Source organism: Bradyrhizobium sp. SZCCHNS3052 (genome assembly GCF_032484495.1).
Lineage (GTDB): Bacteria > Pseudomonadota > Alphaproteobacteria > Rhizobiales > Xanthobacteraceae > Bradyrhizobium.
On the sequence record NZ_JAUETB010000010.1, the window covers coordinates 166,794 to 282,136 of the forward strand.

Below are 115,343 nucleotides of genomic sequence, written 5' to 3' on the forward strand. Positions count from 1 at the left end.
GCGCGGCGGCGCCGCTGACGCTGCGCAGGTGCAGCAGATGGTCGAGCGCGACCAGGAGATTGAGGTCGAACTTGTTGTTGAAGCGCATCGGCGGCCTCGCTCGAGGTATTCAAGAGATCAATGCGATCAATCTTGTTAATCAATTTTTCGAAATGGTCAAACGGGGCTATGCCAGACCTCGGGAAGAACGTCGAGGAAGACGCGTGGCCGGGCCGCGCGTCGCGAGTGCATTCATGTTCAAGTATTTTCCGACCAACTATGTCTGGAATCTCTCGGTCGATCTCGCGATCGAGATGGGCGCGCGGATCGGCGAGATCGAAGAGATGTGCGCGCCGCTGCAGGAGGCGGCCCGGCAGCCCGATGCCAACGGTACCCAGGCCTTCCGCGAGACCTGGGCGCGGATGGCAGACAAACTCTGTGCGCTCGCGTCCGAGGACGAGGCGAAAGGGCGGCTGCTGTCGGCCGGCGAGAAATATGGCCGCGCAGCGAGCTATCTGATCACCTGCGAGCGTCTGCAGGCGCACGAGGCGCCGGGGCGGCTGGCGCTGTACCGCAGATGTCTCGACGTGTTCGCCAAGGGCATTGCACTGGCGCGGGAGAACTGCGAGCGCGTCGAGATTCCCTATGAAGGCTCCCACATTGCCGGTCTCATGGTCCGCGCGGAAGGGCGCGACGGGCCGGCGCCGCTGCTGGTGCAGGTCAACGGCCTGGATTCGACCAAGGAGATGAAATACCGCGTCGGCTTGCCCGCCTGGCTCGCCCGACGGGGCGTGTCGTCGCTCGTGATCGACCAGCCCGGATCGGGCGAGGCGCTCCGGCTGCAGGGGCTCGCCGCGCGCCATGACAGCGAGCATTGGGCGTCCCGGGTCGTCGACTGGCTGGAGACCCGCAGCGACGTCGACCCGAAGCGGATCGGTCTCGAGGGCGTCTCGCTCGGTGGCTACTACTGTCCGCGCGCGGTGGCTTTCGAGCCGCGCTTTGCCTGCGGCGTCGCCTGGGGTGCCAATCACGATTGGCGCGACGTGCAGAAGAGGCGCCTGCAGAAGGAAGGTGATTTCCCGGTTCCGCATTACTGGGCGCATGTGCGCTGGGTGTGGGGTGCGAGAGATCAGGACGACTTCATGCGGATTGCCGAGCAGGTTCACCTCGACGGCATTCTCGACCGCATCAAGGTGCCGTTCCTGGTGACGCATGGCGAAAAGGACTCGCAGATTCCGCTGCATTGGGCCGAGCGGACCTATGAGCAACTGGTGAATTCGCCCAAGCGCGAGCTGAAGGTCTTCACCGCGCGTGAAGGCGGCGCCCAGCATGCGAGCTTCGACAACAGCATCAATGCCGGCCACTACATCGCGGACTGGGTCGCAGAGACATTGAACGGACACATCGCCTGAAGCAGCAGGTGGAGAGGAAAGTTATGAAAATTGTCGGTCTGGAGAGCCTGATATTCGGTGTCGACGACGTGAGAGGCGCGGCGCGCTTCCTGGTCGATTACGGGCTGACGCCCGTCGACGTCTCCGATCGCGGCGGCCGCTTCGAGGCGATCGACGGCACCGCCGTGGTGATCGCACGGCAGGATGATCCGGCTCTGCCGCCGGGGCCCGTGCCGGGCTGCCGTCTGCGCAAGACGGTGATGGGCGTCGCCGACGAGGCGACGCTGGGGGCGATCACCGCCGAGCTGCGGCGCGACCGCGAGGTCCGGCGGCTGCCCGATGGCTCGATCGAGTCGACCGACGATTCCGACTTCGTGATCGGCTTTCAACTGACGGCACGGCGGCCGTTCATGCTGGCCAGCGAGATCTCGAATGCGCCGGGCGGCGTGGTGTTCCGGCCGATCAACAGCCTCGGCGTGCCGCCGCAGGGCAGCGTGATCCGTCCGCGCTCGCTGTCGCATGTGGTCTATTTCGTGCCCGACGTGGTGAAGGCCGAGGCGTTCTACGTCAACCGGCTCGGCTTCCGCTGCACCGACCGCTTCACCGGCACCGGGCCGTTCCTGCAGCCGGGCGGCTCGCTCGACCATCACACCCATTTCCTGATCGGCGCGCCGCCGCACATGCACGGCGTGGAGCACTTCACGTTCCATTTCGGTGGTCCTTCGGAAATGATCACCAACGGCTATCGCTTCGTCGAGAAGGGCTATCAGGCGTTCTGGGGCCCCGGCCGTCACATCCTGGGCTCGAACTGGTTCTGGTACTTCAATAGCCCGTTCGGCTGCCACATCGAGATGGATGCCGACATGGACCAGCACGATGCGAGCTGGCAGCCGCGCGAGGCGACGGCATCCGCCGACAATTCGCAGACCTTCCTGATGAAGATGCGCAAGAAATGGTACCCCGGCCCCGGAATCCCCGAGAATGGCGACTACGCGTGAGGCCGAGGCGCGATGGATCCGGCTGTGCCGCGCCGATGAGATCGGCGAGGCGCAGTCGCGCGGCTTCGATCCCGATGATGAGGGGCAGGACAGCCTGTTCGTCGTGCGCCGGCACGGACAGCTGCATGGCTGGCGCAACGCCTGTCCGCATATCGGCGGTGCGCCGATGGCCTGGCGCAGGGATGCGTATCTCAACGCCGACGGCACGCGTATCGTCTGTCACGCGCACGGCGCCGAGTTCATGCCCGACACCGGGCTGTGCGTGCAGGGGCCGTGCCGCGGCGAGCGGTTGAGCCGTCTCGAGCTCGTCGTCATCGACGGCGAGTTGTTCGTAAAGTCATAACATGCCCGCAAGGGCGGACTGCAGAGGGGGAAGCACCATGGCAGTGGTGAGCAGGGTGCTGACGATCGGAGGCGGCTTTTCCGGTATGGCCGCGTCGATCCAGATGCGCAAGGCGGGCATCAACATCGATCTCGTCGAGGTCGATCCGAACTGGCGGCCGGAGGGCGCCGGCATCACGGTCAGCGGACCGACCTTGCGCGCGCTCGAGACGATCGGCGTGTTCGCGGAATTCGCGCGGCGCGGCTACACGGCTGACGGTGTCGACCTGTTCGCGCCATCGGGGCATCGGATCGGCGAGATCCCGACACCGAAGGCCGTAGGATCGGATGTGCCCGGCGGCGGCGGAATCATGCGGCCCGAACTCGGGCGCATCCTCGCCGATGCGACGCGCGCCGCTGGCGTTCACGTGCGTGTCGGCTGCACCTACACGCGGATCACGCAGCACGACGGCGATGTCGAGGTCGCCTTCACCGATGGCACGACGGGCCGTTATGATCTCGTGGTGGCTGCCGATGGCGTGCATTCGAAGACGCGGGCGCTGCTGTTTCCCGAGGTCAAGCCGCCGCAATACATCGGCCAGGTGGTCTGGCGCGCCGTGCTGCCGCGGCCGGCCGACATCGTGCGTCCGCGGATGTGGCTGGGTGGTGCGGTCAAGGCGGGCGTCAACCCGGTGTCGCCGAGCCACATGTATATGTTCGTGACGGAGGCGCGGCCGGAAAAGCTCCAGGCCGAGCGCGCGTCCTGGCCGCAACTGGTCGCGGACCTGCTGGCGCCGTTCAGCGATCCCGTGCTGGTGGCACTGCGGGCGCATTTGTTCGCTCCCGACGCCGCCATCGACTATCGGCCGCTCGCCAACCTGCTGGTGCCGGCGCCGTGGAATCGCGGCCGCGTCATCCTGATCGGCGACACCGTGGCCGCGACCACGCCTCACCTCGCCTCCGGCGCGGGCATCGGCATCGAGAGCGGCATCGTGCTGGCCGAGGAGCTGGCTCGCGCGACGACCCTGCAGGAGGCGTTCGACCGCTTCCATGCGCGCCGCTGGGAGCGCTGCCGCATGGTGATCGAGAACTCCGCGCAGCTCTGCCGCATCGAAATGGAGAACGGCGACAAGGCGGAGCACGCCAGGATCATGCGCGAGTCGATCGTCGGGCTGACGCAGCCGATCTGAGCCAACAACATCAACGAACAACATCATCAACGGGGAGGAAGCAATGACGGTGACGACGGAGACGTGGCGCGGACGCATCGCGCTGATGGTCGCGCATTGCGCCGGGATGGTCGATCTCGTCGCGCTGCCGGTCTGGGTGGGCGCGCTGATCGAGCGCTACAGGTTCAGCCCGCAGCAGGCGGGACTGCTGGCCACGCTGTTCCTGCTGGGCGCCGTGCTCAGCAGCCTGTTCTTCGCACCTCGCTTCAACCGGATGAACGCCCGCCTGGCGGCGGCTGCGGGATACGCCGTGGCCGCGCTGGTGTTCCTGGCCGCGAGCCGAACGTCGGAGTTTGCGCTGCTCGCGATGCTGCACGCGCTGGGCGGCGCAACAGCGGCCTGCGGGCTGAGCTTCACTCACGGCACCATCGCACGCAGCGCCAACCCGCACCGCCTGTTCGCCATCGTCGGAATGGCGCTCGGTGTGTTTGCCATTCTGTTTCTCGGCATGACGCCCAATCTCGTGGCGAGCTTCGGCGGCCAGGCCTTGTTCGTCGTGTTTGCCGGCGTGATGGCGGTCGCGGCGCTGGCGGCGGCGCTGTCATTTCCGAAGGGCGTGGTGCGCAGTGACGAGGATCTGATCGCGGAGGTCAGCCATCTGCCGCGCGCCGTCTGGTTCGGCATTGCCGGCATCAGCTGCATGGCGCTGACCCAGGCGATGCTGTTCAGCTTCATCGAGCGGATCGGCGCTGACCGCGGCTTCGAAGCTGACGCGGTGACGGGCGTGCTGATCGCGCTCGGCTTCGTCAACCTGCTGCCGGCGCCGCTCGCCGCCATAATGGAGCGGCGGCTACCGGCGCGACACGTGCTGCTGGCGGGCCCGGTCTGCCAGGCGCTGATCGCCGTGACGATCACCTTCGGCTCCGGCTTCGTCGCCTATGCGGTCCCGACCGCGATCTTTGCCGCGGTGATGATCTTCACCCACACCTTTGCGTTCGGGCTGCTGTCGCGTCTCGACCCGACCGCGCGGGCGTTGGCCGGCACGCCGGCGATGCTGATGATCGGCGCTGCGATCGGCCCCATTCTCGGCGGTACCTTGGTGCAGCTGTTCGGCTATCCTGCGCTCGGGCTCGGCGCCGTCATCATCTCATCCGTCGCCGTCGTGATGTTCTCGCGCGTGTTCGCTGCGCGCGGCGCAGCGTCCGCCGCCTCTCTCGAAATCGCCTGACCAGGAGGCCTCCAGCATGACCCTTCCGCAGATCCGCCGCGTCGTCACCGGCCATGACGCGCAGGGCGCCGCCGTGATCTCGTCCGACGGCGCCTTGCCAACCGTCACCGAGCTGGCGGCGATCCCCGGCACCTTCTTCCACGAGGTCTGGAGCACGCAGGCAACGCCGGCGCTGATCGACAACGGTCCCGATCCGACGATCGGGCCGCTGCGGCTGCCGCCGCCAACGCATGGCAGCCGCATCCGCTTCGTCGACATTCCGCCGGATACCGAGGACTTTCTCCGCAACGGCGCGGCGCGCATGAATGCCGCGTTCAGCCAGATCGGCGACCCCCACGCCTCGACCGTGACGACGGAATCGCCACATCCGCTGATGCACCGCACCGAGACGATCGACTATGGCATCGTCATCTCCGGTGAGATCACGCTGGTGCTCGACAAGGGCACCGCTGACCTCAAGGTCGGCGACGTGGTGATCCAGCGCGGCACCAACCACGCCTGGGCCAACCGCAGCGACAAGCCGTGCCGGATGCTGTTCATCCTGGTCGACGGCAAGTTCGGTCCCGAAGCCAACCCGACCAAGGCCAGCTGATGAGACTCGCGACCTATCGGAACGGCAGCCCCGACGGCGGCCTGGTCATCGTCTCCGGGGATCAGGCGCGCGCGTGCAATGCCAGCGCCATCGCACCGGATCTGCTGACGGCGCTGCGGAATTGGCAGCAGGTCGAGCCGGCGTTGCGCCAGCTCGCTGAAAGTCTCGAGGATGGATCGGCTGCCGATGTAACGGCGTTCGATCCCGCGCGATGCCTCGCACCGCTGCCGCGCGCGCCGCAATGGCTGGATGGCTCGGCCTTCCTGAATCACGGACGGCTGATGGATGTCGCCTTCAACAAGCCGCCGATCCCCGACTTCGACACCGTCCCGGTGATGTACCAGGGCGCCAGCGACGACTTCCTCGGGCCGCAGGACGATGTTCCCTTCGTGACAGAAGCTGATGGCATCGACTTCGAGGGCGAGTTCGGCGTCATCGTCGACGACGTGCCGATGGCTGCTTCTGCCGAAGAGGCTGCGCAACGAATCCGGCTGCTGGTGCAGATCAACGACTGGAGCCTGCGCGCGGTCGGCGCGCGCGAGGTTCGCACCGGCTTCGGCTTCCTGCAGGCGAAGCCCTCGACCAGCTTCGCGCCGTTTGCGGTGACGCCGGACGAGGTCGGCGATGCCTGGCGCGATGGCCGGCTCGACATGGCCCTGCATGTCCGGCGCAATGGCGAGCGGATCGGCGCAGCCTCGGGCCGCGAGATGGCGTTCTCGTTCCCGCAGCTGATCGCCCATGCGGCGCGGACGCGGCGGTTGACGGCCGGCACGATCATCGGCTCGGGCACGGTCTCGAACGCCGATCGCGCCGCCGGATCGAGCTGCCTTGCCGAGGTCCGGGCGATCGAGATGATCGAGCACGGCGCGGCGCGGACCTCGTTCCTGCGCTTCGGTGAGGAGGTGACCATGCAGGCCTGCTTCGCCGATGGCCGGCCGGGTCCGTTCGGGCGTGTCGCGCAGCGCGTGGTTCGTGCGGCGGGCGCCGACCGGCCGGATTGAACCATGCGTATTCTTGTCACGGGGGCCGCGGGCTTCATCGGCCGTGCGCTGCTGCATCGGTTGCTGATCGACATGGACGGTGCTGAAATCACCGCACTCGATCTCGCCGAGGCGCCAGCGGGATTGTCCGGTGCGCGTCTGTCCTGGATCCGAGGCGGCCTCGACGATCCCGCCGTGCTCGAGCAACTCGGCGCCGCGCCGTTCCACCTCGTGTTCCACCTCGCCAGCATTCCCGGCGGCCGCGCCGAGGCCGCGCCCGCGCTCGGCCGCCGCGTCAATCTCGATGCGTCGCTGGATCTCTTCCAGCTGCTGGCGGAGAGCCGACATCGGCCGCGCTTGGTCTATGCCAGCAGCATCGCCGTCTACGGCGCGCTTGCGGAGGCGCGGGTCAGCGCGACGACGGAGGCGCGGCCGGCGATCACCTATGGCGCGCACAAGCGGATGGTGGAGATCGCGCTCGCCGATCACACGCGACGCGGAGATCTGTTGGGTATCGCACTGCGGCTGCCCGGCATCGTGGCGCGGCCCAGGCCCGTGAGCGGCTTCGGATCGGCGTTCATGAGCGAGCTGCTGCATGCGCTGTCCGCGGGCGAGCGCTATGTCTGTCCGGTGTCGCCGGGCGCGACGGCCTGGTGGTTGTCCGCGAAGGCCGCCGTCGACAATCTCCTCCTCGCCGGGAAGCTCGATGTCTGCGGAACCCTGCAGCTTCCGGCGCTTCGTCTCTCGATCGCCGAGGTGGTGGACGGCCTGGCGCAGCTGCTCGGCGCGGAGCGCGCCGCGCGCGTGACGTTCGATCCCGATCAAGGCATAGAGGACGTCTTCGGCCGCTATCCCGAGTTGGATGCCACCGCCGAGCTGGCCCTCGGCTTCGCCCACGATGGATCGGTGGCGGAGATGATCGCGAATGCGGTGCGCGCGATCGCATGACGGGGAATGAGCCCAACTCGCCGGACCAGCATCTGTCGGGCGAGGCCATGGGCACCGCGGCCATGGCGTCCCAAAAGGAGTGCTGATTCTTTGATTTTGTTGGTTTTCCCTGCTTCCTTAGGGAGCGCCAGTTTCCAAGCTGAACTATTGATTTCTGGGAGTTTGAGCCGGACTACATGTTCGGCAGGATGGGCGTTGACGCCAAGGTCGGTGGTGCCGCAATCCCAGGCTGGACCGTTACGGCTCTGGTGTTCATTCCATTCGCGGCTGGTTATTTCCTGTCGTACCTGTTCCGGACGATCAATGGCGTGGTCTCCCCGCGCCTCGCCTCCGAGCTTGGACCGATGCTGATGATCGCTCTTGGCGCTCGCCGAGGCGAAGCAAGCCTCGCGTCTGGAGGTCGTATCAATAGAGCCGAGCCGGACAAATGCAGTGCTGCGGTTGGAGGCTCCGGCACGTCGCGATGAACTGATGTGCCGGCCGGCTCCATCGGGGAGCGGCGGAGGCTCATTTCGCACCCGACAGGAAGCTCTTGATGAAATCGACGGCTCCCGCCGATTTTGCCGGATCGGACGGCGGCGCTTCGGCGGCCGACGGTTGCGCCGCCAGACGCGCGGTGTGCGCGTGAAGATGCCGCGTCCGCCGGTGGGCGTGAGTGGCGCTCTGCCCGTGCCTCTGCGAAGCACTGCTCACGGTGATCGTGATCTTCTTCGATACCAGCGGTGGATCGAAGTTGAAGTGCATGCCGTCGCCCAGGACGAGCTGCAGGTTATGCTTGCCGGGGGGCAGCTCGATCAGGGCCTCGGTCTCGCCCGCGCCGTAGTGCAGGTGCTTTCTGTCCTGCGGAATCGGCTCGCCCGGGCTGATCGGCTCATCGGCGTCGATCAGGAGGTGATGATGGCCGGTGTTGGCAAAGGCGTCACCGGCATGGGTCACGCCCATGTTGCGAAGTCCGAACCGGCACCAGAACGCGGTCTTCACGGTGTCGCCGTCGGTTGGCGTGATGAAATACAGGTAGGCGTCCTTCGGCGCCGTTTTCGCCTGCGCCCATGCGAGAGTCGGCAACAGCACCAGCGTGTAGGCCAACACGGTGGACCCGAGCGTCGCGACTGCGGCGAGACGACGTCGTCGCCAGGGCGTCAGATCCAGTAGCGGCGCGCGACGCGTAGATTTCTCACTCCACATATCCCCAACTCATAAACAACGACGATCATCGATCGCAAATATCGAACGGTGTAGCCGGTCCATGAATGGGGCGTAGCGCGGCAAATTTGAGGTTTCGATCGGTCTCGTCCTACGATTCCCGATAAGAATTTGAATAAAGAGGCTCGGCAGACCAGGCGTCCTGCGGATCTGCGACGCTGGTGTTCGCTGTGGCGCGAGACATTTGCGGGCGCAGGCCCCGCATCGGCGTCGACGGCACGCTGGCCTGGCTCAGCATACCGCGGCCGCATCAGAGCGAAAGAGCGAGGCGAAAGCCATGGGTCGGATACCTGACGCGCCCATCATAGCGGTCGCGGCTCCCGCTGCGGGCATAGCTCGCATCCTTCTTCCATGAACCCGAGCGAATGACATGGACGAAGCTCTGCTCGTCGATCCATGCCGAGCCATCGGACGGCGCGCCCTGATAGCTCTTGTGCCAGCTGTCGGCCACCCATTGGTCGACGCTCCCGCCCATGTCGAACAGGCCAAACGGATTGGCCGCAAAGCTTCCGACCTTCATGAGCTGCGCGGGCGCGCCGGGCTCGTTGCATCCGTTGCAATTGGCCATGCCGGAGCGCATCCGGTCGCCCCACCAGAACGCCGTCGTTGCGCCGCCGCGCGCTGCATATTCCCATTCGGCCTCGGTCGGGAGCCGGAACGGCTTGCCGACGGCCCGCGAGAGCCAAGCCAGATAGCCCCTGACGTCGTCGTAGCCGACATTCGTCACGGGGTTGTCGTCCGGGCCGCTCATCACGTCGGCGCATGCCCCGTCAGCCACGCACGCCTTCCACTCGCCAATCGTGACCGGGTATTTGCCGAGCGCGAACGGCTTGATCGTGACGCGGTGGACCGGAAGCTCGGAGCTCTCGACGCCGCCCATCGCGAATGCCCCTCCTGGAATCATCACCATGTCAGGCAGGCGAATCGCGGCTGCCTCCGCCGGCCCTGGGGTCGCAGTCGACTCTGCTGCCGGCGCAGTCTCGGGAGCGGTCGCAGCGCTTGCCGACGCGAGCAGGGCGGGTGCCTCGAGCGGCGCGGTTTCCGTGGAACGCGAGAGCGTTGCAGGGTCCGAGGGCGCGTCCGGCATCGGCGCCGGGGCGGTCGCGGCCGACATGGCCTCTGCCGTGACGACGCGCCCCGAACTCTCGACGCTTGCGCGGCTCCACGCGGCCACGGAGGCCTCGGCGGCTTGCGGCTGTGTTGGCGGGGGAGCGGCCGGCTCCCGCGCCAGCATGAACCAGCTGGCGGCGGCAGCGAGCAACAATGCGCCGAGGCTGGCCGCCGCAGCGCGGGTCCAGACCAGCGGCCTGCGCTCCGCCCTTGCTGCGGCCGCGCGCAGCCTCGTGGCCAGCTTGTCGTAGCCGTGCGCCTGCCAGATCTCCGCGCGGCTGCGCGCCTCGTTCGGGGCGTATTGAGCGATCGAGACGCCGGGAATGCTGCAGACGACCCGTCCCGCCTGTCCGCCACCGGGAGCGGTGGCCTCGACCTCGGCCGCATCGCATCGTGCGGCGAGCGATTGCTTCAAGGGGCCGCACATCATCAACAACAGTCCGCCGTCGCCCCTGCTGCGGCGCTCCTGGATCTCGGGGCAGGCGACCTGCTCGTCGAGGCGGTGGAAGCCGGGTGGGCGCAGCGTGTTCATCGCCACCCGCACGATCCGGCCGCACTGCTCGCAAGGCACCGGATAGGTCACGGCGGTCAGCGGTCGCTCGTCCCGATCGGTGACCGGAGCCTGCGATGGCGCGAGGATGTCGATGCCGATCATAGGACGGCGCCTTCCGTGCGTCGGCCTTGCCGCCGGATCATTGTCCCCAGGCGGCAAACGCATCCTTGAACGCGCGCTCACCGTCCGCTCCCTTCTCGATCGCCAGCACCGCCCGGCTGCCGCCATTGTAGACGATCGGGATGTCGATCCAGTCCTTGCCCTTGAGCAGCAACACGTTCCGCTTCATGTCGACATCCCCCGCCGACAGCGCGATCATGAAGAACTCCGGCGTCACCTTGGCGGTCATGGTGGTCAACGGGGTCCCGCGACCCGCTTCCTTGGGCTTCATGCTGACGCCCTTCAAGGTCTCCACCCCGGCGTGAGACGGGTCGTCCGGCCAGTTGAACTTGATCTCCATGATGTGGCTCGCCGGCATTTCGGCTTCCTTGTTTGGACGCAGCGACAACGTCGCCGTCATCCTCTTGTCGATCTCGACATCGCCTTTGATCGAGGCTGGCACCGCTCCTGCCGCAGGCTCGACATGCCAGGTGACTTTCCCGAGATAGCGCTTGCCGTGCGGATCCTGCGGATCCTCCTGGTACAGCACGGCATGTGACACCATCGTCTCGGTCGCGCTCCCCGTGGTGATCGCATCGCCGCCAGCACCGCCCCTGGCGTCAGGCGTTATCCGATCCGCGATGACCTTGCGCGGCTCGGCGGCGGCCGGCGAGGCGGCATTCCAGGACACCGGGAGTCGGTTCAAAACGGTTTGCAAGGACGTCGTGATCCGGCTCGCCGCCGGCTGCCAGTAGATCGATGCGCCAACCACCGCGACCGCCAAGCCGGCGGCAGCGGCCATCATGTGCCGGCGGAGCGAGCGGTGTGGACGCCTCGCTCCATGATCAGGCCGCGGACGCCGACCCGGCGACAGCGCGCGATGATCGATATGCACGGCGTCGCGCTCCGACTCGGCTTGGCCGCGCGTCGTCGTCTCGGACAGTTCCGCCGGGCGGGCGAGCACGGCCACCCGCGCGATGGTGGCATCGTCGGCCGGCGACCTCGCAGCCTCCGCGAGCCGATCGGCCGCGGACGGCTGATTCTCCTCGATCTCGACCGGCGCTGCGGGCGCGACGGACGCGGGCGGCGCAGAGGCGGGCGTATCAGACGACGAGGCGGCACGCGTTTCATCGGTCGCGACCTCATGCTCGCGGCGCCGCGTTGGACGCGCCCCGATGCCGGCGCCGGCGCGGTTGCCCAGCCAATCCGGCACCGGACTCTCGATCGAGATGGCCGGCTCAGCGCGTTGCTCCGAGAGCCGCGCCAGCGACAGGCTTTCGGCCACCGTGGCGATCTCGTCTTCCAGCGAATAGGCGCGGCCCGTTACGGATCGCGCGGATGCCGGGTGATCCTCCGCCGCGCCAGTGAGCCGCGCGGCAGCCGGATGCGGGCTGGTCGCCGGCTGTGCCGATGGCTGCTGTGAGCCGACGGCTGCAAGCGCGACCGGATCGACCCGGCGAGCGTGCTCCCGAAGTCTGATCATCCGGTCGGGAAACAGCATCTTGACGAAATCGCAGAGCGCTGCGCCCGGCAGCAGGAACTGGCGCATGGCAGCCGGACCGCTGCGCAGGATGCTGCGTGCGATGGTTTCGATGTCGTGCTCACCTTGCGCGACGCGCTCGCCGGTCTGCCGATCGTCATCGATGACGACGACCTTGCGGGCCCGGAGCATCGCAGTGAGTTCGCGCAGATCGGATTGCGAGGCATCGTCGATGACGACGAGATCAAATGCGCCGAGCCGGGCCGGTAGCTGCTCGGCCACGCGCCATGCCGGCACGAGCTGGCATGGGATGCCTTCGTAGCAGCTCTCGAGTGCCTCGCGTGCAGCCTGACGCAACCGGCATGCGGTGGGGCCGGAACAGGTCGCTGCCATCTTTCTCAGCGTGGTCATGAACACGGTGAGCGCCTGCCTCATGGCGCTGCCGGTGTTCTGTGCCAGGCCGAGATGCATCCGTGCCACGACGACCTGGCCGAACAGCTCGCGCAACTGCATCTCCAGCGCCGCGCGCTGGTCGGACAGGTCCTGCAAACGCTGATGCTGACCGATGCCTTCGGTCTGCCGCATCAGCACCGCCCAATTCCAGGCCATCATCCAATCTGCAACGAGCACCGGATCCCCGGTCTGCGGATGTGCCGGCTCGGTCCTGATCCGCCGGGCGAAGGCGTCCGCTCCGGCCTCGGTGATCGCTCGGCAGACCTCGTCGAGCAGCTCGAGATCCTGGCGCCGGTCGTGCAGCGACTGCAGCCGGGTGCGAAGGGTGCTCCAGCGCGCCTCGATGTCGCGCGGGTCGACACCATCGCAGCCGATCTGCGAGAGCACGTCGGCATGAGCCTGCGTTGCGAGCTTGCCGCTGCCGCCAAACAGCCCGTTCAGCCGGGTGAGCTCCAGCCGCTGCTTGCCGATGCGGAGAGCCATGCTCCTCACCGCAGCTGCCAGCGCAGAAAGTCGTCGGCCGTCACCGAGCAATCCGGCGATCGCGTCGTCCGGCATCGACAGCTTCGGTGCGGCGGTGAGAACATTGCGCTTCGCCAGCGCCGCCAGCACGATCGCGGCCTCGACGCTTTTGACGACGCGCTCGTGACCGTGGAACGTGTGAGAGGAGTCCGGCTCGGGCGCAGGCGCACCGATTTCGGCCGCCAGCGATCGCCATCTGGCGTCGAGCGAATGCAGGTGACGACGCCAGGTCAGATAGTCGCGAACATGGCCCCAGTCGGCCGCGCCTTTCGGCGCGAAGCCAGCCACCCTGATCGCCTCCACGGTCTGCTTCAACGCACGGCCGGACAGGGAGAATGTCGCGAACGGCCTTGCTCCGGCCGACAGCCGTTCGACAATCGTGAGCAGTTCCTGGCTGGCGAAGGCGTCCGCCGGCGTTTCCACCGGCCGAACCAGGAAGCCGGCACGTTGCGACAGCAGGGACGACGCATCGCGGGCAAAATCGACGAGGATGCTGCCGTCAACCGACATTGCATCGGCCTTGCGGCCGACCGGCGACAGCGCTGCGAGCCAGGGCTCGTCGGCAATGACCCGGTGGGCCGCCGCGAGCGCGTCGAGGTCGCCGGCGAGCAAGTCCGCTCCGTCCGGCCCGAGCTCCGCGATGATCTGGCAGGCAAGCCGGCTGTCATGGCTTTCGCCGTCGATCCGTGCCGGCTGCAGGTCTTCGTGCAAACGTCTCACGGTCACGGCGTCCGGCAGGGCCGCGATTTCCGGGAGCGCGTCGTCGACATATGCGAGATCGGTACCCAGCCGAACACGCGCCTCACGGGCCTGCTCGACTGCCGCAACCAGAAGGTCGCTCTCACTCATGAATCGTGACGGCTGATCGGTGAACCAGGCATAGGCGTCGCGGTCGGCGATCAGCATGGTCAACGCGTCGAACGGCAGGTCGGGGACACCGGATGACCGCAGCATGCTGCGGCTGGCGATGTCTGCGAACGCGTCATCGAGACGCGATATCTCGACGCTGGTCGCGATGATGTCGCGCTCCAGCCGATTGACCTGTTCCGCCTGCGCGCGCGGGTTCGTGGTCTTGAGGATCGACAGCAGCCGGCTGACGGCTGTCTCCGCATGCTTCAAGACGTCCTTGTCGGAGCCGGTTAGATCGACGGTCAGATCACGGACGGCGCGCGGCAGCTTCTCGGACAAAAGTCCGAGTGCAGCCTCGTTGCGTGAGACGACGAGAACGCGCAGGCCCATTGCGAGGTGATGGCAAACCAGGTTGACGAGGGTGGACGTGCGCTCGGACCCGCGCGCGCCTTGCACGACAAGTCCGTCCGATCGCCGGAGCTGTCGCACGACCTCCATCTGGTCGGAGTTCGTCGGCAGCGGAAAGAACAGGTCGCCGTGATCCGCCGCGATCTGCGCATCCGGCCCGACGTCGATCGGGTCACCGATCACGCCGGATAGACGACGGCGCGCGCCGTCATGGGCTTCGTGGTCCGGCGCGCCAAGCAGAAGGCGAGACGTTGCGGCCAGGCAGCAAGCGTCGCCGGGCGCGTATTCGATCGCTCGCTTCAGCCGCTCGATGTCGCGCAACAGCAGTGCGTCCGAGCGCGGCCGCGCAAAGATCACCCAGCGATCGGAGACGACCAGTTGCTCGTCCTCCTCGGGAAGCAGCAACGCGGAGTCGGGCATGGTGGGACAGTAGATCCCATGCGGGTCGAGCTGTGAGCCGATGGCGCTGAGAACCGGCTCGAAGCTGGCGGGCTGGAATGGCGAAAGCTCGTTGCCGCGCTCGATCGTCTCGAGCAACTGCTCGGCCGTTTGCCCCGCCAATCCGGCCGCTGATGTCAGCGGTTCGAACGCCTTGAGATTGACCGTCGCGCCGACCATGCGGGGCCGGATTCTGATTTCGGTGTCGGAGCCATCGAGGACCTCGATCTCGACCAGGCGTTCGAGCAGCGGAAGATCCAGCTCGCGGCCTTGTTGCCGCCAGCGTGACACGCCAATGCCCCACACGATTTCGCAGCTGCCATCGTTGCCTCCGGCTCCCGCCACGCGAGCCATCTCGCGCAATCGCTGGTGAACCGCGATGGTCTTGCGGCGTAGCCGCTCGGCCGCGGCCCAATTTGTCCACGAGCCGGCGAGATAGCGGTCCAGACGCTCGACGATGTCCGGGCGTTGCTCAAGATGCAATCGCACGTTCCAGAGCCCGGCGGCCACCCCCGGGCCGTTCGCCGGCGAGCAGTGCTCGCCGCGTGCGTGACCGGCCGCGATCAGCCGGTCTTTTTCCGCCGCGTGCACCGTGATCGTCACGCGTTGCCGAACCAGCGGGCGACGGTCCGGATCAGCGGACACGTCAATCCACATTGCCAAGTCGTACTCGACGGCGGGAGGATCGGTGGCGACCAGGCGTTCGATGGAGAGCCACACGGGCCCATCAGCGTCGAACGTGTTGTAGGTAATGCCGGGCAGCTTCTCCAGCTCATGCTGATGAAACACGAAGCATTGTCCGCCCGCAAGCCGATGGTCAGACAGGCGCGCGACCGCACGTGCATTGCGCAGGATCATCTCGGTGAGATACCCAAGAACATTCTGCAACGGTCCGGCCGCCGGCTCCAACCGATGGACAGCGTTCATAGTGCCTCTCCGATGATAGCGGCGACCAAGCGAAGCAATCGGTTCACCCTCAACTCCCGTCCTGACGTCCGTCCCGCTTTGCAGAAAATTCCGTCACGCGCGTCGAAGAAGATGGACGTATCTGACTATTCACGATCCTGATGTGGTCAGGCGCCGTCTTCGTCGATGGCATTCGAGGGAATACTGAAGCCAACGTCAGATAGACCACACTAACTGGCGAATAATAGCGTCACGCAATGCGGCGTAATGATGGGAGCGAGTCCGGGCGTGTCGTCGACCCCGAAAACTGCGCCAACTGATTTGTTATCATTTCGAGAACCACCGCTGTCGGTTCGCGTAACCGGTTTAGAATCTCTTTAAAGAAGCCGAGCGCCTTTCCGGTTTGACTGCCTTGATCGGAAGGGACTGGTATTCGCGTGCGTAGATGCGACATCTCTACGAGAGAAGCGTGCGGCGTCTTGCCGCAATCTCAGTCGCGTCCGCTTACGGCTTTTCGTTGGATTCCATTGCTTCGTCCGAGCTGCGCCATCGCACGAACGCAATTTCTTTCGGAGTAGGGCCGTCGTTGGCGAAGTGTGACGTCGCTTATTACTTCGCGATGCAAAGGCATGAATGCAGCTCTACGCTGCGCCGCTCGACGCTCCGCACGCCGGACATGAACCCAGCAGCAATTATCAATGACTGAAAACACTTAGCCAGATCTCGGCTGGCGTCCAAGCGATTGGTCGGCCAGCCGCGCCTCTGCCGCGCAACGAGCGCCGCCCAAGTGCTGACACGCGAGCATCTCCGACGAGCCCAAGTATCGACATCGCGGGCTTCTAGCGCGAATGGCTCGCAGTCGCGCACGAATTCTGTGCTCACGGCGGCGCGGGCGAAGGGGATGCACGTCCGCGCATCATCATGGGGAGGTTTGACTGATGGTCTTGATTAGCTGCAGCGGAAGGCGCGCAGATTGCTCCGCGTCTTCACACGACGGCGCTTTGAGTATTGGCAAAGGCGGTGGCCCGCTTCGCGGCCGCGACCGACTCCTGCCATCTCTGCTTGCCGCCGTATCGACATTGGCGTTGAGCGCCGCAGCAGCCCAGGCGGCCGACGCCGGCTCGGCGCGGTCCACGGACGGGGCAGCCGTCAAAGCGCTGATGGCGAAGCTCGAGTCCATGGAGCAGCGCATCAACAGTCTTCAAGTCGAGCTCAAGGACGCCAAGGCAAAGAAGACGACCAGCGTCGGACAGTCCGCATCACTCGCATCTCGCCGCCCGGCCGACCCGATGCCTCTGATCGGCGCCAAGGACGCGCGTGCCGGAGGTGCGAAAGCCTCCGACAACGCGCAGACTGCGTCCAGCCAGCCGGTCGGCAACGCCATGGCGCTCGCCGACTCGAAGGACGTCAGGGACAGTGGGTCGAAGGGGGCTGATGCCGGACCATCGCCATCCCCGGCATCACGGCTGGCGGCAGCGTTCGCCGATTCGGATTCCAAGCCGCGATTTCTGCCGGCAGCAGATCTAAAAGCACCTGCGCCGCAGCCCAGCAGAGACCTGTTCGGCGCCGCGCCGTCGCCGGTCCCCGGCATGAAGATCGGCATGTACGGCGAGATCAAGCTCGGCTCGGTGCAAAATCCCGCAGCGAACGGTCAGTGGCAGAACGGCTTCGACATGGCCCGCCTTGTCTTGCTGCCGACCTATCAGGTCAATGACTCCATCACTTTCAACGCGGAGCTGGAATGGGAGCATGGCGGCACCGCATTCGATAACGACGACAAGCTGCATGGTGCGGTCGAGGTCGAGCAGGCCTTCTTCGACGTCAAGTTCAACGACCACTTCACCCTGCGTTCGCCGGGTATCGATCTCATCCCGATCTCCTTCACCAACCTGTATCACGAGCCGACGCTGTTCTACAGCGTGCAGCGGCCGGAGCTTGCCAACGGCCTGATCCCGACGACATGGTACGCGCCATCGGCAGGGTTTCACGGCAAGATCATCGACGGCTTGAACTATCAGTTCCAGGTCAGCCAGAGCGCGGAGGATTTCGGCGACGGATTCGATCATCGCGGCGACAATGGTCATATCAATCCGGGCGGCTATGAAGGCGGCATCAACGGCTCGGAAGCGCTCGCGCTCTCGCGAGCGCCGATCGGCGATTTCCGGCAGCTGAGCAACCAGCTCGCCTATACGCTGCGGCTGAGCTACACGCCGTCGTTCCTTCCCGGCTTTGCCGGAAGCTCGGCGATCTATTATTCGCCGAACGTCACGCCGCGGGGCGCCTATGCGACGCTGCCGGACGGCAGCGAGGTGCCCCTCGGCAAGAACGCGATGACGATCTTCAATACCGAGGCCCGCTATCGCGTTCCGAACACCGGGCTGGAGCTGCGGGCTGAATATGCCCACGTAAACTTCTCCAATCCGGAGAACCTCCGCGCCAACAATGATCTCGTCGACGACAACAACGTCGGCAAGAACATGTGGGGCTACTCCGGCGAGATCGCCTACCACTTCAGGGCGCCCAACGACTACGACATCGTGCCGTTCTATCGCTATACCCGACAGAACTTCCAGACGTCGGGCATGCTCGGCTCCGATCTCACCAACGGCCTGAACAACATCACGGGCAGCGGTGACATGACGTTCCACGACGTCGGCCTTGCCGTGTTTCCGAATCCCAGCCTGGTTTACAAGCTGAACTACACCAAGGTGATCGATCACAGCGCGGCGGGGGCGATGTCCGACCGGGTTCTCGCGGGCGTCGGCTGGCTCTGGTAGCCGACCGACGCGAGCAGGGGCCGCGGCCTGACGGCAGCGGCGTCTCCTCGCAAGACACAGGTTGGAGCACCCGGGCGGAGCGCGACCGCTCTCCGCCCGGGTGTGCCTCGAAACGTAGAACGGACTCGGCAGATCGGGTGGGCGGGCGAGTGGTTGAGATTGCTGATTTGAGCGCAGCTTGGCTGCGATGCCGCACGCTCGCAACGTTGCTCACGATGTCGATCGCGTTGGCGGGCTGCAACCCGGCGACGCTCGGCAGCGATAGCCGCGGCGATGACGTGCTTGACAAGGTCGGCCGGATCGACCTTTCGCCGCGCTATCCCAGGCAGGCCATGCCGGAGCAGTCGCCGGCGGCGCGGCGCGCCCGTGCCGAGATCTATGGCGGCAACGACGATGCACGAGATGCTAGGGACGCGCGAGCGGAAGCGCCGGCCGCGGGCTCGCTTCCGATCCAGCAGGTGGCCGCGCATTCGCAGCCGGTTGGCAACGGGTTCGAGCTGAACTTCGAGAATACGCCGATCGCGACGGTGGCCAAGGTGGTGCTCGGCGACGTTCTCGGCGTCGGCTACACCATCGATCCAAGGATCCAGGGAACGGTCAGCCTGTCCTCGGTGCGCCCGGTCCCGAAATCGGACGTTGCCTACGTGCTCGAGAACGCGCTCCGGCTCTCGGGGACGGCGCTGGTTCGCGACAACTCCGGATACCGGCTGATTCCACTCGGCGACGCAGTGGGTGCCGGCAACGTCGATGCCGCCGGAGGCTCGGCAGAGCCTGGTTACGGCATCTCCGTGCTGCCACTGCAATATGTCTCCGCCCCGACACTGCTGAAGCTGCTCGACAGCTTTGCGCTCAAGCCCGGCACGGTGCGCGCCGATCCCGGCCGCAACGTGCTGCTGATCCAGGGGACGGGCGCCGAGCGACGCACCGCGATCGATGCCGCGCTGAGCTTCGATGCGGACTGGATGCGCGGACAGTCGATCGGGATCTTTCCCATCGTCAATGGCAATCCCGAGCCGATCGTCGCCGAGCTCGAGAAGATCATGGACACCGGCGACAGCGGGCTCGGCCAGAACATGGTGAAGTTCCAGACTGTCAGCCGGATGAACGCCGTCATGGTCATCAGCCGCAAGCCGGCGCTGCTGCATACGGCGGAGACCTGGATCAAGCGGCTCGATGCCGGCAACACGCTGCGCAACAGCGTCCATGTCTACCGTGTCAAGTATGGCGAGGCGCGCCAGATGGCGCGGGTGCTGAACGACATGTTCACCGGAAACGCGGGCAGCGCGGCCGAGGGATCGTCGACTGACCTCGCTCCCGGGTCCGGAGCATCGTCGAGCTCGAGCAGCGAACGGCTCTCGGCCGCCGGCGCGACGGCTCAGTCGGGCGGCTTCGCGAGCCAGCAGCAGGGCAATGCCGGCCTGGTCGCCAACCGCGGCTTCGGCGGGGCGCCGCCGCCGACCCAGGCGGGACTCGATGCGGGATCGGAATCGCGCGCATCGGGTTCGGGCGGCAAGCCGCTCATGGAGGGCGTGCGGATCACTCCCGACGTCGTCAACAACACGCTTCTCATCTATGCCGACAGGGAAAACTACCGGCTGATCGAAGCTACCCTGCGTCAGTGCGATCGTCCGCAGCTGCAGGTCGCGATCGACGCGACGATCGCCGAAGTCACGCTCAACGATTCGCTGAACTACGGCGTGCAGGCCTATCTCACCAGCAAGAACCTCGGCCTGAGACCCGACCAGGGGTCAGTGCTCAACACCACCTCGACATCGGCGCCGGCAACGGTCGCCTCGGCCGCGGGAACGATCACCAACGCCTTTCTCAGCCGCGCTTTTCCCGGGTTCAATTTCTTGGTCGGGTCGGAATCCCAGCCGAGCGCGATCCTCAGCGCGCTGCATACCGTCACGGATGTCAAGGTGCTGTCCAACCCATCGCTGGTGGTGATCGACAACCAGGCGGCGACATTGCAGGTCGGCGATCAGGTGCCGGTCTCGACCGGCAGCGCCACGGTGCTGACGACCAACAACACGGTCGTCAACACGATCGACTACCGCAACACCGGAATCATCCTGCGCGTCGCTCCGCGGGTCAACGAGAACGGCAACGTCCGGCTGGAGATCGAGCAGGAGATCAGCAACGTCTCGCCGCAGACCGCCAACAGCCTCACGCCGACGGTCGCTCAGCGCAAGGTGAAGAGCTCGGTGGCAGTTGCCAGCGGCCAGACCGTGCTGCTGGCCGGTCTCATCAGCGAAACCCATCAGGGCAGCCGCAGCGGCGTTCCGGGGATCGACCAGATCCCGGGCCTCGGCGACCTCTTCAGCAACAACGACCGCAGCCGCGGACGGACCGAGCTGATCATCTTCATTCGCCCCCAGATCATCCGCGACGGGACCGACGCCCATTACGTCGCCGAGGAGCTGCGCTCCAAACTGCGCGGCACGATCAGGCCTGTCTCGACAAGTGCGCTTCAGACTCCGCGGGTCAATCGATGATGCGGCATGCGACAACGGCCTTCGCTGTTCTGGCGCTCGCCTTCGGCATCGCCGCGGCCGACGCGCGGCCGCACGGAAACGCGTGGGCCGCGCTGGCGCGCGGCGATTATGTCAGGGCGGCCGCAGGGTTGGCGCCGATGGCGCAGAGTGGACATCCGCGCGCCATGACCGCGCTCGGCTACATGTATGAAAACGGGTTCGGCGTCCCGCAGTCCTACGAGGCGGCGGTCGAGCTCTATATCGGAGCCGCCGAGCGCGGCGATCCGACAGCGCAGCACCTCTTGGGCCTGAGCTACGACAAGGGGCATGGCGTCTGCCAGGACCTCGTGCTGGCCTACAAATGGCTCAATCTTGCGGCGGCCGCAGCGCCCAATCGTCTGCGCGAACCTTATTTGCGAATCCGGGACGCCGTCGCGTTCAAGATGTCGCCCGATCAGATCGCCGACGGCCAACGGCTCGCGCTCGAATGGCGGCCGACGCAGCCCGGCGGAGTTCGCGCGACCGCATCGAGTTCGGGTTTGTAGTTGTTCTAATCAGCTGACCGCAGAAGGGTCATCTTTGGTATCGAGAACGAACTGTTCAACAATCCAGACCTCGACAATGAGGTGATCGACAACGATCCGTCACGGGACGCGCCATGAGCTCGACTCCTCCTCTACGATTGGCCGACGATCTGCAGGATCGTCGGGGGTCGGTCCGGCTCGCCGCTGGACGGGTCGGCGCTGCGGCGCAGGACAGCGCGGGGATGGGATCATCGACGGCGACCAATCCCGCAGGTCCCGAGTCCGCCGACGACATCGCGCGGCAGCTCGGATTGACTCGGATCGCGCTGTCCGATTTGCTGGCGTCCAGACCGCTCACAGGACATTTTTCACGGCGCTTCCTGCGGGAGACGATGGTCTTCCCGTTCCAATCCGCCGGGCACGGACCATGCCTTGCGGTGGCGGATCCCCGCGACACCGCAGCGGCACGCGCCGCGGAGCTGGTGTTCGGCACGGCGGTCGAACTGGTGGTCGCCTCCGCCGAGGATGTTGCCACCGCGCTGAACCAGCTCGCCGGCGAGGACGAGCTACCGGCGCGCACCGAAACGGCTGAGCCGCAGCTGCGCGACGACGACATCGAGGGCTTGCGCGACCTCGCCACCGGAGCGCCGGTGGTACGCGCGGTCAACGATCTGTTCGAGCGGGCGGTGGAGCTGCGCGCCAGCGACATCCATGTCGAGGCGATGCGGAGCGGGCTATCGGTCCGGATGCGTGTCGACGGCCTGCTGAAGCCGCTCCCTGAGCCGTCCGGCGTGCTGCCCCAAGCCGTCATCTCGCGCATCAAGATCGTCGCCGGGCTGAACATCGCGGAACGGCGCCTGCCTCAGGATGGCGCTGCGCGGCTTCGCATCGGCCGCATCGAGTTGGACGTGCGCGTCGCCGTGATGCCGACGCAATATGGCGAGTCGGCGGCGATCCGGCTGCTTCCCAAGGATCGGGGTCTGCTCGCGATCGAGAAGCTCGGCTTTTCTCCCCACGACGATCGATCGCTGCGCCGCCTGCTGGCGCTGCCGCACGGCATGATCGTGATCTGCGGGCCGACCGGCAGCGGGAAGACCACCACGCTCGCCACCGCGCTGTCGATCCTCAACGAGCCCACGCGCAAGATCCTCACCATCGAGGACCCGGTCGAGTATGAGATACCGGGCATCAACCAATCGCAGGTCAAGCCATCGATCGGGTTGACCTTCGCCTCCGCCCTGCGGTCCTTCGTGCGGCAGGATCCCGATGTGATCATGGTCGGAGAGGTCCGTGACGGCGAGACCGCCCACGTCGCGGTCCATGCCGCGCTGACCGGCCATCTCGTGCTGACCACGCTGCATACCGAGAACGCCGCGGCTGCTGTGCCGCGTTTGCTCGATCTCGGCGTCGAGGACTTTCTGCTGCGCTCGACGCTCCGCGCGGTGATCGCCCAGCGGCTGGTGCGCCGGCTGTGCGAGCGCTGCAGGTCGAAGCGGATGCTCGGCGCCGACGATCTCTGCGCGGACCCGCGCTACGCCGCGATGGGCTTCGACGTCGGCGAGACGGTCTACGAGCCGGCGGGTTGCGAGCACTGCGGCGGCACCGGCTATCGCGGCCGGCTCGGCATCTTCGAGGTTCTGGAGCTGAATCCGGAGATCCGGTCACTGATCCAGGGCACGACCGATGCGGCCGTGATCGACCGCAGCGCCATTCTGAACGGCATGACCACGATGCTCGACGATGGTGTCGCGAAGTGCCGGGCCGGCGCCACGTCGGTCGCGGAGATCCTGCGCGTCACAACGTTACGGTGAGCCGGTGAGCAGATTCCGCTATCGCGCACTGACCGAGAACGGCGACGTCGTGCACGGCACGATCTCGGCTGCCACCGCCAAGGAGGTGATCGACCGGATCGAGTATCTGCGGCTGCTGCCGATCGAGACGGTCGAGGAAAAGGCCGCGAGCGTCCTCGCCCGCGACACTCTCGCGCTGTTCGGCGGTCCGACGCCTGGCGATGTCACGACCTTCACGCGCGATCTGGCGCTGTTGTTGAAGGCCGGAGCCCGCCTCGAGGACTCGCTCGAGCTTCTCGCTGGCGATGCCGATATCGGTCGGCTGCGTCCGATCGTCAGCCGGTTGCGATCCAGCGTCCTGGCTGGAGAAAGTTTCGCCGAAGCGCTGACGCATCATGCCTTGCAGTTTCCCGCGATGTACGTTGCGCTGGTGCGGGTCGGGGAGGTCTCGGGCACCCTCGATCATGTGCTCGATGTGCTCGGCGCCGAGCGGGCGCGCGCGGAGGCGATGCGTCGCAAGCTCAGCGACGCGATGCAGTACCCGCTGTTCGTCCTGATCGCCGCGCTTCTGGTGATGCTGTTCTTCTTCATCGTCGTGCTGCCGCAGTTCTCGGCGGTGCTGCGCGATTTCGGCGCCAGGTCCGACGCCGCCATCAACACGTTTCTCGACATCTCCGATTTCGTCCGTGGCAACGGCGCGGTGATCGCGCTGTCGGCGAGCGCGCTGATTGCTGCCGCTCTCCTCCTCCTTGGCCGCGCAAGCGTGCGCGCTGCCGTGATCGGGCGGGTCTGCCGGCTTCCGGGTCTCGCAACCGTGTTCAGGTCGTATCGCACGAGCGTATTCTGCCGCAATCTCGCGATCCTGCTCGGCAGCGGGCTGACCTTGACGGCGACGCTGCGCATCCTGGTCGACATCATGGCGGCCACCGGCAGCGCCGCGGCGTGGAACGCCGCGGCCGACCGCGTTCGTCACGGCGGCAAGCTGTCGGAAGCGCTGGCAGCGACGAACATTCTGCCGGCCATGGCCACGCGGATGATCCGGATCGGCGAGGAGACCGGACAGCTGCCGGTTCTCGCCGGCCGCATCGCCGAGTTCTACGAGGCGAAGCTGCAGCGCGGTCTCGATCGCATCGTGGGCATCGTCGGTCCGGCCGCGATCATTCTCATCAGCACCGTCGTGGGCGGTCTCATCGTCTCGGTGATGACCGCGCTGCTGTCGGTGACGCAACTCGTCGGGTAGAACAAGATGGACAATCGCATGAAACAGGCAGGGATCAGCTGTACCGCGCGGCGGACCAACATTGCGCGCGACGACCCTCAGAGCGGCTTCACGCTCGTCGAGATGCTGGTCGTCATTGCCATCATCGGAATGATCATGGGTCTGATCGGACCGCGTGTGCTGTCCTCCCTGAACGAATCCCGGGTCAAGACGGCCCGGATTCAAATTCAGAGTTTTTCGAGCGCGCTCGATCTGTTCTATCTCGACACCGGGCGCTATCCGACCTCGTCGGAAGGTCTGACCGCGCTGGTCCGGCCTGCCTCGACCATCGCAGGCTGGGCGGGTCCGTATCTCAAGGGAGGAAATGTCCCGAGCGATCCCTGGAATCACGCCTACGTCTACCGGTCGCCCGGACAGCATGTGCCCTATGAAATCGTGTCGTACGGATCGGACGGGCAGGAGGGCGGCGTGGATCTCGCCGCCGACATCTCTTCGTCGATCACGATGGGTGCCAAATAGCGATGGTTGGCCGTGACGGCTGCGAGGCCGGCTTCACTCTGATCGAGATGGTCTGTGTGCTTGCGATCGTCGCGCTGCTGGCGTCCGTCGCGGTCCCCGCCGTCTCGCGGCAGACCTCGCGGCCGCAACTCGAGGCCTATGCGATCGAGGCTGCTGCGCTGCTGAAGGCCGATCGCAACGCCGCGATCAGGCGAGGCTTGGAGGTCGTGACTCGCATCGACGCGCAGGCGCGCTCGCTCAGCTCGGGCGCGAACGGGCAGGTCGTTCGCTTGCCGACCGACGTGCGGGTCGAGACGGTGCTGCCGCGTCGTTGCGACGACCGGCCCGCAATCCAGACCATCAGCTTCTTCGGATCGGGCATGTCGTGCGGCGGCGTCATCACGCTCACCCATCTCGATGCGGGCTACCAAATTCGCGTCAACTGGCTGACAGGAGGGATCGAGATTGTCCCGAGCACTGGTCTGTCGAGCCGATAGGCCGACGGCAGGATTTACCCTGATCGAGACGTTGGTCGCGCTCGCGATCATGGCGGTGTCGCTCGTCGCGATCGGCGCGCTCATGGGGTCCTCGGCGCGCGGCAGCAGGAAGCTGGAGCAGCATGTCGCTCTGGTACAGGCGGCCTATAACGCACTGTGGCTGGCCTTTCCGTCCCGCCTGCCGCCGGCATCGCCGACGCAGTCCGGGGAGTCGACGGCACATCTCTGGCGCGCGCAGGCAGAGCCTTTCGCCATCGATGGCGGCGCGCCGGACAGCGCGTCGGCGTGGATCCCAAAGAAGATCGTGCTCCAGGTGCGATCGCCATCGGGCGCGACCATGGAGCTGGAAACCGTCCGGCTGTTTCGAAGGCGGGCCGAGTGATGGCGACGCGGACCAACGATACTCAAGCTGGCTTCACCCTCGTGGAAGTCCTCGTCGCCATGGTCTTGATGGGGCTGCTGATCTCCGCGCTGCTCGCGATCACATCGCAATGGCTGCCGAACTGGGATCGCGGCCTGTATCGCATCCAACGCAGCGAATCCATCAGCATGGCGCTCGATCGCATCGGCGCCGATATCGCGGCCTCCGAATTCATCAAGCCGGATGGGCAGGCCAAGTCGGTTCTGTTCGACGGATCGGAGACGTCGATCACGCTCGTTCGAACGGCGCTCGGACCGCATCGGGGCCGGGGACTGGACGTGGTCCGCATCACCGAAGGCGGCGGCGATGGCGCGGCGTTGACCCGCACCCGCGCGGCATTCGCGCCCGGCAGTCCGTCCGCCCGGGATTTCGGTGATCCGGTGGTGCTGCTGAAGGCGCCGTACCGGGTGTCGTTTGCCTATGCGGGGACAGACCGGATCTGGAGTCCATCGTGGCAGAATGCAGAAAGGCTGCCTGCGGCCGTGCGGGTGACGGTGCACGACGGAAGCCGCGCAAGCGCACCGTCGCTGTCACGGATCGCCGTCATTCGTGTTTCGGCGCCGCCCGACAGCGTCTGCCGGCCCGCGGACCCCACCTGCGACAGACACGCTCTCTCGGCCGATGCAACGGTCGGGCGCGCCTCCACAGCATCGAAGCAATGATGATGTGGCGACAGAAGCACCCGCGAGATCCGGATCCCGATGATCGGGAAGGCGGCTTCGTACTCATTGCGGTGCTGTGGCTCCTGGTCTCGCTGGCTGGACTGGCAGGAGCCTTGTCCGTCTATCTCGTCAGCACCTCTCAACGCCTGTCGCTCGATGATGCTCGCCTGCGATCGGCGGCGCTGGCCTCGGCAGGCCTCGAGCTTGCGGCCTACAGATTGTCCGCGTCGCCGAAGCCGCAGCGCCCCGCCGCCGGCGCCTTTTCATTCCGGCTCGATCATGCGCAGGTTTCGGTCACGTTCCGGTCGGAAGCCGCCCGAATCGATCTCAACCAGGCATCCAGGCAGATGCTGGCCAACCTGTTCGAGGTTCTCGGCGCGCGCGCGGACAAGGCCGGCGAGTATGCCGAGCGGATCGTCGGCTGGCGAACGCCGCCGGCTGACAACGTTGCGGACGCGGAGCGCGATCTCTACCGCACGGCCGGCGCGGACTACATGCCTCGTTCCGCGCCGTTCGCAAACGTCGAGGAGCTTCGGCTGGTGCTCAACCTGCCGCCGCCGCTGGTCGACAGAGCCATGTCCTTCGTCACCGTCTTCAGCGGCCGGCGCGAGATCGACGCGCTGGAGGCCGCCCCCGAGGTGGTGGCCGCGCTTCCCGGGATGACCCAGGAGCAGTTGAAGAGCTTCCTCGATCAGCGGGCCGGCCTGCGCCGCGACGTCAGGTCGCTCAACGCGGCGCTGGGGCCGGCGCGCGCCGGAGCGACCTTGGAGGTCGCCGATGCCGTCCGCGTGTGGGTCACGATCGGCTTTGACGGCGGTCGCAGGGCCGCAACGGAAGCGGTCATCCTGCTGGGCGATGGTGAGGATCCTTACCGCGTCCTGGCGTGGCGCGATGATGTCAACACTCCGGGGATGCTTCGGCCAACAGGAAAGGCGCCGAGATGACGATGTCGACGCGCGTGCGCCGCGAACTGGCGGCCTGGATCGGCTCCGTCGCCGAAGCCGTGGTGGCCGCGATAGGCCGGCTCACCATCAAGCCGTCTGTCCGGCTGATCGAGATTGAACGGAACGTCTTCATCATGCGGATGCTCGCGCGACCCGGGCGATCCGTCCCGCCCGATTGTCGCATTCTCCTGCCGGACGGCGACGCGAGCCTGCCCGCGCCTCCGGAGAGCTGGAAGGCGGCCGTTCACGGCAGCCGGATCGAAGTCGTGCTGAGGCCGGACCGTTTTCTCTGGCGGCCGCTGGATCTGCCCAAGCGCGCCGTCGAGTTTCTCGATGCCATGGTCCGCTCGCAGCTCGACCGGTTGACGCCGTGGTCGGCGCATGAGGCCGTGTTCGGCAGGACTGCGCCGGTCGAGATATCGAGTGAGCGCATCCAAACAACCGTGATCGCCGCGCCAAGGCCGAAGCTGGAATCTCTCATTCGCCTCGCCGAGTCCTGGCGGGCTGGATCGATCATCCTGTTTGCTGCGCCTGAGACGGCGCCGATGCCGGTCGACGACCGGCTCACCGCAACCAATGCAACGAGGTTGACCGAGCAGCGCCTGGGGGGATCGCTCGACGTCGGCCGTGTCAGTCGGGTCCTGGCCGCTCTGTTGATCGTCGCCGCAATCTCAGCGGCGCTGTCTTTCGCGGCGGGGAGCCTGCTGGGCGAGAGGCTGGACGAGCAGCAAGGCCAGCTCACGCGGAGGATCTCCGAGCGGCGCGCAGCGCTGCGCCTCGATCTGCAGGGCACCGACAACGCCGCGCTGCGAGGCCTGATGCGACGCAAGCAGGAAAGCCCCGCGGCGGTCGTGCTGATGGAGGCGCTGTCCCGGATACTGCCCGACAACACGTATGTGACCGAGCTGCGGATCGAGAAAGACAGACTGCAAATCGTCGGAATGACCCAGGATGCGCCGGCACTGGTCAAATTGATCGAGCAGTCGGCGCACTTCACGCGCGCGACCTTCTTCGCGCCGACCACGCGTTCGGCTGATGATCCCGGACAACGGTTCCATATCGAAGCGGGCATCAAGCCCCATTTTGGACTTGGCACATGAGCGTCGCAAAGCTCGTCACGGACAATTCCGCATCGCCCTCGATCGCCGCCGCCGCCTATGCGGGACTGCTGATCGTGCTGATCTCGGTCACGGTGCTGTCGATCAAGAGCATGATCGATCAGCGCAGCGAAGTGACCTCGCTCGCCGATACACTCCACCTGCTGGACGCCCACAGCATGGCGGCCGCGCGTCAGGCCGGCAACGGCGATGCCGGCATGACGGGATCGGCCTTTCTCGAAGGACCGACCGTGACCGTGGCAGGAGCAGCGCTGCTGCAGCGCCTTGGCGACGTGGTGACGCGTCATGGCGGCAGCGTGTCGTCGTCGCAGCTCGATGTGCAGGGCCCCCGCGCCAAGGACGGTGATATCAGCGGGAGCGCGAGCTTCGAGGCCGGTCAGTCCGATCTGCAGCCGATCCTCTACGATCTGGAGGCCGGCATGCCCTGTCTGTTCGTCGACGAGCTGGTCGTCGAGGGGAACGCGCCCGCGGCGGCATCCGGCGGAAAACTGCGCGTGCTGATGACGGTCTCCGGACAGTGGCAGGGCCCGCAATGAGCAGTCGCGCCAAGCTTTGCACGATCGGCTGTTGCGGCGTTCTGGCGGTGGCGTCGGCGTTCGGCATCGCCCATTCGGCCGGTCTGGACGTCTCGGGAGCGGTCTCCGCCGAACAGCCGAGCGGACCGGCGCAAGGCCCGTCCATCGCGCAGCGAACGCCATCGCGAACCGACAACCCATTATGGGGCATTCCGCTCGAGCAATTGTCGGCGACGCGCGAGCGCCCGCTATTTTCGCCGTCTCGCCGCCCTCCGCCGACGGAGGCTCCGCTGCCGGCCGTCGTGGAGGCTCCGGTGATGCAGGAGCCGCCCGCACCGGAACGGCCGCAACTCGCGCTCGTCGGCACCGTCGTGAACGGAGACCGCGGCCTTGCGGTGTTCGTCGATACGAGCAGCAAGACGCCGTTGCGGATCAGAACCGGCGCGGACTATCAGGGTTGGACGCTGCGTCTCGTCGAGGCGAGATCGGTCACGCTGCAACGGGGCGAGGACGTCACCGTTCTCACGCTGCTGCCGGCGCAGGCGCCGGCCCAGCCGACGAATTCAGCTAACGAAAGTTTTGCGCAGATGCCGTCAACCCCCACTGCGCCCCCGCTGGCTCAAGCAGGGCCGCCCTTTCTGTCGCCGGAGTCGAGGCTGCTCCGGATGCATCAACGCCAACGCTCGGGACGCCGTCAATTGTAAGGATGGATCCGATCTGGATCGAAGCGTGACGATAGGCGCCGGCAGGCCGCACCGACAAAAGCGATGCGGCTCTCGGTCGATGGCGCTCAGCGCTTGCACAATCCGCTCGTCAGCACCCATCCCTTGTCCGTGAGAGCCGCGGAGACGATGTCGAAATACAGGCGCTTGTCGGGGTCGTCCTCCGATACGAAAGAGACCTGGCACAGGAAACGCCCGCCCACGTCGCCCTTGTCGCAGGTCGCCTCGACGATCTTGAGGCCCTTGTCGTGGCGGACGCCGGATGACGGCGCCTCCTGCTCATAGGCCTTCTGGATGATCTCGGTGGTCGGTGCTCCACAGGCCATGCCGGTTACGTTGCAGGCCCATGCGAGAACAACAGCAAGCAGCATCGTTCGGTCTCCTCGGAGCGGGGCACTCACAAACATGTCCAGCAGCGTTCGCGTCCGACACGATCTCATGAGCTTCATGGCGAGCTACGAGAGCTGGTTGTCGTTTTTGTGTCGCTGCTGTCCGCCACGCGCACAACGCAGGCGTCTGGACGTGTAGTTAGATCGATTCTTAAACGCCGGTCGGCAATTCTCACAAAGCGAAAGAAAACGTCACAAAGGAGCCACCCGACATGGCGACGAAGGCCGAGGGGACGATGCGGCAGATCGGCTGATGAGTTCGGACTGCTCATTCGAATTCCGCATCCCGGGGACGGCGATCGTTCCTACCGGTGTATCTCGAGCCAGATGGGGATCAGGCATGTTAGTTGGGCGTGTGCGCAAGCCAACTCTGCGATTACTGACGTCGGCGGCCGCGATGTTGGCCGGTTTGACCGTTGCGGGTCCTGCGGCGCAGGCCCACGATCTGGCCGAGCCGACGGTGTTCAGGAGTTGGCATGGCGTGCTCGATCTGCTGATGATCGCGCGCCCCAAGCCGATCTCGACGATCACCTATGAGCCCCCTGGGGGCTCGCCGATGAACCCGACCGGCTGGGTCTACGAGATCTGTCGGCGGCCGGCCTCAGGCGACAAATGTCCTGCCGGCGCCGCGGTGGCGGATTATGGTGGCGTGCGACTGGCGCTGCAGAAGGGGGATACGCTGAAGATCAGGCTGGTGAACCAGCTGCCGCAGCTCGACCCAGCCAAGGTGAATCACAACACCGATCCCGGCCAGGCCAACCTGTTTCGCAATCCGACCAACCTGCATACCCATGGGCTGATCGTCGAGCCGCGCGCGCCGACGCTGACCGACCAGACGTTCGGGGACTACGTCTTCGTTCAGATCTTCAACTCGGCCAACGGCATGCCGGTGCCGCAGACCACCCATCAGCACGGCTCCAACAAGATGGACTCCGCGGATTACCGCATCGAGATTCCGCGCAACCACCCGTCGGGCCAGTTCTGGTTTCACCCGCACATTCATGGCATTTCGCTCAACCAGGTCTCGCAAGGCCTGGCGGGCATCATCTCGGTCGGCGAGGTCTCGGACTATGCGCATGGCGATGCCAGGCATTCGCCGTTTCCGGACGCGAGCGTGCGCCATCTGATCCTGAAGGATCTTCAGGTCGCGCCCGGCGGCCCGGTGCAGTTCGACAGCGGTCCGGTGGACGTCCAGCCCGGCGAGGTGATCAACCAGCAGGATCCGGGCTTCTGCGCCCAGTTTCCGGCAGACAGCTCCGAAGTGCGTGAGGGGGCGTGCCCGGGCGTCGATCTGTCGGCCGATGGCGGCTCCAACTTCTCCGGCGGCAAATGGTTCTTCACGGTCAACGGCCAGACGTTCCCGAAGATCAAGGTCACCGATCCCGATGGCGAGGTCTGGCGGCTCACCAATGCGTCCGGCAGCCTGTCCTACAATCTTCAGCTGACCGATGACGAGACGCAGAAGCCGATGGTCATGCAGCTGATCTCGGTCGACGGCGTGAGCGTGAACCTGCCGCAGGATACGACGATGGACACCATGGTTCGTCTCGGCGGCGCCCGCTTCAGGGTCGTTCCCTGTCCGCCGTCGCCAACGTCGGGCTTTCATTCGAAGCCGGTCTGCGTCACCCAGATGGTCATGATGCCGAGCTCGCGCACCGAGGTGTTCGTCACCTATCGCGATCCCGCGACAGGTGCCATCGCCAGCCTTGGGCGGTCCGCCTCCGCGACCTTCAAGATGGCCGGATTGACGATGGGTAGCGGCGATCAGTGGCCGGCGGTCGATCTCGCCAAGGTGCACTTCCACCAGCGCGGTTGGCGCAATCACATCGCCTACGCCATGGACATCAGGGGAGACGCCTTGGCGACCATGCAGCCGTCGGGCATCCTCGATGCCAAGGTGCGGTACGCGAACGCCGCGCCGCTGCGTGCCGGCTGCCGTCCGCTGCCGGCGGGGCATCGCCGCCGGATCTTCTTCGGCATCGCCGACCTGACCGACGACGGCACCTTCGGTCTCGGCTATGAGGAGGTCGATCAGAACGGCAACCCGGTGCCCGGCACCCAGCTCCCGGTGAGCCAGTTCGACCCGTCGCAGAACATCGTCTGTCTGCCGCTCGCGCCGGGACAGCGCCCCGTCCACGAGACCTGGGAGCTGGTGCAGCTGTCGACGGAAAATCACAACTTCCACATTCACCAGACGCGCTTCCGGACCGTCAACAGCAAGGCGGGAGAGAACACGCCGCTGTCGGTATCGCTGAACAGGAGCATCGGCGGGGGCATGCTGCAGGACAACGTCCCGCTCGGCGTCGCGACTCCGAACGTCCCGGAAGTAATGGAATCCCAGAGCGGGGTCTGCAGCATCGAGCAGTGGCGGAACGGGCAGTGCACGTCGAAGCCCGTGGTGGTTGATATCCCGTTCTCACAGGTCGGCGAGTTCGTCTATCACTGCCATATTCTCGAACATGAGGACGGGGGCATGATGGCGAAGATCAAGGTCGTGCCCTCGCCCTATGGCGGCAATCCGTGGGAGGCAATGAACCAGATGCCGTGGTAGTTGCGGCAGCGGTCTTCTGGCATGTCGTTCACGAGGTCGGCGCCTCATCTGCGGCGCCGACCTTCGTTTGTGCGCAGCGTTGCTCTTGCGCGGCCGCCTTACCGCCGCGAAGGACGATCGCCTGCCAAACGCGACGCGCTTTCCAGGTCCTGTTCGAAGAAGGGATTACGCATTTTGAATCGATCTAAACGGCTGCAAACGCCTTTGCATGACTTTGAAATGTCAGGCTCGCGTGCAGCAAGCTGCGCGAGCGCGGTCCCCGCGATGTGGCGATCTGCAGCAACATTGTTATTCCTCAGCCGCTCCGGCAAAACGCCAACATCGACGCGGCAATTCGCCGCAATCGAAACACTACTCTCTCGACTGACATTCGGAGCCATTTGCATCGCGCTTGGTTGCGAACGTCGCAAGGACGGAGGCAGACCCGCGAACGGGTAGGGCTGTTGCCGAGGCAAAGTGTGATCGATCGCTCGGGTTCATTGTCGCACTGAACTGGATGGTTCGGAGCGTCGCTGCTGCGGTTTAGACGGCCTCGCAGGAGAGGTTGACGGCGATTGATGCCCTGAGAAGACGAAATGCGTTCGGCGAGGGAGGGCGTACCATGGAAACAAAGTTGAGGTGGACGAGATGAGCGATTGGTTGAAATGGACGGCGCCCGCAGTGGCCGTCATGTCGATCGCCGCACCGGCCCATGCCATTCAGTACATGAGCGTCGAAGAGGCGCAGAAGGCCGCATTTCCGGGAGCCAGCTTTTCCGAAGTCCAGCCGGGCCGGGTCTGGAAGGCGAGCAATGGCGGCTACTTCTATTACGATCACGTCGTCGGCAAGCACCTCCTGATCGACTACACGGTTGCCGTCGGACCCGACGGGCGGGTGCGTCGCGTCGACATTCTGAACTATCGCGAATCCTATGGCGGCGAGGTGCACGATGCCAGCTGGCTCGGTCAGTTCGTCGGCAAGAGCAGTCAGAACGAGCTTCGCATCAACTCCGACATTCGCAACATCTCGGGCGCTACGCTGTCCTCGACCCATTTGACCGAGGGCGTTAAGAAGGTGCTGTCGTATCATGCCAGCCACTTCCGCTAGCCTTCGACGAGCACGGGCTCTGCTCGGGACATTCGTCGAGATCGACGTCACGGATGCACGCCGCTGCGATGCGGAGAATGCCGTTGAAGCGGCGTTTTCCGCGGTGACCGACGTGCATCGGCTGATGAGTTTCCACGATCCCGACAGCGACGTGTCGCGGCTGAACCGCGCGGCATCGAGCGGCGTCGTGAAGGTGCATTCCTGGACCTACGCCGTGCTGAAGATGGCGCTCGATGTGACCCATCACTCCGACGGCGCCTTCGACGTTGCCGTCGCTGGCGCGGCAAGGCCGTCTGTGGGCTCGACGGCGCAAGCGGATGTCCCGCAGTCGACTGCGATCGAGTTGCTCGCCGACGACCGCGTCCGTTTCCGCGATTCCGCCGTCAAGATCGATCTCGGCGGCATCGCCAAGGGGTTCGCCGTGGACCGCGCGATCGCGGCGTTGCAGAGCCGCGGCGTGCGCTCCGCAATGGTCAATGCAGGTGGGGACCTCGCCGCCTTCGGGCCCGATGCCCGCATCGTCCACATTCGCGACCCGCGTTTCCCGGACAGGCTTTTGTGCCAGGTCGAAGTAAGCAATGGGGCGCTCGCGTCGTCGGCGCGCCGCTTCGACCCGTTTCGATCGACGGAAACAATGGATACAGCGGTCGTCACGCCTTCGACCCGGCTGCCCACAGGGGCGGCCCACGGCGCCACCGTGAGCGCGCCAACTTGCATGGTTGCCGACGCGCTGACCAAGGTCGTCATGGTCGCCGGCGAGCAGTCCGCGGCGTCATTGGCGCGCTTCCAGGCGAGCGCCATGTTGATTGCGGCGAACGGCGACATTCATACGACACCGGACTGGCAAGGAGTTCACCAGCATGCGGCTTAAAGGCTTGTTTCGGTTCGCCCTCTACGGAATTCTCGGGCTCTTGTTCGCCAGCGGCGCGCTGTGGATCTATGCCGACCAGATGAAGACCCGCACGGAGCTGGACAGCGAGATGTGGCAGCAGGCCGCCGCATACCTGCTGAGCATGCATGGCGGAACTGCAATGGTGACGCTGATGCTACTTGGGGCGCTCGGTCCCATGCACGTCCAGCGCGCGTGGCGTGCCGGGAAGAATCGAGCGACCGGTATCGTCAGCCTCGCGATGTATGGTCTGCTCATCGCGACGGCGTTCGGGCTCTACTACGTCGGATCCGAAGCGCTTCGGCCCTGGATCAGCACGGTCCACATTGCGTTCGGGCTCGGCGTTCCGGCTGTCATCACCGCCCACATCATCGTCGGCCGCTCGAGCGTTGTCGCCACGGCTCAGTCCGTGCGGCCACAACGTGCGACCTCTCCGACCCTGGTTCCTGCCGACGCGCCTGCCGATGCCGATCTGGTCAACGTCATGAGCAAGGTAGGTTGACCGCATCCGGCGTTCGGCTGGCCGAGCAGTCTCCATCCCGGCAACGATTTCCTTGCTCGCAGTTGGCCAACCGCCGCATGGAGGAATTTTCCGAGCCGGCGATCGTTGCGTCCCATGAAATGGCTGTTTGATGACTCCCGATCAATCTCGGGCAGCTCGTGGTCTGCTCGACTGGTCTCAGGCTGAATTGGCTGCTCGATCCAATTTGAGTGAGAGTACCATTTGAGATTTCGAAAAAGGCCGCCGGATCCCGTCAATCAACAATTTGGCGGCCGTCAGGCGTGCCCTGGAGGCGGGAGGCGTGCAATTCATCGACGGCGACCAGCCCGGTGTTCGATTGGCGCGCTGATAGTTAACTCCGATCGCTCAGATTCCAAAGCCGCCCTGGGCTCGCTAGCCGCCCATGGAATTGGCCATCATCTACTCTGCAGCCGCGGCAACTTCTGGCGAAGCCAATAGCCGAGTTCAACACTCGGATGCGACGGGCGCCGCGGGCGCCTCGCGTTTGCGATCAAGGCGCGAGAATAGCCAATGATGGCTCATTGGTCATTCGCCCTGTTCTTGACGCTTGCCCTGACGCGCCCGCAACCCGGGAAGTGGTTCGAGACCGATTTGGCAGTCCGTAGGCCGGCTCGCGTTCCGAATAGCGATGTAACCTATTGGAATTCCCAGGGTCGGTTTCTCTCTGTGTTTCAGAATGCGCGTTGATTTGTATAGCGGACCGCGCAACTTTTGATTCCGCCATTCGGAGGTTCGATCCCTCCGCCCCAGCCAGGTCGAGCGCGACCGGCAGGGATGGATATTGCCGGTGGGAACCATGTCGCCGGCGCGTCCGATGTTTCGGACGCCTGCGACGGCAAATTTCCGGAAGTCCAGACAAGTCGCGGGCTGTGGCTTGGTCGCGCGCCGCGTGATGGTTCACAAATCGTAGCAAACTGAAGGACATGAAGGCGCCTCATGTGGCACCGCTCCGCTGGCACGATTGCTGCTTACTGAGCCGCCAAACGAGCGCCAGCTCCAGAACAACAGATGCGAGGGGACGTCCGGATGCCAGCCCACAGCTCATTCCTGACCTGAGACCCGGCGACAGGCGATCCCGCCTGTGCGAGCTTCTCGGGTCCGCCCCCGGCGCGGCCCGCGTCCAGACGCACGACGTTGCCCCGGCACGCAATGGAGCCGGCGCGGAAGCGGGTCATAGGCAGACCAGAGAGATAGACCGAGTGAGATCAGGGAGAGAAGATTCGATGTCTGCAACCACCACAGCGGCCGCGGCGCCGCAGAAACCGTTCTACCGGGTCCTCTATGTGCAGGTCCTGTTCGCGATCGTGCTCGGTGTCATCGTCGGCTGGCTCTGGCCCGAGCTCGGCAGGAACGAATGGATCAAGGCGCTGGGCGACGGCTTCGTCAAGCTGATCAAGATGGTGATCGCGCCGGTCATCTTCTGCACCGTCGTGTCGGGCATCGCGCATGTCTCCGAGGTGAAGAAGGTCGGCCGCGTCGCCGTCAAGGCGCTGATCTATTTCGAGATCGTCTCGACCTTCGCGCTCGCGCTCGGGCTCATCGTCGGCAATTTCATTCAGCCCGGGGCAGGCTTCCAGGGCCAGAGCAGCAACGCCGCCGCCGTCGCCAACTACGCCAAGCAGGCGAGCGAGATGAAGTCGGTCGACTTCGTGCTCCACATCATCCCGGACACGGTGGTGGGAGCGTTCGCGCAGGGCGAGATCCTGCAGGTGCTGCTGTTCTCGATTTTGTTCGGCATTTCGCTGATGACGCTCGGTGAGCGCGGCCATACGATGCGCGCGTTCATCGACGACGCCGCGCACGCGATCTTCGGCGTCATCGCCCTCGTGGTGAAGGCCGCTCCGATCGGCGCCTTCGGCGCCATGGCCTTCACCATCGGCCGCTACGGGCCGCAGGCGCTCGGCAACCTCGCCGGCCTGATCGCGACCTTCTATCTCACCGCGCTCACTTTCGTCGTGGTCGTGCTCGGCATCATCGCCCGCATTGCCGGGTTCTCGATCTTCAAGTTCCTCAAATACATCAAGGACGAGCTGCTGATCGTGCTCGGCACCTCGTCGTCCGAGAGCGCGCTGCCGCAGATGATGGAGAAGCTTGAACGCCTCGGCTGCTCCAAGCCGGTCGTCGGCCTGGTGGTTCCGACCGGCTACTCGTTCAATCTCGACGGCACCAACATCTACATGACGCTGGCGACGCTGTTCATTGCGCAGGCGATGAACGTTCACCTGTCCTTCGGTGAGCAGATCACGATCCTGCTGGTCGCGATGCTGACCTCGAAGGGCGCCTCGGGCATCACCGGCGCCGGCTTCATCACCCTGGCCGGAACGCTGGCGGCCGTGCGGCCGGAGCTCGTTCCCGGCATGGCGATCGTGCTCGGCATCGACAAGTTCATGAGCGAGTGCCGCGCACTGACCAATCTGTGCGGCAACGGCGTCGCCTGCGTGATCGTGGCGTGGTGGGAAGGCGAGCTCGATCGCGACAAGCTGCGCATCGCGCTCGATCGCGATATCGACCCGGCCGACGTCGAAGTCGCGGTCACGACGGGATAGGCCTGCGGTCGTGGGGGCGCTGCCGTCGCATTCCAGCGCCGGTGGCGCCGGCCGCGGCCATGCCCAATCGCGATGCCGCCAACATCTCGGATAATCTGCTAAGGTAGCGGCGGGCAGGGGCTCGCCGTGGAGGCATCCCGCCTGGTGCCGCAAGGCCGGCATGGTCTGACCATTGCGACGATACGGCGTATCGTGAACATGGTCGCGCTGGCTGGGGCGGCGGTGCCGGAGGGACGACGTCACCGGCGTGACATCAGAGTCATGCCGTCGCGCCGCGGTCACCCTTGGAGAGGTTCGATGATGGCCGTTGCGCAGCCTGGTGTCCCTCGCATCGTGATCGTCGGCGGCGGCGCCGGCGGCTTGGAGCTCGCGACCCGGCTCGGAGACAGATACGGCCGCAGGGGCAAGCTCGACGTCACCCTGGTCGAGCGCAACCGCACCCATGTCTGGAAGCCGAAGCTGCACGAGATCGCCGCGGGCAGCATGGACCTCTCGGCCCATGAGGTCGACTATCTCGCCCAGGCCTATTGGCACGGCTTCCACTACCGCATCGGCGACATGATCGGCCTCGACCGCGACAAGCGCGAGGTGCTGGTGGCGCCCTATCTCGATGCGGAGGGGCGCGAGGTCACGCCGCGGCGGACCATCCCCTATGACGTGCTCGTCATCGCCATCGGCAGCCAGAACAATGATTTCGGCACGCCCGGCGTGGTCGACCATGCGATCAAGCTGGAATCGCAGCACGACGCCCGGCGCTTCCACGAGCGCATGGTCAACGCCTGCATCCGCGTCCATTCGCAGTCCTCGCCGATCGCGCCGCACCAGCTCAAGGTTGCGATCATCGGCGCCGGCGCGACCGGCGTCGAATTGGCCGCCGAGCTGCATCGCACGACGCGCGAGGTGGTGGCCTATGGTCTCGACCAGGTCGACGCCGAGAAGGACATCAGGATCACGCTGATCGAAGCCGCGGGCCGGGTGTTGCCCGCGTTGCCTGAGCGGGTCTCGCGCGAGACCGAGAAGCTGCTCGCAAAGCTCGGCGTCGAGGTGCTCGTCGGCGCCAAGGTCGCCGAGGTCGGGCCCGACAAGGTGAGCCTCGCCGACGGCCGCGTCATCCCGGCCGAGCTGATCGTCTGGGCCGCGGGCGTCAAGGCGCCCGACTTCCTGAAGGACATCGCGGGGCTGGAAACCAACCGCATCAACCAGCTCGTGGTCAGGCAGACCCTGCAGACCACGCGCGACGAGCGCGTCTTCGCCATTGGCGACTGCTCGGCCTGCTCCTGGGGCGAGCGCGGCAACGTGCCCCCGCGGGCGCAGGCCGCGCATCAGCAGGCCTCGCACCTCTACAAGCAGATTCCGCGCTTCGTCAGGGGCGAGCCGCTGGCGGACTACCGCTATCACGATTTCGGCTCCCTGGTGTCGCTTGGCGAGTTCAGCACGGTCGGCTCGATGATGGGCGCGCTGGTCGGCGGCAATCTGGTGTTCGAAGGCCTGTTCGCGCGGATGATGTATCTGTCGCTCTACAAGATGCACGAATACGCGCTGCACGGGCTCGCCAAGGTCACGCTGGACACGCTGGCGCGCCTGATCACCCGCCGCACCGAGCCGCACGTCAAGCTGCACTGACGGGCGCGCCGAGGGCGCCGGCACGGCCGATTTTGTTGTCGCCTATTGCCCGGCAAGACCTTAGACTTGCAGCACAATTACGGATACGGCAGGCCCGGCCCGGTACATGGGTCCGGGGCGTGATGGGCCTGGACATGATGGGCCTGGAAAAGGGAATGACGGACCTTCCATTCCGGATCGGCCTCGAGGGACATCCCGACGTCACCGCGGTGGTCCGCAGGCGCGCGGGCTTGGTCGTTCGCGGAGTGATGGCGGCTGCGCTGGTCGGCGTCGCGGCATGGCTCGGCTATGCCATTGCCTTTTCCCGCGGGCTCGATCAGCGGCACGCCGCGGCCCAGCAGCGGCTGGCGGTCGAGGCCGCGCAGCTCGACGGCTACCTCTCGCGCTTCGAATATCTGCCCTCGCTGCTGGAGACCTCGCCCGATGTCTTCCGGCTGCTCGGCACGCCGGACGATCGCGCGCTGCAGCAGAGCGTCAGCCTGCATCTGAAGTCGATCAATCTGCTGGCCGGCGCCGACAACCTCTATGTCCTCACCGTCGCCGGTGATGCGATCGCCGCCGCCGACTTCGATCAGCCGGGAACGCCGGTCGGCAGCAACCTGTCCTACCGGCCCTATATGCGCCAGGCGCTGGCGACCGGCCGCGGCGCGTTCTTCGGCATCGGCATCACCAGCGCGCGCGCCGGCTATTACCTGTCCTATGCGGTCAAGCAACAGGGACGGACGATCGGCGTCGCCGTCGTCAAGGTCAATCTCGATGCCTTCGAGCGCGAATGGCGCAACCGCGGTGCCGACATGCTTCTGGTCGACGCCCGCGGCGTCACCATTCTCGCCTCGCGCGAGGAATGGCGCTTCCGCCCGTTGACGCCGCTCTCGGTGGATGCGCTCGAGGAAATCGCGACGTCGAAGCCCTATGGCAGCTCCAGCCTCGCGCCGCTCGACTGGACCTTCATGGAGAGGACCGATCGCGGCGGCCAGGTCGCGACCGAGCGCGGCGCAGTCTACAGCGTCGACGAGCGTCCGCTCAACGGGCGGCAATGGCAGCTGCTGCTGCTCGACGACGAGACGCCGATCCGGCGGACGGCCTTGATCATCGGCACGCTCTCGGGTCTCGCCAGCATCGTGGCGCTGCTGGCGCTCGGCCTGCTGGCGCAGCGACGCCGCGAGATCCGGCAGCGGCTGGCGAGCCAGGCCGCGCTGCAGGCCGCCAATGATCGGCTGGAAATGCGGGTGCAGGAGCGCACCGCCGAATTGCGCGCCGCGCAGGACGAGCTCGTCCATGCCGGCAAGCTTGCCGTGCTCGGCCAGATGTCGGCCGGCATGGTGCACGAGATCAACCAGCCCTTGGCGGCGCTGCAGACCGCTTCCGACAATGCCGTGCAATTCGTCGATCGCGGCATGATCGGCGAGGCCCGCGGCAATCTCATCCGCATCGGCGAGATGGTCCGCCGTCTCGCGCGCCTGACCGGCCAGTTGCGCGTTTTCGCCTACAAATCGAACGCGCCGCTCGATGCCGTCGCGGTCGAGCAGGCCCTGTCCGAGACGTTCAAGATCCTCGGCGCGCGGGTGAAGGACGGCCATGTCGACGTGACCATCGATCTCGCGCCCGAGCTTCGTGTCAGGGCCGATCAGATCCGGCTCGAGCAACTGCTCTGCAACATCATCGCCAACGCGCTCGATGCCGTCGAGGGCGCCGCGCGGAAGTCCATCCACATCTGCGCCGTGCGTGAGGAGGAGCAGTGCCGCATCGCCATCGCCAACAGCGGCCCGGCGATCGCCGCCGATGTCCTGCCGCGCCTGTTCGAGCCCTTCGTCACGACCAAGCCGGCCGGCAAGGGTCTCGGACTTGGGCTCGTCATCGCCAATCACATCGCGCGGTCGTTCGGCGGCGAGCTGCGGGCGCGCAATCTTGAGCCGTCCGGCGCCGAGTTCATCGTGCTGCTGCCGCTCGCCGATTGAAGAGGTTCCCACATGACTCCTGAGCAACCGGTCGGCGTGATCTATGTCGAGGACGACGAGGATGTCCGCATCGGCGCCGTCCAGGCGCTGCAGCTCGCCGGCCTGTCGGTGACGCCGTTCGCCTCCGCCGAAGCCGCAGGCGGAATCGTTCGCGCCGACATGCCGTTCGTGGTGGTCTCCGACGTGCGGCTGCGCGGCAAGAGCGGCACCGAGTGGCTGTCCGAGCTGCACCGGCTCGATCCGGACCTGCCGGTCATCCTGGTCACCGGTCATGGCGACATCTCGATGGCCGTGGAAGCGATGCGCAACGGCGCCTATGACTTCATCGAGAAGCCGTGCTCGTCGGAGCAGCTCGTCTCCGTCGTGCGCCGCGCCCTCGACAAGCGTCGCCTGACGCTCGAAGTCCGCACCTTGCGCTCGGCGCTCGCCGACCGCCAGGGCATCGAGGCGAGCCTGCTCGGGCGCTCGCCGCAGATCCAGGAGGTGCGCCGCCTCGTCGCCAATCTGGCCTCGACCAATGTCGACGTGACGATCTATGGCGAGACCGGCACCGGCAAGGACGTCGTCGCCCGTTGCCTGCACGCTCACAGCGCCCGGCGCGGCGGCAACTATGTCGCGGTGAATTGCGGCGGCCTGCCGGAATCACTGGTTGAGAGCGAATTGTTCGGCCACGAGGCCGGCGCCTTCACCGGCGCGACCAAGCAGCGGATCGGCAAGATCGAATATGCCCATGGCGGCACGCTGTTCCTCGACGAAATCGAGAGCATGCCGCTCAGCGTGCAGGTGAAGCTGCTGCGGGCGTTGCAGGACCGCTCGGTCGAGCGCGTCGGCTCCAACAAGCCCGTGGCGGTGGACTGCCGCGTGGTGGCGGCCAGCAAGGCCAATCTGCTCGAGCTCAGCGAGCAGAAGCTGTTCCGTGCCGATCTGTATTATCGTCTCGGCGTCGCCTTCATCGAGCTGCCTCCGTTGCGCGAACGCCGCGAGGATATCCCGATCCTGTTCGAGCACTTCACCCTCGAGGCCGCCAAGCGGTTCGAGCGCGACGCGCCGATCGTGAACGAGCAGACCATGTCGCTGCTGCTCGGCTACTCATGGCCGGGCAACGTGCGCGAGTTGCGCAACGTCGCCGACCGCTTCGTGCTCGGTGTGCTCGACCGCAAGGTCCTCGACCGCTCGGGCGCCGCAGCCTCGGAGCTGTCGCTGCCACGGCAGTTGGAGAACATCGAGCGCTCGATCATCGAGGATGCGTTGCGCCGCAAGCTCGGCGACGTGCCGGCGACCGCGGCGCTGCTGAGCATTCCGAAGCAGACGCTTTACGACAAGATCAAGCGGCTCGCCGTGAAGGTCGATGGCATCCGCGAGGGCGCGCCGCTGCGGCCGCAGTCCTGACCGTGGCTGCATCGCCAGCGCTCGTCCGCATCATCATCGCGTCGACGCCGACCACCACTGCGCTCATCTGATGTTGCGACGCGCGACTTATGCTCCTCGCGGACAGGGGCGTCCTGCGGCGGCAGGAAGGCATCTGTTCCATGCCGGCGATCAGGAACGAATGCTGGAGAAGGCTTGTTGAAGGATCATGACAGGCCGAGACACCCGCGACCTGCGCTCCGGCGCCTACGACCCCGTCAGCAAGGACGGTCTGCCGCAGCCGCAACAGGTCAAGGACAAAACGACGCCCCACCAGCAGGAGCAGTGGGGCGCCGACGTGCGGGCCGAGCCGTTGCCCGGCACCGAGCCGGTGCTTCCGGAAGGGCTCAGGCGCGAGCGGCGTGATCCGCTCAATCGCAACACTGGTCGCCGCGACACCGACTAGTGCGCGGCGACCCAGCGCCTACTTCGCCGCGATCACCATGATCTCGACGGTGTATTGCGGCGCGGCAAGCCCGGCCTCTACGGTGGCGCGAGCCGGGGTGTTGCCGGCCGAGACCCAGCCGTCCCACACGGCGTTCATTTCGCCGAATGTCTTGATGTCGGTGAGGTAGATCGTCGCCGACAACAGCTTCGACTTGTCGGTGCCGGCCTTGGCGAGGTGGCCGTCGATGATCGAGAGAATCTCCTCGGTCTGCTTGGTAACGCTTTCACCGGCCGTCTTCTGCGCGACGACGCCGGCGAGATAGACGGTATTGCCGTGAACGACGACCTGGCTCATGCGCGGGCCAATTTCGAAACGCTGGATCGACATCGAAGAACTCCTCAAAAGGTGAATTCGGGGCCTCTCCCTAGCGCGTGCGACGCGGCAACGCCAGTCGGTCGAACGGCCACTCTCGCCACCTTGGGGCGTGCGACCTTGCGTTGTCGACAGCGCCGCGGCACACGGAACGCGGCACTTCACGATGATCCGCCCTTGTCGCGCTGCAAGGCGGGCTTGCCCATGGGGCAGGCAAAGGCGGGCGTTTTCCGCGCTTGCACAGATATTTGAGACATGAAACATTCTCCGCGAGGTTGCTTTTTGAATGGCGGAGGGGCGTGATGCGGAAACGATCGATGCTGGCGGCACTCGCGGCGATGGCTTTGGTGACGAGCGCGGGGCCGACATTCGCACAGCAGACGATCCGCGTCGGCTGGACCATCCCGGCGGAAGAATCCAAGTACTGGATGATGAAGCGGCCCACCGAATTTCCGGATCTCGGCAAGACCTACAACATCGAGTGGACCCAGTTCCAGGGAACGGCACCGATGACGCAGGCGCTCGCCGCCGGCGCGCTCGACTGCGCCACGCAGGCGCCGCTGTCGCTGGCGAACGGCGTGGTCGGCGGCGGCCTCAAGGCCTACATCGTCGCCCAGCACGTCTATGAGAAGCCGGGCGGTTTCTCGGTCTACTGGGCGGTCAAGGACGATTCCCCGATCAAGACCATCGCCGACCTGAAGGGCAAGACGGTCGGCATTTCCGTGATCGGTGGCGGCACGCAAGGGCCGTTCAACATGCTGCTGAAGCAGGCCGGGCTCGATCCCGCCAAGGACATCAAGCTGGTCGAGGTCGGCTTCGCGGTGTCGGAGGATGCGCTGCGCCAGGGCCGCGTCGACGCCGTCAACATGAATCAACCCTTTGCAGCGCGCGCCGAGGCCAAGGGCGGCACCCGCAAGCTGTTCTCGCTGTCCGAGGCGATGCCGAACATCGTGCACATCCTCGAGGCCTGCCGCGCCGACTTCGTCGACAAGAACCCGGAGCTGGTGAAGGCCTATGTCCGCGACATCACGACGGGCATGAAGAAGGCGCTCGCCAATCGCGACGAGACCTTGAAGGTGGTGTCGGAGGTCATGAAGGCGCCGGTTGCCGTCATCGACACCTATCTGCTGAAGGACAATGATTTCGGCCGCGATCCGGTCGCCGCGCCGAACTTCCCGGCGATCCAGAAGATGCTCGACATCTACGCCGAGACCGGCATGCTGCCGAAGCTCGACGTCGCCCAGTTCAAGCATCCGACGATCGTCGCGCCGATCCAGTAGGCGGCCGGCGCGGAGCCTTGTCGATGAGGAAGCTGCGATCGCGCGTGACGGTGGAGGGGCTCGATCGCGCCCCGCACCGCGCCTTCATGCGCGCGATGGGGCTGGATGATGCCGACATCGCCAAGCCGATGATCGGCGTCGTCAGCCAGAAGGGCGAGCAGACGCCCTGCAACATGACGCACGACTTCCAGGTCGATGCGGCCAAGACGGGCATCTCGGAGGCCGGCGGCACGCCGCGCGAGTTCGCCACCGTCTCGGTCTCCGACGGCATCAGCATGAACCACGAGGGAATGAAGTTCTCTCTGTTCTCGCGCGAGCTGATTGCCGACTCCATCGAGGCCGTCGTCCATGGCCTCGCCTATGACGCGCTGATCGGCTTCGGCGGCTGCGACAAGACCTTGCCCGGCGTCATGATGGGCATGGTCCGCTGCAACGTGCCGTCGATCTTCATCTATGGCGGCAGCGCGCTGCCCGGCAACTACCAGGGCCGGACGCTCACGGTGCTCGATTCTTACGAGGCCGTCGGCAGCTACATGACCGGCGAGATCGATGCACGGACGCTCGAAGGCATCGAGCGGACCTGCCTCCCGACGATCGGCGCCTGCGCCGGGCAGTTCACCGCCAACACCATGGGCATGCTGTCGGAGGCGATGGGCCTGTCGATGCCCAACGTCTCGATGATTCCCGGCGTCTATGCCGAGCGAGCGCACGTCGCGCGTCAGGCCGGACGCCTGATCATGCAGATGCTCGCGCGCGGCGGGCCGCTGCCGCGCGACATCGTCACCCGCAAGGCGCTGGAGAACGGGGCGGCCATTGTCGCGGCCACCGGCGGCTCCACCAACGCCGCGCTGCATCTGCCGGCGATCGCCAATGAGGCCGGCATCCGTTTCACGCTCGACGATGTCGGCGAGGTCTTCGCGAGCACGCCGCTGATCGGCAATCTCAGGCCGGGCGGCAAGTACACGGCGAAGGACGTCTACGACATCGGCGGCGCCGCCGTTGTGATCCGCGCGCTGATCGAGAGCGGCCACATCGACGGCTCCTGCATCACGGTCACCGGCCGCACGCTGGCCGAGGAATATGGCGCGGCCAATGCGCCGGACGGCGAGATCGTGTTCAGCCCGGCCAGGCCGATCATGGCGGATGGCGGCGTCGCTGTCCTCAAGGGCAACCTCGCGCCCGACGGCGCCGTCATCAAGGTTGCCGGCCTCAAGAACCTGGTGTTCGAGGGCCGCGCGCGGGTGTTCGAGGACGAGGAGGCCTGCGTCGCCGCGGTGCGCGCACGCAACTATCAGGCCGGCGAGGTGCTGATCATCCGCAACGAGGGTCCGGTCGGCGGTCCTGGGATGCGCGAGATGCTCGGCGTCACGGCGCTGATCTATGGCCAGGGCATGGGCGAGAAGGTCGCGCTGATCACCGACGGCCGCTTCTCCGGCGCCACCCGCGGCATGTGCATCGGCTATGTCTCGCCGGAAGCCTTCGTCGGCGGTCCGCTGGCGCTGGTGCAAGACGGCGATCCGATCCGCATCGATGCGAAGGCGCGCACGCTCGACGTGCTGCTCGATGAGTCCGAGCTCGCGGTGCGTCGCAGCGCGTGGTCGCAGCGGCCGCCGCGGCACAGGGCAGGGGCACTGGCGAAATACGCGAAACTCGTTGGGCAGGCACCGCTCGGCGCCGTGACTCACGAAGGGCCGGCCGAATGGCCCTGGTTCGATCAGGACCGGGAATGATCCGCGCGTGGCGACGATTGGCAGGTTTCTTGCTAATCTGCGGCAGTCTGTCTTGCCTGATTTCACGGAGCGTTTGAGCGTGCTGCATCGGAAAGAGAAGCCGACATGGACGTGACCCCGATCCGACCCGGCCAGCTCGCGGGCACTCCGCTCGGCCGTCGCGCGGCCACGCCGATCATCGAGATCGATCACGTGTCGCAGGTGTTCAAGACCTCGTCGCGCCGCGACCACACCGCGCTGTCGGACATTTCGCTGACGGTCGGCGAGGGCGCCTTCGTCTCGATCCTCGGTCCCTCCGGCTGCGGCAAGTCGACCTTGCTCTACATCGTCGGTGGCTTCGTCAGCCCGACCAGCGGCACCGCGAAAATGAAGGGCAAGCCGATCACCGGTCCCGGCACCGATCGCGGCCCGGTGTTCCAGGAGTTCGCGCTGTTTCCCTGGAAGAGCGTGCTCGGCAACGTCATGTATGGTCCGCTGCAGCAGGGCAAGAAGCCGGCGAAGGCCGAGGCGCTCGCGCGGACTTTGCTCGCCATGGTCGGACTTACCGGCTTCGAGAAATTCTATCCCAAGGAGCTCTCCGGCGGCATGAAGCAGCGCGTCGCGCTGGCCCGCACGCTGGCCTACGGGCCGGAGGTGCTGCTGATGGACGAGCCGTTCGGCGCGCTCGACGCGCATACGCGCACGCGGCTGCAGAACGACCTGCTCGACATCTGGGAGCGCGACCGTAAGACGGTCCTGTTCGTGACCCACTCGGTCGAGGAAGCCGTGTTCCTGTCCGACAAGGTCGTCATGATGTCGCGCTCGCCCGGCCGAATCCGCGAGGTGATCGACATCGATCTGCCCCGGCCGCGCCGCCGCGAGGAACTGCTGCTGGACCCGCGCTATCAGAAATACATCGTCGACATCGAGCGCATGTTCGACGATTCCGGTGACAACGAGCTGCCGTCATGAATGGTCTGTCGAAGCCGCTCGCGCCGATTCTGGCCTGCTGCGGCCTGCTGCTGGCTTGGCAGCTCGCCTCGCTCGGGCTCAAGAACGACAGCTTCCCGACCGCGCTGGAATCGCTGCGCGCGATCCCGCCGATCCTCACCGACAAGGAATCCCTGATCAACATCATGGCCTCGCTGCGGCGGATGGCGATCGGCTTCGCGCTCGCGCTTGCGTTCTCGATTCCGCTCGGGTTGCTGATGGGGCGCAGCCGGTCGACCGCCGCCTTCTTCAATCCGCTGCTGATGCTGATCTACCCGGTGCCGAAGGCGGCGCTGATGCCGATCATCATGCTGTGGCTCGGCGTCGGCGACATCTCCAAGACGCTGGTGATCTTCCTCGGCGTCAGCCTTCCGGTGATCTACCACAGCTTCGAAGGCGCCAAGGCGGTCGAGGAGAAGATGCTGTGGTCGGGCGCGGCGATGGGACTCTCGGCCGGCGAGCGCCTGCTGCGCATCGTCCTGCCCGCAGCCTTGCCGGAGATCCTGACCGGCTGCCGTACCGGCCTGGTGCTGGCGCTGATCACGATGGTCACCAGCGAGATGATCGCGCGGCAGTCCGGCGCCGGCAACATCCTGTTCAACGCGCTCGACATGGGCCAGTACGACACGGTGTTCGCGATGATCATCATCATCGGCGCCATGGGCATCTGCCTCGATGCGGCGTTCGAGGTCGTCAGGCGCTGGCTGGTGCGCTGGTCCGAGCCGCAGTTCGACATGCCGCTGAGCTTCTCATGACGCGCACCTCCAACGACATCCTGCTGGGCGCCGCGCCGATCGTGCTGGTCCTGCTGCTGTGGCAGGGGCTGGTGTCGTTCGGCTACGCGCCGCCGACCCTGCTGCCGCCGCCGGGGCAGGTGTTTTTGCGGATGGGCCAGCAGCTCACCAGTGTCACGTTTCAGCAGGACATCGCGGCAACGCTGTTCCGGCTGTTCGCCGGCTTTGCGATCGCCGTGGTGCTCGGTGTTTCCCTTGGAATTGCCGCCGCGGTGAGCCCGCCTGTCAACGCCGCCGTCAAGCCGATCGTGCGCGTGCTGGCGCCGCTGCCGAAGGTCGCGCTCTATCCGGCGTTCCTGCTGCTGCTCGGCTTCGGCCACGAATCCAAGATCATGCTGGTGGCGGCGGACGCGCTGTTTCCGATCCTGCTGTCGACCTACTACGGCGCGACGACCGTCGAGCAGAAGCTGATCTGGTCGGCGCTCGCGGCCGGCACGCCGCCGCGCGACGTGCTGTGGAAGGTGGTGCTGCCGGCCGCGATGCCGTCGATCCTGACCGGCTGCCGCATCGGCCTCGTGATCTCTTGCATCGTCGTGTTCCTGGCCGAGATGATCACCTCGACCGACGGGCTCGGTCACGTGCTGGTGACCGCCGCGCGCACCTTCCAGGCCGTCGACATGTTCGTGCCGCTGATCACGATCTCGCTGCTGGGTCTCATTCTCAACGCCCTGCTGCAAGGCCTGCGCGCTTATCTGCTGCGCGGCTTTCCCTCAGTCTGATAACAACACAACGACAATCGGGAGAACGACCATGCTGGCGGATCGCATCGAGGCGAAATGGATCGACGCATTCTGCGAGATCTTCGAGCGCTGTGCCGTCAAGGCGGGTGACACCGCCGCGATCCTGTCGGAGACGCAGTCCCGGGCGCTGAACGTCCACATCGCCGAGCTGGCGTTGCTGCGGATGGGCGCGCGGCCGTTCCATGTCGTGGTGCCGACCCCGCGCAACAAGCATCCCGTTCCCGTCCGTTCGACCGGCGCGTCGGAGGCAATCGGCAAGCTCGGGCCGGTGGTCTCAGCGCTTCAGCAGGCCGGCTTCGTCGTCGACTGTACCATCGAAGGCCTGATGCATGCGGTGGAGACGCCGGAGATCCTGAAGGCCGGCGCGCGCATCCTGGTGATCTCCAACGAACATCCCGAGGCGCTCGAGCGCATGGTGCCGGACTCGGCGCTCGAAAAGCGGGTGCGCGCCGCCGCCAAGATGCTGCGCGGAACCAAGCGGATGCGCGTGACGTCGAAGGCCGGCACCGACCTCGACGTGATCATGGAGGGCGCCTCCACCGTCGGCGTCTGGGGCTGGACCGATCGTCCGGGCACCCTGGCGCACTGGCCGGGTGGCATCGTCGTCAGCTTCCCCAAGAGCAAATCGGTCAACGGCACCATCGTGATGGCGCCCGGAGATATCAACCTCACCTTCAAGCGTTATCTGAGTTCGCCTGTCACGATGACCCTGCGCGACGACTACGTGACCGATCTGGCAGGCGAGGGCGCCGACGCAGCGATGATGCGATCTTATCTCGCGTCCTGGGGCGACCGCGAGGCATACGCCGTGTCGCATGTCGGCTGGGGCATGAACCCCGGCGCGCGCTACGAGGCGCTGGCCATGTACGACCAGCGCGACACCAACGGCACCGAGCTGCGCGCCGTCCCCGGCAACTTCCTGTTCTCCACCGGCGCCAACGAATTTGCCGGCCGCTACACGGCGGGTCATTTCGACCTGCCGATGATGGGCACCACGATCGAGCTGGACGGTGTGGCCGTGATCAAGGAGGGCGTGCTGCAGGACGTGTTCGGATAGTTCTCGTTGTGGCTCGCGAGCACGCGCCCCGCGGGCAGTGTACTCCCCTCCCTTTCGGGGAGGGGAGCGCACCGTCACCGTGGTGGGTAGATCGCCTAAATGACGAAGCGTGCGCGATGAGCAACGGGAGATTCCCGGCATCTTCCGAAAAAAATAAATCACTTGCTATTTTTCGGAATTCATGGTTCTCTCTCGCCATCCCGCCTCACTGCGGAGGGGCGTTGCGCGCGATCGTCACGACACGCGAGGCGGGGAGCGATGGCCGCGAGAGATCGCAGCGTCCTCTCATGAGGGCGCGGACGAACGATCGATTGCGGACGTGAAGTCGCAGCGTCCTGACACCCCGAAGCTGGTGTCCAGCGCAATGCGCTTAAAGCGCATTGTCGCCATGGTGGCCAACAAGCCCGGCGCACCAGGGAGACTGCGTATAAGCGTGAAGACCGTCGCGCAGGGAAGGCCGGGTGTTTCCGGCTGCACCTGTGGTACCTGCCGCCTGCATTCTTTTTCGCAGGCGGGCCGCAGGCGTCAGCCGACGCCTGGCCTTCCCTGCGCCCTCTGCATGTTTGCGAGGGACAAAGTGATAGCAGGCCTCGGGCGCAACGCGCCGCGAGAACGAGGCGTCATGCCCGCCGCTGTTTGACCCGTGTATCCGATTTATCCCACCGCGTTCGCCGCGGCGATTCACCACGCTGCCTTGCCTGACTGAGTGCGTTCACTCCGCGGCCCACAAGGGGAGCGGGCGAATTCACGGGCACTCCGCTTATCATCCGTCTTCGCTACGATGATGAGTTATTTCCGCGAGAAACCCACAGCCGCGCCGCCGTAAGGTGGGCAAAGCAACCGCCCGCAGGGCGGTCGCGTGCCCACCGTCCATCCGTGCATGCGGAGCGAAATGGTGGGCACGGCGCGCGATGGAGCGCAGCATGCGGTGCGCAGTGCTGCCTGCGCGCCTTTGCCCACCCTACGGTCGCGAGGCCGGGACGACGGCGGTGACGTTGATGCAGTCGAGAAGGAAGACTATGCGCCACGCGACGATCAGCCTCGCTGCGTGCTCAATCCACCACCGGCGGCCGGGCGAGCTTGAAATGCCGCAGCATCTCGACCAGCGCGCCGAGCCGCTGCTCGCGATAGGCCGCAACGTCCATGCCGGAATAATCGAGGAAGCCGGCGCCGGTGCGCAGGCCGATGCGGCCCTCGGCCATGTTGCGCTCGATCACCTCGGGTGCGCGGTAGCGGTCGCTGCCCAGTGCGCCTTCGAGGTAGCGGCTGGCGTAGTAGAGAATGTCACCGCCGCCCCAGTCGATGAATTCGAGCAGGCCGAGTACCGCGTAGCGGAAGCCGAAGCCGTAGCGGATCGCCTTGTCGATCTCCTCGGCGCTGGCGACGCCTTCGCCGACCATCCGCGCCGCCTCGTTCATCGCGAGTGCCTGGATGCGCGGCACGATGAAGCCCGGCGTCGCCGCGCAGACCACCGGCACCTTGCCGATGTCTTCCAGTAGCGCCTTCAACCGCGCCGCGACCTCGGGATCGGTCGCCTTGCCCGGCGAGATCTCGACCAGCGGAATCAGATAGGCTGGATTGAGCCAGTGCGCATTCAGGAAGCGCTCAGGCCGCTCCACCGCACCGGAGAGATCGTCGACCAGAATCGTCGATGTCGTCGAGGCGATGATGACGTCGGGCGCGACCGCGCGCGACGCCGCAGCCAGCACTTCGCGCTTGAGGTCGACGATTTCCGGCACGCCTTCGAACACCAGCGTGGTCTGTGCGAGGACATCGCCGCTCGAGCCGGCCGGCGCGACGGCGATCTTGTCCATCAGCTTGTCGGCGTCAGCGGCCTGCAGCATCCCGAGCCGCGCCAAGGTCGCGAATGTCGCGCCGACCTCGCCGAGCGCGTCGCGCTGCAGGCTGGCGAACTCTTCCGCCGTGCGCGGCTTGATGTCGATCATGGTCACGGGATGGCCGGCATAGGCGAAGGCGACGGCGATGCCGCGGCCCATGCGGCCGGCGCCGAGGCAGGCGATATGACCGCGCGCGCTCATTGAGCAAATCCATCGCGCAGCAACGCCTGCAGTGCGGTCCGGTCGAGACCAGCCAGGCCGAGGCTCGCCAGCGTGCGTCCCGTTGCCATGAAATCCTCACCGCAGATCGCACCGCCGATGGCCAGGAAGGCGCGGGCGAGCGGCGTCGGCGTGCCGGTCAGCTCGGCGGCCGAGATCAGGAACGACAGGCCGAGCCTGAGATCCTCGCGCATGTAGCGGTGCTGCGTCAGCACGAGCTGCTCGCGCCAATCGCCGGAATCGGTGAGCCGATCGTGCGAGCCGCGGCCATACATCCAGATCTCGCCCTCCTTGGCGTAGTGATGCGCCAGCGGAAAATGCGGCGCGCCGTAGCCGAGCGCCTCGCGCACCGCGATCCGCTCCGCATCGAGCGCGTCGGTGACGCGGCGGATAGAGGGCTGCGTGCCTTCCTTGTGAATGTCCCAGCGCTCGAAATGCTCGATGGGACCTGCATTCATCACGATCAGCGGCGGATGGATGATGCAGCCGGCATTCATCAGCGCACCCGACAGCGCATCGCCGCATGGCTCGATCACGCCGGGGAAGGCGCGGCCGATCACCGCGAGCGCGTGCTCCGCCGTCTTGAGAGGAAACACGCCGACCGGGAGCCGCTTGGCGCGGATGGTGATCGCGACCTCGAACGGGGCGTGCTTGCGCGTCAGCCAGGGCAGGGTGCCGGTCTCGGCGTAGCTGACGCTGGCTTCATTGCGGGCCTCGCGCGCCGCCGCCGCGAAGATCATGGTGCCGAAGGTCGCCGGGGGCAGGAACACGACCTGCCCATCGGCGAGATGCGGCGCCAGCAGGCGGGCGATGTCGGCTTGCGCGAAGGCCGGCGCCGGGCAGAGGATCAGCTCGGCACCGCTGATAGCCTCGCCGATGTCGGTCGTGACCAGCGCGAGCCTGGCCTCATGCCGGCCATTGACGTCCTTGACGACGATCGTCGAGCCCGCCGCGCGATGCTGCGCGACAGCGTCCGCATCGCGGCGCCACAGCCGGACCTCGTGACCTCCCAGCGCGAAATCGCCTGCCGCCGCAAAGGAGCCGTTGCCGCCGCCGAGCACTGCGATTTTCAAGAGCGCGTCTCCGTCTTGCTTATTTGGGGCCATCGATCTGGCGCAGCAGATGGTGCTGCACCTTGCCGAGCGCAGTGCGCGGCAGGTCGTCGACGAACACGATGTCGCGCGGCACCTTGAAGCGCGCGAGCTGCGACTGCAGATGCGCGCGCAGGGTCTCGGCGTCCAGCGCGCAGCCCTGGCGCCTGACGACGAACGCCACCGGCACCTCGTCCCAGCGCGGATCGGGCCGGCCGATCACGCCGCAATCGACGACGTCGGGATGCTCGCTGAGCACGCGCTCGATCTCGGCTGGGTAGACGTTCTCTCCGCCCGAGATGATCATGTTGTTCTTGCGCTCGAGCACGAAGAAGTGCCCCTCCGCATCGCGCTGGGCGATGTCGCCGGTGCGGTACCAGCCGTCATGGATCGCCTGTTGCGTGGCTTTGGCGTTGCCCCAATATTCGAAGAACAAATTGGGCCCGCGCACGGCGATCTCGCCCGCTTTGCCCGCCGGAAGCTCGTCGCCGTCTTTGTCGATGATCTTGGCCTCGCAGCACAGCCCGGGCAGGCCGGTCGAGCCTGCGCGCGAGAGGTCGCCGCCGAGCCGTGTGTAGACCGCGATCGGACAGGTCTCGGTCGAGCCATAGACCTGCAGCACCGGCACGCCGCGCGCCGTGATACGCTCGATCAGCGCTGGCGGCACGATGCTCGATCCGGTCGCAACAGCTCTCAGCGAGGACAGGTCCGTCGCGTTCCAATCCGGATGCTCGGTGACGGCCTGGATGGTTGCCGGCACCAGCACGGTCAATGTCGGCCGGTCGTTGACGATCGCTGCCAGCGTCGAATCCGGCGTGAAGCGGGCGTGCAGCGTGACGGTGGCGCCGTGATGCAGGGCCGGCGTGGTCTGGATGTTGAGGCCGCCGACATGGAACAGCGGCAGCACCGTCAGTACGTGATCATCGGAGGTCAGGCCATGCATGTGCTGGCTCATCACCCCGTTCCACAGCAGCGCCTCCTGGCGCAGCACCGCGCCCTTCGGCCGGCCCGTGGTGCCCGAGGTGTAGACGATCAGCAGCGGGCAGGAGAGATCGATGTGCGGGTTGCGGTCGTCGCCATGACCGCGCGCCAGCAGTTCATCGAGCGTCAGTCCGTCGGCCGGGGCAAAGTCGATGCCGACCGGCGCTGTCTCCGGGTGGCTCTCGGCCAGCGCCGGCAGCACCGGCGCGAACGCCTGCTCCAGCACCAGCACCTTGGCGGCAGCATCCGAGAGAATGAAGACCTGCTCGGCCACCGCAAGCCGCCAGTTCAACGGCACAAGGATCGCGCCGAGCCGCGCACAGGCATAGAGCAGGACCAGATAGTCCGGCCGGTTGAGGCTCAGAATCGCGACGCGGTCGCCACGTCCGACGCTGAACTCGGACTTGAGCGCGCGCGCCAACAGCGCGATGCGCTCGCTGAAATCGGCATAACTCTGCGTTACGCCTTCGAAATGGATCGCCGGCTTGTCCGGCGTGAACGCCGCGTTGCGCTCGATCAGGCTGCAGAGGTCCACGCTCAGTCGTCCGTCTCGCCGGGCTCGTACAGTGCCTCGCGGCCGATGCGGTCGAGGCACAATTCCGCGGTCCAGGGCAACATCAGGGAGCCGCAACGGCTGTCGCGATAGATGCGCTCCAGCGGCAGCGTCTTCAGCATCGATTGTCCGCCGCAGGTGCGGATGGCGAGCGCCGCCAGGTCATTGGCCCCCTCCATCACCGAGTACTGCGCCGCATAGGCGCGCAGCACCTGCTCCTTCGTCGGATTGGCGCGTGCCTCGCTGACGGCCTGGAACCAGATGCCTTTGATCTGTTCCAGCTTGATCTGCATCTGCGCGACCGCGATCTGCTTGGTCGGGTACATCCGCCGCTTGACCGGCGGCATGCCCGGCACCTCGCCGCGCAGATATTTGACGGTGAAGTCATACGCGGCCTGCGCCAGCCCCATATAGGTCGGCGACAGCGTCATGAACATGTGCGGCCAGCGCATCGCTGCCTGGAAGTAGACGCCGCGCGGCATCAAGGCGGCGTCCTCCGCAACGAAGACATCCTTGAACAGCAGGGTGCGTGACACCGTGCCGCGCATGCCCAGCGGATCCCAGTCACCGACGACAGAGACGCCCTCCGTTTTCGCCGGCACCGCGAGATAGAGCGTGTTGCGGCGGGATGCCTTCTCACCCTCGCTGACTTCGGTGCATAGCACTCCATAATAATCTGCGTGTCCGGCAAGCGAGGCGAAGATCTTCTTGCCGTTGATCAGCCAGCCGCCCTTGACCGGCTTGGCCTCGGTGCCGAACGCGACGCCGCCCGCTGCCGCCGCGCCGCCCTCCGAGAACGGCTGCGAATAGATCGCGCCGTCGTCGACGATGCGCTTGTAGTGGATCGCGCGCCGCCGCTCGTGCTCGGCGCGGACGTCCTCGTCCATGTCGAGATCGTCGGCGAGCGGTCCGGACCACAGGGTCGAGCAGACGTGCATGTTCCAGGTCAGCGCGGTGGCGCCGCAATAGCGGCCGATCTCGGCGGCGGTGAGTGCATAGGTCTGGTAGCCCGCACCGAGGCCGCCGAGAGCCTTGGGAACGGAGATGCCGAGCAGGCCCGCGCGATGCAGGTCCTTGTAGTTCTCAGTCGGAAAGCTCGCCTCGCGATCCCAGGTCGCGGCGCGGCCCGCCAGCACGCTCTGCCCGAGTTCCCGGGCCCGTGCGATGATGTCGGCCTGCTCGGCCGTGAGCCGATATGCCGCCGGATCGAACATCGGAGCATCGAGGGCTTCGCCGGAGGCTGTCGCCGTCTTCTGGACCGGGATCGTCATCATCTCTCCGCTGTCGCTGGTGTTGCACGTGCCGTCAGGAACGTATCGAGTGCGGCGTTGAAATCGCCGGGCCGTTCGAGATTGACGAGATGACCGGCGCCCTGAAGTTCGACGTAGTCGGACGAAGGAATGAAGCTCGCCATCTTCTCCATCATCGGCGCCGGCGCGTTGCGATCCTTCGAGCCCGAGAGCACCAGCGCCGGCACCTTGATGTCCTTCAAGGCTTGTCGCCGGTCGAAACCGAGCAGGGCCAGCATGCTGGCGCGATAGCTTGCCTCGGGTACGCCGGCCATGCAGGAGGTTGCAATTTCAAGGCCGCGCGGATCGGGATCGTCGCCGACCAACTCCTTGACCAGGTCCGGCGCCAGCGACGCCATCGTCGCGCCCCGATCGAGCGGGCCGAGGCGCGCCTCGATGAACGATTTCTGCCAGTCGCCGTCGGCCTTGCCGAAGGCCGGGCTGGTCTGAGCCAACACCACGGCTGCCGCGGCCTGCGGATGCGTCGTCAGCCATTCCTGTACGATCATTCCGCCGATGGAATGACCAACGAGGATCGGCTGCTTGGCGCCGATCTGGATCAGGAAATCTTGAAGCGCAGCGGCGAGCGTGGTGATGCTGACCATGTCGAGCCGTGCGGATCGGCCATAGCCCGGCATGTCCCAGGCCACCGCATGGCAGCGCTCGCCGAAATAATCGAGCTGACCACGCCATGCGCGCGCGGCACCACCGATGCCGTGCAGGAACACAACGCTCTGTTGCTCGGGCGTCCCCGATGCCTCGTAGCCGAAGCGGCCGTCCTTCGTGGTAACGATTTGCGACGCAGGCACGCAGACCTCCGAGATATGCCCGAGGCCGCTACGTTGCTCGCTCCGGGCCCTTGAACGCTAGTCGCGGTAACCGAGGTGTCAAGCCGCTTCCGGCGTGTTGTTGCAAAAATTTGAAGTTTAAAATAACTTCCCCGTCGAGACCTGCCAACGAAATCAGAGGAGGCGCACGCATGTCCGGACTTCCGCAAGCCGCGCATGCGATGGTGACGGGGGGCGGGCGCGGCATCGGCCGCGAAATTGCGCGCGCCTTGAAGCTTGCGGGCGCAACCGTGACGATCGTCGGTCGCAATGGCGCAACGCTCGATGAGGCGGTCGCGGCCGGATGCGCAGATCACGCCGCAATCGCCGATGTTGCCGATCCGGCGGCGCTCAATGCCGCAGCCGCAAGCGCCGCCGCGCGTCGGCCGATCGACATCCTGATTGCCAATGCGGGAAGCGCAGAATCGGCGCCGTTCCTGAAATCCGACACCGCGCTGTTCCACCGCATGATGGACATCAACTTCATGGGCGTCGTCCACGCCGTGCAGGCGGTGCTGCCGGCGATGAAGGGCAGGCCCTATGGCAGGATTGTCGCCGTGGCGTCGACCGCGGGTCTCAAGGGCTATCCCTATGTCAGCGCGTACACCGCGGCCAAGCATGCGGTCGTCGGCCTCACGCGATCGCTGGCGCTGGAGCTGGCCGCGACGCGCGTCACGGTCAATGCCGTGTGTCCCGGCTTTACCGATACCGATCTTGTCGCGGAAAGCGTCGACAACATCATGAAAAAGACCGGCCGCAGCCGGGAGCAAGCGATCGCCGAACTTGCCAAGCACAATCCGCAGGGGCGTCTCATCACGCCGCAGGAGGTTGCCGACACCGTGCTGTGGCTGTGCGGCAGCGGTGCCGGTGCGATCACAGGGCAGGCGATCGCGGTTGCCGGCGGCGAAGTGTGAGCCGCAGCGCCCTGGCCTAACGAAGACAGTTGAACAGAGGGAGCTTACATGTCGAGACCGGCCAATCCCGTCACCGTGCCGCTGGCGGACTACAAGCCCAGCCATTTCCTGCTTGCGGTCAAGGATCGCGTCGCGACCGTGACGTTGAACCGGCCCGAGCGCAAGAACCCGCTGACCTTCGAGAGTTATCGCGAGCTGACCGACTTCTTCCGGGCCTGCGCGTTCGACGATGACGTCAAGGCGATCGTCGTGGCCGGTGCAGGCGGCAATTTCTCGTCCGGCGGCGACGTTTTCGAGATCATCGGTCCGCTGGTGAAGATGGACACTAAGGGCCTGACCGCGTTCACCCGCATGACCGGCGATCTGGTCAAGGCGATGCGCGCCTGTCCTCAGCCGGTCGTGGCTGCCGTGGAGGGCATCTGCGCCGGCGCGGGCGCGATCGTCGCGATGGCCTCGGATATCCGGCTCGCCACGACCGGTGCCAAGGTCGCCTTCCTGTTCAACAAGGTCGGCCTTGCCGGCTGCGACATGGGCGCCTGTGCGATCCTGCCGCGCATCATCGGCCAGTCGCGCGCCTCCGAGCTGCTCTACACCGGCCGCTTCATGAGCGCGGACGAAGGCGAGCGCTGGGGCTTCTTCAGCCGTATCGTTGCGCCGGCCAAAGTGCTGACCCAGGCGGTGACGCTGGCGACCGAGATCGCGAACGGTCCAACCTTCGCCAACACCATGACCAAGCGCATGCTGGCCATGGAATGGGCGATGTCGGTGGAGGAGGCGATCGAGGCGGAGGCAGTTGCCCAGGCCTTGTGCATGACAACAGAGGATTTCAATCGCGCTTTCGAAGCCTTCGCCGCCAAGTCCAAACCGGTCTTCCAGGGGAATTGAGCTGCTCCGGGAACCGAAGGGACTTGCCAGGAGATATTTTAGGTCTAAAATAATTTTCATTGGCTCGGCTCTCCAGTGGAGGCGCTCATGAAGATCGCGATCATCGGCGGCGGACCTGCCGGTCTCTATGCGGCGATATTGCTCAAGAAGCAGCGGCCCAGCGCCGACATCGCGGTCTACGAGCGCAACCGCGCCGACGATACGTTCGGCTTCGGCGTGGTGTTCTCCGACGCCACGCTCGACAATTTCGAGAAGCACGATCTGCCGAGCTACCAGCGGATCACCCAGGAGTTCGCCTACTGGGATGATATTGCCGTGCATTTCCGCGGCACGGTCCACCGGGTCGGCGGCAATGGTTTCTGCGGCTGCTCGCGCCGCACGCTGCTGCGAATCCTGCAGGAGCGAGCGCGCGAGCTGGGTGTGACCCTGCAGTTCGAGGTCGACCTCGAGGACGAGTCGCAATTCGCTGATGCGGATCTCCTGATCCTGTCTGACGGCATCAACAGTCGTTTCCGTCAGAAGTACGTCGATCACTTCCAGCCGGAGGTGGATCTGCGCGCCAACAAGTTCGCGTGGATGGGCTCGACCAAGCCGCTCGATGCCTTCACCTTCATCTTCCAGGAGACCGAGTGGGGTCCGTTCATCGCGCACGCCTACCAATACGAGGCGGGGCACTCGACCTGGATCTTCGAGACCGATCCAGAGACCTTCGAGCGGGCCGGCCTGACCGGGCTCGACGAGCGGCAATCCGCCGACCGCATGAAGGAGATCTTCGGCTGGTTCCTCGGCGACCATCCGCTGCTGATCAACCGCTCGATGTGGCGCAATTTCCCGATGATCCGCAACAAGCGCTGGGTCAAGGACAACATGGTGCTGCTCGGTGACGCCAAGTCGACTGCGCATTTCTCGATCGGCTCGGGCACCAAGCTTGCGATGGAGGACGCGATCGCGCTGGCTGACGCCATGCAGCGCGCGCCCAACATTCCGGCGGCGCTCGATCTTTACGAGCATGGCCGGCGCGAGGAGGTCGAGAAGACCCAGCACGCCGCCGACGTGTCGCTGGTCTGGTTCGAGCACGTCGACCGCTTCTGGGATTTCGATCCGGTTCAGTTCGCGTTCGGCGTGATGACGCGCTCGAAAGCGATCACCTACGACAATCTCACTTTGCGCGCGCCGGACTTCGTGGCCGAGGTTGACAAGGCCTTCGCGCAGCAGGTCCGCGCCAACGGATTCGACGTCGACGTCGAGAAGCCGGTCGCACCGATGTTTCAGCCGTTCAAGCTGCGGGAGATGACGGTCACGAACCGCGCGGTGCTGTCGCCGATGTGCATGTACTCCGCGGATGAAGGCGTACCTGGCGATTTTCATCTGGTGCATTACGGCTCGCGCGCGATCGGCGGCGCGGGCCTGCTGTTCACCGAGATGACCTGCGTGAGCCGCGATGCGCGTATCACGCCCGGCTGTGCCGGTTTGTGGAACGACGCCCAGGAGGCGGCCTGGACGCGCATCGTCGATTTCGTCCACGCCAACTCGAGAGCGAAGTTCGCGCTGCAGCTCGGCCACGCCGGCCGCAAAGGCGCGACCAAGCTGATGTGGGACGGCATCGACCAGCCGTTGGAGCAAGGGGGCTGGGACGTGGTGTCGGCGTCGCCATTGCCGTATTTCCCGGACAGCCGGGTGCCGCGCGAGCTCGACCGCGCGGCGATGGATGCAATCAAGGCCGACTTCGTCGCTGCGGCCGAGCGTGGCAACCGCTGCGGATTCGACATGCTCGAACTGCACTGCGCCCACGGCTATTTGCTCGCCAGCTTCATCTCGCCGTTGACCAACAAGCGGACCGACGACTATGGCGGCGCGCTGGAGAACAGGCTGCGCTTCCCGCTGGAAGTGTTCGCGGCGATGCGCGCGGCGTGGCCGGCGCACAAGCCGATGTCGGTGCGCATCTCCGCCACCGACTGGGCCGACGGCGGCGTCACTGGTGACGACGCGGTGCTGATCGCCCGCGCGTTCGGCGAGGCCGGCGTCGATCTCGTCGATGTCTCGACCGGCCAGACCGTTTGCGAGGCCAAGCCGATCTACGGCCGCATGTTCCAGACGCCGTTCTCCGATCAGGTCCGCAATGAGGCTGATGTCGCGACCATGTGCGTCGGTAACATCACCTCGGCCGACCAGGTCAACACCATCCTGGCCGCCGGCCGCGCCGATCTCGTCGCGCTCGGCCGTCCGCATCTGGTCGACCCCGCCTTCACGATGAAGGCCGCGGCCTGGTACGGCGCCGACATGTTCTGTCCGCCGCAATATCTGCCGGGCAAGGAGCAAATCTTCCGCAACAGCGTCCGCGATCGGCAGGATTTCGAGGAGCTGAAGATTAAGGCTAAGCCGAAGACGCGGGCCGAGCTGACGGCAGAGGCTGCGAAGCCGCTTGCGGCGGAGTAAGGCTCCGTGCCACGCTGCTGCCCGGTACGAGAAGTACGAGTGGAGTAGAGGCGATGAAGGCGATCATCGTTGGCGGCGGTATCGGCGGATTGACCACGGCCCTGATGCTGCGGGCGCGCGGCATCGACTGTGAGCTGTTCGAGCAGGCGGATGCAATCCGCGAGCTCGGTGTCGGCATCAACACCCTGCCGCACGCGATCCGGGAGCTCGCCCAGCTCGGGCTGCTCGACCGGCTCGACGAAGTCGCCATCCGGACCTATGAGCTGTTCTACTTGACTCGGCGCGGCCAGGAGGTCTGGCACGAGACCCGCGGGCTCGACGCCGGCCACGACGTGCCGCAATTCTCGATTCACCGCGGCCGTCTGCAGAGCGTGATCCATCAGGCGGTGATGCAGCGGCTCGGGCCTGAGAAGGTCCACACCGGCTGCCGGCTCGGCTCGTTCACCCAGGACGAGGGCGGTGTGACCGCCTATTTCTTCGACCGCACCGGCGCTCATGTTCACACCGTCCGCGGGGACGTCCTGATCGGCGCCGACGGCATTCATTCCAAGGTCCGGCAGACGCTGTTCCCCAATGAGGGCGCGCCGTGCTGGAACGGCCTGATGCTGTGGCGCGGCGCCACCGACTGGCCGGCGTTCCTGACCGGGCGGTCGATGATCATCGCCGGCGGCCTGAACGCCAAGGCGGTGATCTATCCGATCGCCGAGGGCTCGAGCCCCGCGACCCGCCTCACCAACTGGGCCGTGCTGGTGCGCATCGGCGATGCCAACACCGCGCCGCCGCGGCGTGAGGACTGGTCGCGGCTCGGCAAGACGGATGAGCTGATGCCGCATGTCAACGGCTTCTCCATTCCCCAGGTCGACTTCGCCGCGATGGTGCGGGCGACGCCGGAGTTCTGGGAATATCCCTGCTGCGACCGCGATCCGCTGCCGTACTGGTCGAGCGGCCGCGTCACCTTGTTGGGCGATGCCGCGCATCCGATGTACCCGGTCGGCTCCAATGGCGCCTCGCAGGCCATTCTCGATGCCCGCGCGCTCGCCGATGCCTTGGCCCGCTCCGAGCATCCGCGCCAGGCGCTGATGGCCTATGAGCAGAAGCGGCTGCCGATGACCGCCGAGATCGTCGCGTCGAACCGCCGCGGCGGCCCCGAGGGCGTCATCGATGCCGTCGAGCAGCTCGCGCCGCAAGGCTTCACGGACATCAACACCATCCTCAACTACGAAGCCCGAGAGGGTATCGTGCGCGGTTATGCGAGCCGGGCCGGCTTTGCCGCGCGGATGGTGACGCGGCAGGCGTCGTAGCAACTATCTGAGACTGCCCGAACGGCTGCCCCTCGCCCCATCCCTCTCCCCGTGAGGACGGGGAGAGGGAGCGCGCTACGTTCTGCGCAACAGTTCGAAACAAGCGCCAGATCAGACTCACGCCCCCGGAGGCGGGGGCAGGAAGTGGATGTTGTGCTCAGCGGCGAGCTTCACCACGTCGTCCGGGTTCTGCTCGCGCATGTTGTGGATCGCCCAGAACAGCTCGTAGAGCCGCCGCGTCGGCGACACCCAGAACAGCGTCTTTGCCGTCTGCTGCGACTTGTTGAAGATGCCGTGCGGCTTGCCCATCGGCAGCCGCACCGTGTCGCCGGCGGTGGCGTATTCCTCGGCGCCATCCAGGAAGAAGTCGAGCCGTCCTTCGAGGATGTAGAGATACTCGTCCTGGTCGGGGTGGATGTGCGGCGGCACGAAGGTGCCGACCGGGAACGTCGCGTGCCAGGAGAAGCTGTGCTCGGTGCGGTTCTTCGGCACATAGACCTGGCCGAGAATGTTCCAGGAGATGCCCTGGATGCCCTCATTGGCCCGGGTGATGCCGGCGATTTCCGGATGGTTCATGTCGTTTTCGCTCCCTGCTGTTACTTGGCCGCGCAATCCTTGGCGTAGCGGTCGGCGTAGTTTTCGAACACCTTCTGTACGATCTCGGTCTGGAACTTGCCATCCGGCCGCTTGGCGACCTTGGTCAGATAGAAGTCCTGGATCGGATAGCCGTTGGTGTTGAACTTGAAGTTACCGCGCAGCGAGGCAAAATCGGCCTTCTTCAGCGCCGCGGCTACTGCATCCTTGTTGCTGAGGTTGCCGCCGACTGCCTTCACGGCGCTGTCGATCAGCAGCGCGGCGTCATAGGCCTGCATCGCGTAGGTGCCGGGCACGCTGTTGTAGGCGGCCTCGTAGCCGGCGACGAACTTCTTGCTCTGCGGATTGTCGAAATTGGGCGCCCAGTTGGCGCCGCCGAACATTCCGACCGCGGCATCCTGCTGCGCAGGGAGCGTGGATTCGTCGACCGTGAAGGCCGAGAGCACCGGAATGGTGTCGGCAAGGCCGGCCTGCTTGAACTGCTTGACGAGGTTCACGCCCATGCCACCCGGCATGAAGGTGAACACGGCGTCCGGCTTCTGCGAGGAGATCTTGGACAGCTCGGGCTGGAAGTCGAGCGTGTTGAGCGGAACGTAGGACTCTTCGACGATCTCGCCCTTGTAGTCGAGCTTGAAGCCGGCGACGGAATCGCGCCCGGCCTGATAGTTCGGAACCAGCAGATACATCTTCTTGTAGCCGCGGTCCTGCGCGACCTTGCCGAGAACGGCATGCACTTGGTCGTTCTGGTACGAGGTCACGTAGAAGTAGGGGCTGCATTCCTTGCCGGCGTAGCTGGACGGACCGGCATTCGGGCTGATCAGGAAGGTCTTGTTCTCGGTGACCGGCCGGTGGATGGCCTGCAGCATGTTGGAGAAGATCGGACCGACGACGAAGTCGACCTTGTCACGCTCGAGCAGGCCCTTGACCTTGGTGATCGCGGCATCCGGCTTCAGCTCGTCGTCGGCGACCACCACCTCGACGTCCTTGCCGCCCATCTTGCCGCCGAGGTCCTTGATGGCAAGGTTGAAGCCGTCGCGGACCTGGCCGCCGAGCGCGGCGGCGGGGCCGGAGAGGGTGACGATGACGCCGATCTTGATTTTGTCGTCGGCCAGCGCCGGCTGGGCGAGCAGGCTCGCGGCAATGCCAAGACCGACGCCGAGACCGGCCAGCTTCGAACTCATTTTCATGACAACTCCCCCGGGATGCGGAAATTCAGGTTTATGTTTTTTGCACCTGACCAAACGATGGGCCAGACCGCAGCTTGGTCACAAGCCTAGTCTGATGACGCCCTCAGCTGCAAGCGAGCTGCTCGCGCAAGGGGCAGTTTCGGCACGCATGCAAGCGCCGCGCCAATTGCTTGAAGGTTAAAGGAATTGCCTCCTCATCGTCCTGCGCAAAATGACGGTACATTTTTCCTTGCTCCCAGGAGGTCCTGAAGGTCAAACTCACGAGCCTCGCCAGACGAGGCTGAACGTGCCCAAGTGATTCCGTCATGACGCTTGATTCCGAGACCAAGGCCGTCGAGCTGCCCGAGGACCATGCCGAGGAGCTGCGGCTGTGGCTGCGCCTGCTCACCTGCACGACCCTGATCGAAGGCGAGATCCGCAGCCGGCTGCGCGAGCGTTTCGACGTGACCCTGCCGCGTTTCGACCTGATGGCGCAGCTCGACAAGGCGCCTGATGGCATGACCCTGTCCGACGTCTCCAAGCGCATGATGGTCTCGAACGGCAACGTCACCGGACTGGTCGAGCGCCTCGTCGAATCCGGCCATCTGGATCGCCGCACCTCCGACACCGACCGCCGCGTCCAGGTGATCCGGCTGACCAAGCTCGGCCGCGCCGAATTCCGCAAGATGGCGGCCGAGCACGAGACCTGGATCGCGGACATCTTCGGCGATCTCACGGAGAAGGACGTGCGCGAGTTGATGCGGCTGCTCGCCAAGACCAAGGGATCGGCGCAGAAGGCCGTGCAGCGCCGGCAGGATTGAAGCGGGCCTGACAGGACGTCGCAGGCCACGCTGCCACGCGCGGCAGGCGCTCAAACAATTTGCGGGCAGTGCACAATCTTCGGCTCTTGCGCCTAGATGTTTTAAGTCTAAAATGTTTAGGACTGAAACGTGCCGGGCGTCCTTCCCTTCAGACAGGAGCGTGTGATGGCCACTGCCGCCAAGGTTCAGCAGCCGGAGAGCGCCAGCGCGCATGCGCATAGCGCCCACGTCGACACCTTCGCCCAGGACAATCTGCCGCCGCGTGAGCTGTGGCCAGACTTCGTCTTCAGCCGGCCCGAATTCCAGTATCCGCCGCGGCTGAACTGCGTGACGCATTTCGTCGATCGCTGGGTCAAGGAGGGGCGGGGCGATGCGCCATGCATCATCAGCGCTGACATCAGCTACACGTATCGCGAGCTGCAGGCACTGGTGAACAGGATCGCCAACGTCCTGGTCGGCAAGCTCGGTCTCGTGCCCGGCGGCCGCGTGCTGCTCCGCTCCGCGAACAATCCGATGATGGTTGCCACCTATCTGGCCGTCATCAAGGCCGGCGGCATCGTGGTCGCCACCATGCCGCTGCTGCGCGCCAAAGAGCTGTCCTATCCGATCCAGAAGGCGCAGATCGCGCTGGCCTTGTGCGACGGCAAGCTGGCCGACGAGATGGAAAAGACCCGCCCGATCGCGCCGGCGCTGAAGCAGGTGGTCTATTGGGGCAACGGCCAGCCCAACGCGCTGGAGGCGCTGATCGCCGATGCCAGCCCGGAGTTCACCGCGGTCGATACCGCCTCCGACGATCTCTGCCTGATCGCCTTCACCTCCGGCACGACCGGCGATCCCAAGGGCACCATGCATTTCCACCGCGACATGCTCGCGGTGTGCGACGGCTACGCCCGCAACGTGCTGCGCGCCAGCCAGAGCGACCGCTTCATCGGCACCGCACCGCTCGCCTTCACCTTCGGTTTCGGCGGCGTGCTGTTTCCGATGCACATCGGGGCATCCTACGTCGTGCTGGAAAAGACCTCGCCGGACGATCTGCTCGCGGCCATCGAGCGCTACAAGGCCACCATCTGCTTCACGGCGCCGACCGCCTATCGGGCCATGCTGAGCAAGCTCGATGGGCGCGACATCTCCTCGCTGCGCAAATGCGTCTCCGCCGGTGAGACCCTGCCGAAGCCGACCTTCGACGCCTGGCTGAAGGCGACCGGGCTGAAGCTGATGGACGGCATCGGCTCGACCGAGATGCTGCATATCTTCATCAGTGCCGTCGAGGACGAGATCCGTCCCGGCGCCACCGGCAAGCCGGTGCCGGGCTACGAGGCCAAGATCGTCGACGACGAGGGCCACGACGTGCCGCCGGGCACGATGGGGCGGCTCGCGGTGCGGGGTCCCACCGGCTGCCGCTATCTCGCCGACGAGCGTCAGCGCAAATACGTCCAGAACGGCTGGAATGTCACCGGCGACACCTATGTGATGGATGAGGACGGCTACTTCTGGTATCAGTCGCGCTCTGACGACATGATCGTCTCGTCCGGCTACAACATCGCCGGCACCGACGTCGAGGCGGCGCTGTTGACGCATGCGGCGGTCGCCGAATGCGGCGTCGTCGGTGCTCCCGACGACGCGCGCGGAATGGTCGTGAAGGCGTATGTCGTGCTGGCGCCGGGGGTGGAAGGCACGCCGGCGCTGGTGGCCGAGCTGCAGGAGCATGTCAAACGCGAGATCGCGCCGTACAAATATCCGCGCGCGATCGAGTTCGTGACGCAACTGCCCAAGACCGAGACCGGCAAGCTGAAGCGGTTCGCCCTGCGGCAGATCGCGCAGGCTGCCGCTACGCCGTCGCCCGGCGCGGCCTCGTAGGAGAGACAAGGAGAGACGTTCGTGAGCACGACCAAGGCGCCCACGCTGGCCGTGGTGAAGCAGGATGAGGCCGAGGGCATGCGCGTTCTGCAGCCGAGCGGCTGGCCGATGCCAAAGGGCTACGCCAACGGCATCAGTGCCGAGGGGCGCATCGTCGTCACCGGCGGCGTGATCGGTTGGGACGCGAGCGAGACGCTCGCCGATGGCTTTGTGACGCAGGTCCGGCAGGCGCTGGAAAACATCGCCGCGATCCTGGCTGAAGGCAATGCGCGTCCGGAGCACCTGGTGCGGCTGACCTGGTACGTCGTCGACATGGATGAGTATCTCGGCAATTTGAGGGAGCTTGGGAAGATCTATCGCGAGATCTTTGGCAGTCATTATCCCGCGATGGCCCTGGTGCAGGTCGTCAGGCTGGTCGAGAAGGCCGCGCGGGTGGAGATCGAGGCGACTGCGGTGGTGCCGCGCTGAGGGCGCGTGCTGCCGGCAGGGGCTGGTCTTTGATCGGTCGAACTTGGAACGTGACATCGCGTTCTCGCGGCTGGTCGGCCCGAGCTTTGCTGGTCGATCACCCCCGGCGAAAATCGAGGGCGCAGGGAAGGCCGGGTGTCCACCACACCCGCGGCCCCCGTGCGACAGAAAATGCACGGGGCAGGAACCACAGGTGGGCCGAACATGCCGGCCTTCCCTGCGCGATGTTTGACGGCTTATACGTGGTCTCCCTGGTGCGCCGGGCTTGTTGGCCACCATGATCCGCGCGATGCACTGAGCATCGTCGCGAACGTGATACCAGCGTCGGGGTATCAGGACATCACGACTTCACCGTACGCCACGACATCACTCGTCCGCGCAACAAGCGCATGATGCAACGGCGTCCACCGCGGCCTGCCCCACGTATCGTGACGACGCGTACGCCCCTCTTCGCCTGGGCAGGTTGGGCGCAAGCATCGTCGTGATTTGCCCGACGGCACAAGGCCAGCGCGCTGCGACATGGTAACGCGACGGGCAGTCACACAGGACATCACGGTTCGCAGGCATGTCGCTTCGTTAGTGGAACAATTGTGGTCGTCTGATGATCCTGCCGCCGAATGAACGACTTGGGATCGCCATGTCGCAGACATCAACCTGTTCGAGCGTGACGGCGCAGTGGCGGGTGAGAGCAGGGGGCGGACTTGGACTGGAAACTCTTCGTGACGACGGCGCTGGCCGCCGGCATCGGCGCCGCGGCCGGCGCGCTGGCATTGGCGACGGCCGGGGGCGGCGGCATCGAGCATCAGGCCGACGCCAAGATGCTGGAGATCGGCGTCGCCATCCTGCGCGAGCCGGCGCGGGTGGATGACGATCCGATGCGGTCATGGGCCGTGCGGGTGGTCGAGAAGAAGTCGGGTGTGACTTTTACAGATCAGCAGCGCGCGGCGTTGCTGAAGCGCGCCGCGGGGGGACGGTAGCTCCGCTCCCGGTGCGTAGGGTGGGCAAAGGCGCGCCGTGATCGCGATTGTTTTTTGGCACTGTCTGATCGCGCCGTGCCCGCCGTTGTTCGCGGACGGTCCGCCGGTGGGCACGCGATCGTGCGGCTTACTCCGCACGACGGCTTTGTCCACCCTACGAACTTATGGCGTCATTGCGAGGAGCGCAGCGACGAAGCAATCCAGAGTCGCGCACTCGGCCCTGGATTGCTTCCGCCTTCGCCCGAGAGGGCTTCGGCGGACACGTCGCTGCGCTCGCAATGACGCGTGGGGAGAGCGGAGTGCTACTGATACGCCGAGACGATGTCGCTCACAGCGCGTTCCAATTGCTGAGCTGTCGCGCAGGGGCGCACGACGTTGCAGAAGGTCTGGTAGCGCGGCATCTCTGAATCGCCCCAGCCCCAGGTCATACGGCCCTCGGGATTGAGCCAGACCACGCGCTTGGCGCGTTCGGAGATGGCTTTGAGGATGTCGGCGCGTGGGTCGAGCTTGTTGCTGCGGGCATCACCCAGAATGATCACGGTGGTCTGTGGCGTCACCGACGACATGAACTGCTTCTCGAAATCCACCAGCGAGGAGCCGTAGTCGGACGAGCCGAAGCCGACCTTGTGCATGATCTCGGCCATGGCCTCCTCGGCCGGCTTCTGCTCAAGGATCTCGCTGACCTCGATCAGGTGGCCGGAGAACGCGAACGAGCGAACATCGCTGACGACGTCGTGCAGGCTGTGGATCAGCAGCAGGAAGAAATCCGAGACGCGGGCGACGGAGCCCGAGACGTCGCACAGCGCGACGATCTTCGGGCGGTCGCGGTGCCGGCGCTTCCACGCGGTGAGGAAGGGCACGCTGCCCCAGGCCGCGTTGCGGCGGAGCGTGCGGCGGACGTCGAGATGGCCGCGGCGCTGGCGCTTGCGCGGCTTCGCATAGCGCTCGCGCAGGCGGCGCGCGATCTGCCGGATCAGCGCCCGCATCTCCGCGACCTGGCGCGGCTCGATCCGCGACAGCTGCGCGTTGCGCAGGATCTCGTGGCGCAGGTTCTCGGTCTCCTCGCGGCCGTACAGCGCGAGCGCCTGCGCGACCGCATCGCGCACGGTGTCGCGCAGGCCGTCGAGCCCGGCCTGCAGCCGCTCCGCCAACGCCGGATTGGTCTCGGTGAGCCTATCGAGATCGTCGCGCAGCCGCTGGATCCCCATCGTCTCCAGCATGCGGCTGGAGAACAGGCCGCGCTGGGTGAAGTAGCGGATCTCCGACAGCCCGACGGCGCTGGACGCGTTGGCGATCGCGGCCGAGATGTCAGCCGTGTTCTGCGCCAGCAGCATCTGGGCAAGAGCGCCGAGCTCCGCGTCCGCCTCACCGCCGATCGGCTCTCCGGATGGCGGGGCCGACTGGGCCTCATTCGACGCCGCGTCCTGCTGCGTCTCGTCATTCGCCTCGGCCTGCGTTGGATCGACATGGGCGAAGAACAGGTCGAAGCAGGCGCCGAGCGCCTTCTTCTCGTCCTCGCTCTTGGCGAGCGTCAGCAGCAGGCTGTCGCGCAGCACCGTGCGATCGGCGAGACCGACGCTCGCCACAGCGCGCATCGCGTCGATGCTCTCGGCCGGCGACACGTGCACGCCGGCGCCGCGCGCCGCCCGAAAGAACCGATGCAGGTTCTCCTGCATGAGAGCCTCACCCGAAGATGTTCTGGCGCTGCGCCTTGGCGACGAAGGTCGTCACCTGCGGCAGCGCCACCTCGATGTCGGACTCGTATTTCAAGAGCACGTTGAGCGTATCCTTCACCACGTCATGGCCGAGCTCGGCCGCCTGCAGCAGCACCAGCACGCGCGCCCAGTCGATGGTCTCGCTGACCGACGGCTGCTTCTTCAGGTCGAGCGTTCTGACGTCGTGGATGAAGGCCACGAGCTGCCGGCGCAGATTCTGCGAGATGCCGGGCACGCGGCTCTCGACGATGCGCTCTTCCAGCCGCTGCTCGGGGAAGCCGATGTGCAGATGCAGGCAGCGCCGCTTCAGGGCGTCGCCGAGGTTGCGCTCGGAGTTGGAGGTCAGGATCACGGTCGGCGGCTTGGCGGCGGCGATGCTGCCGAGCTCGGGGATCGTGACCTGGAAGTCCGAAAGGATCTCCAGCAGCAGCGACTCGAACTCGGCGTCGGACTTGTCGATCTCGTCGATCAGCAGCACGCAGCCATTGGGCTCGAGCAGCGCCTGCAGCAGCGGCCGCGGCTCGACGAACTCCTTGGAGAAGAACACGTCGCCGAAATCGTGCAGCTGGCCGAGCGCCGCATGCAAGGTCTGAGCGCCGCCGAGCACCTCGCCGAGCTTGTCCTTCAGGATCTGGGTGTAGAGCAGCTGCTTGGCGTATTTCCACTCGTAGAGCGCCTTGGCCTCGTCGAGCCCCTCATAACATTGCAGCCGGATCATCTTGAGGCCGCGCCAGGCGGCGATCGCCTTGGCAAGCTCGGTCTTGCCGACGCCGGCTGGGCCCTCGACCAGGATCGGCTTGTCGATCGCCTGCGACAGGTAGACGGCGGTGGCGATCTGGCGGCTGGCGATATAGCCCTGGGCGGCGAGGCCGGCCTCGACGGCCGCGATCGAGGCGATGGCTGAAGAGGGGGCCGGGGAATCAGCCACTGACGAAACTCCGTTTCCTGGTATCAGGACCCGGCGCAGATGTGATCGGCGTTCCGGCCCCTGGACGTTGGTGGTCAGGCGAAAACCCTGACTTTTCCTCGCATTGTGTTATGTCCTGGCTACGCGTCCCGGGCAGCCCTGTCCAGTGCGCGCGTGGGTGCCTCGGCCGCATGGCTGCCGGTCGCCAGCGGACCGGACCGAGAACCTCCTCCTGCAAATCACGCCGAGCGGAATATGAACCGATCCATCCTGCATCTCCTCGTCCTGCTGGTTCTCGTGGTCGGAGGCGGCTGGATCATCGGCGCCTCCAACATGCCCGGCGCCTGGTACGGCTCGCTCAACAAGCCCTGGTTCACCCCGCCGGGCTGGCTGTTTCCGGTCGCCTGGACCGTGCTCTACATCATGATCGCGGTCGCCGGCTGGCGCACCTATGAGCGGGTCGAAAGCGGTGCGGTGATGCAGGTGTGGTGGGGACAGCTGGTGCTGAACTTCGCCTGGTCGCCGGTGTTCTTCACCGCGCATCTGATGTGGGTCGCGTTCGCGATCATCGCCAGCATGTTCGTGCTGATCGTGACCTTCATCGTGATGCAATGGCGCGAGGACCGGATCGCGGCGCTGCTGTTCGTGCCCTATGCCTGTTGGGTCGCGTTCGCGTCGGCGCTGAATTTCTCGGTGAACGTGCTGAATTGAGATGAGGCGGCTGATGGGGCGAAGCTGTCAACAATCGGGTGTGCTGCCGCCGCGTCCTCCGCTGTCGTCCCTGCGAACGCAGGGACCCATACCGCGGACGGCCGATTGTCGGAAAAGACTCCGAGTTGCCTTTCGTGCTCAACAATCAGGGCCGGTGGTTATGGGTCCCTGCGTTCGCAGGGACGACAGTCGGGGGTGGGGCGGGCAGCGCGGCAGACTGGCGCTTGATGGTCGAGGCGTTCACCCATGAACCTCAAGCAGCTCGAATATTTCGTGCAGGTCGCCGAGCTCGGCTCGTTCAGCAAGGCCGCGTCCGTGCTCGACGTGGCGCAGCCGGCGCTGTCGCGGCAGGTGCGGGCGCTGGAATCGGAGTTGAAGCAGCAGCTGTTCGCGCGCAACGGGCGGGGCGTGGCGCTGACCGAGGCCGGCAAGCGGCTGCTCGACCACAGCGTCGGCGTGCTGCAGCTGGTGGCGCATGCGCGCGAAGATCTCGGCGCCAGCCGCGATGCGCCGGTCGGCCGCGTCACCATCGGCCTGCCACCGAGCATCGCGCGGCAATTGACGCTGCCGCTGATCGATCGCTTCCGCAAGGAGTATCCGGCGGCGCGACTGGCCGTCGTCGAGGGGCTGTCGACGCATGTGGTGGAGTGGGTCACCACCGGACGCATCGACGTCGGCATGGTCTACAATCCGGAAGCCCAGCCCGGCATCGAGATCACGCCGGTGCTGCAGGAGCCGTTGGCGCTGGTGAGCCACGCGCCCAAGGGCAAGCGCCGCGTCACCGCGCCGCTGCCGATGGCCGAGCTGTCGCGCTACAGCCTGATCATGCCGGAGCGGGTGCACGCGATGCGGCGCCTGCTGGAGACGCAGGCGGCGCTCGCCGGGATCAAGCTCGACATCGCCTGGGAGGTGTCGAGCGTGCCCTCGATCATCGATCTCGTCTGCGCCGGCTACGGCCACGCCGTGCTGACCCCGAGTGGCGTCGCCGCCTCGGGCCGCGCCAGCGAGCTCGCCATCCGCCCACTGACCGAGCCCGCCCCGACCAGCGTGCTGTGCTTCGTCACCTCGGCGCACAAGCGCCCGACGCCGCTGGCGCAGCAGACCATCAAGCTGGCGACCGCGCTGATCCGGAAGCTGCCGCGGTGAATCGCGGGTGATCTCGGCTCGGGCAGTGCTACCCTCCCCTGGAGGGGGAGGGTCGCTCGCGCGCGAAGCGGGCGAGCGGGGTGGGGTGATCTCTCCCCGCGCGCCGGTGCCAGAGGAGAGATCACCCCACCCCGCCTCACGGCTCGCTTCGCTCCCCGTGAGCCGACCCTCCCCCTGCAGGGGAGGGTGGAGACCGCGGTGTCTGAGCCGTGCGAAAGCCAACAGCGGAGTTGTTCAGACCCATTCTAAAATCAGCATGGCTCCTCTGATATCTTATGCCGTTTCGGAATAGCTGATAGAAGCCCCCGGGCGCTGGCGCGGGCCGGCGCGCTCGGTCACATACCCGGTCAAGCCGCCGAAGCAGCAGGGCCGATCCCGTCAGGGATCGCGCGCCCTGCGGACCTCGGCCAACGCGCCAGAACAGCACCCAAGGAAGCAGAAGCGATGCCAACGACCGCCCGCGTCGACGTCCAGGCCTTTCTCGACGACCACAAGTTCTCCGGCTTCCAGTGGCTGATCTTCGCGCTCGGCTTCGTCATCGTGCTGCTCGACGGCTTCGACACCGCGGCGATCGGCTTCATCGCGCCGTCGCTCCTGAAGGAGTGGGGCATCGAGAAATCGGCGCTTGGACCGGTGCTGAGCGCGGCGCTGTTCGGTCTTGCCGGCGGGGCGCTGTTCGCGGGGCCGATCGCCGATCGTCTCGGCCGCAAGCTGGTGCTGGTCGGCTCCGTGCTGGTCTTCGGCATCGCCTGTCTGGCCTCGGCGTTCGCGACCAACCTGACCGAGCTCACCGTGCTCCGCTGCGTCACCGGCATCGGCCTCGGTGCCGCCATGCCGAATGCCGTGACCCTGCTCAGCGAGTACTGTCCGGGCCGGCTGCGCGCGACCATGACCAACCTGATGTTCTGCGGCTTTCCGCTCGGCGCGGCCTGCGGCGGCTTCCTCGCGGCGTGGATGATCCCGCAATGGGGCTGGCGCAGCGTGCTGGTGCTCGGCGGCGTCACGCCGCTGGTGCTGACCGTGCTGCTGATCGCGATCCTGCCCGAGTCGGTGCACTACCTGCTGTCGCGCGGCGCGAGCGTCGAGCGCGTCCGCAAGGTGATGCGCCGGATATCGGCTGCAGCCTCCGATGTCGGCCAGTTCGTGATGCTGGAGCCGGAGCACGCCGAGACCACCCGGCGCGTCAACGCCACCGGCATCGGCATGGTGCTGTCGCCGGTGCTGCGCGTCGGCTCGGTGATGCTGTGGGTCACCTATTTCATGGGGCTCGTGATCTTCTACTCGCTGATCAACTGGATGCCGGTGCTGTTCAAGGATGTCGGGCTCAACCCGCAGACCGCGACCCTGATCTCGGCGCTGTTCCCGCTCGGCGGCGTCGGCGCGGTGTTCTTCGGCCTGCTGATGGACCGCTTCAATGCCAACCGCATCGTGGCGGTCGGCTACGCCCTGACCGCGGTGGCGATCTTCCTGATCGGCCAGGCCGTCGGCAACATCGGCTTCCTGGTGGTGATCGTGTTCGTCGCCGGCGTCGTGATGAACACGGCCCAGTCGTCGCTGCCGGCGCTGGCCGCCGCGTTCTATCCGACCCAGGGCCGCGCCACCGGCGTTGCCTGGATGATGGGCATCGGCCGCTTCGGCGGTATTGCCGGCTCGTTCCTGGTCGCCGAGCTGACCGCGCGGCACCTGACCTTCAGCGAGATTTTCACCGTGATCGCGGTTCCCGGCTTGATCGCGGCGCTCGCCCTTGTGGTAAAGCAGGTCGTGGGACCGGGAGGCCGCGGCAGCGGCGAGGATGTCGGCTCCGCCGTGGTGGCGCATTGAGCGGCGCGCGCCACCGCAAGACACAGAAGCTTTGAGGGAGAGACTGACGTGATCATCGACGTGCACGGCCATTACACGACGGCTCCGAAGGCGCTGGAAGAGTGGCGCAACCGGCAGATCGCGGGCATCAAGGATCCGTCCGTCATGCCGAAGGCCTCCGAGCTCAAGATCAGCGACGACGAGCTGCGCGAGAGCATCGAGAGCAACCAGCTCAAGAAGATGAAGGAGCGCGGCAGCGACCTCACCGTGTTCTCGCCGCGCGCGAGCTTCATGGCTCACCACATCGGCGACTTCCAGGTGTCCTCGACCTGGGCCGCGATCTGCAACGAGCTGTGCTACCGCGTCAGCAAGCTGTTCCCGGACAATTTCATCGGCGTCGCGATGCTGCCGCAGTCGCCGGGCGTCGACCCCAAGACCTGCATTCCCGAACTGGAGAAGTGCATCAAGGAGTACGGCTTCGTCGGCATCAACCTCAACCCGGATCCCTCGGGCGGCCACTGGACCTCGCCGCCGCTGTCGGACCGGCACTGGTATCCGATCTACGAGAAGATGGTCGAGCTCGACATCCCCGCGATGATCCACGTCTCCACCAGCTGCAACGCCTGCTTCCACACCACGGGCGCGCACTACCTCAACGCCGACACCACGGCGTTCATGCAGTGCCTGACGTCGGACCTGTTCAAGGACTTCCCGACGTTGAAGTTCCTGATCCCGCATGGCGGCGGCGCGGTGCCGTATCACTGGGGCAGGTTCCGCGGCCTCGCCCAGGAGCTGAAGAAGCCGCTGTTGAAGGATCACCTGCTCAACAACATCTTCTTCGACACCTGCGTCTATCACCAGCCGGGCATCGACCTGCTGACCGGCGTGATCCCGATCGACAATATCCTGTTTGCGTCGGAAATGATCGGCGCCGTCCGTGGCATCGACCCGGAGACCGGCTTCTACTACGACGACACCAAGCGCTATATCGAGGCCGCCAAGCTGACCCCCGAGCAGCGCCACCAGATCTATGAAGGCAATGCACGGCGCGTGTTCCCGCGGCTCGACGCCGCGTTGAAGGCCAAGGGCAAGTAATCTAAAGGGCAGGCGATATGAGCACCCCCATGAACAATCTCGGCATCGTCAAGACGAAGATCACCCGCGCCGACAAGGCGGCGGTGGAGAAGCTGTCCAAGTTCGGCGTCGCCACCATCCACGAGGCGATGGGCCGCGTCGGCCTGATGCAGTGCTACATGCGCCCGATCTATCCGACGGCGAAAATGTGCGGCACGGCCGTCACCGTGCTGCTGCAGCCCGGCGACAACTGGATGCTGCATGTTGCGGCCGAGCAGATCCAGCCCGGCGACGTCGTCGTCGCCGCCTGCACGGTGGAGAACACCGACGGCTTCTTCGGCGATTTGCTGGCGACCAGCTTCCGCGCCCGCGGCGCCCAGGGCCTCGTGATCGACGGCGGCGTGCGCGACGTTGCTGATCTGACTGAGATGCAGTTCCCGGTGTTCTCGCGCGCCATCTCGGCTCGCGGCACCGTCAAGGCCACGCTCGGCTCGGTCAACATCCCGATCGTCTGCGCCGGAGCTGCCGTCAATCCGGGTGACGTGATCGTCGCCGATGTCGACGGCATCGTCGTGGTGCCGGCCGCGGTCGCCCACCAGGCAGCCGACGCCGCTGCTGCGCGCGAGGCCAACGAGGCCGACAAGCGCGAGAAGCTCGCGTCCGGCGTGCTCGGCCTCGACATGTACAAGATGCGCGAGCCGCTGGCGAAGGCCGGGCTCAAATACATCGATTGAGCATGACCGCGGCGTCCAACCCAAATCCTTCGAACCGATGGCATGTCGGGCTGATCGGCTACGGCGAGGTCGGCAAGATCCTCGCCGAGGATCTGCGCAAGGACGGCGTGCGCGTCTCGGCCTATGACGTCAAGCTGGCCGACTCGCGCGGCGACGCGATGCGTGGCCACGCCGCCGGCATCGGCGTGACGCTGGCCGCATCGCATGCGGAGCTGGCGGCGGAGGCCGACTTCGTCGTCTCCGCGGTGACCGCCAGCCAGGACGTGGCCGTCGCCGAGGCCTGCGCTGCGGCCATCAAGCCTGGCGCGTGGTTCCTCGACTTCAACTCGGCCTCGCCCGGCGCCAAGCAGCGCGCCGCCGCGCTGATCGACGGCGCCGGCGGCCGCTATGTCGAGGGCGCCGTGATGACCTCGGTGCCGCCCTATCGCATCAAGGTGCCGCTGCTGCTCGGCGGCGCGGGCGCGCGCGAGTTGGCGCCGCTGCTCAACGATCTCGGCTTCGCCGCCAAGCCCGCCAGCGACAAGCTCGGCGTCGCCTCGGCGACCAAGATGTGCCGCAGCATCATGATCAAGGGCCTCGAGGCGATGGTGATCGAGAGCTTCACCACCGCGCGCGCCTATGGCGTCGAGGACGCGGTGCTGGCTTCGCTGCAGGAGACGTTCCCCGGCATCGACTGGGAGAAGCAGGGCGCCTATTTCTTTCAGCGCGTGATCGAGCATGGCCGCCGCCGCGCCGAGGAGGTGAGGGAGGTTGCCGAGACCGTGCGCGACATCGGGCTGACGCCGTGGTCGGCGGAAGGCACCGCCGAGCGCCAGGCCTGGGTCGCCGATCTCGCCGATGGCGGCCTGTTCGGCACCCGCGGCACCAAGGAATTCGCGCGCAGCCCGGACTGGCGCACCGAGGCCGATCGCATTCTCAACAAGATCAAGTCCAAGGAGTAGGGAACCTCATGGAGTTCCAGAAGACCCCGGGATGGCTCGACTGGTATGACGGCCCGTCGAAGCCGCGCTTCAAGGTGCCGGCCGGCAGCGTCGACGCGCACTGCCACGTGTTCGGCCCCGGTGCCGAATTTCCCTATGCGCCCGAGCGCAAATATACGCCCTGCGACGCCTCCAAGCACCAGCTCTATGCGCTGCGCGACCATCTCGGCTTCGCCCGCAACGTCGTGGTGCAGGCGACCTGCCACGGCGCCGACAACCGCGCCATGGTCGATGCGCTGGTGCATTCGAACGGCAAGGCCCGCGGCGTCGCCACCGTCAAGCGCAGCGTCAGCGACGCCGAGCTGCAGGCGATGCACGACGCCGGCGTGCGCGGCGTCCGCTTCAATTTCGTCAAGCGCCTGGTTGACTTCACGCCCAAGGACGAGCTGATCGAGATTGCCAACCGCATCAGCAAGCTCGGCTGGCACGTCGTGATCTACTTCGAAGCCGTTGATCTGCCTGAGTTGTGGGACTTCTTCACTTCGCTGCCGACCACTGTGGTCGTCGACCACATGGGCCGCCCCGATGTCACCAAGCCGGTCGACGGTCCGGAGTTCGAGCTGTTCGTGAAGTTCATGCGCGAGCACGGCAACGTCTGGTCCAAGGTGAGCTGCCCGGAGCGTCTCTCGGTCAAGGGACCGCCGGCACTGAATGGCGAGCAGAACGCCTATCGTGACGTGGTGCCGTTTGCGAAGCGCATCGTCGAGACCTTCCCGGATCGCGTGCTGTGGGGCACCGACTGGCCGCATCCGAACCTGAAGGACCACATGCCGGATGATGGCCTGCTGGTCGATTTCATTCCGCATATCGCCGTCACCGCGGAGCTGCAGCACAAGCTCCTGGTCGACAACCCGATGCGGCTTTACTGGCCCGAAGAATCCTGAAGGAGGGAAGCGATGTCGCTCGACAAACCCTATACCGACGTTCCCGGCACGACCATCTTCGACGCGGACATGTCGCGGATGGGCTATCACCTCAACCAGTTCTGCATGTCACTGATGAAGGCGGAGAACCGCGCCCGCTTCAAGGCCAATGAGCGCGCCTATCTCGACGAATGGCCGATGAGCGAGGAGCAGAAGCAGGCGGTGCTCGATCGTGACCTGAACCGCTGCATTGCGCTTGGCGGCAACATCTACTTCCTCGCCAAGATCGGCGCGACTGACGGCAAGAGCTTTCAGCAGATGGCCGGCAGCATGACCGGCATGACCGAAGACCAGTACCGCGAGATGATGATCAAGGGCGGCCGCTCGGTCGAGGGCAACCGCTACACCGGGGAGAAGAAGTAAATGGCAAAGATCTCCGCAAGCGTCTTCACCTCGCACGTCCCGGCGATCGGCGCCGCCCTCGACCTCGGCAAGACCGGCGAGGATTATTGGAAGCCGGTGTTCGCCGGCTACGACTTCGCCAAGCAATGGGAGAAGGAGCAGAAGCCGGACGTCGTATTCCTGGTCTTCAACGACCATGCGACCGCCTTCAGCCTGGACATGATTCCCACGTTCGCGATCGGCACCGCGGCTGAATATCAGCCGGCCGACGAGGGCTGGGGCCCGCGCCCGGTCCCCAAGGTGATCGGGCATCCGAAGCTCGCCGCGCACATCGCGCAGTCGGTGATCCAGGACGATTTCGACCTCACCATCGTCAACAAGATGGACGTCGATCACGGCCTCACCGTGCCGCTCAGCCTGATCTTCGGCCAGGTCGATGCCTGGCCGTGCCCGGTGATCCCCTTCGCGGTCAACGTGGTGCAATATCCGGTGCCGTCGGGCCGCCGCTGCTTCATGCTCGGCAAGGCGATCCGCAAGGCGATCGAGAGCTATGACGAACCGCTCAACGTGCAGATCTGGGGCACCGGCGGCATGAGCCACCAGCTGCAGGGCCCGCGGGCGGGCCTGATCAATCGCGAATGGGACAACATGTTCCTGGACAAGCTGATCAACGATCCGGAAGGCCTGTCCAAGGTGCCGCATATCGAGTACGTCCGCGAGGCCGGCAGCGAGGGCATCGAGCTCGTGATGTGGCTGATCGCGCGCGGCGCCATGAGCGACGTCAACGAGACCAAGAAGGGCAACGCGCCGACCGTGCGTCACCGCTTCTATCATGTGCCGGCGAGCAACACGGCCGTCGGCCATCTGATCCTGGAGAACAACTGATATGGCCAAGACCATCAAGGTCGCGCTCGCCGGCGCCGGCGCGTTCGGCATCAAGCATCTCGACGGCATCAAGAACATCGACGGGGTCGAGGTGGTGTCGCTGGTCGGCCGCCGCTTCGACCAGACCAAGGAAGTCGCCGACAAATACGGCATCAAGCACGTCTCGACCGAGCTCGCCGACAGCCTCAAGCTGCCGGAGGTCGACGCCGTCATCCTGTGTACGCCGACGCAGATGCATGCCGCGCAGGCGATCGACTGCCTCAAGGCCGGCAAGCACGTGCAGGTCGAGATCCCGCTCGCGGACTCGCTCAAGGACGCGCAGCAGGTGGTGGAGCTGCAGAAGGAGACCAAGCTGGTCGCGATGTGCGGCCACACCCGGCGCTTCAATCCCAGCCACCAGTTCGTGCACAAGAAGATCAAGGCCGGCGAATTCCACATCCAGCAGATGGATGTACAGACCTACTTCTTCCGCCGCACCAACATGAACGCGCTGGGCCAGCCGCGCAGCTGGACCGACCACCTGCTGTGGCACCACGCCGCGCACACCGTCGACCTGTTCGCCTATCAGGCGGGCTCGCCGATCGTGAAGGCCAATGCGATCCAGGGCCCGATCCACCCGACCCTGGGCATCGCCATGGACATGTCGATCCAGCTCAAGGCCGCCAATGGCGCGATCTGCACGCTGTCGCTGTCGTTCAACAATGACGGCCCGCTCGGCACCTTCTTCCGCTACATCGGCGACACCGGCACCTATATCGCCCGCTACGACGATCTGGTGAACGGCAAGGAAGAGAAGATCGACGTCTCCAAGGTCGACGTCTCCATGAACGGCATCGAGCTGCAGGACCGCGAGTTCTTCGCCGCGATCCGCGAGGGCCGCGAGCCCAACGCCTCCGTGGCCCAGGTGCTGCCCTGCTACCAGGTGCTGCACGATCTCGACGTGCAGCTCGCCAAGGGCTGATACTTCTTCCCTCCTTGCGCGCGTTGCGCGTGAGGAGGGCTTCTACGATGGCGCAGATCTACGGCGCCTTGGACGGCTTCAGCTTCGGCAACGTCGCGACGATCTTCTGCTTGCCGTCGACGATTTCGGCCAGGAAGCTCTCACGGTCGATGTCGCCGTTCTGGTCCCAGCTTGCCTCCATCAGCATGCCCGGCGCCTTGTCCGGCGTCAGCGTCAATCCCTTCATGGTGGCGCCGAAAGCGTGGCCGTCGAACTTGCCGATCATCTCGGTGACGTATTTGACGAGATAGACCGCGGTATAGCCCTTGATGCCGTTATGGTCGGGCCAGTAGCGGTAGCGCTCGTTGAACTTCTTCGCAAAGGCCTGGATGGCAGGAATGGGCGCATCCGCGCTCAGGCCGACATGGCCGCGCACGCCGTTGGCGGCGGGGCCTGCGAGCTCCACGACCTTCTGGCTGAGCAGCGTCGTCTCTCCGAACAGCGGCACCGACAATCCCTGACGTTTGGCCTCGATCAGGAAACGCGCGCTTTCTTCCTCGTTGGTGTAGACGAAGATCGCGTCGGCCTTGACGTTCTTCAGCTTGATGACGTCGGAGCCGAAATCGACCTGGCCCTGCTCGGTCGACAGGTCGGACACGACGTCGATGCCGCGGGCCTTCATCTCCTTGACGAAGCTGTCGCGGCCGCCTTTGCCGAAATCGTTGTTCACCCAGACCACCGCGACGGACTTCACGTTCAGCTGGTCATGCAGATAGTTGGCGATCTTCGGCATGCTGAACTGCTGGCCGAAGGCGGTGCGGAAGATCCAGGGATTGCCTTGCGTCGTGATATCGGCGGCCTCGGCGCCGACGATCTGCGGCACCTCGGCCTGCTGCGTCAGCGCCATGTTGACCTTGACCGAGCCCGAATAGATCGGCCCCAGCACCACATAGGGCTCGCGGTCGAGCACCTTCTGCACCTGGGCCCGGGAGACGCCGGGATTGCTCTGGGTGTCGAGGTGCTCGGTCGCAATCTTGCGGCCGAGAATGCCTCCGGCATTGTTGATCTCGTCGACCGCCAGGGCGACGCCATCGCGCCAGTTCGTGCCCGACACGGCTCCGGGGCCGGACAGCTCGACGACATCGGGAATGTAGACGGTGTTCTCTGCCCAGGCCAAACCCGCCCACAGTGACATGGCGGCCGCCAAGCCGCTCACTCTTCCCAGATGCCTCATGACGTCCTCCCGATTGTTTTTTGCTTATGATGATGAACTTGCGGGTGCCTCTGCAAAACCCAGTAGTCGCGACGGCGTTCGCCATAGCAGCCGGTGCTGATCGTCCGGGTCCGGAAAGATCTCGGTAATGCCGGCCAGCAGCGGCCCGTAGTCGAGGCGTTCGGGCGCGCGCAGGAACGGCCAATCGGAGCCCCACACGCAGCGATCGAGCGTGAAGGCCTCGACCAGCGCGGCGATGAATGGCCACGTGTCGGCGTACGGATAGGGCTGGCGCGCGAATTTGTAGTAGCCGGACAGCTTCACATGCGCGTCGCGGTCGCGGCCGAGCGCGAGCAGGGCCTGGAAGGATGGGCGTTGCAGCCCATGCTCCACGGCAGGCCGGCCGCAGTGATCGAACACGAGGCGGACCGTCGACCGCTCGATGAGGGGCAGCAGGTCGAGCAACTGATCCTGCTCGACCTGGACCTGCAGAAACAGATCGAGGTCGGTCAGCTTGTCCAGCAGCGGCGCGGCGTCACGGTAATAGTCGGTGCCATGAAACGGCACGTTGAAGGCGACGCCGATGACGCCTGCAGCCTTCAACCGCTCCAGTTCCTCGATGTCGACGTCCTTCTCGACGACCGCGACGCCCTTGAACCTGCCATCTCCGAGCCTGAGTGTGTCGAGCAGGATGCGCCTGTCGGAGCCATAGCCGGAATTGGTCGCGACGATCAGCGCGTGCCGGACGTCGAAGACGTCGAGCACGCGAATGAGATGCGCGGCGGGCGCGATTTCCTGGCCGGTCGGACGATAGGGCGTATCCGGCGCGTAGGGGAAGCGCGCGGGATCGATGGCGTGGATGTGGCAATCGATCCTGGGGCCTGCCGGAAGTGCCATGGTCGAGCCCTCTCTGACCGACGTTCAGAACGTCGCCTGAATCGCCTTGATCAGTTCGGGCGTGACGTCGGGCAGAACCCCGAACCAGGCCTCGAAGGCGAGGCGGGCCTGGTTGAGCAGCAGGCCGAGCCCGTTCACCGTCGTGCAGCCGCGCCCGCGCGCGTCCACCAGGAAGGGCGTTTCGAGCGGTGTGTAGATCAGGTCCGCGACGAGCGTCTTCGCGGACAGTCGTCCCAGATCGATCTCCAGTGCGGGCTTTCCGATCATGCCGCGATCGGTGCTGTTGATGAGCAGCGCGACATCGGCGACTGCCGCCGAACGATCATCCCACGCCACCGTGCTGATGGCCGTCCCGAATTCGGCTGCGATGGACTGCGCCTTCTCGGTGGTGCGGTTGCTGATGCGGATGTCGCGGGCGCCATTCTCCAGCAGCGCCACAACGACCGCGCGCGCTGCACCGCCGGCCCCGAGCAAGAGAACAGGGCCTTCGTCGGCGCGCCAGTTCGGCCTGGCATCGCGCAGGCTCTGGACAAAGCCGTTGCCGTCATTGTTGAAGCCGCTCAGCGTGCCATCCGCTTCGACCACGATCGTGTTCACGGCGCCGATGCGTCGTGCGGTGTCGTTGACCCGGTGCAGCAGCGGCATCGCCGTCTGCTTGTGCGGCATGGTCACGTTGCAGCCGCGGAATCCGAGCGCCACCAGCCCAGCCAGCGCATCCTTCAGCCGCTCCGGCTGAACCGCGAGCGGGACGTAGGCGCCGCGCAGGCCGTGCGCGTTGAGCCAGAAATTGTGGATCGTGGGCGAGCGGGAATGAGCGACGGGCATGCCGATGACGCCAGCCAATCCGAATCCATTCGCTTGCGACATGCTGCGCGATGACCTCCCTTTTCAGATATCGACCTGTTCCGGCCAATGTGAAACCGTCTTATGAGCAATGACGCGCACAGGCAATTGAAACATTCGGCCACAAATCCTTGTCGCAATGCAGCGCATCATGGCTCAACGTCCAGTCCATGGGCGTCGTCGCGTGACCCGCCCCCCTGGGCAAAGCCAGGGGTGATTTCTATGATTGCGCAAGTCTGCCTCGACGACCGTCCGCCGGATACAAAGGATCGCCATTGACTGTCCAATCTCCGCCACCCGTGGCAACAGAAACCTTCACCGACGCGGCCGCCGCGGTGGCCCGGCTCGAAGAGATCTACGAGCGCAATACCGCTTTCCTGCGCGGCCATTTCGAGGCCTATGCCAACGGCGTCGTGCCGGCGACACGGATCCGCGCGACCTATCCCTTCGTGCGGCTGACCACCGCAAGTCACGCCCGGCTCGACTCGCGTCTCGCCTATGGCTTCGTCGCGGGGCCCGGCGTGCACGAGACCAGCGTCACGCGGCCGGACCTGTTCCGCTCGTACCTGACCGAGCAGATCCGCCTGTTGATCGAGAATCATGGCGTGCCGGTCGAGATCGGCGAGTCGGCCGAGCCGATCCCGGTGCATTTCGCCTATCGCCGCGACATCAACATCGAGACGGCGCTTCCGCACCACGAGAGCCCGCTGGTGACGCGCTCGCTGCGCGACGTGTTCGACGCTCCGGATCTTGCGACCATGGACGATGCGATCGCCGACGGCACGCTCGGACTGAAGCCCGGCATGCCCGAGCCGCTGTCGCTGTTTCGCGCCGCGCGCGTCGACTACTCGCTGCGCCGGCTCTATCACTACACCGGGACCGATCCCGACCATTTCCAGAACTTCGTGATCTTCACGAACTATCAGTTCTATGTCGACGCCTTCGCGGATTGGGGCCGCCAGCAACTGGCGGCCGGGCAGGGTGCAGCCGAGGCCTTCGTCGAGCCGGGCAACGTCATCACCCGCAATGCCCGTCTCGGCGGCGGCACCACCGGCTCCGCGCCGGCGCGCACGCCGCAGATGCCGGCGCTTCATCTCGTCGAGCCGGGGCACCAGGGCATCACGCTGATCAACATCGGTACCGGTCCGTCGAACGCGCGTAACGTCACCGACCACATCGCGGTGCTGCGGCCGCATGCCTGGCTGATGGTCGGCCACTGCGCGGGCCTGCGCAACACGCAGCGGCTCGGCGACTACGTGCTGGCGCACGGCTATGTCCGCGAGGACCATGTGCTCGACCAGGAGCTGCCACCCTGGGTGCCGATCCCGGCGCTCGCCGAGGTGCAGGTCGCGCTCGAGGAGGCCGTGGAGACGGTCACCGGCTATTCCGGGTTCGAGCTGAAGCGGGTGATGCGCACGGGCACCGTGGCCAGCGTCGACAACCGCAATTGGGAGATCTCCGGCCCGGCCGTGATCCATCGCCTCTCGCAGTCGCGCGCCATCGCGCTCGACATGGAGTCGGCCACGATCGCCGCCAACGGCTATCGTTTCCGCGTGCCCTACGGCACCTTGCTCTGCGTCTCCGACAAGCCGCTGCATGGCGAGATCAAGCTCGCCGGCATGGCCAGCGACTTCTATCGCCAGCGTGTCGGCCAGCATCTCCAGATCGGGCTGAAGGCGCTGGAGCTCTTGAAGCATCAGGAGTCGGAGCGGCTGCATTCGCGCAAGCTGCGCAGCTTCGCGGAGGTGGCCTTCCAGTAGCGGCCTTTGGCCGCCTGGGATTAGCGACTCCGGCGCTCGTCGAAGGCCTGCCGGGCCTGCTCGACCTCCGGCATCTTGGCGATGGTCCAGGCATAGAGCGCGCGGAACGGTGGCTGCAGGGTACGGCCGAGCGGCGTGATCTCGTACTGAACCGCGACCGGCGAGTCCGCGATCACCTCGCGGGCGACGAGGCCGTTGCGCTCGAGCCGGCGCAGGCATTGCGTCAGCGCCTTCTGGGTGACGCCCTCGAGCTGCTTCTTGATCGCGTTGAAGCGCAGTGGACCGGAGTCCAGCACGGCCAGCACCATCATCGACCATTTGTCGGCGATCTGGTCGATCAGCACCCGGCTCGGGCATTCCGACGAGAAGTGCTGCGGCTTGCAGCGGAGCGGGGCGGTCTGTGATGTCGATGCGGCGGTCACGACAGCGGTTTCCTCCGATATACCTGAGCGACTTCGGGTGCCTGATTGACTTCAGGTTTACGAAGTATACTGGAGCGGTTCCGAACGCAATGGAGCCCCCTGAATGTCCGACCTCGATACCAGCGTGCTGTTTCGTCCGTTTCGCCTGAAGTCGCTGGAGCTGAAGAACCGCATCGTCATGGCGCCGATGACCCGCAACGCCGCGCCGAACGGCGTTCCCGGCGAGGCCAACGCTGCCTATTACCGCCGCCGCGCCGAAGGTGGCGTGGGGCTGATCCTCACCGAGGGCACGGTCGTCAACCGCCCGGCCTCGCGCAACGAGCCCAATATTCCCTTCTTCCACGGCGATGCCGCGCTGGCCGGCTGGCAGAACGTGGCGAGCGCCGTGCACACCGCCGGCGGCCGCATCGCGCCACAGATCTGGCACACCGGCTCGACCAAGGGCATGAGCCGCTGGGAGCCCGATGCGCCGGTCGAGAGCCCATCCGGGCTGGTTGCGCCCGGCAAGCCGCGCGGCAACGCGATGACCGAGAACGACATCGCCGACACCGTTGCCGCATTCGCGCAAGCCGCGGCCGACGCCAAGCGGGTCGGCTTCGACGCCGTCGAGATCCATGGTGCGCACGGCTATCTGGTCGACGAGTTCTTCTGGTCCGGCACCAACCAGCGCGAGGACCGCTATGGCGGCGCCACCATCAAGGAGCGCTCCCGCTTTGCCGGCGAGATCGTCGCCGCGATCCGCAAGGCGGTGGGTCCCGATTTCCCGATCATCCTGCGCGTCAGCCAGTGGAAGCAGCAGGACTATGCGGCGCGCCTCGCCGAGACGCCGGCGCTGATGGCCGACTGGCTGCAGCCGCTGGTCGCGGCCGGCGTCGACATCCTGCACTGCTCGCAGCGCCGCTTCTGGGAGCCGGAATTCCCGGACGTCGACGGCGAGAAGGGCCTGAACTTCGCCGGCTGGGCCAAGAAGATCACGGGCGCCGCGACCATCAGCGTCGGCTCGGTCGGCTTGTCCGATGAATTCTTCTCGGCCTTCGCCGGCAAGCCGTCGACGACGGCCGATCTCGATGCGCTGCTGGAGCGCATGGCCAGGGAGGAGTTCGACCTGATCGCGGTCGGCCGCGCGCTGATCAGCGATGCCGAATGGGTCGCCAAGATCAAGGCCGGCGACAAAGCGGGCCTGAAGGGCTTCAGCGCAGCGGATCTCGGCGCGCTGGTTTGAGCTCTTGTAGACCCATTGGTGCCCCTCGTCCGGCGTAAGCGGGGCGAGGGGGGCGTACCGTCAGCGAGGCGCGAGCGCGAGCCTGCCATTAGTCCTCGCGATGACTAATGCACCGTCAGCTCGAGATACATCGGGCTGCGGAAGGTCGAAGACGGCATCCAGGGCAGTTGCTCCTGGGTGCGGCGATAGTCCGGCACGACCTTGTGCAGCTCGTCGAACGCGATCTTGATCGCCATGCGCGCGATCGCCGATCCCAGACAGGCGTGCACGCCGCCGCCGAAGCCGAGATGGCCGCGTGGCTTGCGCCTGATGTCATAGACATCCGGATTGGGAAACTGCCGCTCGTCGCGGTTGGCGGAGCCGTAGGCGAGGCAGACGAAATCGCCCTCGCGCATGGTCTGGCCGTGCAGGGTGACGTCCTTCTGCAGGCAGCGGCGGAAGCGCTGCGCCGAGGTGTTGTAGCGCAGAGACTCTTCCACGGCGTCTGCCATCAGGTCGGGATTGGCGACGACGGCCCGGCGCGCCTCCGCGTGATCGGCGAGATTATACGCCAACATCGTCATGAAACCGCCGAGCGACTCGATGCCGGCCATGATCAGCGTGGTCGTCGTCAGCAGCACCTCGCGCTCGTCGAGCTTGTCGCCGTCGATCTCGGCCATGCTGAAATGCGAGATCAGGTCGTTCTGCGGCCGCGCGCGGCGCTCCGCGATGATGCCGGCCGCATAGTCCTGCATCCAGTTGTAGGCTGCGATGTGCTGCGGTCCCTTGGCGCGGCTCACCGGATCGCTCTGCACCATCAGCACCGCCTTGTCGCGCACCGTCTGCTCGTCGCCGAGCGGCAGGCCGAGCGCGGCGAACAACACGCGCACGGTGAATTTCGACGAGAATGCCTCGATGAAGTCGAACCGGTCCTGGCCGCGCAGCGCCTCGGCGCAGTCGCGCGCGATGTCGCGGATCGGGCCTGACAGGCTCTCCAGATTGCGCTTCATGAAGGCATGCTGGACGAGGCCGCGCAGCCGGTCGTGGCGCGGCGGGTCGGTGGTGCCGAGCGTCGCGCCGGCGCGGTTCGGCAGCTCGGTCATCAGGTTGCCCTTGGCCGACGAATAGGTCTGCCAGTTCGTTCCGGCCGCCGCCACATCGGCATAGCGCGACAGGATCCACACCTGGGCCTGCGGACTCCAGAAGCAGGGGTGCTCGTCGCGCAGCGTCTTGTAGAACGGGAACGGGTCGGCATCGACCGCAGGCGAATACGGGTCGAACGCGAACATGTTGGGCCTCCTCTCCATTGAGTGTGGTCGTTGTTGTTCTTTTCACTGATCTAGCCGAGCCTTGGCCGCGGCGTGAGACACGAAAGCCGGCCAAGACTTGTACTTTTCCGACATTCAGGGTTAGCTCTCGCTCATGCCCCGCTTTCGCACCAAGCCATCGATCCCCGCGTTCGCGCTGTACGGCGAAGCGTCGGCCGCGCAGCCGGACATGCTGCATGTCGAGCCGATCCAGGTGCGCAGCAAGCTGTATCGCTGGGAGATCGAGGCGCACACCCATCAGGGCCTGCACCAGATCCTCTGGGTCGGCTCCGGCCCGGCCGAGATCGCCTTGGACGAAAGCCGCGAGCGCTGTGCCGGCCCGGTCGCCGTGATCATTCCCCCCGGCGTCGTCCATGCCTTCCGCTTCTCGCGCGACACTGACGGCTATGTGCTGACGTTCAATCCGCGGGCGGTGGTGGAGGGCGACGTGCCGGCGACCGGCGAGGCGTTGCGCGACTTGTTCGCAACCGCGCAGATCCTGCATCTCGACGCACAGGCGGTCGCGACGCGGCGCATCGCCGCGCTGTTCGTCGACCTCGCCGACGAGTTCGCCGCCGCCGATTCCGCGGCCTCGCCGGTTCCGCACTGGCTCGGTCGCTCGATCGTGTGGCGGCTGGCGCAGCAGAGCGCGCGGCAGTCGCAAGGCGCGCGGCGCGGCAGCGGGCATGCCGCGCTGTTCACCCGCTTCATCGTGCTGGTCGAGGCGCATCACCGCGATCACTGGTCGGTGGCGCGCTACGCCGACGAACTCGGCATGACGCCGGAGCGGCTCAATCGGTTGACGCGGGCCGAGACCGGTCAGTCCGCGCTCGACATCGTGCATGCGCGGCTCGCGCGCGAGGCGTGCCGGCGGCTCACCTATATTGCGGCGCCGGTGTCGAAGCTGGCGTTCGAGCTCGGCTTCAAGGACCCGGCGTATTTCTGCCGCTTCTTCAAGCGGCACACCGGGGCGAGCCCGCGCGACTATCGCCGTGCGATGGGCGTCGGAGACGACGCGGCGCCGCCGGCAGGCTGATCGGCGCCGCCCGATACCATTGCGGCGGTCGTTGTGCATCGCGGCATGATGTCGGAAAAGTGCAAGAGAATGCCGCGTCCATCCAAGTGATCCCTGCGCATTCCTTGCTAAAATCCGCGACTGAAAAGCATACCCAACAAGCCTGCGTCTGCGAATCCGGGAGAACACGCCCATGAAAGTCCAAGTCTGCATCATCGGCGGAGGCCCGTCGGGCCTGATGCTGTCGCAGCTCCTGCATCTGCAGGGCATCGATACGATCATCCTGGAGAAATCCAGCCGCGACTACGTGCTGTCGCGCATCCGTGCCGGCGTGCTCGAGCACGGCTTTGCCGAGCTGATGCGCGAGGCGCAGTGCGGCGAGCGCATGGACCGCGAGGGCGAGATCCATCACGGTTTCTACATCGCCCATGACGGCAAGCTCGATCGCGTCGACCTGCACAAATATTCCGGCGGCAACTCGGTGATGGTCTATGGCCAGACCGAGTTGACGCGCGATCTCTACGAGGCCCGCGACAAGCTCGGCGGCAAGGTCGTGCACAACGCGGCCGACGTGACGCCGCACGACATTGCCTCCGACAAGCCCTACGTCACCTACCGTCAGGACGAGGAAGTCGTCCGCATCGACTGCGACTACATCATCGGCGCCGACGGATTTCATGGCGTCAGCCGCAAGTCGATCCCGCACGACAAGCTGACGGAATACGAGCGGGTGTATCCGTTCGGCTGGCTCGGCGTGCTCTCCCGCACCAAGCCGGTGTCGCCGGAGCTGATCTATGCCAAGCACGAGCGCGGCTTCGCGCTGTGCTCGCTGCGCTCGCAGGTGCTGAGCCGGTACTATGTCCAGGTGCCGCTCACCGACAAGGTCGAGGACTGGAGCGACGACGCGTTCTGGGAGGAGCTGAAGCGCCGGCTGCCGGCGGAGATCGCTGGCCGTCTGATCACCGGACCGTCGATCGAGAAGAGCATCGCGCCGCTGCGCAGCTTCGTCGCGGAGCCGATGCGCTACGGCAGGCTGTTCCTGGCCGGCGACGCCGCCCACATCGTGCCGCCGACCGGCGCGCGCGGGCTGAACTCGGCTGCGTCCGACATCTACTATCTCTATCATGCGCTGCTCGACCACTACAAGAAAGGCGACGATCGCGGCATCGACGGCTACTCGCAGCGGGCGCTGGCGCGGATCTGGAAGGCGCAGCGCTTCTCCTGGTGGATGACGACGCTCTTGCATCGTTTCCCCGACCGGCTGTCCTACGACGACAGACTGCAGGATACCGAGCTCGCCTATCTGTTCTCGTCCGAAGCCGCGCAGCGGTCGCTGGCGGAGAACTATGTCGGGCTGCCGTTCTGAGCGAGGTCAACGCGACGCAGTTCGCCTGCGCTGCTTGATGGCACCACGCATCGATAGCCTCGCTGTGGTTCCGGCGAACGCCGGGACCCATACCCAGGGAGCGGTTTGAGGCAGGCTGGCGATTGGCTTTGTGCCCATCCGCCTGCGGCTGCTTCGGCTGGTGCAACTTCGCTCAGCTCGAGATGGAGGGGGCAGACGATCGGGGACGCGCTGTCGGGATTGGCGCCGGCTGCCTCAGTCTGTCGGCTTCCCCGCCCGCCCTCAAAAATGAGTTGCGTACCTCAAAAACCGCGCTATGGTCCTCAACCCAAAGGGGAGGAGCATGAACGCGCCGCTGACATTGCGGGATATTGCGCGGCAGGCGGGCGTGAGCCTCGCCACTGTGGATCGCGTGCTGCACAACCGGCCGGGCGTGCGCCCGGATACGGTGCGACGCGTCAAGGACGCGATGGAGCGCAGCGCGTTCCAGCCGCATGCGGCGGCCTCCGAACTCGCCCGTGCCCGCGCGCGGCGCTTTGCCTTCGTGATGCCGTCCGGCGCCAATCCCTTCATGCAGCAGATTCAGGCGCATCTCGGCGATCTGACGAGCTGGATGGCCGCGCGCCGGCTCACGGTCGATGTGGTCACGACGGACGTGTTCGATGCGGCCGTGCTGGCCGCGAAGCTCGAGCAGCTCGTCGGTCAGGTCGACGGCGTCGCGGTGGTGGCGCTCGATCATCCGAGCGTGCGCGCGGCGATCAACGATCTCGTCGAGTCCGGCGCCAAGGTGGTGACGCTGGTGTCGGACGTGCCGTCGTCGCGACGGCATCATTATGTCGGCATCGACAACATCGCCGCCGGCCGCACCGCGGGCGCGCTGGTCGGACGCTTCGCCGGCGGCAAGGCGGGGCGGGTCGCGATCATGGCCGGCTCGCAAAGCCTGCGCGATCATGCCGAGCGCATCTTCGGCTTCGGCCAGGTCCTGGCGGCGGAGTTTCGGCAACTTGAGGTTTTGCCGGTCGCTGAGGGGCATGACGTGGACGATCGCTCAGAGCACCTCATGCGCAAGCTGCTGACCGAGCATCGCGACATCGTCGGGCTCTACAATGTCGGCGCTGGCACGGCCGGCGTCGCCAAGGCGCTGACCGAGTCGGGGCGCGCCGACGACATCGTGTTCGTCGGCCACGACGTGACGGCACTGACGCGCAAGCTGCTGTTGAACGGCGTGATGGACGCGGCGATTTCGCAGAACCCGGGACACGAGGCGCGCTCCGCGGTGCGCGTGCTCCTGGCGCTGGCGCGCGGCGAGCCGATCCTGAGCGAACAGGAGACGATCCGCATCGACATCGTGATGCGGGACAATCTGCCGTGAGCGGATGGCCGCGGTGACGCGGTCGGCCTGAGCACGGAATGAGAAGAGACCGAGGTGCCGGTTTCGAGGCGACAGCAGATCGCCGAGGCGCCTGGCGGTCCGTGTGGGAGGAGTGGAGTCGTGTTTCTCGGACTGGATGTCGGCACATCCGGCGTGAAGGCCGTGCTGGAGGACGAGACGGGCGCGCTGATCGCGAGCGCCGCGCGGCCGCTGGCGCTGTCGCATCCGCAGCCGCTGTGGTCCGAGCAGAATCCGGATCACTGGGTCGAGGCCGTCATCGGCGCGGTCGATGATCTCGCGCGGGCGCGTCCGCGCGAGACCGCTGCCGTCAGCGGCATCGGCCTGTCCGGCCAGATGCACGGCGCGACCTTGCTGAACCGCACCGGTCGGCCACTGCGGCCGGCGATCCTGTGGAATGACGGCCGCTCGCAGGCCGAATGCGCCGAGCTCGAACGCCGCTGTCCCGAACTGCACGCCATCGCCGGCAACCTCGCGATGCCCGGCTTCACCGCGCCGAAGCTCGTCTGGGTGGCGAAGCACGAGCCGAAGATATTTGCCGAGGTCGCGAAGGTGCTGCTGCCGAAGGCGTATGTGCGCTATCGGCTGTCCGGCGAGATGGTCGAGGACATGTCGGATGCGGCCGGCACCCTGTGGCTCGACGTCGGCGCGCGGCGCTGGTCGGAGAAACTGCTGGCGGCGACCGGGCTCGGTCTCGATCACATGCCGCGCCTCGTCGAGGGCAATGAGCGCAGTGCCGTGTTGTCGCCCGAGCTGGCGCGGCGCTGGGGCATGGGCGCTGACGTCGTGATCGCGGGCGGCGCCGGCGACAACGCGGCGAGCGCAATCGGGCTCGGCGCCATCACGCCCGGCGATGCCTTCCTGTCGCTCGGCACATCAGGCGTGCTGTTCCGGGTGACCGACCGCTTCGCGCCGGCGCCGGAAGCAGCCGTGCATGCGTTCTGCCACGCGCTCGGCGGTCTCTGGCATCAGATGGGCGTGATGCTGTCGGCCGCGGCCTCGCTGGCGTGGCTGGCGCGCCTTCTCGAGACGCCGGAAGCCGCGCTGCTGACGCCGCTCGGTATCAGCGTCGAACGTCCGAGCCCGGTGCAGTTCCTGCCTTATCTCGACGGCGAGCGCACGCCGCACAACGATGCCCATGCCGCCGGCGCCTTCGTCGGCCTGCGCAGCGCAGCCGGCCGCGGTGATCTCGTGCAGGCGGTGCTGGAGGGCGTGGCGTTTGCCTCACGCGACATGTTCGCCGCGCTCGCGCGCAGCGCGCAGCCGATCACAGAGCTCGATCTCGTCGGCGGCGGCTCGCGCTCTTTGTTGTGGGCGCAGATCATGGCCGACGTGCTCGGCGTCACCGTGCACCGGGTCGAGGAGGGCGAGGTCGGCGCCGCCATCGGTGCTTCCAGGCTCGGCCGTCTGGCCGCGACCGGCGCAGCCCCGGCCGATGTCTGCCGCAAGCCGCAGCGGCTGCAGAGTTTCGAACCCCGCGCGCCGCAGCGCGCGGCATATGACGCCGCCTACGCGCAATGGCGCAAGCTCTATCCTGCTCTCAAGGAGTAACCTCGTGAACGTCCAGGCCCCCTTCTTCCAGACCGGCGCGACCGTCAGCTATGGCGGGCCCGAGTCACGCAGCCCGCTGTCGTTCCGTTGGTACGACAAGGATCGCGTCATCCGGGGCAAGCGGATGGAGGATCATCTGCGCTTCGCGGTCTGCTACTGGCATTCGTTCTGCTGGCCGGGCAGCGATCCGTTCGGCGGCGAGACCTTCCTGCGGCCGTGGCAGCATGGCGACGACGCGATGGCGATGGCGCGGGCCAAGGCCGACGTGGCGTTCGAATTGTTCCGGCTGCTCGACGTGCCGTTCTTCACCTTCCACGACGTCGATGCAGCGCCGGAAGGCGCGACGCTGAAGGAGTCGGTTGCCAATCTCAATGCGATCGGCGATCTGTTCGAGCAGAAGATGGCGTCTGCCAAGGTGCGGCTGCTGTGGGGCACCGCCAATCTGTTCTCGCATCGCCGCTACATGGCGGGCGCCGCGACCAATCCGGATCCGGACGTGTTCACCTACGCGGCGGGACAGGTGCGTGCCGCACTCGAGGTGACGCATCGTCTCGGCGGCGCCAACTACGTGCTGTGGGGCGGCCGCGAGGGCTACGAGACCCTGCTCAACACCGACATGAAGCGCGAGCTCGACCAGCTCGGCCGCTTCGTCGCGCTGGTCGTCGAGCACAAGCACAAGATCGGCTTCAAGGGCCCGCTGCTGATCGAGCCGAAGCCGAAGGAGCCGACCAAGCACCAGTATGATTTCGACGTCGCCACCTGCTACGGCTTCCTGCAGCGCTATGACCTTTTGAACGACGTCAAGCTCAACATCGAGCAGAACCACGCCATCCTCGCCGGTCATTCGTTCCAGCACGAGATCGCGCTGGCGCAGGCGCTCGGCGTGTTCGGCTCCCTCGACATCAACCGCGGCGACGATCTGCTCGGCTGGGACACCGACCAGTTCGCGATGAACGTGCCGGAGCTGGCGCTGGTGTTCCACGACATGCTCAAGGGCGGCGGCTTCACCACGGGCGGGCTGAATTTCGACGCCAAGATCCGCCGGCAGTCGATCGATCCGGATGACCTGCTGCACGCCCATGTCGGCTCGATGGATGCCTGCGCGCGGGCGCTGATCGCCGCCGACGAGATGCTGACCGACAGTGCGCTGACCGCGCCGCTGGCGCGGCGCTACGCCGGCTGGGACGGCGACGAGGGGCAGGCGATCCTCGCCGGCCGCCGCTCGCTCGCCGAGCTCGCCGACCGCGCCGTCAACACCGGCCTCGATCCGCAGCCGCGGTCCGGCCGGCAGGAATATCTCGAAAGCGTGGTGAACCGCTATGTCTGACGACAGCAGCCTGCGCACGATGACGAATGGCGCTGAGCGCGCCGTGATGAGCACCGCCGCGCAGCCGGTCCTTGAGCTGAAGGGCATCGGCAAGCAGTTCGGCGCGATCCGCGCGCTGCAGGGCGTGGATCTTTCGATCGGCGCCGGCGAGGTCGTCGGCCTGATGGGCGATAACGGCGCCGGCAAGTCCACGCTGGTGCGCATCATCGCCGGCAATTTTCCGCCGAGCCAGGGCGCCATCCATTTCGGCGGCCGCGAGGTGCATTTCCATCGCCCGATGGATTCGCGCAGCGTCGGCATCGAGGTCGTGTACCAGGACCTCGCGCTCGCCAACAACCTCACCGCCGCCGCCAACGTGTTTCTCGGCCGCGAGCTGAAACGCAATTTCGGCCCGCTGGTGCTGCTCGATCACAAGGGCATGGAGGCGCGCGCGCTGGAGCTGTTCCGGGAGCTGCGCTCGGAGACGCGGCCGCACGATCTGGTCAAGGACATGTCGGGCGGCCAGCGCCAGGCGGTGGCGATCGCGCGGACGCGGCTGTCCAACGCCAGACTGGTGATGATGGACGAGCCGACCGCGGCGATCTCGGTGCGCCAGGTCGAGCAGGTGCTGAGCCTGATCCATCGCCTGAAGGAACAGGGTATCGCCGTCATCCTGATCTCGCACCGCATGCCTGACATCTTCGCGGTGTGTGATCGCGTCGTGGTGATGCGCCGCGGCGAAAAGAAGGCCGACAAGCCGGTCGGCGAGACCAGCCCCGAGGAAGTGACCGCGCTGATCACTGGCGCCAAGGAGGCGGCGTGATGTCCGTTCCATCCGAGACCAGCTCCGCCGGCACCGACGTCACCTTCACCAATGTCGGCGTCATCAGATGGTGGCACCGCGGCGTGTTCGCCTCGCAGACGGCCTACGTCACGCTGGCGCTCATCGCCCTCATCATCGTGATGAGCTTCGCCAGTCCCTATTTCCTGACCGAAGGCAATCTGCAGAACGTCGCCAAGAACTTCTCCTTCATCGCCATCGCGACGCTCGGCATCACCTTCGTCATCATTACCGGCGGCATCGACCTGTCGGTCGGCTCGATGATGTGTTTCGCGGCGATGATCACCTCGATGGTGATGACGACGCTATCGACACCGGGGATGCCGCTGTCGTCGCTGTTCGTGCATCTCGCCGCGGACGGCAAGACCGTGGTCGCGAACGTGCCAGGCCTGATCCTGATCATTTCGGTGCTGGCAGGCTTGGCGGTTTCGCTGGTCGTCGGCCTGATCAACGGCGTCTGCATCGCCGTGCTCGGGCTGTCGCCGTTCGTGACCACGCTCGGCATGCTGTCGATCGTACGTGGCCTCAGCTACGTGATCTCGAACGGCAAGGGCAGCTTTCCCGGCGGCCCGGACGCCGATTATTTCTATGCGCTGACGCAGGGCGATGTGTACGGCGTGCCGGCGCCCTTCATCTATCTCATCGTGCTGGCGCTGGTGATGGCGCTGGTGCTGCACCACACCGCGTTCGGCCGCCACGTGTTTGCGATCGGCGGCAACGAGAAGGCCGCGGAGCTCACCGGCGTCTCCGTGCCCCGGGTGAAGATCGAGGTCTATGTGATCGGCGCGCTTGCCGCCGGCCTGCAGGGCATCATCATCTCGGGCTGGCTCGGATCGGCGCCCGCGAACATGGCGACGTCCTACGAGCTCAACGTGATCGCCGCGGCCGTGATCGGCGGCGCCAACCTCGCCGGTGGTCTCGGCGGTCCGCTCGGCGCCATCGTCGGCTGCGTCCTGCTCGAGGTGATCAGGAACGGGCTGGTGCTGGCGCAGGTCAACTCCTACTGGCAGCAGACCCTGGTCGGCGTGATCATCATCGCCGCCGTGCTTGTGGATCGTATCCGCGCGCGCCTGCTGTGACGAATACTGGCCGGGATGACAATCGCGTCTATCCTCACCCGGAACAGACAATGATCAGGGATAGACATGGAGGAGGGAAACCCATGAAGAAGCTGCTCTATGCGGTCGCATCGCTCGCGATTTTGATGGCCCCGGCGCAGGCCGAGACCAAATACCGCTTCGCCATCGTGCCGAAGGCGATGAACAATCCGTTCTTCGATGTCGCGCGCGACGGCTGTCTGAAGCGCGCCAAGGAGCTCGGCAATGTCGAGTGCATCTACAAGGGACCGGTCGAGCACGAGCCGGCCACGCAGGCGCAGATCATCCAGGACTTCATCACCCAGAAGGTCGACGGCCTCGCCATCTCGGTCGCCGACGTTCCATCGATGACGAAATCGATCGAGGCGGCGACGGCGGCCGGCATTCCCGTCATCACCTTCGACGCCGATGCGCCGGGCTCCAAGCGCATCGCCTATATCGGCACCAACAACAAGGACTTCGGCCTCGCGCTCGGCAAGCAGCTCCGCGAGCTGCGGCCTGAGGGCGGCAAGTACGCCGTCGTCTCCGGCGGTCCCGGCGCCAAGAACCTTGCCGAGCGCGTCGACGGCGTGCGCGAGGCGCTCAAGGGCTCGAAGTGGACGGAAGTGGCGGGCTCGCCGACCTTCTGCAACGACGATCCCGCGCTCGCCGTGCAGCAGATGGCCGATCTGCGCACCGCGACGCCGGATCTCGGCGCCATCGTGCCGATCGGCGGCTGGCCGATGTTCGCGCCCGAGGGCTACAAGGCCTTCGTCAACAAGAACCGCAAGGACATCGACGCTGGCAAGCTGACGCTGGTCGTTGCCGATACGCTGAAGATGCAGCTCGAGCTGCTGCGCGACGGCTATTCCAACGCGCTGACCGGCCAGCGTCCGTTCGAGATGGGCGAGAAGGCGATGGACACGCTGCTCGCGATCAAGAAGGGCGAGAAGGTGCCGGAGGTGATCTACACCGGCCTCGACCTCGTCACCAAGGACAACGTCGCCAAGCTTTTGAACTGAGTTCCTCCCGGGGAAAACCTGGCGGTCCGGCAACCGGCTTCGGCCGGCGGCTGGGCCGCCCTTTTTTGTTTGGGGATGCTTTTGGTACCCACGGACTGGACATGACGGCTGTGATCAATCGAAACGCTGCGGCGTACTGGATGCCCTGCTTGCGCAGGCAACGACGACAGAGGCTGGAGCGGCCGCCTGCACTCGACTACGGTCACAATTGACAGACGGAAATATCTGACTTAAGTCAGATATTATGCTCGACCCCATCTCCCGCGTCCGCCGCTTCAACCGCGCCGTCACCTCGGAGGTCGGCGCGCTCGACACCTCGTTCCTCGGGCGCGGTCGGCCGCTCGGGGCGGCCCGAGTGCTCAATGCAATCGGCCATGGCCGCAGCGACGTGGCCGAGCTGCGCGACTATCTCGCACTCGATTCCGGGCTGATGAGCCGGCTGCTGCGCAGCCTGGAGGAGGAGGGGCTGGTGATGACCAGGCCGCATCCCGACGACGCGCGCCGCCGCATCGCCAGGCTCACAGCCGCCGGGCGGCGCGAATTCGAGGCCTATGAGACGCTCTCCAACGCTCAGGCCGAATCGATGCTGGCGCGTCACGGGCAGCCCGAAGCGCTCTTGGCGGCGATGGACCTGGTCGCGGCCGCGCTGGGACGCAGCCGCATCGCCATCGACGAGGTTGATCCGCGCGGCGAGCAGTCGCGCTACTGCCTCGGCGAGTACTACGCCGAGCTGTCGCGGCGCTTCGAACGCGGCTTCGATGTGTCGCTGTCGCGCGATCCCGATGCCTTGGACATGATGGCGCCGCGCGGGGCTTTCTTCGTGGCGTTGTCCGACGGCCTGCCGCTCGGCTGTGTCGGGCTGAAGGGCAGCGGCGGCGATGTCGCCGAGATCAAGCGGCTCTGGGTCGCGCCCGCCGCGCGCGGCCTCGGCCTCGGCCGCCGCCTGATGGATGCGGCCGAAGAGGCTGCCCGCACGCTCTCGATCAGCATTCTTCGCCTCGACACCAACAGCGCGCTCGCCGAGGCCGTCCAGCTCTATCGCCGCGCCGGCTGGACGGAGATCGACCGCTTCAACGACGATCCCTATCCGGACCTGTTCTTCGAGAAGCAGCTCTAAGATTGATCTCGCGCGGCGCCTGCGCCCGCCGTTCTCCAGTCCAGCCACGGACCAGATCGCCCTGTTCGGCGTTAAGCGATGAGCAACTGGTAGGGTGGTGGAATGCGGGCCTTCGGGGGAGCTTGCGACGGAAGGGCGCGCCTTGAGTCCGATTCGTTGCCCGATCCTGCCCCAATTGCGGCGAGGGGGGCCCGATGACATGAGGACGCGCCTTCGCCTCACTTCACCCCAAGACATGATCGAGCGTATAGATCGTCCTGCGCCGATCGCGCCGGCGGAACAGCAATAACGAATTGGGATAGGGCATGGTGACACGATCCACGGCGGCTCAGAACCTTGCAGCGATGCGGCGTCGGGGAGCGGTCCTGATAACTGTCGCGGCCGCCACCGTGCTGGCTCTGCAGGGTTCCGAGGCCCGCGCGCGACAGGCACGTCCGGCGCCGGTGATCGAGGCGACGGCGCCGCGTGCGCATGGCGATCCGATCATGGCGATCGTCTCGATCAAGACCCAGAAGGTGACGTTCTACGACGCCGATGGCTGGATCTGGCGCGCACCGGTGTCGACCGGCGTCTCGGGCCGCGAGACGCCGGCCGGCGTGTTCGCCATCATCGAGAAGGACAAGGACCACCACTCGACTCTTTACGACGATGCCTGGATGCCGAACATGCAGCGCATCACCTGGAACGGGGTGGCGCTGCATGGCGGGCCGCTGCCCGGCTATGCCGCCTCGCATGGCTGCGTCCGCATGCCCTATGGCTTTGCCGAGAAGCTGTTCGACCGGACCTGGATCGGCATGCGGGTGATCATCGCGCCGGGTGACCCGGCGCCCGTCGAGTTCTCCCATCCCGCCTTGTTCGTGCCGAATGCGCAGGCGCTCGCCGCGGTGCCCTCGCGGGCCGCGACGCTCGGCCGCGAGGCCGAGGACGCCGCCAGGAGCGCCGACGAGGCCAAGGCGGCGGCTGCCGCGGCCGAGCGCGAGGCCAAGGCTCTGAAGACGTCCTTGCGCAAGCTGGAGCAGGCCAAGGCGCGCGCCGAGGCCGAGCTCAAATTCGCCGACAGGAAGCTGGCCACCGCCAAGACCGATCAGGCCAGGACGCTGGCCGAGGATGCGAAGCAGAAGGCCGCCGCCAAGGCGACCGACGCGGCAGCGCAGCTCGAGGCCGCCAAGTCGGACGCGGCCGTGAAGCTCGCTGCGGCGACCTCGACCAAGGATGCCGCCAAGGCGGCGGCGGCCAGGAAGGCCGATGTGAGCAAGGCTGCGACGGACGCCAGGCTCGCGACCGAGCCGGTCTCGGTCTATATCAGCCGTTCGACGCAGATGCTCTATGTCAGGCGCAACACGCACAAGCCGGCCCCCGATGGCGGCGGCGAGGTGTTCGACACCTCGATCGAGGCGCCGGTGACCATCCGCGATCCCGACCGGCCGATCGGAACGCATGTGTTCACCGCGGTGGCGCAGAACGGCGCGGAGCTGCGCTGGACGGCGGTGACCATCGACGACGGCGACACCGCCAAGGACGCGCTCGACCGCATCACCATTCCGAAGGACGTGCTCGACCGGATCGCGCCGACGGCCGTGCCGCGCTCCTCGATCATCGTCTCGGACGAGCCGCTGTCGAGCGAGACCAATTACCGGACCGAGTTCGTCGCGGTGCTGAGCAACCAGCCGCAGGGCGGCTTCATCACGCGCCGGCCGACGACCAATGTCGACGTCGTCGCCAGCGGGGACGAATATGACGACGGCTTCGGCAGCTTCTTCCAGCGCAGCTGGGATGGCCAGCCCGTCGCGGCGCCGCGCCGCCGCGGTCCGCCTCCGACCTACTACCGGCCGGTGCAGCCGGGCTGGTGGTGACCAGCCGGGCTGATGCCTGACCGCGATTCGCGGGTCAGGCCGGATGGCGCTTCAAATCAGTTGCGACCTGCGGGGATGACGCCGGGCCACTGCATCAAGAAAGGCTGCGGCTCGTGCTGCGCCTCGGTCGCGCGCGCCACGCGCCTGACACGGTGAGGCCTGCGGGAGATCGAGCTGGTCGCCTCGCGAGCGGTCTCGATGCGCGTCAACTGCTGACGCATCTCGCCGGTGGAGGTCCGGAGCTGCTCGATGGTCATGTCGCTGTTCGCGGCCGCGGTGCGCAGCCCGCTCAGCTCGGTTGCCGCATCTTCCTGGGCGCCGCGGAGGCGGATCGTCTGGCGCTTCAGCAGCGCGAGATCGGATTCGATCTTGTCGGCCGTATCGCGGCGGCGCGCCTCGGTCTCGTCGGCGGCGGTGCGCAAGACGGCCAGGCCCGTTTCGGCCGTGGTGAGGCTGGCGCGCAATTGCAGAAGCTCGCCGGAGGTGTCGCTCTGGCGGTCGCGCAGCTGGGCGGTCTCGGCCTTGAGCTGCGCCAGCTCCGAGGTCAGCGTGGCGACGCGGCTCTCGAGCGAAGGCGCTCCGGTGCCGAAGGAGAAGCTGTTGGCGCCGCCGCTGCTCCACCACATCGCACCGGCGCTGGCTACGAGCGCCAGGCTCAGGACAATTCGTAGAGAGGCCGTGCCGCTGCTCGGCGGGGCGTCCGGCGTCTTGGTGGATCTGCGCATCGACGGGTCTCCGGGATTTGATGGAGACAATTATGATCATATTAAGGTTGCCAATGTTCTAAGCGCGCGGCTCCGGCGGAACATTTCATCCACGTAGTTTTGCGGGAATGGGCTCTCGCAGCCTCGAGTTGTGAGCATGACCGGCGGCGCTCAGGAGTGCCGATGCAGGGACGGCGATGATCCGGCCCGGATCGCTGGCATGCAAATCGGATCCGTCGGAAAAGGCTTCGTGCGTCCTCGGGATCGTGATCTAAATCGCGCATGTCCGACATTCCGCCCACCGCCGCACCGCCGGCATTCGACGTGCTTGCCGAGGCCATCGGGCAGCGCCGCTCGGTCTATGGCCATATCAGCGGGCTCAGGATGGATCGCTTCGCGCCCGGCGAAGCCTGGTCGACCCTGCCTTATCGTCCCGTGTTCGTCGGCGACAGCGAGACCGGGGTGATCCATGGCGGCGTCGTCACCGCGATGCTCGACGAGAGCTGCGGCATGGCGGTGCAGCTTGCGCTCGACGGCAGCCGGGCGATCGCCACGCTCGATCTGCGCATCGACTATCAGAAGCCGGCGACCCCCGGTCTCGACATCAAGGCCCATGCGGTCTGCTTCCGCGTCACGCGCTCGATCGCGTTCGTGCGCGCCACCGCCTATCAGGAGGAGGAGACCGCACCGGTCGCCACCGCGACCGCCTGCTTCATGATTGGCGCCAACCGCACCAACATGCTGACCGACCGGGCGGCCTTCGACGGCGCGCCACCGCCGCTCGACGCCCCGGACGATCCGGCGGGGCCGTTTCCCACCAGTCCGTTCGCGCGCTGCCTCGGCATCCGCTTCGCCGAGAACGACACGCTGGTGATGCCCTTCTCGCGCCGGATCATCGGCAATCCCGTGCTGCCTGCGATCCATGGCGGCATGACCGGTGCGTTTCTCGAGACCGCAGCGATCGTCACCGTGATGCGCGAGCTCGGCGCCACGGCGCCGCCGAAGCCGGTCGGCCTCACCATCAACTATCTGAGGTCGGGGCGCGCGCTCGACACCGTCGCATCGGCGTCGATCGTCAAGCAGGGGCGCCGCGTCGTCGCCTTCGAGGCCCGCGCCTGGCAGGACGATGCGACGAAGCCGATCGCCACCGCCTTCGGCCATTTCATGCTACGACCGGCGCCAGGGCAGGAGCAGGATTGAAGGAGACCGGGTCGCGAGACACGATCAGGCCTTGCGCAGGATCTTGTCCATTGCCTTTCCCCGCGCCAGCTCATCGACCAGCTTGTCCAAGTAGCGGATCTCCCGCATCGTCGGTTCCTCGACATCCTCCACGCGGACGCCGCAGATCATGCCCTTGATCAGGGTCCGCGCCGGATTCATCGCTGGCGCCTGTGCGAAGAAGGTCTCGAAGTCCGTCTGACGCTCCAACCGGATCTCAAGCTCGCTTTGGCCATAGCCCGTCAGCCAGCAGATCACCTGATCGACCTCTGCCTTGGTGCGTCCCTTCTTCTCGGCCTTCGCGACGTACAATCGGTACACGCTCGCGAAGCTCGTCGTGTAGATGCGGTGTTTTGCCATGCTGACTCCATCGGATCGTAGGCGAGGCATGTCGGGTCTGCGAGGGGCGACGGCACGGCACGAGCGCGTGCTTCATGTCCGCGTTTCGGATCGTCGGACAGCACGTTCGTTCGCACATGTCGGAAACGGACGCTAGCCCGGCAGGAACATCGGAAACGACACCCCGAGCGACCACGCCAGGATCAGGCCGAGACCGAGGCCTTCGGCCATCGGCGAGCAGGTCCTGCGACCGACACAGCCGCCGATCAGTCCGAACACGATGAAGAACAGCACGATCACGGGGATGATGATGAGCAGGAAGAACAGCCGCTTGAGGTCGAGCGCGACTGCCCCGCCCAACGAGGCCAGGAAGGCGGTGCGGATCCACACGGTGCGCCACAGCGCGGCGTGGCCGCCCCTGTTGGCGATGCAGTCCGCCAGCATGTAGGGCACCGCGCCCATTGCGATCGCTGCGATGATCGGCAGGCGCGCCGCGATCGGCATGAACGAGGCGACGTAGCGGTCGAGCGCGCCACCGAAGCCGCAGATGCCGTAGGCGGCCAGCGCCAGCGCCGCGAGCCAGGCCACGCGGCCGAAGTGAACGCCCTGCGCGCGTAGCAGCGTGAGCGACAGCGTGCCGTACACGAAGAGATGTACGGCGAGGTAGTCGGCGATCAGAACGGGCAGGAAGCGGGTCTCGACGAACCTCAGGACGATCGGTGTCGTCACCGCCGGCACCAGCGTGGCGATCGCAAGACTGCGCAGCGGAATTGTCGGCGGCGGCGCATCACCCTTCGGCAGCAGCTCGGCCAAGGGCCACGCCAGCAGCACGATGCCGGCGAGCAGCAGCGCGATCGCACCGCCAGTCGAAGCGACCGGGCCGCTGCTGGCGCGGCCGAGCGCCCGATCGAGCCAGTCGCGCGCCTCGCGCAGTGCAGTCGTCGAATACAGCACGCTGACGTGTTCGACTCCGGGCGCGACGACGGCGCGGCGTCCGCCATTTGCGGCGGGATCGCCCACGGTATCGCCCTCGCGCGCGGCGGGATCGGCGAGCCGGAGGTTGCGCAGCGCATCCCGGCGCAGGGCCGCCTCCCATTCGCCTGTGATGATCAGCAGATTGCGCGGCGCGCTCGCCGTGACGGCCTCGGAAAACATCGAGATCGCCACCGTCGCCCTGATACGCGGATCGGCCAGCGCCTGGCGGACGATGATGTCGGAAGCCATCGAGTGTCCGAGCAGGGCGACCTGGCCGTCGTTCCCCGGCAGGGACAGCGCGGCGTCGGTGACGCGGCAGATCTCGCGCATCAGCTTCTTCGTCGTGCCGTCGATGCGCGTGACGTCGCCCGACATCGGCGTCGGATTGCGGCCATGTCCCTCGAAGTCGAACGAGACCGCGACATAGCCCGCGCGTGCCAATGTCAGCGCATAGGCCTCCATGAACTGGCGTGAGCCCGCAAAGCCGTGGGCAATGACGACCACGGGCGCCGCAGCCGCGTCGTCGCGCCGATAGATGGTGATGGGGGTGGTGCCTGCCTGCAGCGGGGTGATCGTGATGCCCGCGCGCTCGGCTTCGAGGCGCCAGATCCCGGCGACGCAGAGCGCGAGGCCGGCGAGCGCTGCGGCCAGCAGGGCTGCCCCGCGCAAACCGATGGCGTCTCGTCTGCGCGGCGCAGCGTCCATGATCGGCTCCGTTTGCAGCCGAAACTAGCGCAGGAATTGGTGCGGTAACAGCGACGGCGCAGGCGAGCGGCACCGGCGCAATCGAACGAAACGCACGCCGCTTCGTTGACAACGCCGCCGGAGCGATATTCGGTGACCCCCGTTCAGCGGCGACAAGGAGGATGCATGAAACCGGAAGTCATCTGCCTGATGGCGTCGAGCGTCGACGGCCGGACCCTGCCGAGCCGCTGGCGTCCGAAGGGATCGGGCGATTTGTTCGAGCAGGTGCATGACCGGCTCGGCGGCGACGCCTGGCTGATCGGCCGCGTCACCGGCCAGGAGTTCGCCAAGGGCTCGGCCTATCCGGCCGAGACGACGGAGCAATTCCCGCGCACCCATTGGATCGCGCGCCGCGATGCCAAGGCCTACGGCATCGTGCTCGATCCCCATGGCAAGATCTGCTGGGGTCGCTCCGACATCGGCGGCGATCCGATCGTCGTCGTGCTGACCGAGGCCGTGTCGGATGCGCATCTTTCGGGACTGCGCGGCGAGGGCGTCTCCTACGTCTTCGCCGGCCAGGCGAAGCTCGATCTTTCGCGCGTGCTCGAGATCGTCGCGCAGGAGCTCGGCGTGAAGCGCCTGCTGCTCGAAGGCGGCGGCGGCGCCAACGGCGCGTTCCTTCGCGCGGGCCTGGTCGACGAGTTCAACCTCGTTCTGTGTCCGGCAGTGGATGGCGCCAAGGGGGCGCCGAGCGTGTTCGATTCGACGGAAGCCGAGTCCGGCGAGCGTGCCCCGATCACGGCCATGACGCTCGAAAGCAGCACGGCGCTGGAGGGCGGCGCGCTGTGGCTGCGCTACAAGATCACCAACGGCTCGGCCTTGCCGGCCCAGGCAAGTCATGGCTGAGCGGCGAATGCACATCATCATCGTCGGGGCCGGTGCCGCGGGCCTGATGGCGGCGCGCGAACTGGCCCGCGCAGGCCAGCAGGTGACACTGCTGGAGGCGCGCGACCGCTGCGGCGGGCGCATCCATCCGCTGCCTGCGAGCAGGTTCGGATATCGCGCGGATGCCGGTGCGGAATTCATCCATGGCGAGGCGCCCGTCACCCACGCGCTGATGGCCGAGGCGGGGCTCACCTCGACGCCGGTCGATGGCGCGCGCTGGTACGTGACGGATGGCGCGTTCTCGCGCGAGGATCCCGCTGATCGGGAGATGCGCCGGTTGCACGGCGTGGCGCGGCAGCTCGACGAGGATATGACCGTGACGGCGCTGCTCGATCGGCATTTCGCCGGCGCGGAGTTTGCCGCCCTGCGCAAGTCGGTCTTGGGGATGGTGCAGGGCTATGACGCGGCCGATCCCGGTCGTGCCAGCGTGTTCGCGCTGCGCGACGAATGGATGGGCGGCGACCGCGGCGCTCAGGCGCGCATCGTCGGCGGCTACGCGGCGCTGCTCGATCATCTCCTGGCGGAGTGCCGGGCGCATGGCGTGGCGATGCTGCTCGAGGCGGTGGTCCGCGCGGTGGAGAGCTCCGATGATGGTGTCGTCGTGCGCTTGGCTGACGGCCGTGCGCAGCGCGGCGATCTCGTCATCCTGACCGTGCCGCTGCCGCTGCTGCGAACCATCGCGCTGCCGCCGGCCATGCGCCCGCAATTGGCCGCAGCCGAAACCATCGGCTTCGGCAACGTCATCAAGCTGCTGCTGCGCTTCGAGCGTCGCTGGTGGCGAGAGGCCCGGACCGAGGACCTTTCCGACATGCTGTTCGTGCTGTCCGATGCCGACGTGCCGGTGTGGTGGACGCAGCATCCGAACGATGACGCGGTGCTGACCGGCTGGCTCGCCGGGCCGCCGGCCGGCGCCTTTGCCGCGTGCGACGAGGCCGCGCTGATCGAAAACGGGCTTTCGGCGCTCGCAGACGTCTTCGTACAGCCGGCGGGCTTGCTGAAGCAGCAGCTCGTCGCGTCGCATGTCACGGATTGGGCGAAGGATCCGTTCGCGCGCGGAGCCTATTCCTATGCGACGCTGACATCCCACGAGGCGCAGGATACGCTTTCGCGTCGGGATGGCGGACGGGTGCTGATCTCCGGCGAAGCGCTGTATCGCGGACGCGACATGGGAACGGTCGAGGCGGCGCTGGCGAGTGGGCAACAAACGGCGCGGCGCATCCTTGCGATGTGATCGAGCCGTGTTCGACACGTTGCGCCCGTGCGCCCACGGCGCTAGCATTCGCCGGTCACCATGGAGAGGATCACCATGCTCGACCACGTCGGCTTCCCTGTCTCCGACTTCGCCCGCGCCAAGGCGTTCTATGCGGCCGCCCTGGCGCCGCTCGGCTATGTCCTGATGATGGAGATCACCGACGCGCAGACCGGCGGCCATGGTGATCACGCCGGCTTCGGCGACGGCCGTCCGGATTTCTGGATCGGCACCGGCGGGACGGCCGCGACCTCGACGCATGTCGCGTTCCACGCCAAGGATCGCGCCACGGTCGATGCGTTCTATCAAGCGGCGATCGCCGCAGGCGGAATGGACAACGGCGCGCCTGGACTGCGGCCGCATTATCACGAGAACTATTACGGCGCGTTCGTGCGCGACGCCGACGGCAACAACATCGAGGCGGTGTGCCACGCGCCGGCGTGAGGGCCGCTCACCCCTCGGGATGAGTCAGGCCATCACCGGCATGTGCTCGGCGGCCGCGGCCAAGCTCGGCGCGACCACGATCTCGAGCTGCTGGCGCAGCCAGCGGTGCATCGGATCTTCGTGGTGGCGCAAGTGCCAGACCATGTACATCGGCATCGCCGGGCAGGGGACGGGCACCGGCGCCACCGCCAGGCCGCGCAGCATGTAGGCGCGCAGCAGGCTCGGCAGGGTCGCGATCATGCGGCTGCCGCGCAGGAACGGGCCGATGCCGCCGAAGCCCGGCACCTGCGCCGCGAACCGCCTGACGAGGCCGCGCTCGGCCAGGACCTCGTCGATGTCGAGCCGGCGCCGCGGCTCGTACAGTACCGTGACATGGTCGCTGGCGAGATAGTCCTCCAGGCTCTGCGGCGGCTCGCGCTGGCTCGCATCGTAGAACACGCGATAGCTGTCCTCGAACAGCCGCTTCTGCAGGATGTCGCTGCCCTCGGGCGGTCGCGGCGTGATGATGAGCTGACAGTGCTCCTCGCGCAGCATTTCCGGCGTCGGTGCGCCGGAAGGGATCACGCGCAGGCTGAGGCCCGGCGCCTGCGCGCGGGCATAGCGCAGCAGCGACGGCAGCAGCAGGTCGCGCTGCAGATCATTGGCCGCGATCGTCACCTGCGCGGAGATTTTCGCCGGCTCGAACGCAGCGGTGTGCGAGAAGCTCCGGAGATCGTCGAGCAGCGCGCGGGCGCGCAGCGCCAGGAGCTGCGCATGCGCGGTCGGCACGATGCCGCGGCCGGACTTCACGAACAGCGGATCTCCGGTGATCGTGCGCAGCTTGTCGAGCAGATGGCTGACGGCCGACTGCGTGACTCCGAGCCGCTGTGCCGCGCGGGTGACCGAGCCTTCCTCGATGACGGCGAGCAGGAGCTGCAGCAGGTGGCCGTCGAGGTCCAAATGATCGAATTGGCTCATGGATCGGATCGGTCGCGCGGCCTTTATTGACGGTGTCTGTCGGCGATACTGGCGGGCACGAACGGCGCCGCGTTTGATCCAGATCAAGCGCGGCCGTCCGAAACACGCCCAGGGGAGGCTCAGATGTCCGCCACGTCAGCCCGGCAGCCCGTGCCCGGCACCACCATCTTCGACGGCGAGCAGGCCCGCAAAGGCTACGCCCTCAACAAGATGTGCTACTCGTTCAACGATGCCGCCAACCGCAAGGCCTTCGTCGCCGACGAGGACGGCTATTGCGCCAAATACGGCCTCAATGCACAGCAGCGCGCGGCGATCAGGAACCGCAACGTGCTGGAGCTGATCGAGGCCGGCGGCAACGCCTACTACCTCGCCAAGTTCGCCGGCATCTTCGGGCTCGACATGCAGGACATCGGCGCGCAGCAGACCGGGCTGACGAAAGAGCAGTTCAAGGCCAAGCTTCTGGCGGCGAGGGGGTAATCGTCATGGCAAAGATCGTCGGTTGCATCACCACCTCGCACGTTCCGGCCATTGGCGGCGCGATCGCCAAGGGCCTGCAGCAGGATCCGTATTGGAAACCGTTCTTCGACGGCTTCCCGCATGTCCGCGAGTGGCTCGCCAAGGTCAAACCCGATGTGGTCGTGCTCGTCTATAACGACCATGGCCTCAACTTCTTCCTCGACAAGATGCCGACCTTCGCGGTCGGCGCGGCCGACAGCTACAGCAATGCCGACGAGGGCTGGGGCATTCCGCAGACCGCGCCGTTCAAGGGTGACAGCGAATTGTCCTGGCATTTGATCGAGCACCTGGTGAAGGAGGATTTCGACCTCACCACCTGCCAGGAGATGGTGGTCGATCACGCCTTCACACTGCCGATGGCGCTATGCTGGCCCGATCAGAAATGGCCGGTGCGGGTGGTGCCCGTGGTCGTCAACACGGTGCAGGCGCCGCTGCCGTCGGCCGCGCGCTGCTACAAGCTCGGCCAGGCGCTGGCGCGGGCGATTCAATCCTGGCCGAAGGACGAGCGCGTCGTCGTGATGGGCACCGGCGGCCTGTCGCATCAGCTCGACGGCGAGCGTGCCGGCTTCATCAACAAGGATTTCGACGAGAAGTTCATGGCCAGCATGGTCGACGATCCCGCCTGGGCGACGAAGTATTCGACCACCGAGCTGGTCGAGCTGTCGGGCACCCAGGGCGTCGAATTGCTGAACTGGATGGTCGCGCGCGGCACCCTGCCGGAGAAGGTCCGCAAGGAGCACGCCAACTATCATATCCCGATCTCCAACACGGCGACGGGACTGATGGTGCTGGAGCCGGTGTAGGGCCCCTGCGAGAGTCTTTTTCGGAAGGCGACGACTGAGAGCCGTTCCGCCAACGATGATCACGCGGTATGGGTCCCGGCGAACGCCGGACCCGTACCGCGGATGCTATCGAGGGATGTGGCTGTCAGGGGCCCCCTTCGACCGACTTCCGTGCGGTTGCCCTTACCCCGCTCCCTCTCGCCGTGAAGAACGGTGAGAGGGAGCGCAGCGTCTGGGCGGCGCGAGCACGGATATCAATTCCGGCTGCCACGGCTCCGCTCCTGGCTGATGTCGATGTCAGCTCGCCGTGCCCTCGTCGCCCTGGATATCGGCGATGGCGCGGGTGAGGATGTCGCTGACACGCTTCGCTTCCGCGTCGCTCCAGCCCTGCCGGTGCATCTTGAGCGCCATCTTTAGCGTCTGCACGCTCTGCAGCACCGGCTCCGGCGGGCGCATGCCGCCCATGGTGCGGGCCATGATCCGCAGCCGGCTCAGCAGGCCATCGATGGCGGCTTCATCCTCTTTCAGCGCCTGACGGCCGGCGTCGGTGATCGCGAACAGCTTCTTGCCGCCCTCGGCCGATGCCGCTTCGATCTGGCCCATGTCCTCGAGCAGATTGAGGATCGGATAGACCGAGCCCGGGCTCGGCGAGTACGCGCCGCCGACCAACTGTTCGACCGCCTTGATCAGCTCATAGCCATGGCGCGGCTTCTCACCGATCAGCCACAGCAGCAGGCTGCGCAGATCGCCGGGACCGAAGAAGCGGCCGCCGCCGCCACGCCCGAACTCCTCGCGACCGCCGCGGCGGCCACGCTCGAACAGGCCGGCCGCCCGCGGGCCGAATCCGCCGCCGCGCCCGCCCATGCGCATCTCCTCGCAGGCTTCGTCGAAGCCGCGCCCTCCATGACGTCCGCGATGTCCCCAGCCGCGCTCCTGGTTGTCGTCGTCTCTGCGGGAGGGGCCAAATGTCCAATGATGATGTCTCATACGATATGGTCTCCGTTTCGTACGAACGATATATCGTTTATATGTTTCGTTTGTCAACCGTGACCGATGCAGGTTTCCGAATCTGCAAATAACGCACTGATTTCACGCGATTTATGGGATTGCCTCGGTCACGCGACCCGCGACCTCGTGCGCCGTGCCGCGATGCGCAATCAGCGCATAGGCGACGGGGACCACGAACAGCGTGAACAGGGTGCCGATCGCGAGTCCGGTCGCGATCACGAGCCCCATGTTGAAGCGGGACACCGCACCGGCGCCGCTCGCCGTGATCAGCGGGATCACGCCGAGCACCATCGCCGCCGTGGTCATCAGGATCGGCCGCAGCCGGACGGTCGCCGCTTCGATGATCGCCTCGGTGCGGTCCTTGCCCTGTTCGCGCAGCTCGTTTGCGACCTCGACCATCAGGATGCCGTGCTTGCTGACGAGGCCCATCAGGGTGACCAAGCCGACCTGGGTGTAGATGTTGATGCTGGCGCCGCCGATGCCGAGGCTGATGAAGATCAGCGCGCCGGCCAGCGACATCGGCACCGACACCAGGATGATGATCGGATCGACGAAGCTGTTGAACAAGGCGGCGAGCGCCAGGAAGATGATGATCAGCGCGAACACGAAGGTGGTGACGAAGCCGCCAGATTCCTGCATCAGCTGCCGCGACGCGCCGCCATAGTCGACCGAGTAACCCGATGGCAGCGACTTCGCGATCTCCTTCAAGGTGGCGAGCGCGTCGCCCATCGCGATACCCGGCATCGCCACGCCGGAGATGGTCGCCGCGTTGATCTGCTGGAAGTGATTGAGCGACTCAGGGATCGTCTTGTGCTCGAGCCGGGCCACGGTCGACAGCGGCACCATGGAATTGCCGCCGGCGCGGATCGAATAGTCGAGCAACTGCGAGTCGGTCAGACGATCGTTCTGCCGCACCTGCGGGATCACCTTGTAGGAGCGGCCCTCCAGGCTGAAATAGTCGAGGTAGTTGCCGCCCAGCATGGTCGCGAGCGCGCCGCCGAGATCGCTCATCTTGAGGCCGAGATCGGCAGCCTTGTCGCGATCGAACACCACGGTGGTCTGCGGCTTGTCGATCTTCAGGTCGCTGTCGAGGAAGATGAAGCGGCCGCTCGCCAGCGCCTTGGCCATGAAATCGCGCGACACGTCGTTGAGCTCGCCGAACGCGCCGGTGGTGCCGATCACGAACTGGACCGGCAGGCCGTTGCTGCCCGGCAGCGGCGAGGGCTGGAACGCGACGGAACGCGCGCCGGCGATGCCATTCAGGAGCTGCTGGAATTCCGGCTGCAAGGTGCTGGTCGTCGCCTTGCGCTGATCCCAGGGCTTGAGCACCCAGCCGCCGATCACCTGCGTCGAGGTGTCGATCTGGAACACGGTGCGCGTCTCCGGCCGCTGGGCAATCAGGCCGTACAGTTGCTGGCCGTAGAACTGGCGCTGCTCGAGCGTGGCCGAGGGCGCGGAATTCGTCAGCGACAGCACGATGCCCTGGTCCTCGTCCGGCGCGAGCTCGCTGGTGGAGCTGACATAGAGCCAGGGGATCATCGCCAGCAGCAGCAGCGCGAACACCACGACCACCGGCTTGGTCGCGAACACGCTTTCGAGCCCGCGGCGATAGCTCTGTGCGAGCCGTTCGAGCACGTGGTCGATCGCACGCACCAGCCGCGCCTCGAGCGTGGTGGCGTCGCGCTCGGTCCGGCGCAGCAGCCAGGCGCAGTTCATCGGCGAAAGCGTCAGCGCGATCACCGCCGAGACGGTGACGGCGCCGGCGAGCGTGAAGGCGAATTCGGTGAACAGCGCGCCGGTGAGGCCGCCCTGGAAGCCGACGGGTACGTAGACCGCGATCAGCACCACGGTCATCGCGATGATCGGGCTCGCCAGCGCGCGCGCCGACTGGATGGCAGCCTCGACCGGCGGCACACCCTCGTCGATCAGGCGGTGGACGCTCTCGACCACGATGATGGCGTCGTCGACGACCAGGCCGATCGCGAGCACCAGCGCCAGCAAGGTCAGCAGGTTGATGGAGAAGCCCATCAGCAGCATCAGGCCGAAGGTGCCGATCAGCGATAGCGGAATGGCGATCACCGGGATCAGCACCGAGCGCCACGAGCCCAGGAACATGAAAACCACGACGATCACGATCCCGATCGCCTCCACCAGCGTATGGATCACCTCGTCGATGGAGGAGTTCACGAAGTCGGTGGAGTCGTAGAGGATCTCGCTGGTGATGCCGTTCGGCAGCTGTCGCTGCAGCTCCGGATAAACCGCCTTCACGCCGTTGACGACGTCGAGCAGGTTCGCCGTTGGCGCCACCTGGATGCCGATGTAGACTGCGGTCTTTCCGTTGAAGCGCGTCGCGCTGTCGTAGTCGTCATTGCCGAGCGTGACATTGGCGACATCGCGCAGGCGGATGATGGCGCCATTGACCTGCTTGACGACGAGATTGCGGTATTGCTCCAGCGAATGCAGGTTGGTCGCGGCGGCGAGATCGACCTGCACGAGGCGGCCCTTGGTGGTGCCGAGCCCGGAGATGTAGTCGTTGCCCGACAGCGCCGTCGATACGTCGGTTGCCGTCAGGCCATAGGCCGCAAGCTTGTCGGGGTCGAGCCAGGCGCGCAGCGCGAATTTCTTGGCGCCGAGCAGTTCGGCGGTCTGCACCCCGGAGACCGCCTGCAGCTTCGGCTGTACCACGCGGGCGAGGTAGTCGGTGATCTGGTTCGGCGCCAGCACGTCGCTGGCGAAGCCGATATACATCGAGTCGATGGTCTGCCCGACCTTCAAGGTCAGGGTCGGCTGCTGCGTGCCTGTCGGCAGCTGGTTCAGCACCGAGTTCACCTTGGCGTTGATCTCGGTCATCGCCTTGCCGGAATCGTAGTTGAGCCGCAGGTTCACGGTGATGGTGCTGCTGCCGGTGACGCTGGTCGACGTCATGTAGTCGATGCCGTTGGCCTGCGCGATCGCGTTCTCCAGCGGCGTCGTGATAAATCCGGCGATGATGTCGGAATCGGCGCCTGCATAGGCGGTGCTCACCGTGACGATCGCGTTCTGCGTGCGCGGATATTGCAGGATCGCGAGCGTCGTCATCGAACGCAGGCCGAGCACGAGAATGAGGGCGCTGACCACGAGCGCCAGCACCGGCCGGCGGATGAAGATGTCTGTGAAACGCATAGTGATGACTCTGATGGGGGGCGGGCTGGCCGGATTATTGGTCGACGACATCCGGCGCGGCTTCCGCGACCGGCACGTGCGAATTGTCGATTCTCACCGGGCTGCCGTTGCGCAGCTTGATCTGTCCCGCGATCACCACCGTCTCGCCCGGCTTGATGCCGTCGGTGATCGCGATCCGGTCGCCCTTGGCCGGCTTGCTCTTCACGAACGTCTGCCGCGCCTTGCCCTCGCCGTCCTTGAGATCGTCGACCACGTAGACGAGATCGCCATAGGGATTGCTGACGATCGCTGTCAGCGGCAGCGTGACGAGCTGTTCGGGCTTGCCGGTCGCGATCTCGACCTTGGCGAACATGCCCGGCAGCAACCGCGTCGCATCGTTGTGCAGGGTGGCGCGAATCTGGACGTTGCGGCTCGTCGAATCGACCTTGGCGTTGATCGCGGAGATCTGACCGGTGAAGCGTTCGCCGGGATAGGCGTCGACGGCGATTCCGACGTCCTGGCCGATCCGAATGTCGGCGAGCGACTGCTGCGGCAGATAGAAATCGACGAAGATCGGATCGAGGCTCTGCAGGGTGACAATGGTGGTGCCGGCGCCGAGATACTGCCCGAGATCGACGGCGCGGATGCCGAGCCGGCCGGCGAACGGCGCCTTCAGGGTCTTCTGCTCGACGATCGCCTTCTGCTGCGTCACCAGGGCCTGCGCGTTCTTCAGGTTGGCGCGATCGCTGTCGAGCGTGGCCTGGCTGACCGCGTTGAACTTGATCTGCTCCTCGTCACGCTTGACGACGATGGCATAGTTCTCGGCAGTCGCCTGCAGCGACTGCAGCTTGGCGACGTCATCGGTCGCGACCAGCTGCAGCAATTGCTGGCCGGCTTCGACGGTGTCGCCCGAATTGAACTGGATGCCCTGCACGATGCCTGCGGCCTGCAGCGCCAGATCGGCGCCGTTGACGGCGCGCAGCGAGCCGACCGCGGTGAGGTTGGAGCGCCATGGTGCGGTCGCCGCAACGACCGTCGAGATCGTCTGCGGCGGGTTGGCCATGGCGCCGATCGCCTTGGCGATCATGATGCCCTTGAATGTCTGAAAGCCGTAGAGGCCGCCGAACAGCACCGCCATGGCGGCCAGCATGATCGTCATGCGTTTCTTCATTACATTGCTTCCTGGGTCGTACGATTGGGACCGGCGAAGTAGCCGGGATTGGCGCGGGGCAGCGCCGCCGGGGTCTCGTCCTGGCGATTCCACCAGCCGCCGCCGAGCGCCTGGAACAGCGCCGCGGTGTCGCTGAAGCGCGTGGCCTGCGACTTGATGCGGGAGACGCGTGCGTTGAGATAGGATTGCTGCGCGTTGATGACGTTGGCGTAGGGCACCGCGCCGCTCCTGAACTGCTCGACCGCCATGGCGAGACTGTCGGCGGTGGCCTTCTCGGCGGCGGCCTGGGCCTTCAGCGCCTCGGCGTCGTACTGGATGGCGCGCAGCGAATCCGCGACATTCTGGAACGCCGTGATGACGGTGCTCTTGTAGAGCGACAGATCCTGCTCGAAGGTGGCGACGTCCGCCTCCTTGGTGTGATACAGCGTGCCGCCGTCGAGCAGCTTCTGGCTGACGCTCGAGGCCGCATCCCACACGATGGTCGTCGGCGAGAACAGCCGGCCCGGTCCGCTTGCGCCGTAGCTGCCCGACAGCGTCACCTGCGGCAGCAGATTGGCGACGCCGACGCCGACCGTCGCTGTGGCCTG

At 66.2% G+C, this 115,343-nt stretch carries 101 protein-coding genes (2 of these 101 cut by a window edge); 73 read left to right on the forward strand and 28 right to left on the reverse strand.

Going from position 1 to position 115,343, the window contains the following annotated elements; genetic code table 11:
* Window positions 1-88 carry the 5' portion of a LysR family transcriptional regulator gene (locus tag QX073_RS26145; RefSeq protein WP_315715571.1) on the reverse strand. The gene continues 821 nt to the left of window position 1, outside the view, so the window shows 88 of its 909 coding nt (coding positions 1-88); the start codon lies at window positions 86-88; its stop codon lies off the left edge, out of view.
* A 145-nt stretch (window positions 89-233) separates the two neighbouring features.
* Between QX073_RS26145 and QX073_RS26150 the strand changes: the two genes are divergently transcribed.
* From QX073_RS26150 to QX073_RS34460, 9 genes are all read left to right on the forward strand, one after another.
* Window positions 234-1,391, forward strand: a complete 1,158-nt coding sequence (locus QX073_RS26150) for an alpha/beta hydrolase family protein (RefSeq protein WP_316186004.1) — start codon at window positions 234-236, stop codon at window positions 1,389-1,391.
* A gap of 23 nt (window positions 1,392-1,414) precedes the next feature.
* Complete coding sequence (locus QX073_RS26155; RefSeq protein ID WP_316186005.1) at window positions 1,415-2,368, forward strand: VOC family protein; 954 nt, start codon at window positions 1,415-1,417, stop codon at window positions 2,366-2,368.
* Window positions 2,352-2,711 (forward strand): Rieske (2Fe-2S) protein, encoded by a 360-nt coding sequence (locus tag QX073_RS26160; protein WP_315715574.1) that lies wholly within the window; start codon window positions 2,352-2,354, stop codon window positions 2,709-2,711. The genes QX073_RS26155 and QX073_RS26160 overlap by 17 nt, the downstream gene beginning before the upstream one ends.
* A 37-nt stretch (window positions 2,712-2,748) precedes the next feature.
* Window positions 2,749-3,879 (forward strand): FAD-dependent oxidoreductase, encoded by a 1,131-nt coding sequence (locus tag QX073_RS26165; RefSeq protein ID WP_315715575.1) that lies wholly within the window; start codon window positions 2,749-2,751, stop codon window positions 3,877-3,879.
* A gap of 49 nt (window positions 3,880-3,928) precedes the next feature.
* On the forward strand, window positions 3,929-5,086 hold the full coding sequence (locus QX073_RS26170; RefSeq protein WP_315715801.1) for an MFS transporter: 1,158 nt from the start codon (window positions 3,929-3,931) through the stop codon (window positions 5,084-5,086).
* Window positions 5,087-5,102: 16 nt separating this feature from the next.
* The gene (locus tag QX073_RS26175) at window positions 5,103-5,678 is read left to right on the forward strand and encodes a cupin domain-containing protein (RefSeq protein ID WP_315715576.1); all 576 of its coding nucleotides are present in this window, start codon (window positions 5,103-5,105) and stop codon (window positions 5,676-5,678) included.
* A complete protein-coding gene (locus tag QX073_RS26180; protein WP_315715577.1) occupies window positions 5,678-6,679 on the forward strand; it encodes a fumarylacetoacetate hydrolase family protein in 1,002 nt (333 codons plus the stop codon). The genes QX073_RS26175 and QX073_RS26180 overlap by 1 nt, the downstream gene beginning before the upstream one ends.
* A gap of 3 nt (window positions 6,680-6,682) precedes the next feature.
* A complete protein-coding gene (locus tag QX073_RS26185; protein WP_316186007.1) occupies window positions 6,683-7,606 on the forward strand; it encodes an NAD-dependent epimerase/dehydratase family protein in 924 nt (307 codons plus the stop codon).
* Window positions 7,607-7,782: 176 nt separating this feature from the next.
* Window positions 7,783-8,073 carry a hypothetical protein gene (locus tag QX073_RS34460; protein ID WP_409998656.1) on the forward strand — a complete coding sequence of 97 codons (291 nt, stop codon included), beginning with the start codon at window positions 7,783-7,785 and terminating at the stop codon, window positions 8,071-8,073.
* Between the two features lie 40 nt (window positions 8,074-8,113).
* Here QX073_RS34460 and QX073_RS26195 read toward each other — a convergent pair whose 3' ends face one another.
* From QX073_RS26195 to QX073_RS26205, 3 genes are all read right to left on the reverse strand, one after another.
* Complete coding sequence (locus QX073_RS26195) at window positions 8,114-8,677, reverse strand: DUF4399 domain-containing protein (protein ID WP_315715802.1); 564 nt, start codon at window positions 8,675-8,677, stop codon at window positions 8,114-8,116.
* A 382-nt stretch (window positions 8,678-9,059) separates the two neighbouring features.
* Complete coding sequence (locus QX073_RS26200) at window positions 9,060-10,574, reverse strand: formylglycine-generating enzyme family protein (protein ID WP_316226616.1); 1,515 nt, start codon at window positions 10,572-10,574, stop codon at window positions 9,060-9,062.
* A gap of 37 nt (window positions 10,575-10,611) precedes the next feature.
* On the reverse strand, window positions 10,612-15,648 hold the full coding sequence (locus QX073_RS26205) for a helicase (RefSeq protein ID WP_316226617.1): 5,037 nt from the start codon (window positions 15,646-15,648) through the stop codon (window positions 10,612-10,614).
* A 917-nt stretch (window positions 15,649-16,565) separates the two neighbouring features.
* Between QX073_RS26205 and QX073_RS26210 the strand changes: the two genes are divergently transcribed.
* The 13 genes from QX073_RS26210 (at window position 16,566) to QX073_RS26270 (ending at window position 29,770) form a co-directional block, all read left to right on the forward strand.
* Complete coding sequence (locus QX073_RS26210) at window positions 16,566-18,404, forward strand: porin (protein WP_315715581.1); 1,839 nt, start codon at window positions 16,566-16,568, stop codon at window positions 18,402-18,404.
* Window positions 18,405-18,541: 137 nt separating this feature from the next.
* A complete protein-coding gene (gene gspD, locus QX073_RS26215; protein ID WP_316226618.1) occupies window positions 18,542-20,899 on the forward strand; it encodes a type II secretion system secretin GspD in 2,358 nt (785 codons plus the stop codon).
* Complete coding sequence (locus QX073_RS26220) at window positions 20,896-21,423, forward strand: tetratricopeptide repeat protein (RefSeq protein WP_316226619.1); 528 nt, start codon at window positions 20,896-20,898, stop codon at window positions 21,421-21,423. Before gspD ends, QX073_RS26220 begins: the two co-directional genes overlap by 4 nt.
* A 113-nt stretch (window positions 21,424-21,536) precedes the next feature.
* Window positions 21,537-23,213, forward strand: coding sequence for a GspE/PulE family protein (locus QX073_RS26225; protein ID WP_410052393.1), 1,677 nt, complete (start codon window positions 21,537-21,539; stop codon window positions 23,211-23,213).
* A 4-nt stretch (window positions 23,214-23,217) separates the two neighbouring features.
* A complete protein-coding gene (locus tag QX073_RS26230) occupies window positions 23,218-24,432 on the forward strand; it encodes a type II secretion system F family protein (protein WP_316226621.1) in 1,215 nt (404 codons plus the stop codon).
* 18 nt (window positions 24,433-24,450) lie between these two features.
* A complete protein-coding gene (gene gspG / locus QX073_RS26235; protein ID WP_316226622.1) occupies window positions 24,451-24,930 on the forward strand; it encodes a type II secretion system major pseudopilin GspG in 480 nt (159 codons plus the stop codon).
* 2 nt (window positions 24,931-24,932) lie between these two features.
* Window positions 24,933-25,406, forward strand: a complete 474-nt coding sequence (locus tag QX073_RS26240; RefSeq protein ID WP_315715587.1) for a prepilin-type N-terminal cleavage/methylation domain-containing protein — start codon at window positions 24,933-24,935, stop codon at window positions 25,404-25,406.
* The gene (locus tag QX073_RS26245; RefSeq protein WP_316226657.1) at window positions 25,387-25,788 is read left to right on the forward strand and encodes a type II secretion system protein; all 402 of its coding nucleotides are present in this window, start codon (window positions 25,387-25,389) and stop codon (window positions 25,786-25,788) included. Before QX073_RS26240 ends, QX073_RS26245 begins: the two co-directional genes overlap by 20 nt.
* Window positions 25,788-26,489, forward strand: a complete 702-nt coding sequence (locus tag QX073_RS26250; protein ID WP_315715588.1) for a prepilin-type N-terminal cleavage/methylation domain-containing protein — start codon at window positions 25,788-25,790, stop codon at window positions 26,487-26,489. Before QX073_RS26245 ends, QX073_RS26250 begins: the two co-directional genes overlap by 1 nt.
* 2 nt (window positions 26,490-26,491) lie before the next feature.
* Entirely contained in the window at window positions 26,492-27,433 is a 942-nt protein-coding gene (locus tag QX073_RS26255) for a type II secretion system protein GspK (protein WP_316172183.1), read from the forward strand.
* The gene (locus QX073_RS26260) at window positions 27,430-28,533 is read left to right on the forward strand and encodes a PilN domain-containing protein (RefSeq protein ID WP_316202520.1); all 1,104 of its coding nucleotides are present in this window, start codon (window positions 27,430-27,432) and stop codon (window positions 28,531-28,533) included. The genes QX073_RS26255 and QX073_RS26260 overlap by 4 nt, the downstream gene beginning before the upstream one ends.
* Entirely contained in the window at window positions 28,530-29,087 is a 558-nt protein-coding gene (gspM, locus tag QX073_RS26265) for a type II secretion system protein GspM (RefSeq protein WP_316226623.1), read from the forward strand. The genes QX073_RS26260 and gspM overlap by 4 nt, the downstream gene beginning before the upstream one ends.
* Window positions 29,088-29,134: 47 nt before the next feature.
* On the forward strand, window positions 29,135-29,770 hold the full coding sequence (locus QX073_RS26270) for a hypothetical protein (protein WP_316226624.1): 636 nt from the start codon (window positions 29,135-29,137) through the stop codon (window positions 29,768-29,770).
* Window positions 29,771-29,856: 86 nt separating this feature from the next.
* On the opposite strand, the gene QX073_RS26275 is transcribed toward QX073_RS26270, so the two are convergent.
* Entirely contained in the window at window positions 29,857-30,159 is a 303-nt protein-coding gene (locus QX073_RS26275) for a hypothetical protein (RefSeq protein ID WP_315715593.1), read from the reverse strand.
* A gap of 574 nt (window positions 30,160-30,733) precedes the next feature.
* Between QX073_RS26275 and QX073_RS26280 the strand changes: the two genes are divergently transcribed.
* The 9 genes from QX073_RS26280 to QX073_RS26320 all read left to right on the forward strand — a co-directional run bounded on the left by QX073_RS26280 (window position 30,734) and on the right by QX073_RS26320 (window position 43,166).
* Window positions 30,734-32,728 (forward strand): multicopper oxidase domain-containing protein, encoded by a 1,995-nt coding sequence (locus QX073_RS26280; RefSeq protein WP_316226658.1) that lies wholly within the window; start codon window positions 30,734-30,736, stop codon window positions 32,726-32,728.
* Window positions 32,729-33,355: 627 nt separating this feature from the next.
* Window positions 33,356-33,814, forward strand: a complete 459-nt coding sequence (locus tag QX073_RS26285) for an FMN-binding protein (RefSeq protein WP_315715594.1) — start codon at window positions 33,356-33,358, stop codon at window positions 33,812-33,814.
* The gene (locus QX073_RS26290) at window positions 33,795-34,685 is read left to right on the forward strand and encodes an FAD:protein FMN transferase (protein ID WP_315828122.1); all 891 of its coding nucleotides are present in this window, start codon (window positions 33,795-33,797) and stop codon (window positions 34,683-34,685) included. Before QX073_RS26285 ends, QX073_RS26290 begins: the two co-directional genes overlap by 20 nt.
* Window positions 34,675-35,205 carry a hypothetical protein gene (locus QX073_RS26295; protein ID WP_315828123.1) on the forward strand — a complete coding sequence of 177 codons (531 nt, stop codon included), beginning with the start codon at window positions 34,675-34,677 and terminating at the stop codon, window positions 35,203-35,205. The genes QX073_RS26290 and QX073_RS26295 overlap by 11 nt, the downstream gene beginning before the upstream one ends.
* Window positions 35,206-36,449: 1,244 nt before the next feature.
* Complete coding sequence (locus tag QX073_RS26300) at window positions 36,450-37,772, forward strand: dicarboxylate/amino acid:cation symporter (RefSeq protein ID WP_315715597.1); 1,323 nt, start codon at window positions 36,450-36,452, stop codon at window positions 37,770-37,772.
* Window positions 37,773-38,072: 300 nt separating this feature from the next.
* Window positions 38,073-39,395, forward strand: coding sequence for an NAD(P)/FAD-dependent oxidoreductase (locus QX073_RS26305; protein WP_315715806.1), 1,323 nt, complete (start codon window positions 38,073-38,075; stop codon window positions 39,393-39,395).
* Between the two features lie 155 nt (window positions 39,396-39,550).
* Window positions 39,551-41,353: an ATP-binding protein gene (locus QX073_RS26310; RefSeq protein ID WP_316226625.1), complete on the forward strand. Its 1,803-nt coding sequence runs from the start codon at window positions 39,551-39,553 to the stop codon at window positions 41,351-41,353.
* A 12-nt stretch (window positions 41,354-41,365) separates the two neighbouring features.
* A complete protein-coding gene (locus QX073_RS26315; protein ID WP_316170666.1) occupies window positions 41,366-42,742 on the forward strand; it encodes a sigma-54 dependent transcriptional regulator in 1,377 nt (458 codons plus the stop codon).
* 187 nt (window positions 42,743-42,929) lie between these two features.
* A complete protein-coding gene (locus QX073_RS26320) occupies window positions 42,930-43,166 on the forward strand; it encodes a hypothetical protein (RefSeq protein WP_316170665.1) in 237 nt (78 codons plus the stop codon).
* An 18-nt stretch (window positions 43,167-43,184) separates the two neighbouring features.
* Here QX073_RS26320 and QX073_RS26325 read toward each other — a convergent pair whose 3' ends face one another.
* Complete coding sequence (locus QX073_RS26325; protein WP_315715601.1) at window positions 43,185-43,535, reverse strand: RidA family protein; 351 nt, start codon at window positions 43,533-43,535, stop codon at window positions 43,185-43,187.
* A 287-nt stretch (window positions 43,536-43,822) separates the two neighbouring features.
* On the opposite strand from QX073_RS26325, the gene QX073_RS26330 reads away from it, so the two are divergent.
* From QX073_RS26330 to QX073_RS26355, 6 genes are all read left to right on the forward strand, one after another.
* A complete protein-coding gene (locus QX073_RS26330; RefSeq protein WP_316170664.1) occupies window positions 43,823-44,800 on the forward strand; it encodes an ABC transporter substrate-binding protein in 978 nt (325 codons plus the stop codon).
* A gap of 23 nt (window positions 44,801-44,823) precedes the next feature.
* Window positions 44,824-46,530 (forward strand): dihydroxy-acid dehydratase, encoded by a 1,707-nt coding sequence (gene ilvD / locus QX073_RS26335; protein WP_316164296.1) that lies wholly within the window; start codon window positions 44,824-44,826, stop codon window positions 46,528-46,530.
* A 105-nt stretch (window positions 46,531-46,635) separates the two neighbouring features.
* Complete coding sequence (locus QX073_RS26340) at window positions 46,636-47,481, forward strand: ABC transporter ATP-binding protein (protein WP_315715604.1); 846 nt, start codon at window positions 46,636-46,638, stop codon at window positions 47,479-47,481.
* Window positions 47,478-48,254, forward strand: coding sequence for an ABC transporter permease (locus QX073_RS26345; protein WP_315715605.1), 777 nt, complete (start codon window positions 47,478-47,480; stop codon window positions 48,252-48,254). The genes QX073_RS26340 and QX073_RS26345 overlap by 4 nt, the downstream gene beginning before the upstream one ends.
* Complete coding sequence (locus tag QX073_RS26350) at window positions 48,251-49,012, forward strand: ABC transporter permease (RefSeq protein WP_315741106.1); 762 nt, start codon at window positions 48,251-48,253, stop codon at window positions 49,010-49,012. The genes QX073_RS26345 and QX073_RS26350 overlap by 4 nt, the downstream gene beginning before the upstream one ends.
* Before the next feature lie 31 nt (window positions 49,013-49,043).
* A complete protein-coding gene (locus QX073_RS26355) occupies window positions 49,044-50,090 on the forward strand; it encodes a peptidase M29 (protein ID WP_316226626.1) in 1,047 nt (348 codons plus the stop codon).
* Window positions 50,091-51,142: 1,052 nt separating this feature from the next.
* Here the strand turns inward: QX073_RS26355 and QX073_RS26360 are convergent.
* Genes QX073_RS26360 through QX073_RS26380 form a run of 5 tightly spaced genes read right to left on the reverse strand, consistent with a single transcriptional unit; the run spans window position 51,143 to window position 56,870 of the window.
* Entirely contained in the window at window positions 51,143-52,129 is a 987-nt protein-coding gene (locus QX073_RS26360; protein ID WP_316226627.1) for a 3-hydroxybutyryl-CoA dehydrogenase, read from the reverse strand.
* Complete coding sequence (locus QX073_RS26365; RefSeq protein ID WP_316226628.1) at window positions 52,126-53,220, reverse strand: NAD/NADP-dependent octopine/nopaline dehydrogenase family protein; 1,095 nt, start codon at window positions 53,218-53,220, stop codon at window positions 52,126-52,128. The genes QX073_RS26360 and QX073_RS26365 overlap by 4 nt, the downstream gene beginning before the upstream one ends.
* Before the next feature lie 19 nt (window positions 53,221-53,239).
* Entirely contained in the window at window positions 53,240-54,754 is a 1,515-nt protein-coding gene (locus QX073_RS26370) for a class I adenylate-forming enzyme family protein (RefSeq protein WP_316226629.1), read from the reverse strand.
* A gap of 2 nt (window positions 54,755-54,756) precedes the next feature.
* Window positions 54,757-56,043 (reverse strand): acyl-CoA dehydrogenase family protein, encoded by a 1,287-nt coding sequence (locus QX073_RS26375; RefSeq protein ID WP_316191805.1) that lies wholly within the window; start codon window positions 56,041-56,043, stop codon window positions 54,757-54,759.
* Window positions 56,043-56,870 (reverse strand): alpha/beta hydrolase, encoded by an 828-nt coding sequence (locus QX073_RS26380; protein ID WP_316226630.1) that lies wholly within the window; start codon window positions 56,868-56,870, stop codon window positions 56,043-56,045. Before QX073_RS26380 ends, QX073_RS26375 begins: the two co-directional genes overlap by 1 nt.
* 170 nt (window positions 56,871-57,040) lie before the next feature.
* Between QX073_RS26380 and QX073_RS26385 the strand changes: the two genes are divergently transcribed.
* The 4 genes from QX073_RS26385 (at window position 57,041) to QX073_RS26400 (ending at window position 62,424) form a co-directional block, all read left to right on the forward strand.
* Complete coding sequence (locus QX073_RS26385; RefSeq protein ID WP_315715613.1) at window positions 57,041-57,802, forward strand: SDR family oxidoreductase; 762 nt, start codon at window positions 57,041-57,043, stop codon at window positions 57,800-57,802.
* A gap of 48 nt (window positions 57,803-57,850) precedes the next feature.
* Window positions 57,851-58,687, forward strand: coding sequence for an enoyl-CoA hydratase family protein (locus QX073_RS26390; protein WP_316226631.1), 837 nt, complete (start codon window positions 57,851-57,853; stop codon window positions 58,685-58,687).
* Between the two features lie 87 nt (window positions 58,688-58,774).
* Entirely contained in the window at window positions 58,775-61,123 is a 2,349-nt protein-coding gene (locus tag QX073_RS26395; protein WP_316226632.1) for a bifunctional salicylyl-CoA 5-hydroxylase/oxidoreductase, read from the forward strand.
* A 53-nt stretch (window positions 61,124-61,176) separates the two neighbouring features.
* Window positions 61,177-62,424 carry a flavin-dependent oxidoreductase gene (locus QX073_RS26400; RefSeq protein ID WP_315715616.1) on the forward strand — a complete coding sequence of 416 codons (1,248 nt, stop codon included), beginning with the start codon at window positions 61,177-61,179 and terminating at the stop codon, window positions 62,422-62,424.
* A 117-nt stretch (window positions 62,425-62,541) separates the two neighbouring features.
* Here the strand turns inward: QX073_RS26400 and QX073_RS26405 are convergent, their stop codons facing one another.
* Entirely contained in the window at window positions 62,542-63,000 is a 459-nt protein-coding gene (locus QX073_RS26405; RefSeq protein WP_315751999.1) for a cupin domain-containing protein, read from the reverse strand.
* A 20-nt stretch (window positions 63,001-63,020) separates the two neighbouring features.
* Window positions 63,021-64,205, reverse strand: coding sequence for an ABC transporter substrate-binding protein (locus QX073_RS26410; RefSeq protein ID WP_315715618.1), 1,185 nt, complete (start codon window positions 64,203-64,205; stop codon window positions 63,021-63,023).
* Window positions 64,206-64,510: 305 nt separating this feature from the next.
* On the opposite strand from QX073_RS26410, the gene QX073_RS26415 reads away from it, so the two are divergent.
* The 4 genes from QX073_RS26415 (at window position 64,511) to QX073_RS26430 (ending at window position 68,307) form a co-directional block, all read left to right on the forward strand.
* Window positions 64,511-65,005: a MarR family transcriptional regulator gene (locus QX073_RS26415; protein ID WP_315751998.1), complete on the forward strand. Its 495-nt coding sequence runs from the start codon at window positions 64,511-64,513 to the stop codon at window positions 65,003-65,005.
* A gap of 165 nt (window positions 65,006-65,170) precedes the next feature.
* Window positions 65,171-66,862: a benzoate-CoA ligase family protein gene (locus QX073_RS26420; protein WP_316193347.1), complete on the forward strand. Its 1,692-nt coding sequence runs from the start codon at window positions 65,171-65,173 to the stop codon at window positions 66,860-66,862.
* Window positions 66,863-66,883: 21 nt separating this feature from the next.
* Window positions 66,884-67,330 (forward strand): RidA family protein, encoded by a 447-nt coding sequence (locus tag QX073_RS26425; RefSeq protein ID WP_315715621.1) that lies wholly within the window; start codon window positions 66,884-66,886, stop codon window positions 67,328-67,330.
* A 701-nt stretch (window positions 67,331-68,031) separates the two neighbouring features.
* Window positions 68,032-68,307, forward strand: coding sequence for a hypothetical protein (locus QX073_RS26430; protein ID WP_315715622.1), 276 nt, complete (start codon window positions 68,032-68,034; stop codon window positions 68,305-68,307).
* Between the two features lie 302 nt (window positions 68,308-68,609).
* Here QX073_RS26430 and QX073_RS26435 read toward each other — a convergent pair whose 3' ends face one another.
* Both QX073_RS26435 and QX073_RS26440 read right to left on the reverse strand, forming a co-directional pair.
* A complete protein-coding gene (locus QX073_RS26435) occupies window positions 68,610-69,983 on the reverse strand; it encodes a vWA domain-containing protein (protein WP_316226633.1) in 1,374 nt (457 codons plus the stop codon).
* Window positions 69,984-69,990: 7 nt separating this feature from the next.
* Entirely contained in the window at window positions 69,991-70,950 is a 960-nt protein-coding gene (locus tag QX073_RS26440) for a MoxR family ATPase (RefSeq protein ID WP_315715624.1), read from the reverse strand.
* Window positions 70,951-71,226: 276 nt separating this feature from the next.
* On the opposite strand from QX073_RS26440, the gene QX073_RS26445 reads away from it, so the two are divergent.
* From QX073_RS26445 to QX073_RS26490, 10 genes are all read left to right on the forward strand, one after another.
* Window positions 71,227-71,640: a TspO/MBR family protein gene (locus QX073_RS26445; protein WP_316194615.1), complete on the forward strand. Its 414-nt coding sequence runs from the start codon at window positions 71,227-71,229 to the stop codon at window positions 71,638-71,640.
* Between the two features lie 246 nt (window positions 71,641-71,886).
* The gene (locus tag QX073_RS26450; protein WP_316193344.1) at window positions 71,887-72,786 is read left to right on the forward strand and encodes a LysR substrate-binding domain-containing protein; all 900 of its coding nucleotides are present in this window, start codon (window positions 71,887-71,889) and stop codon (window positions 72,784-72,786) included.
* Window positions 72,787-73,230: 444 nt separating this feature from the next.
* Entirely contained in the window at window positions 73,231-74,607 is a 1,377-nt protein-coding gene (locus QX073_RS26455; protein WP_315826464.1) for an MFS transporter, read from the forward strand.
* A 48-nt stretch (window positions 74,608-74,655) separates the two neighbouring features.
* A complete protein-coding gene (locus QX073_RS26460) occupies window positions 74,656-75,681 on the forward strand; it encodes an amidohydrolase family protein (protein ID WP_008971778.1) in 1,026 nt (341 codons plus the stop codon).
* A gap of 17 nt (window positions 75,682-75,698) precedes the next feature.
* On the forward strand, window positions 75,699-76,394 hold the full coding sequence (gene ligK, locus QX073_RS26465; protein WP_011925385.1) for a 4-carboxy-4-hydroxy-2-oxoadipate aldolase/oxaloacetate decarboxylase: 696 nt from the start codon (window positions 75,699-75,701) through the stop codon (window positions 76,392-76,394).
* A 2-nt stretch (window positions 76,395-76,396) separates the two neighbouring features.
* Window positions 76,397-77,335, forward strand: coding sequence for an NAD(P)-dependent oxidoreductase (locus tag QX073_RS26470; protein ID WP_316226634.1), 939 nt, complete (start codon window positions 76,397-76,399; stop codon window positions 77,333-77,335).
* 8 nt (window positions 77,336-77,343) lie between these two features.
* The gene (locus QX073_RS26475; RefSeq protein WP_316226635.1) at window positions 77,344-78,258 is read left to right on the forward strand and encodes an amidohydrolase family protein; all 915 of its coding nucleotides are present in this window, start codon (window positions 77,344-77,346) and stop codon (window positions 78,256-78,258) included.
* Window positions 78,259-78,270: 12 nt separating this feature from the next.
* Window positions 78,271-78,660, forward strand: a complete 390-nt coding sequence (ligA, locus tag QX073_RS26480; RefSeq protein WP_257168873.1) for a protocatechuate 4,5-dioxygenase subunit alpha — start codon at window positions 78,271-78,273, stop codon at window positions 78,658-78,660.
* Complete coding sequence (locus QX073_RS26485; protein ID WP_316193339.1) at window positions 78,661-79,524, forward strand: class III extradiol dioxygenase subunit beta; 864 nt, start codon at window positions 78,661-78,663, stop codon at window positions 79,522-79,524. It begins immediately after the preceding gene.
* Between the two features lies 1 nt (window position 79,525).
* Entirely contained in the window at window positions 79,526-80,485 is a 960-nt protein-coding gene (locus QX073_RS26490) for a Gfo/Idh/MocA family oxidoreductase (RefSeq protein WP_315751989.1), read from the forward strand.
* A 58-nt stretch (window positions 80,486-80,543) separates the two neighbouring features.
* Here the strand turns inward: QX073_RS26490 and QX073_RS26495 are convergent, their stop codons facing one another.
* Genes QX073_RS26495 through QX073_RS26505 form a run of 3 tightly spaced genes read right to left on the reverse strand, consistent with a single transcriptional unit; the run spans window position 80,544 to window position 83,441 of the window.
* Window positions 80,544-81,698, reverse strand: coding sequence for an ABC transporter substrate-binding protein (locus QX073_RS26495; RefSeq protein WP_316226636.1), 1,155 nt, complete (start codon window positions 81,696-81,698; stop codon window positions 80,544-80,546).
* Between the two features lie 24 nt (window positions 81,699-81,722).
* The gene (locus tag QX073_RS26500; protein WP_316226637.1) at window positions 81,723-82,574 is read right to left on the reverse strand and encodes an amidohydrolase family protein; all 852 of its coding nucleotides are present in this window, start codon (window positions 82,572-82,574) and stop codon (window positions 81,723-81,725) included.
* A gap of 24 nt (window positions 82,575-82,598) precedes the next feature.
* Window positions 82,599-83,441 (reverse strand): shikimate dehydrogenase, encoded by an 843-nt coding sequence (locus QX073_RS26505; RefSeq protein ID WP_315751987.1) that lies wholly within the window; start codon window positions 83,439-83,441, stop codon window positions 82,599-82,601.
* Between the two features lie 251 nt (window positions 83,442-83,692).
* Here QX073_RS26505 and QX073_RS26510 point away from each other — a divergent pair, with 251 nt between their 5' ends.
* Window positions 83,693-85,177 carry an AMP nucleosidase gene (locus tag QX073_RS26510; protein ID WP_315715638.1) on the forward strand — a complete coding sequence of 495 codons (1,485 nt, stop codon included), beginning with the start codon at window positions 83,693-83,695 and terminating at the stop codon, window positions 85,175-85,177.
* A 20-nt stretch (window positions 85,178-85,197) separates the two neighbouring features.
* On the opposite strand, the gene QX073_RS26515 is transcribed toward QX073_RS26510, so the two are convergent.
* On the reverse strand, window positions 85,198-85,521 hold the full coding sequence (locus QX073_RS26515; protein ID WP_409977936.1) for a winged helix-turn-helix transcriptional regulator: 324 nt from the start codon (window positions 85,519-85,521) through the stop codon (window positions 85,198-85,200).
* Between the two features lie 181 nt (window positions 85,522-85,702).
* Between QX073_RS26515 and QX073_RS26520 the strand changes: the two genes are divergently transcribed.
* Window positions 85,703-86,821, forward strand: coding sequence for an NADH:flavin oxidoreductase (locus QX073_RS26520; protein ID WP_316226638.1), 1,119 nt, complete (start codon window positions 85,703-85,705; stop codon window positions 86,819-86,821).
* A 104-nt stretch (window positions 86,822-86,925) separates the two neighbouring features.
* Here the strand turns inward: QX073_RS26520 and QX073_RS26525 are convergent, their stop codons facing one another.
* The gene (locus tag QX073_RS26525) at window positions 86,926-88,089 is read right to left on the reverse strand and encodes a cytochrome P450 (protein ID WP_315767959.1); all 1,164 of its coding nucleotides are present in this window, start codon (window positions 88,087-88,089) and stop codon (window positions 86,926-86,928) included.
* Window positions 88,090-88,222: 133 nt separating this feature from the next.
* Here QX073_RS26525 and QX073_RS26530 point away from each other — a divergent pair, with 133 nt between their 5' ends.
* The 10 genes from QX073_RS26530 to QX073_RS26575 all read left to right on the forward strand — a co-directional run bounded on the left by QX073_RS26530 (window position 88,223) and on the right by QX073_RS26575 (window position 100,623).
* Window positions 88,223-89,143, forward strand: coding sequence for a helix-turn-helix domain-containing protein (locus tag QX073_RS26530; RefSeq protein WP_315751984.1), 921 nt, complete (start codon window positions 88,223-88,225; stop codon window positions 89,141-89,143).
* Between the two features lie 172 nt (window positions 89,144-89,315).
* Window positions 89,316-90,488, forward strand: a complete 1,173-nt coding sequence (gene pobA, locus QX073_RS26535; RefSeq protein WP_316226639.1) for a 4-hydroxybenzoate 3-monooxygenase — start codon at window positions 89,316-89,318, stop codon at window positions 90,486-90,488.
* A 322-nt stretch (window positions 90,489-90,810) separates the two neighbouring features.
* Complete coding sequence (locus tag QX073_RS26540) at window positions 90,811-91,839, forward strand: LacI family DNA-binding transcriptional regulator (RefSeq protein ID WP_315826457.1); 1,029 nt, start codon at window positions 90,811-90,813, stop codon at window positions 91,837-91,839.
* A gap of 120 nt (window positions 91,840-91,959) precedes the next feature.
* On the forward strand, window positions 91,960-93,408 hold the full coding sequence (gene xylB / locus QX073_RS26545) for a xylulokinase (RefSeq protein WP_316226640.1): 1,449 nt from the start codon (window positions 91,960-91,962) through the stop codon (window positions 93,406-93,408).
* Window positions 93,409-93,412: 4 nt separating this feature from the next.
* Window positions 93,413-94,735, forward strand: coding sequence for a xylose isomerase (gene xylA, locus QX073_RS26550; protein ID WP_315767971.1), 1,323 nt, complete (start codon window positions 93,413-93,415; stop codon window positions 94,733-94,735).
* A gap of 46 nt (window positions 94,736-94,781) precedes the next feature.
* The gene (locus QX073_RS26555) at window positions 94,782-95,537 is read left to right on the forward strand and encodes an ATP-binding cassette domain-containing protein (protein ID WP_316226659.1); all 756 of its coding nucleotides are present in this window, start codon (window positions 94,782-94,784) and stop codon (window positions 95,535-95,537) included.
* Window positions 95,537-96,634 carry an ABC transporter permease gene (locus QX073_RS26560; RefSeq protein ID WP_316226641.1) on the forward strand — a complete coding sequence of 366 codons (1,098 nt, stop codon included), beginning with the start codon at window positions 95,537-95,539 and terminating at the stop codon, window positions 96,632-96,634. Before QX073_RS26555 ends, QX073_RS26560 begins: the two co-directional genes overlap by 1 nt.
* An 83-nt stretch (window positions 96,635-96,717) precedes the next feature.
* Window positions 96,718-97,653: a sugar-binding protein gene (locus QX073_RS26565; protein WP_315715648.1), complete on the forward strand. Its 936-nt coding sequence runs from the start codon at window positions 96,718-96,720 to the stop codon at window positions 97,651-97,653.
* A 244-nt stretch (window positions 97,654-97,897) separates the two neighbouring features.
* Window positions 97,898-98,770 (forward strand): helix-turn-helix domain-containing GNAT family N-acetyltransferase, encoded by an 873-nt coding sequence (locus QX073_RS26570; RefSeq protein ID WP_315715649.1) that lies wholly within the window; start codon window positions 97,898-97,900, stop codon window positions 98,768-98,770.
* A gap of 305 nt (window positions 98,771-99,075) precedes the next feature.
* Window positions 99,076-100,623, forward strand: a complete 1,548-nt coding sequence (locus QX073_RS26575) for a L,D-transpeptidase (RefSeq protein ID WP_316226642.1) — start codon at window positions 99,076-99,078, stop codon at window positions 100,621-100,623.
* A 56-nt stretch (window positions 100,624-100,679) separates the two neighbouring features.
* Here the strand turns inward: QX073_RS26575 and QX073_RS26580 are convergent, their stop codons facing one another.
* Window positions 100,680-101,348, reverse strand: coding sequence for a hypothetical protein (locus QX073_RS26580; RefSeq protein WP_315715652.1), 669 nt, complete (start codon window positions 101,346-101,348; stop codon window positions 100,680-100,682).
* 261 nt (window positions 101,349-101,609) lie between these two features.
* Between QX073_RS26580 and QX073_RS26585 the strand changes: the two genes are divergently transcribed.
* Window positions 101,610-102,527, forward strand: coding sequence for a PaaI family thioesterase (locus QX073_RS26585; RefSeq protein WP_315715653.1), 918 nt, complete (start codon window positions 101,610-101,612; stop codon window positions 102,525-102,527).
* Window positions 102,528-102,551: 24 nt separating this feature from the next.
* Here QX073_RS26585 and QX073_RS26590 read toward each other — a convergent pair whose 3' ends face one another.
* Together QX073_RS26590 and QX073_RS26595 are read right to left on the reverse strand one after the other, a co-directional pair.
* A complete protein-coding gene (locus QX073_RS26590) occupies window positions 102,552-102,905 on the reverse strand; it encodes a DUF2200 domain-containing protein (protein ID WP_315715654.1) in 354 nt (117 codons plus the stop codon).
* Between the two features lie 132 nt (window positions 102,906-103,037).
* Complete coding sequence (locus tag QX073_RS26595) at window positions 103,038-104,564, reverse strand: alpha/beta fold hydrolase (RefSeq protein ID WP_316226643.1); 1,527 nt, start codon at window positions 104,562-104,564, stop codon at window positions 103,038-103,040.
* A 165-nt stretch (window positions 104,565-104,729) separates the two neighbouring features.
* Between QX073_RS26595 and QX073_RS26600 the strand changes: the two genes are divergently transcribed.
* From QX073_RS26600 to QX073_RS26610, 3 genes are all read left to right on the forward strand, one after another.
* A complete protein-coding gene (locus QX073_RS26600) occupies window positions 104,730-105,449 on the forward strand; it encodes a RibD family protein (protein ID WP_316188147.1) in 720 nt (239 codons plus the stop codon).
* Complete coding sequence (locus QX073_RS26605; RefSeq protein WP_316226644.1) at window positions 105,442-106,719, forward strand: NAD(P)/FAD-dependent oxidoreductase; 1,278 nt, start codon at window positions 105,442-105,444, stop codon at window positions 106,717-106,719. The genes QX073_RS26600 and QX073_RS26605 overlap by 8 nt, the downstream gene beginning before the upstream one ends.
* A 75-nt stretch (window positions 106,720-106,794) precedes the next feature.
* Entirely contained in the window at window positions 106,795-107,181 is a 387-nt protein-coding gene (locus tag QX073_RS26610; RefSeq protein WP_315715658.1) for a VOC family protein, read from the forward strand.
* 24 nt (window positions 107,182-107,205) lie between these two features.
* Here QX073_RS26610 and QX073_RS26615 read toward each other — a convergent pair whose 3' ends face one another.
* Window positions 107,206-108,138 (reverse strand): LysR family transcriptional regulator, encoded by a 933-nt coding sequence (locus tag QX073_RS26615; RefSeq protein WP_315715659.1) that lies wholly within the window; start codon window positions 108,136-108,138, stop codon window positions 107,206-107,208.
* Between the two features lie 123 nt (window positions 108,139-108,261).
* Between QX073_RS26615 and QX073_RS26620 the strand changes: the two genes are divergently transcribed.
* Window positions 108,262-108,615: a protocatechuate 4,5-dioxygenase subunit alpha gene (locus QX073_RS26620; RefSeq protein WP_316226645.1), complete on the forward strand. Its 354-nt coding sequence runs from the start codon at window positions 108,262-108,264 to the stop codon at window positions 108,613-108,615.
* 5 nt (window positions 108,616-108,620) lie between these two features.
* Window positions 108,621-109,457 carry a class III extradiol dioxygenase family protein gene (locus QX073_RS26625; RefSeq protein ID WP_315751971.1) on the forward strand — a complete coding sequence of 279 codons (837 nt, stop codon included), beginning with the start codon at window positions 108,621-108,623 and terminating at the stop codon, window positions 109,455-109,457.
* Window positions 109,458-109,733: 276 nt separating this feature from the next.
* Here the strand turns inward: QX073_RS26625 and QX073_RS26630 are convergent, their stop codons facing one another.
* The 4 genes from QX073_RS26630 to QX073_RS26645 form a co-directional block, all read right to left on the reverse strand.
* Window positions 109,734-110,423 (reverse strand): PadR family transcriptional regulator, encoded by a 690-nt coding sequence (locus QX073_RS26630; RefSeq protein ID WP_316226646.1) that lies wholly within the window; start codon window positions 110,421-110,423, stop codon window positions 109,734-109,736.
* Window positions 110,424-110,534: 111 nt separating this feature from the next.
* Complete coding sequence (locus QX073_RS26635; protein ID WP_316226647.1) at window positions 110,535-113,606, reverse strand: efflux RND transporter permease subunit; 3,072 nt, start codon at window positions 113,604-113,606, stop codon at window positions 110,535-110,537.
* 34 nt (window positions 113,607-113,640) lie between these two features.
* Window positions 113,641-114,756: an efflux RND transporter periplasmic adaptor subunit gene (locus tag QX073_RS26640; RefSeq protein WP_316164314.1), complete on the reverse strand. Its 1,116-nt coding sequence runs from the start codon at window positions 114,754-114,756 to the stop codon at window positions 113,641-113,643.
* A protein-coding gene (locus tag QX073_RS26645; RefSeq protein ID WP_316226648.1) for an efflux transporter outer membrane subunit crosses the window boundary here: on the reverse strand, window positions 114,756-115,343 show its 3' end. Its footprint extends 975 nt past the window's final position; 588 of the gene's 1,563 nt are visible here — the last part of the coding sequence; its start codon lies beyond the right edge, outside the window; it ends in the stop codon at window positions 114,756-114,758. Before QX073_RS26645 ends, QX073_RS26640 begins: the two co-directional genes overlap by 1 nt.

Excerpts from the sequence above, each read along its gene's own strand:
- QX073_RS26150 (WP_316186004.1), top strand. The coding sequence starts at position 234 with ATGTTCAAGTATTTTCCGACCAACTATGTCTGGAATCTCTCGGTCGAT.
- QX073_RS26155 (WP_316186005.1), top strand. The coding sequence starts at position 1,415 with ATGAAAATTGTCGGTCTGGAGAGCCTGATATTCGGTGTCGACGACGTG.
- QX073_RS26160 (WP_315715574.1), top strand. The coding sequence starts at position 2,352 with ATGGCGACTACGCGTGAGGCCGAGGCGCGATGGATCCGGCTGTGCCGC.
- QX073_RS26165 (WP_315715575.1), top strand. The coding sequence starts at position 2,749 with ATGGCAGTGGTGAGCAGGGTGCTGACGATCGGAGGCGGCTTTTCCGGT.
- QX073_RS26175 (WP_315715576.1), top strand. The coding sequence starts at position 5,103 with ATGACCCTTCCGCAGATCCGCCGCGTCGTCACCGGCCATGACGCGCAG.
- QX073_RS26180 (WP_315715577.1), top strand. The coding sequence starts at position 5,678 with ATGAGACTCGCGACCTATCGGAACGGCAGCCCCGACGGCGGCCTGGTC.
- QX073_RS26185 (WP_316186007.1), top strand. The coding sequence starts at position 6,683 with ATGCGTATTCTTGTCACGGGGGCCGCGGGCTTCATCGGCCGTGCGCTG.
- QX073_RS34460 (WP_409998656.1), top strand. The coding sequence starts at position 7,783 with ATGTTCGGCAGGATGGGCGTTGACGCCAAGGTCGGTGGTGCCGCAATC.
- QX073_RS26200 (WP_316226616.1), bottom strand. The coding sequence starts at position 10,574 with ATGATCGGCATCGACATCCTCGCGCCATCGCAGGCTCCGGTCACCGAT.
- QX073_RS26205 (WP_316226617.1), bottom strand. The coding sequence starts at position 15,648 with ATGAACGCTGTCCATCGGTTGGAGCCGGCGGCCGGACCGTTGCAGAAT.
- QX073_RS26210 (WP_315715581.1), top strand. The coding sequence starts at position 16,566 with ATGGTCTTGATTAGCTGCAGCGGAAGGCGCGCAGATTGCTCCGCGTCT.
- QX073_RS26220 (WP_316226619.1), top strand. The coding sequence starts at position 20,896 with ATGATGCGGCATGCGACAACGGCCTTCGCTGTTCTGGCGCTCGCCTTC.
- QX073_RS26225 (WP_410052393.1), top strand. The coding sequence starts at position 21,537 with ATGAGCTCGACTCCTCCTCTACGATTGGCCGACGATCTGCAGGATCGT.
- gspG (WP_316226622.1), top strand. The coding sequence starts at position 24,451 with ATGAAACAGGCAGGGATCAGCTGTACCGCGCGGCGGACCAACATTGCG.
- QX073_RS26240 (WP_315715587.1), top strand. The coding sequence starts at position 24,933 with ATGGTTGGCCGTGACGGCTGCGAGGCCGGCTTCACTCTGATCGAGATG.
- QX073_RS26250 (WP_315715588.1), top strand. The coding sequence starts at position 25,788 with ATGGCGACGCGGACCAACGATACTCAAGCTGGCTTCACCCTCGTGGAA.
- QX073_RS26255 (WP_316172183.1), top strand. The coding sequence starts at position 26,492 with ATGTGGCGACAGAAGCACCCGCGAGATCCGGATCCCGATGATCGGGAA.
- QX073_RS26260 (WP_316202520.1), top strand. The coding sequence starts at position 27,430 with ATGACGATGTCGACGCGCGTGCGCCGCGAACTGGCGGCCTGGATCGGC.
- gspM (WP_316226623.1), top strand. The coding sequence starts at position 28,530 with ATGAGCGTCGCAAAGCTCGTCACGGACAATTCCGCATCGCCCTCGATC.
- QX073_RS26275 (WP_315715593.1), bottom strand. The coding sequence starts at position 30,159 with ATGCTGCTTGCTGTTGTTCTCGCATGGGCCTGCAACGTAACCGGCATG.
- QX073_RS26280 (WP_316226658.1), top strand. The coding sequence starts at position 30,734 with ATGAACCCGACCGGCTGGGTCTACGAGATCTGTCGGCGGCCGGCCTCA.
- QX073_RS26285 (WP_315715594.1), top strand. The coding sequence starts at position 33,356 with ATGAGCGATTGGTTGAAATGGACGGCGCCCGCAGTGGCCGTCATGTCG.
- QX073_RS26290 (WP_315828122.1), top strand. The coding sequence starts at position 33,795 with ATGCCAGCCACTTCCGCTAGCCTTCGACGAGCACGGGCTCTGCTCGGG.
- QX073_RS26295 (WP_315828123.1), top strand. The coding sequence starts at position 34,675 with ATGCGGCTTAAAGGCTTGTTTCGGTTCGCCCTCTACGGAATTCTCGGG.
- QX073_RS26300 (WP_315715597.1), top strand. The coding sequence starts at position 36,450 with ATGTCTGCAACCACCACAGCGGCCGCGGCGCCGCAGAAACCGTTCTAC.
- QX073_RS26305 (WP_315715806.1), top strand. The coding sequence starts at position 38,073 with ATGGCCGTTGCGCAGCCTGGTGTCCCTCGCATCGTGATCGTCGGCGGC.
- QX073_RS26310 (WP_316226625.1), top strand. The coding sequence starts at position 39,551 with ATGACGGACCTTCCATTCCGGATCGGCCTCGAGGGACATCCCGACGTC.
- QX073_RS26315 (WP_316170666.1), top strand. The coding sequence starts at position 41,366 with ATGACTCCTGAGCAACCGGTCGGCGTGATCTATGTCGAGGACGACGAG.
- QX073_RS26320 (WP_316170665.1), top strand. The coding sequence starts at position 42,930 with ATGACAGGCCGAGACACCCGCGACCTGCGCTCCGGCGCCTACGACCCC.
- QX073_RS26325 (WP_315715601.1), bottom strand. The coding sequence starts at position 43,535 with ATGTCGATCCAGCGTTTCGAAATTGGCCCGCGCATGAGCCAGGTCGTC.
- QX073_RS26330 (WP_316170664.1), top strand. The coding sequence starts at position 43,823 with ATGCGGAAACGATCGATGCTGGCGGCACTCGCGGCGATGGCTTTGGTG.
- ilvD (WP_316164296.1), top strand. The coding sequence starts at position 44,824 with ATGAGGAAGCTGCGATCGCGCGTGACGGTGGAGGGGCTCGATCGCGCC.
- QX073_RS26340 (WP_315715604.1), top strand. The coding sequence starts at position 46,636 with ATGGACGTGACCCCGATCCGACCCGGCCAGCTCGCGGGCACTCCGCTC.
- QX073_RS26345 (WP_315715605.1), top strand. The coding sequence starts at position 47,478 with ATGAATGGTCTGTCGAAGCCGCTCGCGCCGATTCTGGCCTGCTGCGGC.
- QX073_RS26350 (WP_315741106.1), top strand. The coding sequence starts at position 48,251 with ATGACGCGCACCTCCAACGACATCCTGCTGGGCGCCGCGCCGATCGTG.
- QX073_RS26355 (WP_316226626.1), top strand. The coding sequence starts at position 49,044 with ATGCTGGCGGATCGCATCGAGGCGAAATGGATCGACGCATTCTGCGAG.
- QX073_RS26360 (WP_316226627.1), bottom strand. The coding sequence starts at position 52,129 with ATGAGCGCGCGCGGTCATATCGCCTGCCTCGGCGCCGGCCGCATGGGC.
- QX073_RS26375 (WP_316191805.1), bottom strand. The coding sequence starts at position 56,043 with ATGACGATCCCGGTCCAGAAGACGGCGACAGCCTCCGGCGAAGCCCTC.
- QX073_RS26385 (WP_315715613.1), top strand. The coding sequence starts at position 57,041 with ATGTCCGGACTTCCGCAAGCCGCGCATGCGATGGTGACGGGGGGCGGG.
- QX073_RS26390 (WP_316226631.1), top strand. The coding sequence starts at position 57,851 with ATGTCGAGACCGGCCAATCCCGTCACCGTGCCGCTGGCGGACTACAAG.
- QX073_RS26395 (WP_316226632.1), top strand. The coding sequence starts at position 58,775 with ATGAAGATCGCGATCATCGGCGGCGGACCTGCCGGTCTCTATGCGGCG.
- QX073_RS26400 (WP_315715616.1), top strand. The coding sequence starts at position 61,177 with ATGAAGGCGATCATCGTTGGCGGCGGTATCGGCGGATTGACCACGGCC.
- QX073_RS26405 (WP_315751999.1), bottom strand. The coding sequence starts at position 63,000 with ATGAACCATCCGGAAATCGCCGGCATCACCCGGGCCAATGAGGGCATC.
- QX073_RS26410 (WP_315715618.1), bottom strand. The coding sequence starts at position 64,205 with ATGAAAATGAGTTCGAAGCTGGCCGGTCTCGGCGTCGGTCTTGGCATT.
- QX073_RS26415 (WP_315751998.1), top strand. The coding sequence starts at position 64,511 with ATGACGCTTGATTCCGAGACCAAGGCCGTCGAGCTGCCCGAGGACCAT.
- QX073_RS26420 (WP_316193347.1), top strand. The coding sequence starts at position 65,171 with ATGGCCACTGCCGCCAAGGTTCAGCAGCCGGAGAGCGCCAGCGCGCAT.
- QX073_RS26435 (WP_316226633.1), bottom strand. The coding sequence starts at position 69,983 with ATGCAGGAGAACCTGCATCGGTTCTTTCGGGCGGCGCGCGGCGCCGGC.
- QX073_RS26450 (WP_316193344.1), top strand. The coding sequence starts at position 71,887 with ATGAACCTCAAGCAGCTCGAATATTTCGTGCAGGTCGCCGAGCTCGGC.
- QX073_RS26455 (WP_315826464.1), top strand. The coding sequence starts at position 73,231 with ATGCCAACGACCGCCCGCGTCGACGTCCAGGCCTTTCTCGACGACCAC.
- ligK (WP_011925385.1), top strand. The coding sequence starts at position 75,699 with ATGAGCACCCCCATGAACAATCTCGGCATCGTCAAGACGAAGATCACC.
- QX073_RS26470 (WP_316226634.1), top strand. The coding sequence starts at position 76,397 with ATGACCGCGGCGTCCAACCCAAATCCTTCGAACCGATGGCATGTCGGG.
- QX073_RS26475 (WP_316226635.1), top strand. The coding sequence starts at position 77,344 with ATGGAGTTCCAGAAGACCCCGGGATGGCTCGACTGGTATGACGGCCCG.
- ligA (WP_257168873.1), top strand. The coding sequence starts at position 78,271 with ATGTCGCTCGACAAACCCTATACCGACGTTCCCGGCACGACCATCTTC.
- QX073_RS26485 (WP_316193339.1), top strand. The coding sequence starts at position 78,661 with ATGGCAAAGATCTCCGCAAGCGTCTTCACCTCGCACGTCCCGGCGATC.
- QX073_RS26490 (WP_315751989.1), top strand. The coding sequence starts at position 79,526 with ATGGCCAAGACCATCAAGGTCGCGCTCGCCGGCGCCGGCGCGTTCGGC.
- QX073_RS26495 (WP_316226636.1), bottom strand. The coding sequence starts at position 81,698 with ATGAGGCATCTGGGAAGAGTGAGCGGCTTGGCGGCCGCCATGTCACTG.
- QX073_RS26500 (WP_316226637.1), bottom strand. The coding sequence starts at position 82,574 with ATGGCACTTCCGGCAGGCCCCAGGATCGATTGCCACATCCACGCCATC.
- QX073_RS26505 (WP_315751987.1), bottom strand. The coding sequence starts at position 83,441 with ATGTCGCAAGCGAATGGATTCGGATTGGCTGGCGTCATCGGCATGCCC.
- QX073_RS26520 (WP_316226638.1), top strand. The coding sequence starts at position 85,703 with ATGTCCGACCTCGATACCAGCGTGCTGTTTCGTCCGTTTCGCCTGAAG.
- QX073_RS26525 (WP_315767959.1), bottom strand. The coding sequence starts at position 88,089 with ATGTTCGCGTTCGACCCGTATTCGCCTGCGGTCGATGCCGACCCGTTC.
- QX073_RS26530 (WP_315751984.1), top strand. The coding sequence starts at position 88,223 with ATGCCCCGCTTTCGCACCAAGCCATCGATCCCCGCGTTCGCGCTGTAC.
- pobA (WP_316226639.1), top strand. The coding sequence starts at position 89,316 with ATGAAAGTCCAAGTCTGCATCATCGGCGGAGGCCCGTCGGGCCTGATG.
- QX073_RS26540 (WP_315826457.1), top strand. The coding sequence starts at position 90,811 with ATGAACGCGCCGCTGACATTGCGGGATATTGCGCGGCAGGCGGGCGTG.
- QX073_RS26555 (WP_316226659.1), top strand. The coding sequence starts at position 94,782 with ATGAGCACCGCCGCGCAGCCGGTCCTTGAGCTGAAGGGCATCGGCAAG.
- QX073_RS26560 (WP_316226641.1), top strand. The coding sequence starts at position 95,537 with ATGTCCGTTCCATCCGAGACCAGCTCCGCCGGCACCGACGTCACCTTC.
- QX073_RS26565 (WP_315715648.1), top strand. The coding sequence starts at position 96,718 with ATGAAGAAGCTGCTCTATGCGGTCGCATCGCTCGCGATTTTGATGGCC.
- QX073_RS26570 (WP_315715649.1), top strand. The coding sequence starts at position 97,898 with ATGCTCGACCCCATCTCCCGCGTCCGCCGCTTCAACCGCGCCGTCACC.
- QX073_RS26575 (WP_316226642.1), top strand. The coding sequence starts at position 99,076 with ATGGTGACACGATCCACGGCGGCTCAGAACCTTGCAGCGATGCGGCGT.
- QX073_RS26580 (WP_315715652.1), bottom strand. The coding sequence starts at position 101,348 with ATGCGCAGATCCACCAAGACGCCGGACGCCCCGCCGAGCAGCGGCACG.
- QX073_RS26585 (WP_315715653.1), top strand. The coding sequence starts at position 101,610 with ATGTCCGACATTCCGCCCACCGCCGCACCGCCGGCATTCGACGTGCTT.
- QX073_RS26590 (WP_315715654.1), bottom strand. The coding sequence starts at position 102,905 with ATGGCAAAACACCGCATCTACACGACGAGCTTCGCGAGCGTGTACCGA.
- QX073_RS26595 (WP_316226643.1), bottom strand. The coding sequence starts at position 104,564 with ATGGACGCTGCGCCGCGCAGACGAGACGCCATCGGTTTGCGCGGGGCA.
- QX073_RS26600 (WP_316188147.1), top strand. The coding sequence starts at position 104,730 with ATGAAACCGGAAGTCATCTGCCTGATGGCGTCGAGCGTCGACGGCCGG.
- QX073_RS26605 (WP_316226644.1), top strand. The coding sequence starts at position 105,442 with ATGGCTGAGCGGCGAATGCACATCATCATCGTCGGGGCCGGTGCCGCG.
- QX073_RS26610 (WP_315715658.1), top strand. The coding sequence starts at position 106,795 with ATGCTCGACCACGTCGGCTTCCCTGTCTCCGACTTCGCCCGCGCCAAG.
- QX073_RS26615 (WP_315715659.1), bottom strand. The coding sequence starts at position 108,138 with ATGAGCCAATTCGATCATTTGGACCTCGACGGCCACCTGCTGCAGCTC.
- QX073_RS26620 (WP_316226645.1), top strand. The coding sequence starts at position 108,262 with ATGTCCGCCACGTCAGCCCGGCAGCCCGTGCCCGGCACCACCATCTTC.
- QX073_RS26625 (WP_315751971.1), top strand. The coding sequence starts at position 108,621 with ATGGCAAAGATCGTCGGTTGCATCACCACCTCGCACGTTCCGGCCATT.
- QX073_RS26630 (WP_316226646.1), bottom strand. The coding sequence starts at position 110,423 with ATGAGACATCATCATTGGACATTTGGCCCCTCCCGCAGAGACGACGAC.
- QX073_RS26635 (WP_316226647.1), bottom strand. The coding sequence starts at position 113,606 with ATGCGTTTCACAGACATCTTCATCCGCCGGCCGGTGCTGGCGCTCGTG.
- QX073_RS26640 (WP_316164314.1), bottom strand. The coding sequence starts at position 114,756 with ATGAAGAAACGCATGACGATCATGCTGGCCGCCATGGCGGTGCTGTTC.